This window comes from Chryseobacterium sp. IHB B 17019, from assembly GCF_001456155.1.
GTDB lineage: Bacteria > Bacteroidota > Bacteroidia > Flavobacteriales > Weeksellaceae > Chryseobacterium.
The window spans coordinates 1,496,487-1,611,829 of the sequence record NZ_CP013293.1 but is presented as its reverse complement, the minus strand read 5'-3'; the positions used below and the strand labels follow the sequence as shown (position 1 = coordinate 1,611,829).

At 35.7% G+C, this 115,343-nt stretch carries 119 protein-coding genes and 1 tRNA gene (2 of these 120 cut by a window edge); 59 read left to right on the top strand and 61 right to left on the bottom strand.

Features of this window, described 5'->3' with window-relative positions; translation table 11 throughout:
• Together ATE47_RS07360 and ATE47_RS07355 are read right to left on the bottom strand one after the other, a co-directional pair.
• A protein-coding gene (locus ATE47_RS07360) for an aminotransferase class I/II-fold pyridoxal phosphate-dependent enzyme (RefSeq protein ID WP_062161354.1) crosses the window boundary here: on the bottom strand, positions 1-367 show its 5' end (the start). It extends 743 nt beyond the left edge of the window; only the first 367 of its 1,110 coding nucleotides appear in the window; it begins with the start codon at positions 365-367; its stop codon lies off the left edge, out of view.
• Positions 360-983 (bottom strand): hypothetical protein, encoded by a 624-nt coding sequence (locus tag ATE47_RS07355; RefSeq protein ID WP_062161353.1) that lies wholly within the window; start codon positions 981-983, stop codon positions 360-362. Before ATE47_RS07355 ends, ATE47_RS07360 begins: the two co-directional genes overlap by 8 nt.
• Before the next feature lie 65 nt (positions 984-1,048).
• On the opposite strand from ATE47_RS07355, the gene ATE47_RS07350 reads away from it, so the two are divergent.
• From ATE47_RS07350 to pdeM, 5 genes are all read left to right on the top strand, one after another.
• Positions 1,049-2,533 carry an aminotransferase-like domain-containing protein gene (locus ATE47_RS07350; RefSeq protein ID WP_062161352.1) on the top strand — a complete coding sequence of 495 codons (1,485 nt, stop codon included), beginning with the start codon at positions 1,049-1,051 and terminating at the stop codon, positions 2,531-2,533.
• A 73-nt stretch (positions 2,534-2,606) separates the two neighbouring features.
• A complete protein-coding gene (locus ATE47_RS07345) occupies positions 2,607-3,629 on the top strand; it encodes a ligase-associated DNA damage response exonuclease (RefSeq protein ID WP_062161351.1) in 1,023 nt (340 codons plus the stop codon).
• Entirely contained in the window at positions 3,626-5,206 is a 1,581-nt protein-coding gene (locus tag ATE47_RS07340; RefSeq protein ID WP_062161350.1) for an ATP-dependent DNA ligase, read from the top strand. Before ATE47_RS07345 ends, ATE47_RS07340 begins: the two co-directional genes overlap by 4 nt.
• 62 nt (positions 5,207-5,268) lie before the next feature.
• Positions 5,269-7,716, top strand: a complete 2,448-nt coding sequence (locus ATE47_RS07335) for a ligase-associated DNA damage response DEXH box helicase (RefSeq protein ID WP_150114797.1) — start codon at positions 5,269-5,271, stop codon at positions 7,714-7,716.
• The gene (pdeM, locus tag ATE47_RS07330; RefSeq protein WP_062161349.1) at positions 7,717-8,361 is read left to right on the top strand and encodes a ligase-associated DNA damage response endonuclease PdeM; all 645 of its coding nucleotides are present in this window, start codon (positions 7,717-7,719) and stop codon (positions 8,359-8,361) included.
• A 1-nt stretch (position 8,362) separates the two neighbouring features.
• On the opposite strand, the gene ATE47_RS07325 is transcribed toward pdeM, so the two are convergent.
• Together ATE47_RS07325 and ATE47_RS07320 are read right to left on the bottom strand one after the other, a co-directional pair.
• Complete coding sequence (locus tag ATE47_RS07325; protein WP_062161348.1) at positions 8,363-8,884, bottom strand: GNAT family N-acetyltransferase; 522 nt, start codon at positions 8,882-8,884, stop codon at positions 8,363-8,365.
• Positions 8,885-8,905: 21 nt separating this feature from the next.
• Complete coding sequence (locus ATE47_RS07320; protein WP_062161347.1) at positions 8,906-9,487, bottom strand: 5'-methylthioadenosine/S-adenosylhomocysteine nucleosidase family protein; 582 nt, start codon at positions 9,485-9,487, stop codon at positions 8,906-8,908.
• 177 nt (positions 9,488-9,664) lie between these two features.
• On the opposite strand from ATE47_RS07320, the gene ATE47_RS07315 reads away from it, so the two are divergent.
• The gene (locus ATE47_RS07315) at positions 9,665-10,396 is read left to right on the top strand and encodes an MBL fold metallo-hydrolase (RefSeq protein WP_062161346.1); all 732 of its coding nucleotides are present in this window, start codon (positions 9,665-9,667) and stop codon (positions 10,394-10,396) included.
• A 17-nt stretch (positions 10,397-10,413) separates the two neighbouring features.
• On the opposite strand, the gene ATE47_RS07310 is transcribed toward ATE47_RS07315, so the two are convergent.
• The gene (locus ATE47_RS07310) at positions 10,414-10,755 is read right to left on the bottom strand and encodes a helix-turn-helix transcriptional regulator (RefSeq protein WP_062161345.1); all 342 of its coding nucleotides are present in this window, start codon (positions 10,753-10,755) and stop codon (positions 10,414-10,416) included.
• Between the two features lie 692 nt (positions 10,756-11,447).
• Between ATE47_RS07310 and ATE47_RS07305 the strand changes: the two genes are divergently transcribed.
• From ATE47_RS07305 to ATE47_RS07285, 5 genes are all read left to right on the top strand, one after another.
• Entirely contained in the window at positions 11,448-12,038 is a 591-nt protein-coding gene (locus ATE47_RS07305; protein WP_062161344.1) for a TetR/AcrR family transcriptional regulator, read from the top strand.
• A gap of 72 nt (positions 12,039-12,110) precedes the next feature.
• A complete protein-coding gene (locus ATE47_RS07300; protein WP_062161343.1) occupies positions 12,111-12,569 on the top strand; it encodes a hypothetical protein in 459 nt (152 codons plus the stop codon).
• 2 nt (positions 12,570-12,571) lie between these two features.
• Positions 12,572-12,874 carry a DUF3817 domain-containing protein gene (locus tag ATE47_RS07295; RefSeq protein WP_062161342.1) on the top strand — a complete coding sequence of 101 codons (303 nt, stop codon included), beginning with the start codon at positions 12,572-12,574 and terminating at the stop codon, positions 12,872-12,874.
• On the top strand, positions 12,871-13,245 hold the full coding sequence (locus ATE47_RS07290) for a rhodanese-like domain-containing protein (protein WP_062161341.1): 375 nt from the start codon (positions 12,871-12,873) through the stop codon (positions 13,243-13,245). The genes ATE47_RS07295 and ATE47_RS07290 overlap by 4 nt, the downstream gene beginning before the upstream one ends.
• 116 nt (positions 13,246-13,361) lie before the next feature.
• Positions 13,362-13,871, top strand: a complete 510-nt coding sequence (locus ATE47_RS07285; protein WP_062161340.1) for a pyridoxamine 5'-phosphate oxidase family protein — start codon at positions 13,362-13,364, stop codon at positions 13,869-13,871.
• 77 nt (positions 13,872-13,948) lie between these two features.
• Here the strand turns inward: ATE47_RS07285 and ATE47_RS07280 are convergent, their stop codons facing one another.
• The 16 genes from ATE47_RS07280 to ATE47_RS07210 form a co-directional block, all read right to left on the bottom strand.
• A complete protein-coding gene (locus ATE47_RS07280) occupies positions 13,949-14,254 on the bottom strand; it encodes a monooxygenase (protein WP_062163483.1) in 306 nt (101 codons plus the stop codon).
• Positions 14,255-14,376: 122 nt separating this feature from the next.
• Entirely contained in the window at positions 14,377-15,033 is a 657-nt protein-coding gene (locus ATE47_RS07275; RefSeq protein WP_062161339.1) for a DUF6766 family protein, read from the bottom strand.
• Between the two features lie 11 nt (positions 15,034-15,044).
• Positions 15,045-16,571 carry an FAD-dependent oxidoreductase gene (locus ATE47_RS07270; protein WP_062161338.1) on the bottom strand — a complete coding sequence of 509 codons (1,527 nt, stop codon included), beginning with the start codon at positions 16,569-16,571 and terminating at the stop codon, positions 15,045-15,047.
• Between the two features lie 44 nt (positions 16,572-16,615).
• Positions 16,616-16,783 (bottom strand): hypothetical protein, encoded by a 168-nt coding sequence (locus ATE47_RS19220; RefSeq protein ID WP_185097140.1) that lies wholly within the window; start codon positions 16,781-16,783, stop codon positions 16,616-16,618.
• 56 nt (positions 16,784-16,839) lie between these two features.
• The gene (locus tag ATE47_RS07265; RefSeq protein WP_062161337.1) at positions 16,840-17,592 is read right to left on the bottom strand and encodes an SDR family oxidoreductase; all 753 of its coding nucleotides are present in this window, start codon (positions 17,590-17,592) and stop codon (positions 16,840-16,842) included.
• A 7-nt stretch (positions 17,593-17,599) separates the two neighbouring features.
• The gene (locus ATE47_RS07260) at positions 17,600-18,397 is read right to left on the bottom strand and encodes an SDR family NAD(P)-dependent oxidoreductase (RefSeq protein ID WP_062161336.1); all 798 of its coding nucleotides are present in this window, start codon (positions 18,395-18,397) and stop codon (positions 17,600-17,602) included.
• A gap of 6 nt (positions 18,398-18,403) precedes the next feature.
• Positions 18,404-18,904, bottom strand: coding sequence for a CinA family protein (locus ATE47_RS07255; protein WP_062161335.1), 501 nt, complete (start codon positions 18,902-18,904; stop codon positions 18,404-18,406).
• A 34-nt stretch (positions 18,905-18,938) separates the two neighbouring features.
• Entirely contained in the window at positions 18,939-20,117 is a 1,179-nt protein-coding gene (locus tag ATE47_RS07250) for a zinc-dependent alcohol dehydrogenase (protein ID WP_062161334.1), read from the bottom strand.
• A gap of 49 nt (positions 20,118-20,166) precedes the next feature.
• On the bottom strand, positions 20,167-22,308 hold the full coding sequence (locus tag ATE47_RS07245) for a catalase (protein WP_062161333.1): 2,142 nt from the start codon (positions 22,306-22,308) through the stop codon (positions 20,167-20,169).
• 121 nt (positions 22,309-22,429) lie between these two features.
• The gene (locus ATE47_RS07240; protein ID WP_062161332.1) at positions 22,430-22,750 is read right to left on the bottom strand and encodes a hypothetical protein; all 321 of its coding nucleotides are present in this window, start codon (positions 22,748-22,750) and stop codon (positions 22,430-22,432) included.
• A gap of 70 nt (positions 22,751-22,820) precedes the next feature.
• A complete protein-coding gene (locus ATE47_RS07235; protein WP_082632525.1) occupies positions 22,821-23,456 on the bottom strand; it encodes a ferritin-like domain-containing protein in 636 nt (211 codons plus the stop codon).
• 81 nt (positions 23,457-23,537) lie between these two features.
• Positions 23,538-24,290, bottom strand: a complete 753-nt coding sequence (locus tag ATE47_RS07230) for a KGG domain-containing protein (RefSeq protein ID WP_062161331.1) — start codon at positions 24,288-24,290, stop codon at positions 23,538-23,540.
• A 217-nt stretch (positions 24,291-24,507) separates the two neighbouring features.
• Positions 24,508-25,122 carry a Crp/Fnr family transcriptional regulator gene (locus tag ATE47_RS07225; RefSeq protein WP_228376334.1) on the bottom strand — a complete coding sequence of 205 codons (615 nt, stop codon included), beginning with the start codon at positions 25,120-25,122 and terminating at the stop codon, positions 24,508-24,510.
• Positions 25,123-25,177: 55 nt separating this feature from the next.
• A complete protein-coding gene (locus ATE47_RS07220; protein ID WP_062161330.1) occupies positions 25,178-25,774 on the bottom strand; it encodes a Crp/Fnr family transcriptional regulator in 597 nt (198 codons plus the stop codon).
• A 314-nt stretch (positions 25,775-26,088) separates the two neighbouring features.
• The gene (locus ATE47_RS07215; RefSeq protein WP_062161329.1) at positions 26,089-26,295 is read right to left on the bottom strand and encodes a hypothetical protein; all 207 of its coding nucleotides are present in this window, start codon (positions 26,293-26,295) and stop codon (positions 26,089-26,091) included.
• A 75-nt stretch (positions 26,296-26,370) separates the two neighbouring features.
• The gene (locus ATE47_RS07210; RefSeq protein WP_062161328.1) at positions 26,371-27,270 is read right to left on the bottom strand and encodes a DMT family transporter; all 900 of its coding nucleotides are present in this window, start codon (positions 27,268-27,270) and stop codon (positions 26,371-26,373) included.
• A gap of 93 nt (positions 27,271-27,363) precedes the next feature.
• On the opposite strand from ATE47_RS07210, the gene ATE47_RS07205 reads away from it, so the two are divergent.
• The gene (locus ATE47_RS07205) at positions 27,364-28,776 is read left to right on the top strand and encodes an aminotransferase-like domain-containing protein (RefSeq protein ID WP_062161327.1); all 1,413 of its coding nucleotides are present in this window, start codon (positions 27,364-27,366) and stop codon (positions 28,774-28,776) included.
• A gap of 68 nt (positions 28,777-28,844) precedes the next feature.
• On the opposite strand, the gene ATE47_RS07200 is transcribed toward ATE47_RS07205, so the two are convergent.
• From ATE47_RS07200 to ATE47_RS07185, 4 genes are read right to left on the bottom strand one after another with little or no spacing between them, the layout of a single operon-like run.
• On the bottom strand, positions 28,845-29,441 hold the full coding sequence (locus ATE47_RS07200; protein ID WP_062161326.1) for a Crp/Fnr family transcriptional regulator: 597 nt from the start codon (positions 29,439-29,441) through the stop codon (positions 28,845-28,847).
• Positions 29,441-29,818 (bottom strand): bacillithiol system redox-active protein YtxJ, encoded by a 378-nt coding sequence (ytxJ, locus tag ATE47_RS07195; RefSeq protein WP_062161325.1) that lies wholly within the window; start codon positions 29,816-29,818, stop codon positions 29,441-29,443. Before ytxJ ends, ATE47_RS07200 begins: the two co-directional genes overlap by 1 nt.
• Complete coding sequence (locus ATE47_RS07190; protein WP_228376333.1) at positions 29,815-30,276, bottom strand: DUF1569 domain-containing protein; 462 nt, start codon at positions 30,274-30,276, stop codon at positions 29,815-29,817. The genes ytxJ and ATE47_RS07190 overlap by 4 nt, the downstream gene beginning before the upstream one ends.
• Positions 30,270-30,806, bottom strand: coding sequence for a YfiT family bacillithiol transferase (locus tag ATE47_RS07185; protein WP_062161324.1), 537 nt, complete (start codon positions 30,804-30,806; stop codon positions 30,270-30,272). The genes ATE47_RS07190 and ATE47_RS07185 overlap by 7 nt, the downstream gene beginning before the upstream one ends.
• Before the next feature lie 108 nt (positions 30,807-30,914).
• Between ATE47_RS07185 and pncA the strand changes: the two genes are divergently transcribed.
• Entirely contained in the window at positions 30,915-31,520 is a 606-nt protein-coding gene (gene pncA, locus ATE47_RS07180) for a bifunctional nicotinamidase/pyrazinamidase (RefSeq protein WP_062161323.1), read from the top strand.
• Between the two features lie 204 nt (positions 31,521-31,724).
• Here the strand turns inward: pncA and ATE47_RS07175 are convergent, their stop codons facing one another.
• Entirely contained in the window at positions 31,725-32,873 is a 1,149-nt protein-coding gene (locus ATE47_RS07175; protein WP_228376332.1) for a pseudouridine synthase, read from the bottom strand.
• A 101-nt stretch (positions 32,874-32,974) separates the two neighbouring features.
• On the opposite strand from ATE47_RS07175, the gene aroB reads away from it, so the two are divergent.
• From aroB to ATE47_RS07145, 6 genes are all read left to right on the top strand, one after another.
• The gene (gene aroB, locus ATE47_RS07170; protein ID WP_062161322.1) at positions 32,975-34,024 is read left to right on the top strand and encodes a 3-dehydroquinate synthase; all 1,050 of its coding nucleotides are present in this window, start codon (positions 32,975-32,977) and stop codon (positions 34,022-34,024) included.
• Positions 34,025-34,262: 238 nt separating this feature from the next.
• Positions 34,263-34,916: a porin family protein gene (locus tag ATE47_RS07165; RefSeq protein WP_062161321.1), complete on the top strand. Its 654-nt coding sequence runs from the start codon at positions 34,263-34,265 to the stop codon at positions 34,914-34,916.
• 221 nt (positions 34,917-35,137) lie between these two features.
• Positions 35,138-35,719 carry a porin family protein gene (locus ATE47_RS07160; protein WP_062161320.1) on the top strand — a complete coding sequence of 194 codons (582 nt, stop codon included), beginning with the start codon at positions 35,138-35,140 and terminating at the stop codon, positions 35,717-35,719.
• Positions 35,720-36,082: 363 nt separating this feature from the next.
• Positions 36,083-36,706 carry a porin family protein gene (locus ATE47_RS07155; RefSeq protein ID WP_062163478.1) on the top strand — a complete coding sequence of 208 codons (624 nt, stop codon included), beginning with the start codon at positions 36,083-36,085 and terminating at the stop codon, positions 36,704-36,706.
• A 204-nt stretch (positions 36,707-36,910) separates the two neighbouring features.
• Positions 36,911-37,531, top strand: a complete 621-nt coding sequence (locus ATE47_RS07150) for a porin family protein (protein ID WP_062161319.1) — start codon at positions 36,911-36,913, stop codon at positions 37,529-37,531.
• A 454-nt stretch (positions 37,532-37,985) separates the two neighbouring features.
• Positions 37,986-38,705 carry a porin family protein gene (locus ATE47_RS07145; protein WP_062161318.1) on the top strand — a complete coding sequence of 240 codons (720 nt, stop codon included), beginning with the start codon at positions 37,986-37,988 and terminating at the stop codon, positions 38,703-38,705.
• 82 nt (positions 38,706-38,787) lie between these two features.
• Here ATE47_RS07145 and purF read toward each other — a convergent pair whose 3' ends face one another.
• The 7 genes from purF to ATE47_RS07115 form a co-directional block, all read right to left on the bottom strand.
• A complete protein-coding gene (purF, locus tag ATE47_RS07140; protein WP_062161317.1) occupies positions 38,788-40,287 on the bottom strand; it encodes an amidophosphoribosyltransferase in 1,500 nt (499 codons plus the stop codon).
• Between the two features lie 64 nt (positions 40,288-40,351).
• Complete coding sequence (locus tag ATE47_RS19470; RefSeq protein ID WP_335338447.1) at positions 40,352-40,441, bottom strand: hypothetical protein; 90 nt, start codon at positions 40,439-40,441, stop codon at positions 40,352-40,354.
• A gap of 14 nt (positions 40,442-40,455) precedes the next feature.
• The gene (locus ATE47_RS19465) at positions 40,456-40,665 is read right to left on the bottom strand and encodes a four helix bundle protein (protein ID WP_335338445.1); all 210 of its coding nucleotides are present in this window, start codon (positions 40,663-40,665) and stop codon (positions 40,456-40,458) included.
• Positions 40,666-40,745: 80 nt separating this feature from the next.
• Positions 40,746-41,468 (bottom strand): phosphoribosylaminoimidazolesuccinocarboxamide synthase, encoded by a 723-nt coding sequence (gene purC / locus ATE47_RS07130; protein WP_062161316.1) that lies wholly within the window; start codon positions 41,466-41,468, stop codon positions 40,746-40,748.
• A 68-nt stretch (positions 41,469-41,536) separates the two neighbouring features.
• Entirely contained in the window at positions 41,537-42,232 is a 696-nt protein-coding gene (locus ATE47_RS07125) for a DUF3307 domain-containing protein (RefSeq protein ID WP_062161315.1), read from the bottom strand.
• A 3-nt stretch (positions 42,233-42,235) separates the two neighbouring features.
• The gene (locus ATE47_RS07120) at positions 42,236-42,841 is read right to left on the bottom strand and encodes a SatD family protein (RefSeq protein WP_062161314.1); all 606 of its coding nucleotides are present in this window, start codon (positions 42,839-42,841) and stop codon (positions 42,236-42,238) included.
• Between the two features lie 108 nt (positions 42,842-42,949).
• Positions 42,950-44,815, bottom strand: a complete 1,866-nt coding sequence (locus ATE47_RS07115; RefSeq protein WP_062161313.1) for an endonuclease — start codon at positions 44,813-44,815, stop codon at positions 42,950-42,952.
• 195 nt (positions 44,816-45,010) lie between these two features.
• Here ATE47_RS07115 and ATE47_RS07110 point away from each other — a divergent pair, with 195 nt between their 5' ends.
• From ATE47_RS07110 to ATE47_RS07035, 16 genes are all read left to right on the top strand, one after another.
• The gene (locus ATE47_RS07110; RefSeq protein ID WP_062161312.1) at positions 45,011-46,150 is read left to right on the top strand and encodes an acyl-CoA dehydrogenase family protein; all 1,140 of its coding nucleotides are present in this window, start codon (positions 45,011-45,013) and stop codon (positions 46,148-46,150) included.
• A gap of 18 nt (positions 46,151-46,168) precedes the next feature.
• Entirely contained in the window at positions 46,169-46,666 is a 498-nt protein-coding gene (locus tag ATE47_RS07105; protein ID WP_062161311.1) for a DinB family protein, read from the top strand.
• A 204-nt stretch (positions 46,667-46,870) separates the two neighbouring features.
• Positions 46,871-49,801: a reprolysin-like metallopeptidase gene (locus ATE47_RS07100; protein WP_062161310.1), complete on the top strand. Its 2,931-nt coding sequence runs from the start codon at positions 46,871-46,873 to the stop codon at positions 49,799-49,801.
• Between the two features lie 168 nt (positions 49,802-49,969).
• Entirely contained in the window at positions 49,970-50,437 is a 468-nt protein-coding gene (locus ATE47_RS07095; protein WP_062161309.1) for a nucleoside triphosphate pyrophosphohydrolase family protein, read from the top strand.
• A 1-nt stretch (position 50,438) separates the two neighbouring features.
• Positions 50,439-51,005, top strand: coding sequence for a TlpA family protein disulfide reductase (locus ATE47_RS07090; RefSeq protein ID WP_062161308.1), 567 nt, complete (start codon positions 50,439-50,441; stop codon positions 51,003-51,005).
• Between the two features lie 3 nt (positions 51,006-51,008).
• Positions 51,009-51,614 carry a DUF4230 domain-containing protein gene (locus ATE47_RS07085; protein ID WP_062161307.1) on the top strand — a complete coding sequence of 202 codons (606 nt, stop codon included), beginning with the start codon at positions 51,009-51,011 and terminating at the stop codon, positions 51,612-51,614.
• Between the two features lie 57 nt (positions 51,615-51,671).
• Positions 51,672-51,857, top strand: a complete 186-nt coding sequence (locus ATE47_RS07080) for a hypothetical protein (protein ID WP_062161306.1) — start codon at positions 51,672-51,674, stop codon at positions 51,855-51,857.
• Positions 51,858-52,030: 173 nt separating this feature from the next.
• The gene (thrS, locus tag ATE47_RS07075) at positions 52,031-53,950 is read left to right on the top strand and encodes a threonine--tRNA ligase (protein WP_062161305.1); all 1,920 of its coding nucleotides are present in this window, start codon (positions 52,031-52,033) and stop codon (positions 53,948-53,950) included.
• Positions 53,951-54,124: 174 nt separating this feature from the next.
• Entirely contained in the window at positions 54,125-54,625 is a 501-nt protein-coding gene (infC, locus tag ATE47_RS07070) for a translation initiation factor IF-3 (protein ID WP_181898016.1), read from the top strand.
• A 212-nt stretch (positions 54,626-54,837) separates the two neighbouring features.
• Entirely contained in the window at positions 54,838-55,659 is an 822-nt protein-coding gene (locus ATE47_RS07065) for an alpha/beta fold hydrolase (RefSeq protein ID WP_062161303.1), read from the top strand.
• A 114-nt stretch (positions 55,660-55,773) separates the two neighbouring features.
• Positions 55,774-57,543, top strand: coding sequence for a hypothetical protein (locus tag ATE47_RS07060; protein WP_062161302.1), 1,770 nt, complete (start codon positions 55,774-55,776; stop codon positions 57,541-57,543).
• Between the two features lie 40 nt (positions 57,544-57,583).
• The gene (locus ATE47_RS07055; RefSeq protein WP_062161301.1) at positions 57,584-58,207 is read left to right on the top strand and encodes a hypothetical protein; all 624 of its coding nucleotides are present in this window, start codon (positions 57,584-57,586) and stop codon (positions 58,205-58,207) included.
• 34 nt (positions 58,208-58,241) lie between these two features.
• Positions 58,242-58,439: a 50S ribosomal protein L35 gene (gene rpmI / locus ATE47_RS07050; RefSeq protein ID WP_002979658.1), complete on the top strand. Its 198-nt coding sequence runs from the start codon at positions 58,242-58,244 to the stop codon at positions 58,437-58,439.
• 120 nt (positions 58,440-58,559) lie between these two features.
• Positions 58,560-58,904: a 50S ribosomal protein L20 gene (gene rplT / locus ATE47_RS07045; RefSeq protein ID WP_062161300.1), complete on the top strand. Its 345-nt coding sequence runs from the start codon at positions 58,560-58,562 to the stop codon at positions 58,902-58,904.
• A gap of 108 nt (positions 58,905-59,012) precedes the next feature.
• Positions 59,013-60,185 (top strand): M28 family peptidase, encoded by a 1,173-nt coding sequence (locus tag ATE47_RS07040; RefSeq protein WP_062161299.1) that lies wholly within the window; start codon positions 59,013-59,015, stop codon positions 60,183-60,185.
• Between the two features lie 96 nt (positions 60,186-60,281).
• On the top strand, positions 60,282-61,451 hold the full coding sequence (locus ATE47_RS07035; protein WP_062161298.1) for a M28 family peptidase: 1,170 nt from the start codon (positions 60,282-60,284) through the stop codon (positions 61,449-61,451).
• A gap of 35 nt (positions 61,452-61,486) precedes the next feature.
• Here the strand turns inward: ATE47_RS07035 and ATE47_RS07030 are convergent, their stop codons facing one another.
• The 7 genes from ATE47_RS07030 to ATE47_RS07000 all read right to left on the bottom strand — a co-directional run bounded on the left by ATE47_RS07030 (position 61,487) and on the right by ATE47_RS07000 (position 67,541).
• Positions 61,487-62,584 carry a glycosyltransferase family 4 protein gene (locus tag ATE47_RS07030; protein ID WP_062161297.1) on the bottom strand — a complete coding sequence of 366 codons (1,098 nt, stop codon included), beginning with the start codon at positions 62,582-62,584 and terminating at the stop codon, positions 61,487-61,489.
• Positions 62,581-63,357, bottom strand: a complete 777-nt coding sequence (locus tag ATE47_RS07025; protein ID WP_062161296.1) for a polysaccharide deacetylase family protein — start codon at positions 63,355-63,357, stop codon at positions 62,581-62,583. Before ATE47_RS07025 ends, ATE47_RS07030 begins: the two co-directional genes overlap by 4 nt.
• Before the next feature lie 2 nt (positions 63,358-63,359).
• Positions 63,360-64,289, bottom strand: coding sequence for a glycosyltransferase family 2 protein (locus ATE47_RS07020; RefSeq protein WP_062161295.1), 930 nt, complete (start codon positions 64,287-64,289; stop codon positions 63,360-63,362).
• A 3-nt stretch (positions 64,290-64,292) separates the two neighbouring features.
• The gene (locus ATE47_RS07015) at positions 64,293-65,462 is read right to left on the bottom strand and encodes a glycosyltransferase family 87 protein (RefSeq protein ID WP_062161294.1); all 1,170 of its coding nucleotides are present in this window, start codon (positions 65,460-65,462) and stop codon (positions 64,293-64,295) included.
• A gap of 31 nt (positions 65,463-65,493) precedes the next feature.
• Positions 65,494-66,306, bottom strand: coding sequence for a 2,3,4,5-tetrahydropyridine-2,6-dicarboxylate N-succinyltransferase (locus ATE47_RS07010; RefSeq protein WP_062161293.1), 813 nt, complete (start codon positions 66,304-66,306; stop codon positions 65,494-65,496).
• Positions 66,307-66,499: 193 nt separating this feature from the next.
• Positions 66,500-67,072 carry a C40 family peptidase gene (locus ATE47_RS07005; protein ID WP_062161292.1) on the bottom strand — a complete coding sequence of 191 codons (573 nt, stop codon included), beginning with the start codon at positions 67,070-67,072 and terminating at the stop codon, positions 66,500-66,502.
• A gap of 94 nt (positions 67,073-67,166) precedes the next feature.
• Positions 67,167-67,541, bottom strand: a complete 375-nt coding sequence (locus ATE47_RS07000) for a hypothetical protein (protein ID WP_062161291.1) — start codon at positions 67,539-67,541, stop codon at positions 67,167-67,169.
• A gap of 211 nt (positions 67,542-67,752) precedes the next feature.
• On the opposite strand from ATE47_RS07000, the gene ATE47_RS06995 reads away from it, so the two are divergent.
• A complete protein-coding gene (locus ATE47_RS06995; RefSeq protein ID WP_062161290.1) occupies positions 67,753-68,124 on the top strand; it encodes a DoxX family protein in 372 nt (123 codons plus the stop codon).
• Positions 68,125-68,177: 53 nt separating this feature from the next.
• On the opposite strand, the gene ATE47_RS06990 is transcribed toward ATE47_RS06995, so the two are convergent.
• Complete coding sequence (locus ATE47_RS06990) at positions 68,178-68,528, bottom strand: winged helix-turn-helix transcriptional regulator (RefSeq protein WP_062161289.1); 351 nt, start codon at positions 68,526-68,528, stop codon at positions 68,178-68,180.
• Between the two features lie 153 nt (positions 68,529-68,681).
• Between ATE47_RS06990 and ATE47_RS06985 the strand changes: the two genes are divergently transcribed.
• Positions 68,682-69,041, top strand: coding sequence for a hypothetical protein (locus tag ATE47_RS06985; protein ID WP_062161288.1), 360 nt, complete (start codon positions 68,682-68,684; stop codon positions 69,039-69,041).
• 215 nt (positions 69,042-69,256) lie between these two features.
• Here the strand turns inward: ATE47_RS06985 and ATE47_RS06980 are convergent, their stop codons facing one another.
• Complete coding sequence (locus ATE47_RS06980) at positions 69,257-70,516, bottom strand: hypothetical protein (RefSeq protein ID WP_150114796.1); 1,260 nt, start codon at positions 70,514-70,516, stop codon at positions 69,257-69,259.
• A 559-nt stretch (positions 70,517-71,075) separates the two neighbouring features.
• On the opposite strand from ATE47_RS06980, the gene ATE47_RS06975 reads away from it, so the two are divergent.
• Positions 71,076-71,149 (top strand) — tRNA-Ala (locus ATE47_RS06975).
• Positions 71,150-71,325: 176 nt separating this feature from the next.
• Here the strand turns inward: ATE47_RS06975 and ATE47_RS06970 are convergent.
• The 9 genes from ATE47_RS06970 to amaB all read right to left on the bottom strand — a co-directional run bounded on the left by ATE47_RS06970 (position 71,326) and on the right by amaB (position 82,748).
• Entirely contained in the window at positions 71,326-72,141 is an 816-nt protein-coding gene (locus ATE47_RS06970) for a hypothetical protein (protein WP_062161286.1), read from the bottom strand.
• Between the two features lie 201 nt (positions 72,142-72,342).
• Positions 72,343-73,758 (bottom strand): TolC family protein, encoded by a 1,416-nt coding sequence (locus ATE47_RS06965; RefSeq protein WP_062161285.1) that lies wholly within the window; start codon positions 73,756-73,758, stop codon positions 72,343-72,345.
• An 88-nt stretch (positions 73,759-73,846) separates the two neighbouring features.
• Positions 73,847-76,993, bottom strand: coding sequence for an efflux RND transporter permease subunit (locus ATE47_RS06960; protein WP_062161284.1), 3,147 nt, complete (start codon positions 76,991-76,993; stop codon positions 73,847-73,849).
• 1 nt (position 76,994) lies between these two features.
• Entirely contained in the window at positions 76,995-78,179 is a 1,185-nt protein-coding gene (locus ATE47_RS06955) for an efflux RND transporter periplasmic adaptor subunit (protein ID WP_062161283.1), read from the bottom strand.
• A gap of 1 nt (position 78,180) precedes the next feature.
• On the bottom strand, positions 78,181-78,636 hold the full coding sequence (locus ATE47_RS06950; protein ID WP_062161282.1) for a hypothetical protein: 456 nt from the start codon (positions 78,634-78,636) through the stop codon (positions 78,181-78,183).
• Between the two features lie 117 nt (positions 78,637-78,753).
• On the bottom strand, positions 78,754-79,266 hold the full coding sequence (locus ATE47_RS06945; RefSeq protein WP_062161281.1) for a GNAT family N-acetyltransferase: 513 nt from the start codon (positions 79,264-79,266) through the stop codon (positions 78,754-78,756).
• Positions 79,267-79,472: 206 nt separating this feature from the next.
• A complete protein-coding gene (locus ATE47_RS06940) occupies positions 79,473-79,703 on the bottom strand; it encodes a DUF2007 domain-containing protein (protein WP_062161280.1) in 231 nt (76 codons plus the stop codon).
• Between the two features lie 64 nt (positions 79,704-79,767).
• Positions 79,768-81,093, bottom strand: a complete 1,326-nt coding sequence (lat, locus tag ATE47_RS06935) for an L-lysine 6-transaminase (protein WP_062161279.1) — start codon at positions 81,091-81,093, stop codon at positions 79,768-79,770.
• Positions 81,094-81,197: 104 nt separating this feature from the next.
• The gene (amaB, locus tag ATE47_RS06930) at positions 81,198-82,748 is read right to left on the bottom strand and encodes an L-piperidine-6-carboxylate dehydrogenase (protein ID WP_062161278.1); all 1,551 of its coding nucleotides are present in this window, start codon (positions 82,746-82,748) and stop codon (positions 81,198-81,200) included.
• Between the two features lie 133 nt (positions 82,749-82,881).
• On the opposite strand from amaB, the gene ATE47_RS06925 reads away from it, so the two are divergent.
• A complete protein-coding gene (locus tag ATE47_RS06925; RefSeq protein WP_062161277.1) occupies positions 82,882-83,079 on the top strand; it encodes a hypothetical protein in 198 nt (65 codons plus the stop codon).
• Between the two features lie 58 nt (positions 83,080-83,137).
• Here ATE47_RS06925 and ATE47_RS06920 read toward each other — a convergent pair whose 3' ends face one another.
• The 5 genes from ATE47_RS06920 to ATE47_RS06900 form a co-directional block, all read right to left on the bottom strand.
• A complete protein-coding gene (locus tag ATE47_RS06920) occupies positions 83,138-83,326 on the bottom strand; it encodes a hypothetical protein (protein WP_062161276.1) in 189 nt (62 codons plus the stop codon).
• A gap of 104 nt (positions 83,327-83,430) precedes the next feature.
• Entirely contained in the window at positions 83,431-84,297 is an 867-nt protein-coding gene (locus tag ATE47_RS06915; RefSeq protein WP_062161275.1) for an SPFH domain-containing protein, read from the bottom strand.
• A 241-nt stretch (positions 84,298-84,538) separates the two neighbouring features.
• Complete coding sequence (gene ccsA / locus ATE47_RS06910) at positions 84,539-87,796, bottom strand: cytochrome c biogenesis protein CcsA (protein WP_062161274.1); 3,258 nt, start codon at positions 87,794-87,796, stop codon at positions 84,539-84,541.
• Between the two features lie 182 nt (positions 87,797-87,978).
• Complete coding sequence (locus ATE47_RS06905; protein WP_062161273.1) at positions 87,979-88,560, bottom strand: Crp/Fnr family transcriptional regulator; 582 nt, start codon at positions 88,558-88,560, stop codon at positions 87,979-87,981.
• A gap of 75 nt (positions 88,561-88,635) precedes the next feature.
• Positions 88,636-89,271: a cysteine hydrolase family protein gene (locus ATE47_RS06900; RefSeq protein WP_082632522.1), complete on the bottom strand. Its 636-nt coding sequence runs from the start codon at positions 89,269-89,271 to the stop codon at positions 88,636-88,638.
• A gap of 310 nt (positions 89,272-89,581) precedes the next feature.
• On the opposite strand from ATE47_RS06900, the gene ATE47_RS06895 reads away from it, so the two are divergent.
• From ATE47_RS06895 to ATE47_RS06880, 4 genes are all read left to right on the top strand, one after another.
• Positions 89,582-92,119 (top strand): FtsK/SpoIIIE family DNA translocase, encoded by a 2,538-nt coding sequence (locus tag ATE47_RS06895; RefSeq protein ID WP_062161272.1) that lies wholly within the window; start codon positions 89,582-89,584, stop codon positions 92,117-92,119.
• Positions 92,120-92,189: 70 nt separating this feature from the next.
• The gene (locus ATE47_RS06890; protein WP_062161271.1) at positions 92,190-92,837 is read left to right on the top strand and encodes a LolA family protein; all 648 of its coding nucleotides are present in this window, start codon (positions 92,190-92,192) and stop codon (positions 92,835-92,837) included.
• Positions 92,838-92,934: 97 nt separating this feature from the next.
• Positions 92,935-94,395 (top strand): LptF/LptG family permease, encoded by a 1,461-nt coding sequence (locus ATE47_RS06885; RefSeq protein WP_062161270.1) that lies wholly within the window; start codon positions 92,935-92,937, stop codon positions 94,393-94,395.
• A 116-nt stretch (positions 94,396-94,511) separates the two neighbouring features.
• A complete protein-coding gene (locus ATE47_RS06880; RefSeq protein WP_062161269.1) occupies positions 94,512-95,153 on the top strand; it encodes a hypothetical protein in 642 nt (213 codons plus the stop codon).
• Positions 95,154-95,210: 57 nt separating this feature from the next.
• Here ATE47_RS06880 and frr read toward each other — a convergent pair whose 3' ends face one another.
• Both frr and pyrH read right to left on the bottom strand, forming a co-directional pair.
• Positions 95,211-95,765 carry a ribosome recycling factor gene (gene frr / locus ATE47_RS06875; protein WP_062161268.1) on the bottom strand — a complete coding sequence of 185 codons (555 nt, stop codon included), beginning with the start codon at positions 95,763-95,765 and terminating at the stop codon, positions 95,211-95,213.
• 108 nt (positions 95,766-95,873) lie between these two features.
• A complete protein-coding gene (gene pyrH / locus ATE47_RS06870; protein ID WP_062161267.1) occupies positions 95,874-96,581 on the bottom strand; it encodes a UMP kinase in 708 nt (235 codons plus the stop codon).
• Between the two features lie 458 nt (positions 96,582-97,039).
• Between pyrH and porQ the strand changes: the two genes are divergently transcribed.
• The 5 genes from porQ (at position 97,040) to ATE47_RS06845 (ending at position 100,184) form a co-directional block, all read left to right on the top strand.
• The gene (gene porQ, locus ATE47_RS06865; RefSeq protein ID WP_062161266.1) at positions 97,040-98,032 is read left to right on the top strand and encodes a type IX secretion system protein PorQ; all 993 of its coding nucleotides are present in this window, start codon (positions 97,040-97,042) and stop codon (positions 98,030-98,032) included.
• 142 nt (positions 98,033-98,174) lie between these two features.
• A complete protein-coding gene (cmk, locus tag ATE47_RS06860) occupies positions 98,175-98,849 on the top strand; it encodes a (d)CMP kinase (RefSeq protein WP_062161265.1) in 675 nt (224 codons plus the stop codon).
• A 95-nt stretch (positions 98,850-98,944) separates the two neighbouring features.
• Positions 98,945-99,289 (top strand): YtxH domain-containing protein, encoded by a 345-nt coding sequence (locus ATE47_RS06855; protein WP_062161264.1) that lies wholly within the window; start codon positions 98,945-98,947, stop codon positions 99,287-99,289.
• 85 nt (positions 99,290-99,374) lie between these two features.
• Positions 99,375-99,683: a phage holin family protein gene (locus tag ATE47_RS06850; protein WP_062161263.1), complete on the top strand. Its 309-nt coding sequence runs from the start codon at positions 99,375-99,377 to the stop codon at positions 99,681-99,683.
• A 3-nt stretch (positions 99,684-99,686) separates the two neighbouring features.
• On the top strand, positions 99,687-100,184 hold the full coding sequence (locus tag ATE47_RS06845) for a hypothetical protein (protein ID WP_062161262.1): 498 nt from the start codon (positions 99,687-99,689) through the stop codon (positions 100,182-100,184).
• Between the two features lie 75 nt (positions 100,185-100,259).
• Here the strand turns inward: ATE47_RS06845 and ATE47_RS06840 are convergent, their stop codons facing one another.
• Entirely contained in the window at positions 100,260-100,991 is a 732-nt protein-coding gene (locus ATE47_RS06840; protein WP_062161261.1) for a TrmH family RNA methyltransferase, read from the bottom strand.
• Between ATE47_RS06840 and tamL the strand changes: the two genes are divergently transcribed.
• Entirely contained in the window at positions 100,977-103,574 is a 2,598-nt protein-coding gene (gene tamL, locus ATE47_RS06835; protein ID WP_082632520.1) for a translocation and assembly module lipoprotein TamL, read from the top strand. The two genes, ATE47_RS06840 and tamL, sit on opposite strands and share 15 nt — an antisense overlap.
• Here the strand turns inward: tamL and ATE47_RS06830 are convergent.
• Positions 103,571-104,188: a SanA/YdcF family protein gene (locus ATE47_RS06830; protein WP_062161260.1), complete on the bottom strand. Its 618-nt coding sequence runs from the start codon at positions 104,186-104,188 to the stop codon at positions 103,571-103,573. The genes tamL and ATE47_RS06830 overlap by 4 nt on opposite strands.
• Positions 104,185-105,309, bottom strand: coding sequence for a flavin reductase family protein (locus ATE47_RS06825; protein WP_062161259.1), 1,125 nt, complete (start codon positions 105,307-105,309; stop codon positions 104,185-104,187). The genes ATE47_RS06830 and ATE47_RS06825 overlap by 4 nt, the downstream gene beginning before the upstream one ends.
• Before the next feature lie 33 nt (positions 105,310-105,342).
• Between ATE47_RS06825 and ATE47_RS06820 the strand changes: the two genes are divergently transcribed.
• The 10 genes from ATE47_RS06820 to ATE47_RS06775 form a co-directional block, all read left to right on the top strand.
• The gene (locus tag ATE47_RS06820; protein ID WP_062161258.1) at positions 105,343-105,903 is read left to right on the top strand and encodes a TlpA family protein disulfide reductase; all 561 of its coding nucleotides are present in this window, start codon (positions 105,343-105,345) and stop codon (positions 105,901-105,903) included.
• A 20-nt stretch (positions 105,904-105,923) separates the two neighbouring features.
• Complete coding sequence (locus tag ATE47_RS06815) at positions 105,924-106,895, top strand: FecCD family ABC transporter permease (RefSeq protein WP_062161257.1); 972 nt, start codon at positions 105,924-105,926, stop codon at positions 106,893-106,895.
• A gap of 177 nt (positions 106,896-107,072) precedes the next feature.
• Positions 107,073-107,507 (top strand): hypothetical protein, encoded by a 435-nt coding sequence (locus ATE47_RS06810; protein WP_062161256.1) that lies wholly within the window; start codon positions 107,073-107,075, stop codon positions 107,505-107,507.
• A 177-nt stretch (positions 107,508-107,684) separates the two neighbouring features.
• Entirely contained in the window at positions 107,685-108,608 is a 924-nt protein-coding gene (locus tag ATE47_RS06805; protein WP_062161255.1) for an ABC transporter ATP-binding protein, read from the top strand.
• Between the two features lie 166 nt (positions 108,609-108,774).
• Positions 108,775-109,224: a MarR family winged helix-turn-helix transcriptional regulator gene (locus ATE47_RS06800; RefSeq protein WP_062163475.1), complete on the top strand. Its 450-nt coding sequence runs from the start codon at positions 108,775-108,777 to the stop codon at positions 109,222-109,224.
• Between the two features lie 20 nt (positions 109,225-109,244).
• A complete protein-coding gene (locus ATE47_RS06795) occupies positions 109,245-111,638 on the top strand; it encodes a 3-hydroxyacyl-CoA dehydrogenase/enoyl-CoA hydratase family protein (RefSeq protein WP_062161254.1) in 2,394 nt (797 codons plus the stop codon).
• An 84-nt stretch (positions 111,639-111,722) separates the two neighbouring features.
• Positions 111,723-112,187 carry an IS200/IS605 family transposase gene (gene tnpA / locus ATE47_RS06790; protein ID WP_062161253.1) on the top strand — a complete coding sequence of 155 codons (465 nt, stop codon included), beginning with the start codon at positions 111,723-111,725 and terminating at the stop codon, positions 112,185-112,187.
• A gap of 109 nt (positions 112,188-112,296) precedes the next feature.
• Positions 112,297-113,475, top strand: a complete 1,179-nt coding sequence (locus ATE47_RS06785; RefSeq protein ID WP_062161252.1) for an acetyl-CoA C-acyltransferase — start codon at positions 112,297-112,299, stop codon at positions 113,473-113,475.
• 32 nt (positions 113,476-113,507) lie between these two features.
• Positions 113,508-113,867 (top strand): four helix bundle protein, encoded by a 360-nt coding sequence (locus ATE47_RS06780; protein WP_062161251.1) that lies wholly within the window; start codon positions 113,508-113,510, stop codon positions 113,865-113,867.
• A 49-nt stretch (positions 113,868-113,916) separates the two neighbouring features.
• Positions 113,917-115,343, top strand: partial view of an acyl-CoA dehydrogenase family protein gene (locus ATE47_RS06775; RefSeq protein ID WP_062161250.1) — the 5' portion only. It continues 361 nt past the right edge of the window; 1,427 of the gene's 1,788 nt are visible here — the first part of the coding sequence; it begins with the start codon at positions 113,917-113,919; its stop codon lies beyond the right edge, outside the window.

Genomic DNA, 115,343 nt, shown 5'->3' with positions numbered 1-115,343 from the left:
GCTCATCCACAACAATCGTGTCATGACGGGTAGGAAGCGTTGAAAATAGAGCCAGATTAGCATTATATCCGGACGGAAAAAGCAAAGCGGCTTCATACTGATGCTCTTTTGCAATAAAATTTTCTGTTTCAACAGCCTCTGTACTATTTCCACTTATCAGCCTTGAACCGGTACTTCCGGACAGCAATTGTGGGTTTTCCAAAACATTTTTAAGCAATAAATTCTGCAAGTTTTTATTTCTCGCTAATCCTAAATAATCATTAGAAAAAAAATCTATTCCTTCCGATTTTTGGTTTAAAATCCTCAAGGTTCCATTTTCTTTTCTTTTTTTTAAGGCGTCCTCAAAAATGTGAAAATTGTTAAGCATATCTAAGTTTTGAAACTTGTTCCGAAATGGCATTAATCCATTGTTCGTGAAGCTCTTTTTCAATATTTAGAATTATTTCAGCATGAGATTCCCAGTTTTTTGAGAATTCATTAAGCTGGTTGATCATCTCTTCCAAATGCCCTTCTTCCTCAAGAATAATTGATTTTACCATGATTTTTGAAGAAGTTTTGGTGAGAATTTCCTGATAAACAGGATATAATTCATCAGCCCGAACCTCAATTGCATAAGTAACAAAAAGATAAGCCGCATATTTCAGTTCTTCCTTTGTGAGTTGAAATGCTTTTTGAAGATATTTACATGCTTTGATGTCTAAAGAGTGAAGATATTGTCTTGTTGCCACCGGAGCCAAAAGTTCATTATTTTCATAATTTTTGCAAATTGACGGATTAATTTTCAGGATTTGCTTTTTTAAGTAATACGCATGACGGTGTTCTTCTGCAGCATGTTTCAGTTGAATTAAATCGACTTTTGTAGGGTGCTCACAGGCAGAAATTTTCCTCGCTCCGGCATTTTCCATAAAGGAAAGTGTATTCAGCCATTTGGCATGAGTCTCTCCATTCTGCACGATTTTTTCTAAAAGATTGTTGAATTCCATTCTTTTTTGTTTTGAGTCAAAAGTAGTATATTGCCGGATGGTTCAATGGTGCCAGTTTTTATATCATGAATAGTCCGGTTGAAATTCCGTATCAAAGTTTTATCAAAATAGACAGAAATTCTAATGTTGCAATATATATGCAGATTACGAATCAGCTGATTAATGCTATTCAGAGAGGGTTTTTACCTGTCGGTACAAAGCTTCCCGGAACCAGATTATTAAGCAAATTTTTAGAAGTTCACAGAAATACAATTGTTGCTGTTTATGACGAGCTTTTTGCCCAGGGCTGGGTTGAAAGTTTACCGAATAAAGGAACTTTTATCATCGGGAAAAACGAAGAAAAACCTGTTGATTTTAATGATATAAATCAAATAAACCTTAAAAATTATCCAAAAACAACCGGATTTTTATTTAAAACTTCTAATATTCTTGATAATCCGTTTGAACATTCCAGTTGCCAGTTTGTATTCAACGATGGTATTCCGGATATCCGATTAACTCAGATTGATCAGCATTCAAGAATTTACAGTTCAATTCTAAAAAGGAAAGCTCATAAAATAGGTCATTACAATCAGGATGGGAGTGAATTTTTTAAAAAGAATCTTTCGCAATATTTAAATTTATCAAGAGGACTTCCTATTTCAATTGATAATCTTCTTATCACCAGAAGTACTGAAATGAGTATTTATATTGTCTCCGAAATTCTGCTTTCTAAGGACGACACGGTCTTGATAGGAACTTTGAGTTATTTTTCTGTCAATATGATTTTCCAGAAAGCGGGTGTGAAAATTATTACGATTCCGATTGATAACGAAGGAATCAATGTAGATGAAGTAAGGGAAATATGTAAAAGGCAGAAAATCAGAATGCTGTATCTTACACCGCACCACCATTATCCGACAACAGTTACTTTAAGCGCACAACGAAGATTGGAGCTTTTAAATCTTGCTAATGAATTCGGATTTATTATTTTGGAAGATGATTACGATTATGATTTTCACTATGAAAAAAGTCCGATCCTTCCTCTTGCAAGTGCGGATACTAACGGTATGGTAATTTATATCGGGTCTTTCGGGAAATCTCTTGCGCCCGGATTTCGTACCGGATTTATTGTTGCGCCGGAAAATCTGATGATCGAAATGCGAAAGTATCTTGGGATCATTGACCGGCAGGGAGATATTTTAATGGAGCATGTTTTAGGCGAAATGATTGCGGAAGGAGAAATTAACCGATATTTAAAAAAATCAGTAAAAATTTACCAGGAAAGACGGGATTATTTTATTCAGCTGATTCAGGAAAATTTAGGAAATTTTTTAACTTTTGAAAAACCCTCCGGAGGACTTGCTATCTGGACTGAATGGCAGATTCCGATTAATCTGATGCAGCTTTCCAGAAACTGTGCGCAAAACCATCTTTTCATCCCTAAAACCTTACTCTATCAAAACAAAGAACTCACAGCAATGCGTCTAGGATTTGGAGATTTAAACTTCGATGAAATGGAGAAATCTGTCGAAATATTTTCAAAAACTGTAAAGACAATGGTTGAATAACTTAAATCATATTTTTATTTAATAATAATTTGGTTAGATTTTTGAATTGTTAAGGTTAAATTAATTCACACCATTGAAACTAATCACATTCACAAATAAAGGAATTTACTGTCCACAAGGAAAATTTTACATTGATCCTTGGCGACCTGTTGATTTGGCGGTCATTACCCATGGCCATGCAGATCATGCGCGTTGGGGAATGAAAAAATATCTCTGCCATAATTTTACAAAACCGATTTTGCATCAAAGGATTAGTGAAGATATTGAATGTCAAAGTGTTGAATATGGTGAAGTGATAAACATAAATGGAGTAAAAGTTTCGCTTCATCCGGCAGGACATATCATCGGTTCTGCGCAGATCCGGCTAGAATATAAAGGGTATGTAAGTGTGATTTCCGGTGATTATAAAGTTCAGAATGATGGTCTGAGCACGCCATTTGAGTTGGTAAAATGTAATGAATTCGTTACAGAAAGTACTTTCGGGCTTCCTATTTATAATTGGCTGGAGGTTGAAGATTTAAATAAAAAACTTCAGAGTTGGGTGCTCAGAAATAAAGAAAATGAAAAAACTTCAGTGTTTATCGGTTATTCATTGGGTAAGGCACAACGAATTATGAAGGCGGTTGAAGGGTTGGGGAAAATCCATGTTCACTACTCTATTGGTAAGTTGAATGAAGCTTTCGAAACTGTTGGAATCACGCTCCCCGATTACGAAATTCCTGATTTTAAGGAAAGTGTGAAATATTTGCAAAACGATATTGTGATTGTTCCTCCCGCTTTGCTCGACAGCAATATAATCAAAAAAATTCCTAATGCCGCAACGGCAATTTGCTCAGGCTGGATGCAGGTTCGCGGGGCAAGAAGATGGCGGAGCGCAGACGCAGGTTTTGCTATGAGTGATCATGCCGACTGGAACGGTTTATTGCAAGCAATAAAAGCTACTGAAGCGGAAATTGTTCACGTTACACACGGACAAACGGAAGTTTTTTCTAAATATTTAAATGAAATCGGAATAAAAGCCGATGTTGTTGAAACCTTGTACGGCGAAGATGAAGAAGAAACAGAAAAAGAAATCATCGAAAATCCAGAGCAATGAAACATTTTGCAGAACTTATCAATGCCTTGGAAAGCACGAATAAAACCAACGCTAAAATTGACGCCATTATCGATTATCTGGAACGTGCGCCTGATGAAGATAAAGTATGGTTTATTGCCCTTTTTACGGGGAAAAGGCCAAAACGAAATGTGAATACCAACTACATGAAAGAATGGGCATTGGAGATTACCGGGCTGCCTTTTTGGCTGTTTCAGGAAAGCTACTCTTCGGTAGGAGATCTGGGTGAAACACTTTCGTTGATTTTACCTCCTCCGGCGAAAAAAATTGAGCGCTCACTTTCCCAGTGGATGAATGATATTATTGATCTTAAAAATAAAATCGACATTGAGAAAAAAGAATTTGTTTTAAATTCATGGAATGGTTTAGATTATACGGAACGATTGATTTTCAATAAATTATTAGGAGGAAGTTTCAGAATTGGAGTTTCTGATAAAACCTTAATTAATGCATTAACAAAATTCTCAGAACAGGAATCAAGCACTTTAATGCATAGTTTAATGGGGAAATGGCAGCCTGATGAAATTTCATTTAAAGAGTTGATTTCGGCGGAAAAAATTAACCCTGACAATTCAAAGCCTTATCCTTTCTGCCTGGCGTACCCGTTAGAAAAAGAATTGAAAGAACTTGGAGCTCCGAATGACTGGTTGATTGAATACAAATGGGACGGAATTCGTGGACAAATTATCAGAAGAAATGATGAAGTTTTTATCTGGTCGAGAGGTGAAGAGCTGATCACTGAACAGTTTCCTGAGATAAAAGATGTTATTCAAAAAATGAATGGAAATTTCGTAATAGATGGAGAAATACTTGCGGTAAAGGATGATAAGGTATTAAACTTTAACGAATTACAAAAAAGATTAAATAGAAAAACTTTAACTAAAAAAATGCTTTCGGAAATCCCGATTCAGGTTTTTGCGTATGATTTACTGGAATTAGAAAATAATGACTTAAGAGAAAAGCCAATTGCGGCAAGACGGGCAATGCTGGAAGAATTATTATTAAATGAAACCCCTGAAAACATAAAAATTTCTAAAGTAATTGAGTTTGAAAGGTGGGAAGATTTAAACCAAATCAGGGAAAACTCAAGAGAAATTAACAGTGAAGGTTTAATGCTAAAACAAAAAAATTCTCCATACCATTCCGGACGTAAAAAAGGTGATTGGTGGAAGTGGAAAATCAATCCTTTAACTATCGATGCCGTTCTGATTTATGCCCAAAAAGGCAGTGGACGGAGAAGTGCCTACTACACCGATTACACTTTTGCCGTTAAAAATGGTGATGCTTTGGTAACTATTGCAAAGGCTTATTCCGGTTTGACAGACAAAGAAATAATGGAAGTAAGCAAGTTTGTTAATAAAAATGCTATTGAAAAATTCGGACCTGTCCGAACTGTAAAAGCTGAGTTGGTTTTTGAAATTGCTTTTGAAGGAATAGGTTTCAGTAATCGTCATAAAAGCGGTGTAGCACTACGTTTTCCAAGAATTATGAGATGGCGTAAAGACAAAACAGTGGATGAAATTGATGATCTGGAGGAAATAAAAAAACTAATACAATAAATTAATTTTAATGAATTTTTTCTAATAAGACTACCCAATCTTGTTAACCAAAATATAATAACTTGAGTAATTTCGAAAATACCAACGGATTCAAAGTCATTCAGCAATGGATGGCTGACAAAGGTATTTCCCCTTTCAAATTCCAAGTTGACACATGGCAAAAGTTTGAAAACGGTTATAGCGGAATGGTTGTTGCACCTACAGGTTTCGGAAAAACATTTTCCGTCTTTTTAGCTTTAATCACGAATTTTTTAAACCATCCTGAAAAATACAAAAAGGGCCTGCAAATGATCTGGATTACGCCTCTCCGTTCGCTTTCAAAAGATATTGCGAAAGCAATGCAGGAAGCGATTGACGAAGTTGGTTTAGATTGGGTTGTAGGTGTCCGAAACGGAGATACCGATCCGAAAGTCCGACAGCAACAGGTGAAAAATATGCCTGAAATTTTGGTCGTTACTCCCGAAAGTCTGCATTTACTTCTTGGTCAAAAAAATCATGCAAGATTCTTTAGTGAAATGAAAACGATTGTTGTTGATGAATGGCATGAATTATTGGGCTCAAAGCGAGGTGTGATGGTTGAGTTGGGGATTTCTCAATTAACGAAATATGTTCCTAAACTTAAAATCTGGGGAATCACCGCAACAATTGGAAATCTTGATGACGCAATGGACGTTCTGATTCCTTATGATATTAAGAAAACAAAAATTACAGCAAAAGAATATAAAAAGATTGATATTTTACCGGTTTTTCCGGATGAAGTTGAAATTTTGCCGTGGGCGGGGCATTTAGGAGCAAAACTTGCCGATAAAATTGTCCCGATCATTTTAGATTCAAAATCAACGATTGTTTTTACCAACACCCGGAGCCAAAGTGAAATGTGGTACCAATTGTTACTGGATGCGTATCCGGATTTTGCAGGGCAGATTGCCATTCACCATAGCTCAATTGATGCTCATTTAAGAATTTGGATTGAGGAAAACTTAAGTTCAGGAAAATTAAAAGCAGTTGTTTCCACTTCATCTTTAGATTTAGGTATAGACTTCAAACCTGTTGATACTGTGATACAAGTGGGTTCTGCAAAAGGTGTCGCGAGATTTCTTCAGCGAGCTGGACGAAGCGGGCACTCCCCTTTTGAAACTTCAAAAATCTATTGCGTTCCAACCCATTCTTTGGAACTGATTGAAGTTGCAGCTTTGAAAGAAGCTGTCAAGCAAAAAGTAATTGAACCTCGTGAGCCACAGGTTTTATGTTTTGATGTTTTGGTTCAGTTTCTAATGACTTTAGCTATTGGTGATGGATTTTATCCTAAAGAAACTCATGAAAGAATTAAAAAAGTTTACGCTTTTCAGGAAATGACGGATGAAGAATGGAAAGAGATCCTGGATTTTCTTACTATTGGCGGAAGTGTTTTAAAAAATTACGAAGAGTTCCATAAAATTGTGATTATGGAAGATGGTCTTTATAGAGTAACTTCACGAAAAATAGCTATGCTTCACCGGATGAATATGGGAGTAATCGTAAGCGATGCTATGCTAAAAGTGAAATTTATTTCGGGCGGTTATATTGGGATGGTTGAGGAATATTTTATCTCAAAATTAAAAAAAGACGAAAAATTTATTCTTGCCGGAAGAGTTTTGGAGGTAGCAATGATTAAGGATATGACGGTTTATGTAAGAGCTTCGAAAGGGAAAGCATTTGCGCCGAGCTATTTGGGAGGAAGACTGCCTTTGAGCTCTAATTTAGGACATTTTTTAAGGGAAAAGCTGTCCGGTGCTTTAAACCCGAAAGCTTCTGAGAAAGAACTGAAATTTTTACATCCCTTATTGATTAATCAGGAAAAAAATTCACATATTCCGAAAGAGGATGAATTTTTGGTTGAATTAATAAAAAACCGTGAAGGTTACCATTTATTTATGTATCCTTTTGAGGGTCGTCTAGTGCATGAAGTAATGGCTGCCCTGATTGCTTATAGAATCTCAAAATGGGCTCCGATTTCTTTTTCTATGGCTATGAATGATTATGGCTTTGAATTATTTAGTGATAAAGAAATTCCGTTAAATGAAGAAAATTTAGATAAAATTTTAACCAGGGAAAACTTAATGACCGATGTTATCTCAAGTATTAATTCTGCAGAAATGGCAAGGCGGAAATTCCGTGATATTGCGGTTATTTCCGGGATGGTGATTCAAAATTATGCAGGAAAACAGCGTTCCAATAAGTCTTTACAAAGTTCGGCCGGGTTAATTTTTAAAGTTTTAGAAGATTATAATCCCAATCATTTCCTTGTAAGGCAGTCTTATACGGAGGTTTTCAATGCGCAACTGCAGGAACAAAGATTAGTTGAAGCTTTCAAACGTATCGAAAAATCGAAAATTATCTTAAAATTTTCCAATACTTTTACACCTTTAAGTTTTCCTATTAAAGTTGACAGCTTGAGGCAAACCCTTTCCAGTGAAGGGCTGGATGCGAGAATTCGACGAATGCTGGAACAGGCAAGAAAATATAAATAAATGAATATTGCTACGAAAAATATAAAAATCCAAAGCGAAATTTTTACATTAACAAATCAGCGGGCGGCTTTTTGGAAGAAAGAAAAAGCGTTAATATTATCAGATCTCCATATCGGGAAAACTGCACATTTCCGGAAAAACGGAATTGCTCTGGCTAATCATATTATGAAAAGTGACCTGGAAAGGCTGTCTGTTTTGATTGAATATTTTCAGCCTGAAAAATTCATTGTGGTAGGAGATTTACTCCATGCAGGAGATAATTCTGATGTGGATGAATTTTGCAGCTGGAGAAATCAGTATCCGGATTTACAATTTTACCTGATTGAAGGAAATCACGATAAAATTTCTAAAAAGTTAGAATCAAAATTATGTTTAAATTTTAAAGCAGAAATATTAGAAATAGATAATATTATTTTTGTTCATGATTTTAAAAAAGATCAGTTAAAATTTCAGGTTACCGGACATATTCATCCAGGGTTTGTTATTAATTCTTCTGTGAAAAATATCAAGCTGCCTTGTTTTGTGGTCACGGAAAATCAATTGCTTCTTCCCGCCTTTAGTGAATTCACGGGTTTGGATACAAAAAATCTCCCGAAAAAAGGGAGATTCTATATTTTTACAGATTCGGAAATTTATGAAATCTAGCTTATTTTAGTATTTTTTTCATCATCAGATCTGTTTGTTCATCAGTTCCAAGTACGAAAATATGTTTATCAAATTCTACAAAACCATTTTTTTTATAAAAATTTACCGCTTTTAAATTTTCCTCCCAAACACCTAGCCAAATGTATTCTTTCCTTTCCTGCCCGGCTATTTCAAGAGCTTTATCATATAAAATCTGGCCAACTTTTTTTCCCTGATGACTGCTTTTTACGTAAATTCTTTCAATTTCCAGAGACGTTTCATCCTGCAATTCCGTTTGTGCAGCTCCCGTATTTATTTTCAGATAACCAATGGGATTATTCTCATCCCAAGCAATAAAGAATTGAGAATCAGGAGTGTTGATTTCCTTTTTTAATTTTTCTTCTGAAAAGCTTTCATCAAGATATTTTTGCATTTCTTCTTCCGAATTATTTTTTGCAAAAGTTTCGTAAAAGGTTTCTCTTCCTACATTTTTAATCGTTTCCAGATCTTCTATAGAAGCTTTTTTAATAGTAATTGGTGACATTTTATATGATTTTAATGCAATTTATGAAAATAAAATTTTGTTGAAAGCTTCTGCAGCCAGATGTACCTGAACTGTCCAGTCATCAGCCGCCTCACTTCCTGCATCGTCTGAAATATACTTTAAACAAAGAAAGGGGATTTTTTCTTTCATGGCAATCAACGCCAGAGGATAGGCTTCCATATCAACAATATTGTAAGCTGTTTCTGCATGATTCATTTCGAAGCTGTCGCCACTTCCGCAAATTCCTTCTGGCAGGCCATTTCTCTTTAAGCCATATTCCAAAACGGGTGGAATTCCGGAAAGAGGTGTTTCATATAGGCTAAATCCTAGTCCTCTCACATCCATATCTCTTTGGATGAATTTTGTACAGCAGATTACCTCTCCTTTATGAAAATTTTTGCTACCTGCAGAACCTAAATTTACTATTAATTTTGGCCTATTACGATGAATTTCTTTCGTTAACTCCATAGTGGCGTTTACTTTCCCGATACCCGTAATTAATTTATTTTTATCATTAAAAACTTTTCCAGCTTCGGAGTCTAAAGCAAAAACGAAAAGTGTTTCCGAAACAGAAAATTGAAGTTCGTCGTTTATTTTTATCATTTATTTTACATTAATTTTTTACAATTATTTGTATTACAAGAACTTTGTTCCAATTGTTTTTCTGATATCAAATATACTTATTACGACTTAGTTTTAGAGAAGATTTATTGGTTTTAACAATGATTTGTATTGTGAAAAAAGTTTCCCGGATTAAAAATTAATAAAGAACTTTGCGGTATGAAAATTATACCATTGAAAGAAGGAAATTTTTCTACTAATGAAACAAAAGACTTTACACTTTTAACAGAAGAAAATTTTAAAACGGTTAAAGGTATCAAAATGTCTGTACAACCTTTTTTAATTATTACTGAGCATGATGTTATTATGCTGGACGCAGGAATCGGGTGGAAAAACAGCAATGGGAAAACGGTAATTTCCGAAATTCTTGAAAAGGAAAATATTCATCCAAATCAAGTAACGAAAGTATTGCTTTCACATCTTCATAAAGATCATATTGAAACTGTAATAATCCGTACGGAGAATGGTTTTGAAGCCACTTATCCCAATGCCGCAATATATATTCAAAAACGCGAGCTGGACTTTACAATGGAAAACCGGGGCAGTCACTCTTTCGATTTTGATACCCTTGAAAAGCTTATTGAGCTTGAAAATATTGTGTGGATGGATGAAGATGAAGGGCAGATTACTGATGAAATTTCATTTCAGGTTGTTGGTGGCCACACCCCTTTCATGCAGGTTTTTTGGATCAGGGAAAAAGATGAAACTGTTTTTTACGGTGCTGATGATCTTCCGCAGGAATCATATTTAAAATATCATCTGGCCTACAAAACGGATTTTGATGGCAGAAAAGCAATGGAATTAAGAATAAAATGGCAAAAGGAAGCCATTGAAAATCACTGGAAAATTTTATTATACCACGATCTTGACAAGGCGGTTTTAGAATTTTAAAATAACAAAAAAATGGTTTAAAGTTCATTAAACCACTTATAGATATCCATTTCAGAAGGAATATTGAGCTTTTTCCTCAATCTGTTTTTCCGGTTCTGAATAGCTTTTGGAGTTACAAATGTGTAGGTTGCAATTTCTTTGGTGGTAAGATTCAGTTTTAAATAAATACAAAAAATAAGTTCCGAATTTTTAAGATTGGGCTGAATTGCAGATAATTTTCGGAAAAAATCCGGATCAACTAATCTGAATTTGCTCAAAAGACGGGGCGAGTTTTCTTTGGCTAAAGCTAAAATTTCGTCTTGTACAAAAATTTTCTGGTTTAAATCTTCTAAATTGAATTCAGGTCTATGGTTTTTCATAATATTTTCTCATCTCTAATAAGTTCTGTCGCTTGTGCTTCAGAATTTAACTTCTCTACTTACTCTGCTTCAACTTTTCTACTTTTTCAAAATAATGAGTTGTTGAAGTTTAATAATTATTATTATCTAAAATCTCACATCTTAAAAACAAAATTAATGTAGCTTTGAACGGTTGTATTAGTTAGAATAATTTTCTCAAAGAGAAATAAAGGCAAAGAAAGAAAAAATGATTAAAACTTCACCTAATTGAAATACCACATACATACCACGTTAGCTTTCACATTTATCTGTCAGATCCATGTTACATTATTTGGAAAGCTTGATAACAGTCTAATTATTGTAATTCAAAAATAGATAATATTTACTGTGTTTTTTATGATCTTAATCAACAGTAAATGAATTTTTTAAAAACTGCGTAATGTGGTTTAAGGCTGCTTTGTAAACAGTTTTCCATGATATATGTCTAATAATTTGTCCACTTATTTTTTTCTTAATCTATAGATAACTTAATAATTGAATTCTATTATCATTTATTGAACAATAAAAAATATGGAGAAACAACAAATTCTTAAAATTCAAAACAGAAAAATTTCCTATTGAATCAACAATTCAATTAAAATAAAGTTGAAAAATTATAGAATTGCTTTCGATGGAAAAAAATTGTTCCTTTGCAATAAAGTGAACCTATTTTCATGAAAAAATCGGAGGCAACACGGCTTACAATTCTTCAAAAAGCGTTCGAACTTATCTATACCAATGGCTATCAAACGACCAGTGTAGACGAGATTATTGCGACAACCCAGGTGACAAAAGGTGCTTTCTATTATCATTTCAAAACAAAAGATGAGATGGGTCTTGCTATTATTAATGAACTCCTCAAACCGAACTTCAAAAATACTTTCATTGAACCGATGCAAACTCATGAAAATCCATTAGATATAATTTATAATCTGATGTACAACCTCTTAATGGAAAATGAAGTTTTAAAGGTAGAATATGGCTGCCCAGCTTCGAATTTCACCCAGGAAATGGCTCCGTGGAATATCGATTTTACCAAAGCTTTGAACGAACTTTCCCTGCAGTGGGAGAAAGCAATGATTGACGCTATCGAAAAAGGTAAAATAAATGGCAAAATTAAGATGAATGTAAAAGGAAAAGAAGTTGCTGTTTTTGTAATGGCGGGTTATTGGGGCGTGAGAAATTTAGGGAAACTGGAAAATTCTAAAGAGGTATATGTTGTTTATTTAAAGGGACTTAAAGCATATCTTGATAGTTTAAAATAATTTTTTTATTTAAAAACATACTAATTAGTATGTTTTTGTTTTACCTTTGTCCTATTATTTAAAAGTTGATAAATGTATCAGACCCTTACTTTTTTGCATTCTACTTTTCGGTGGTTGGTTTTATTGAGTTTACTTTATTCAATCTTCAGGGCTTACAAAGGTTATTTCTCTGATAGGAAATTCTCAAAAACAGATAATTCGGTGCGGCATTGGACGGCAACAATTGCTCATGTTCAATTGATTCTGGGAATTAGCTTGTACTCTCAAAGCCCGATTATCAAGTACTTTTGGAATAATTTTAATGAAGCAAAAGAGTCTTTTGATCTTTTATTTTTCGGATTAATTCATATTTTTCTGATGTTTTTTTCCATTATTTTAATAACCGTTGGATCAGCAATTTCAAAACGGAAACCAACTGATAAAGAGAAATTTAAAACTATGCTTGTATGGTTTACAATTGCCTTGATCATTATCTTTATTGCCATTCCGTGGCCCTTCTCTCCTTTTGCTAACAGACCTTATTTAAGATAATTATGATTGATTTATTTAAAACTAAAATCGGGCGATTGAGAATTATTGCCATTCTTGAAGGAATTTCATTACTAATCTTAGTATTTATCGCTGTTCCCATGAAATATGGATTTGATAATCCTGCTTTTGTAAAGTTAATGGGACCTGTTCACGGTTCATTATTTCTGCTTTTTTTATTTAATACTTTAAGTGTTGGTATCGAACAAAACTGGAAGTTTAAAGAAATAACCTGGAAGGTACTTTTAGCGTGTATTATTCCGTTTGGAACATTTTATATTGATAGAAAAATTTTAAGTAAAATATGAAAAATGTATTGATTTTCTGTGGTATCATTCTTACAGTTTATATCGTCTACAGAATTTACAAATATCAGACTTTGGATAACGGCCTGGACAAGCTGATCAGAAGCGGTGCCGTGATTCTCGATGTAAGAACCGAAAAAGAATATGAAACCGGACATATCGCAGGATCACAAAACATTTCTCTGGGAACCATACGGGAAAGATTTATAGAACTTGATCCTGACAAAACTTATATTACGGTTTGTTCTCATGGCTTAAGAAGTGTGAAAGTTGAAAATATTTTAAAAGAAAAAGGTTTTAAAAATGTTCATAATGGCGGAGCATGGAGTGATTTGCAGAAAAATTTCAACCTCAAAGTTTCAGAGAAAAAATAAAGTAATTGTTGGTTAAAAATATTCGTAATAATTTTAATTGTGGTCAGATTTTTGAAGAGTAATTAGTAGTTAAAAATCAACTTTAACTAAAACCAATCACTTAAAAATATAATATTATGTCTACAGAAAATCTTACAAACCTTGAAGCAATTAAAAAGATCAAAGAACTGTCGGAAAGCGCAAAAATATGTATGTTTTGTACAGAATTGGAGACCCTTCCGATCAATTCCCGTCCCATGACTTTACAGGAAACCGACGGTGAAGGAAATCTTTGGTTTATCAGCAGCGATACAAGCAATAAAAATTTTGAAATAAAAGATGATAAGAGAGTCCAGTTATTTTTTATGAATAATGGTGATTATCAATACCTTTCAATATTTGGAACGGCAACTATTTACAAAGACAAATCAACAATTGAAGACAAATGGTCACCGATGGCAAAAGCCTGGTTTGAAGAAGGAAAAGATGATCCCGCAGTATCAATCATCCGTGTAGAGCCCAAAGAATCATATTATTGGGATACGAAAGCAGGAAAATTGGTAAGCCTTTTAAATTTTGTTGCAAACGTTGTTACGGGAAATACCACAGACAATTCTGACGGTGTTGAGGGTAATGCGAAAATCTAATTGTATTTAATTAATAATAGAAATAAAAAAAAGCAGTGAAAATTTTTCACTGCTTTTTATGTTTTAGTTAAAGTTTATCAAATTGGGGAATGGTTGATATTAGTAAGACTTTCATTGATTTCAAAAATCTTGTATGTTACATCTTTATAGCCCCACTCTTCCAGCCTTACCGTATGTTTTTCAAGATATATATCTGCAGATTTTCTGCTATCAAAAAGGTAAATTCCACCAACTTCCTTATCCTTTTCGCTTTCGGTCCATATTTTCCAAATAAAGCCGGGTTCTTCATTAATACTTTCGGCTAAATCTTTTAAATTTTCTGCCATTTCTTTTCCAAAAGGTCCTTCATGCGGAAAATCCACATATAAAATAACTTTCTCCATTTTACTTATTTTCATTAATTGTTTTCACTTTCAAAGTCCCTAAAACAGGCACTTTCTTCATAAATATACTGAAAATAAACCACAGGAGGGGGATATTGTGTGACACAAAAAATGTTAAAATTTTATGGTGACTCATCGTGAGCCATATCCACGGGCTTCGATTCCGGCGAGCCTTTTTCCCGGAGCCAGATCGAAAGAATGACAATTGAGGCCACAGCCAAAAATTCGCTTTGCCAGTTTTGAAAAGATTCAAACCAGAACCTGGATTCAGAAATGTACTGCAAAGCTGTTACGGTAGGTTCATTTTTTGATATTTTCTCTTCATTAAAATCCTTTAAACTTCCATAAAAATGCAAAATAAAACTTACCAAAAATAAAATACCAAAAGCCAACGATAAAGAATGCTTATAAATTTTTAACCAGATTCCGCCTTTTTTTACAGGCCACGGAGCATTCGCATGCGGCTTCGGTTCTTTGTCCACATCTTCTTCTCCCTCCATAGATTTTGATTCGCTTGAGCCTTTTTGCCTTAATGAAATGGTCAATAAAACATACAGCATCATTTGTAAAAACTCACTTTCCCAATTCTCGAAAGTAGCCTGAATAAAGTGTCCGCTGTAAATGTATTGCCCCAGACTGAGCGTTGGGGAACCGTTTTCCAGCAATTCTTTATTTTCTGTCTTCCAGCCTGTAAAAAATTGACCTAAAAGACAGATAATCATTAAAATTATTAAGACAATGCTTAAACTGTTCCGATATAAAAAGCTTTTTTTAGACATAATGTATAGGTTTAGCTAGATTCTGACTCCGGGTCTATCCTCTGGAGATCCTTTACAGTAGGGCCTGTAAGCACTTTTCCATTGACATTAAATCTTGAGCCATGGCAAGGGCAGTCCCAACTCAGTTCAGCATTATTCCACCGGACTTCGCAGAAAGCGTGCGGGCAGGTACTTTTTACAAGGTGCACTCTCCCGGTAACTTCTTTATACAAAGCAAAAGATTCGCCTTCGTATTTTACGACTTTGCCCTCTCCTTCTTTTACATCAGCCAAAGAAGTTATTTTTTCCTTAAAAAGTTTATCTTTAATAAAATCAAAGGCTACAACAGCATTTTCCTTTACAAAATCTGTAAATCCGGCCATTGGTTTTACCCTTGACGGACTGAATATTTGTTCATATTTGCTGCTTCCGGCCACAATTAAATCAGTAAGAACCTGTGAAGAAATTGTCCCGAAAATCATTCCGTTTCCTCTGAAACCTGTTGCTGTATATATTTTCCCGTTGCTTCCGGGCAATTTCCCGATGTATGGAAATCCGTCTACCGGCTCGTAATACTGGCTTGACCAGCTGTAATATGCTGTTTCTACATTAAAATATTTTCGTACATAATTCTCTAACCGAGAAAAACATTCACCTGTATTTTCTTCATGTCCGGTTTTGTGATCTTCACCACCGGCAATCAGAAGGGTTTCACCATTTATTTCCTGTGTTCTGTAATAATGGTAAGGATCCATAAGGTCATAACCCAATTCTTTAGGATAATTTTCATCTTTTAAACTAAAAGCAATGGCGTAGCTTCTGTAAGGTGAATTGGTAAAATGAAGAACGCTTACTCCGGGAGGAATATGCGTTGCATACACTACATTTTTGGCTTTAATGTCTCCTTTTGAAGTTTTTAGAATAACAAGATCTTCCTGTTCATCATGGCTTTCGCAAAAGCATTCTTCCTGGATGATTCCTCCTAAATTCACGAAAGCTTCACATAAAGCTTTGATATATTTTATGGGATGAAATTGTGCCTGATCCGGAATAATAACAGCTTTATTAAATGGAATCGGAAAAGGAATCTGGCTTGTATATGTCATGGTATGACCCACTTTGGAGGCACCATCTACAATGTCTTCAAGCTGTTTTTCCTGTTTTTCATCCAAGGCAAAAAGATATGCTGATTTTCTTTCAAAATCACAATCGATATTGTGCTGTTGAATATTATTTTCGATGATACTGATCGCTTCCCGTCCTACTCCGGCAAATAATTTTGCATTGTCCATCCCGAAATCATTGATTGCTTCCGTGAAAGTAGTGTCAAAAAAGTCGTTCAAATGTGCTGTTGTTCCGCCAGTGGTTCCGAAACCTATATTTGCGGCTTCCAGAATGATGCATTTTTTCCCGGATTGCTGTAATTTCAAGGCAGTTGAGACGCCCGTAATTCCTCCACCAACGATTGCTACATCGTATTGCTGGCTAAAATCGGCCTGTAAAGAAAATTTCTTGATTTCTTCCTGCCATATACTTTTTCTTGCCCCATCTCTGTACATAGCTTCTATTTTTTAAGTTAAAATTTGAATAGGCTGAACATTATTTATTTGATATGAATGGTGTCTTGTTCAGCAGAATTTTTGTTAAGTTTTTCACTTTCTGAAGGGTTGTCATATTTATTTTTTGCTTCATCTTCATCAAAATCACATTTGCATGATGTAAAAGTCAACAGACAAAATAGGCCCAAAAGAAGTGTTGCGGTTGTTTTCATAATCTTTTTCAGTTTAATTTAAGTTGATATATTTTATTATTAATTTTTTAAAATTGTTATCCATTTATAATTATTCCTCCGTTTGGATGAAGAACCTGTCCGGTGATCTGAGCGGCATCATCACTTGCTAAAAACAAGAAACTGGTTGCTACTTCTTCCGGTGAAGCATTTCTTTGAAGAGGTGGCTTGCTTTCATCTTCTTCTTGTTCCCCGAAGGTTTTTTTGGTAAGAGGAGTTGCTACAGGTCCGGGTGCCACAGCATTGATGCGGATTCCTTTTGATTTTGCCTGTAGGGCCAGAGATCTTGTAAAAGAAACAATAGCACCTTTCGTGGCAGAATAATCCAACAGTTCCGGATGTCCCTGATAAGCAACGGCAGAGGTGGTATTAATAACCGAGCTGCCTTCTTTTAGGTGAGGAAATACAACTTTTGTGAGAAGAATCATTCCTACAATATTAGAATCGAAGGTTTTTCTGATATTTTCTTCTTTAAGATCTTCAATGTTTTCTTCTGGAAACTGTACCCCGGCGTTGTTGACCAGAATATCAATTCCACCGAATTCTGAAACGACCTTTTTTGTAGTCTCCTGGCAAAATTCATAGTCATTAATATCACCCTGGAAAATAATGGATCTTCGTCCTAAATTTTCAATATCAGCTTTTGTATTCTCTGCATCCTCATGATTTGAGTGGTAAATAATAGCAATATCAGCTCCGTGATGTGCAAAAAGCAGAGCTGCTGCCCTTCCTATCCCACTGTCTGCCCCGGTGATAAGCACCGATTTGTTTTCCAACTTTAAGTCCCCCATATTACACTTATTTTTCAGTTACTGGTTTCTGCATTTCTGCCATATTGTGTGCAGCCATGCTGTCTGAAGAAAGGTTTGACATAGCAACGGATAATTTATTTTTTAATCCTGAAACTACTTTATCATCGCCGTTCATCAAAGCATTATATCCGTCAATGGCCACTTCTTCCGGAGAGGCAAGATTATCTTTGTCTTCCACGATTTTGCTTTCATTCATATCGGCTTTATTGAAAAAGTCTGTATCCGTAGGCCCTGGCAAAAGTGCTGTAACTGTAATTCCGGTATCTTTTAATTCTTCACGGATAGCTTCAGACCATGACAGAACGAAGGCTTTTGTTCCGTGATATACAGAATGCCACGGACCCGGTGCCTTACTTGCAATGGAAGCAAGGTTTAAAATCCTTCCGGAACCTTTTGACAGGCGGTCTTTCAGGAACAGTTTTGTTAAGATGATGACAGAAACAATATTCAGGTTGATGATATCAATTTCCCGGTGAATATCTGTGTCCTGGAATTTTCCGTAAACTCCCTGTCCGGCATCATTTACCAATATTTCGGGGCTGATTCCGTTTAATTGTAACTCTGAATAAAGAGAATAGGCATCATCCTGAATAAAAAGGTTTTTTGCGATAGGAATCACATTCACTCCATACGCTTTGAATTCATCAGCTTTTATTTTCAGCTCATCATGGTTTCGGGCCACCATGACAAGATCGTACCCGTTTTTTGCAAACTGTTTTGCCAGCTCATAACCTATTCCGCTAGTCGCTCCGGTGATTAATACATATTGATTCTTACGTTCCATGACTAATTATTTTAAAATTAATAATTGATTAATTTCACTTTTAAAGCATCCCAAAATAAATTCCGTGTAATACAGCTGCGCATTCAGGGCCTGAGTTTTTGGGTGCAGCTCAAGTTTTTTGGTCAAAATAATTTCACCTTTATAAGCAAAAGAGAAATAAGCAAAAATTTTATAGGAAGAGTTTCGGATTGGTGTACAATAGCCTGTTGTGGCAATAGACCAGTCGGATTCAAAGATTTTAGCGACGTTAAGGGCCATTGTTTCTACGATACTTTCTGAAACGCAGTCACATTCTTCGGCTTCCTGTTTATCAACATTTAATAATCTTACTTTTTCGGGTAGTGTATAGGCCGTCATACCTCCTTTATAAAACAAAGATGCATTCGGCATTTGAGAAAAAGCTAACTGTAAACAGCCTGATGTAACGCTTTCTACAACGGAAATCGTTTCATCGGTAGTCAGTAAAGACTGACTAATATATTCTAAAAGATTTTTTTGAAATTCCATAATTTTAATATTTTAAGTGTTGTGTGTTATTTTTCTAAAGGGTGGAGGTTTTCCATGGATCGAGGACTACTTTTACGCATCCGTCTTCCTTTTTATCGAATATTTCGTAACCTTTAGAAACATCTTCCAAAGAAAGCCGATGTGTAATAATGTCGTCTAAAGTAACATGGCCGCTTTGTACATGGTCCAACAGCTCATCTATGATAGGATGAACGTTGCACTGGCCGGCTTTTATGGTAATTCCTTTATCGAAGATCTGACCAAGCTTGAAGTTATCATAATTAACAGGATAAACTCCTAAAACGGAAACAATTCCGCCACGTCTTACGGCGCTCATACAGGCTTCAAGAACTTTAATAGAACCTTTTTCAAGGTTTAAAACTGCTTTTGCACGGTCTATTAAATTCCTGTCCGGTTCAAAGCCAACAGCATCAATACAAAGATCCGCTCCTCTGCCATCCGTCATATCCCTGATTTGTTGAATCACGTCTTTGCCGTCTTCCCATAAAATGGTATCACAGCCTGTTAGCTTTTTAATCTGATCTAATCTGTATTGCTGTGTATCAACAACAATAACTTTTTTTGCGTTATATAAAATCGCACTCTTTGCAGACATGGATCCTACAGGACCTGCCCCGAAAATAGCAACAGTTTCCCCGCCTTTTAATTCTCCCCACATTACTCCGGTGTAGCCTGTCGGGAAAATATCGGTAAGGAACAGAACCTGCTCATCTGTAAGGTTGTCCGGGACTTTTCTTGGTCCAAAATGAGCGTAAGGAACTCTCACATATTGCGCCTGTCCGCCGTCATAACCTCCATAAAGATCAGTGTAGCCGAAAAGAGCGCCTCCTTTATCCGTAAGAATTCCACCTTCCGGGCCGTAATGTTCAGGATTGCTGTGCTCACAGGCTGTCGGAAGGTCATGCTGACAGAAATAGCAGGTACCGCAAGAAATAGGGAAAGGAACAACTACCCTGTCACCAACTTTAAGATTGGTGATATGCTGTCCCACTTCTTCCACAACTCCCATGAATTCATGGCCCATTACCATTGGGCGTAATTGAGGAATTCCCCCTGAATACATGTGTAAGTCGCTTCCACAAATGGCTGTAGAGGTTACTTTTAAGATAATATCATTAGAGTTTTTAATAATAGGATCATCAACTGTATCGCAGGTAATGATTCCCGGACCGTGAATAACTGCTGCTTTCATAATTTTATATTTTAAGTGTGATTTGGTGTGTGAGGTGTGATTTTAAATTTTAATTCTGGGCATTTCTTTCTAATTCCAGATGCCAGACTCTGTGCTGCGCGATGGCTTTGATGAATTTTTCAGCACCATTGGCATCTTCCGAGGTGACGATGGCAGGATCTTCATGCTGTTTCAATCCTACATTACTGTTCGTATAAAGAGGTTCTGTCCCTTTCCCGAAATAAACGGCCTTGCAGTGCTTGTAAGCTTCATTAATGAAATGCAATACACGGTGTTTGTGCAGTGGAGTTAAGAGTTCTTTTGTAGAATCCTCTCCTGCTGCAATAAATAAGGCATCAAAACATACACTTGCCGTGCTTGTAAGAGAATGTTTAGGAATTAATGAAGAGCCATCGTTGGTTTTTACAGGTGCCATACTTGGCCCGATGATCTCAACAACCGCATTTTCTGCTTCAAGTTTTGTTTTTAAATCATTAATCGCTCCTGCATCTGCGCCATTGGCCATGATAAAGCCGATTTTTCTGCCTTTAATAGTATCCTTAATGGTATTCTGCATACTTAAGGCTCCGGAAATTTTGGTGTGCGCTTCCCTTTCTTCACTTTGTAGATCAACGTGATTGCTGTCTGCAGGAAGACTTTGGTTAGGAAATTCCAGTTCTTTTACCTCAACGCCAAGATTCTCTGCAACTTTAAAGGCTAAGGCCCTGTCAATAAAGGCTAACTGGCCAACCATTCTTTCTCTGATCTCCGGCATTGTAACTTTTGATAATTCAAAAATCAAAGCGTTCTGAAGGTGCATTTTTTCCGGCTCCGACTGGCTGTTGTAGAATAGTTTTGCCTGAGAATAATGATCCACAAAACTTTCGCTTCGCTGTCTGACTTTTGCGCCGGAAACTCGTTCCTGGTGTGATGTAAAGCCGCCTTCAGACATCATCGCCTGGAACGGGCATCCTCCACCGATGGAATTAGGCTCATAGCTTACTTTTCCTTTCGCAATCTGCTGTCTCATGTAGCCGTCACGCTGGTTATTATGAACGGTTTTGATAGATCTGTTAATAGGAATTTCGTGGAAGTTTGGCCCTCCTAATCTTATCAGCTGGGTATCTGTATATGAAAACAGTCTTCCCTGCAAAAGCGGATCATTGGAGAAATCAATTCCGGGAACAATATGACCCGGGTGGAAAGCAATCTGCTCTGTCTCCGCAAAGAAGTTTTCAGGATTTTTATTTAAAGTTAAAGTTCCGACAAGCTGTACAGGAACTTCCTCTTCAGGGACAATTTTCGTGGGATCAAGAAGATCGAAATCAAATTTATCTTCATCTTCTTCTGGGATCAGCTGCACGCCGAAATCCCATTCAGGAAACATTCCGTTTTCGATGGATTCCCAAAGATCTCTTTTGTGAAAATCCGGATCTACCCCTGAAATTCTCTGTGCTTCGTCCCATGCAACAGAGTGTACGCCTAATTTTGGCTTAAAGTGAAATTTAACAAAATGTACTTTTCCTTCCTCATTAATAAATTTAAATGAGTGAACTCCAAAACCTTCCATTCTGCTGAAACTTCTTGGAATTGCCCTGTCGCTCATAAGCCACATGATCATGTGCATACTTTCCGGCATTAAAGAAATAAAATCCCAAAATGTATCGTGCGCAGACTGAGCCTGTGGGATCTCGTTGTGAGGTTCCGGCTTCACAGCGTGGACAAGATCCGGGAATTTGATGGCATCCTGGATGAAAAATACAGGTATATTGTTGGCTACAAGGTCGTAATTACCTTCTTCCGTATAAAATTTTACGGCAAAACCTCTTACATCTCTCGCCAGATCAGTACTTCCTCTATTTCCTGCAACGGTAGAAAATCTTACGAAAACTGGTGTTTCTTTTCCTACTTCTGTCAGGAATTTGGCTTTTGTGTATTCTGCAAGGCTTTTGGTAAGTTTAAAAACTCCGTGAGCGCCTGATCCACGGGCATGAACTACTCTTTCAGGAATTCTCTCGTGGTCGAAATGAGTGATTTTTTCTCTTAAAATAAAGTCTTCCAATAAGGTAGCGCCGCGGTCTCCTGCCTTCAGGGAATCCTGATTATTATTGATTTTAAGGCCCTGATTGGTTGTCAGCATTTCCTGATCGTTAGAAGTAGAGTGCGATTCTAATTGGTCTAACTTTTCATTGGTTTTTTTTGGGTCTTTCATAATTCTAATATTTTGTGATTTGGTGTGTGATTTTTAAGTTAAAGATTTAAACATTTAATAAACATTTATTGAGCTTAAGTAATTTATTTAAATCTTAATATTAACCTTAGCTAAATTAACCTTAGCTAAAGGTTATTAATTCTTTTTCAGTCGGTTTTAAATATTTTTCAAAATAATGAAGGTCTTCTTTATTTTTAATAGACAGGTAAAACATGATTTGTTGAGGTTCCCGGGTTCCTATGCTTTCTATATCATCAAAATGAGCGATTAGTGCCCGCATGCTTTCGATCTGTAAATCTTTTAAAATGACAAAAAGCAGATAAACATTTTCTTTTATTTCCTTGGCGTAAATTGTAGAATCTTCTTCAAACCAGTTTCCTTTATTCTTGATTTTGGTGAAGTGGTCAGACTTCAGCATTTTTACTATATTCCTGCAATTCATATATTTGAGTATTCGTGGTTGAGAAAAAAGCCATATAGAAAAGCTCTACATGGCTTTTGTTTTTTATTGACTAATCTTCTTGTTCTGCATCAAAATTGATATAGGTTTCTGCAATCTCGGTAAGTTCGTAGTCCGTATCTTCTTCTTCCTGTAAGGTTCTTTCAAGAAGATCTGCAGCTTTGTCATGCCCCATTGTGATGGCTAGCTGAGCCAATCCGCCGTAAGTAGCGATCTCATAATGCTCTACTTTCTGTGCAGCAATAATCAATGCCGCATCACGTGTCATGGAACCTTCTTCTGTAGATTTGATGACTTCTTCACCTTCTTTAATGATGCCTTTGATGGCCTCACATTCTTTTTTTGCAGGTGTTTCATCAATTAATTTGAATACTTTTTCTAAACGGCTGATGTGTTTTTTGGTCTGAAGCTGGTGGTCTTCGAAAGCTTCTTTCAGCTCTTCCGTAGTAGCGGCATCCTGCATTTTTTCCAGTGCATCGATGATCGCATTTTCTGCGTAGTAAATATCTTTGAGAGAAGATACGAAAAATTTGTGAAGGGGAGAGCTTTTCATATCGTTTTCTTTCACGGTTGCGTTATCTACTGCTGTAGTTTTTTTTGCTGATGTTGAGGTAGCCGTACCTATAGCTGCACCTGTGCTTGTAGTAGTACTGCTGGTGGTGTTGTTATCTGATGTTTTTGTTGCCATAATATGAAGTGGTGTTTTTGGTTTAAAAAGATTACCCCTTTACATAATCAAATTAATAAAGAGGTAATCATGGAAAAAGAATTATGAATTATTACGTCTGCCTCCAAATCCTGATCTGCCGGAACCGGAAGACCTTCCGCCTCCATGAGATGCCTGACCTCCCATACGAGCTATTCTCGTACGTTCAGCTTTGCTCATTGACGCGAAACCTCTTCCTGATGTTCCTGATCCTGAATTTGAACCTCGACCTGAACCGCCGTTATTTCCTGAACCCGAATTGGAGCCTCTTCCGCCACCTGATCCGGATCTTCCTGAATTTGAACCGGAAGATCTTCTTCCGCCTCCGTGGGATGCTTCCCCACCCATACGAGCTATTCTAGTACGCTCTGCCTTGCTCATAGAAGCAAAGCCTCTTCTTGATGTTCCATTTCCTGATGATGATCCTCCTCTTCCTCCGGAACCAGAATTGGAACGTCCACGTGAACCGCCTCTACCGCCTCCGGAAGTGAATCTTCCCTGGCTGTCTCTCTGCTGGTTGCCGTTTCCGCCTCTTCCTCTTCCACGTCCTCTGTTGTCATCATAATCCTCATCATCGTCGTAGTCATCATAGTCATCATAGTCATCATCATAATCGTCATAATCTTCGTCTTCATCATCATAGTCCTCTTCATAATCATCATCAAAATAATCTTCGTAATCTGAAAAATCATCATCATATTCCTCATCTTGCGATGCATCGCTATAACCGTGGTCATAGCCTAACTGATAAATTTCTTCCAGGTTGCTTGAAGAATTTCCCCTCGAACTACGATTTCTTGAATTTCTAGTGTTCATAACTGAATTTTTTATAATTAATATTAAGTGATGCATTGCCGGCCGTGACTAGTATTAGACAGCAATTGATTTTGGTTAATTTCAAATTGAATAATAAAAAGCTACTGCTTTTAATGTGTTCCTATTAATAAGGAATCTAAAGAATATGGATAATTATTAATCCAAATTTACATTACAATAATTCACTTTTTTATGACCCAAATCATGTTGATTGATATTAATATAAAATTTTTCGATTATCTATCTTAAGTTCACCTTGTTTTTCCATTTTTTTTAAGGCTCTGATGACAGTTTCTACTCTTAGACCTGTCAAATTTGCAATCTGCTGTCTCGTAAATTCTACGTGGAAGCATTGCTCGCAATCTTCCGCATAATAACTTTTAAGATAATTTAATAGTCCTTTTAATCTTAAAATAGGATTCTGAGACGACATACTTTGCAGCATGATTTCCTTAAAATAAATTCTTTGCGAAAAACATGCGTTCATTTCCTGGCAAAGTTTCGGATTCTTTTCCAGCAGTTCCATAAAATTATTTTTAGAAAGCCGGATCAGTTCTACACTTGTGAGACATACCGTATTCATGATATAATGCTCTTCCAAAAAAAGCATAGGTTCCCCGAAACTCTGGTTTTCCCCCAGAATATTATGTATAAATTCTTTTCCCTCTTCATTATAACTGTTTTGCTTTACCCTCCCTTTCACAATCTGGTAATAATAAAGCGCAGGATCGCCCTCCCTGTATACATAATCTTTGGAATTGTAACTCCTATCTTCTCCACCGTATATGTAAAGAAGCTCAGGATTAATGTTCATGCAGCTAATAGTTTTCATAGTTCTTTTGTTTTTCCAATAAAAAAATCGTAAAAAATTAAATATTGCGCAAGCTTTAATATAATATTTTACGATCTTTGATTTTTACGATTCGGTCTCTTTCCATGACCTTAATTGTCCTTATTGCTGTTTCCACGCAAAGACCGGTAAGACTTGCCATTTGCTGCCTGGTCAGAGGAATCAAGAATGAATATGGTGATTGCTCCTTCTGAAAACTTTTCAGGTAATCCATTAATCCAATAAGCTTTGTTGTTGGATTTTGTGCACATATATTCTGTGCCATTATCAGCTTAAAATAAAGCCTCTGAGAAAGCAGCCTGTTCATATCAAGGCATATATCCGGGTAGCGTCTCAAGAGATCAAAAAATACATTTTTCGCAAGCCTGAGAATTTTACAGTTTGTAATTGCAACTGCGTTTACAGGATAGGTTTTATCCATAAAAAGTAATGACTCGCCTACACTCTGTCCTTCCTCCAAAAGGGTCTGAATAATTTCCTTACCTTCATCAGTATAATTATTTAGCTTTGCTTCCCCTGTAACGATCTGATAATAATAATTGGGAGAATCTCCCTCCATGAAAATATTTTCTGAAGCTTTATAATATTTTATGCTTGCTCCTGCTGAATGCAGAATTTCTTCTTTTATAACCATGTTAACTGATTTTATGTTAGTATAGCATCGTTAAGTAGAAAATAAAATTGGCAATATTATTTAATGATGCAAAAACTAAACCTTCTTATTTTTTTAAATTGTTAATTAGTGTTAATTTTTAATTAAATATTTAAGTTTACTTTAAAATTTTCGTTATCCATATTAATAATGTGAAAGCAGTAATTGCTATATTTGAACAAGTCAAATACAGGGCAATACTTACGTAATTGTAGTTGAATTTTTTAAGATACAAGATGAAAATAAACCCGCGTTTAATGTCTTAAACGGGGTTTATAAATCTATTAAGCGTAAATTTATTTTGTGGTTGTAACAGTATCAGCTGTTCCTGTAGGTAATGCACTACTGTCAACAGCTGTAGCAGTATCTGATGGAACCTGAGACGTCGTAAGGTTATCAATAACTGCCGCGGTATCAGACGTGGAAGAGTTCGAAACTTCCGTTTTCTTTTGGCAACTCAGGACTATAAAGCCTAAGATGGTGAGTGACAATACATATTTCATAGTATTTTTATTAAGTGGTGTGTAATACCAAAACTAATTAAATACTATGTTAAGTTTTTATGACTTCGATCATAATTATTTTTTAATCAAGCTTTTAGCAAATTTTTTGGTTCCGGCTACACAAAGAATGATCCCAATTGTCACTCCCACCATACCCAAACTTACCTGCTCATGAAGAAAATAAGCCGCTAAAGCCAACCCGAAAAACGGCTGTAGGAGCTGTAATTGCCCTATTGTAGCAATCCCGCCCTGCGCCAGACCTTTATACCAAAATATAAAACCAATGAACATGCTGAATAAAGAAATATAAGCTAACCCAAACCATCCCTGGAAAGTCACATTTGCAATATCTACAGGAAAATAGATAAAGAATAAAGGCAACATTAGCGGTAAAGCCAGAACCAAAGCCCAGGAAATCACTTGCCATCCACCTAAAGTTTTTGATAATTTTGCCCCTTCTGCATATCCCAATCCGCATAAAATAACAGCAGCCAGCATTAAAATATCGCCCACCGGAGAAGCAGAAATACCTTGAGATACTGCATATCCAATTACCAATAAGCTTCCTGCAACAGAGAAAAACCAAAATATCGGATGCGGTCTTTCGCCACCCCGCAAAACACCAAACAAAGCAGTCATTAAAGGCAGTATTCCCAGAAAGACAATAGAATGCGCCGAGGTTGTATACTGCAAAGCCAAAGATGACAGTAAAGGAAATCCTATCACACAACCAATAGAAACCAAAACCAAAGAAAAAATCTGATGTTTGGCGGGACGTTTTTCTTTATAAATCAATAACACGGACAGAGCAAGGATACCGGCAATTCCGGCTCTAGCAATAGTTACAAAAAGAGGGCTCATTTCCGTTACAGCCAATTTAGTTGCCGGCATTGAACCACTGAAAAGCAATACCCCGATGAAACCGTTGATCCATCCGCTTACCATTTGGTCTTTTGATATATTATCTGTTATCATTTTAAAAATTATTATTTAATATTTCAAAATTAAAAAGCTTAGATAGATAAACACAGTCTCAGTTTTGTATATTTGTATGAGTACAGTTTAAAAATGAACAAAGAATTTTTATATACAGAAATAGCCAACGGAATTGCATCACAGATCCGGAATGGTATATTAAAAGCAGGCGACAAGCTTCCTTCCGTCAGGAAACTATGTCTCGACCATCAGATCAGTATGAATACGGCAAAACGTGTTTTTCTCGAGCTGGAATCACAATCCCTGGTAGATTCAAAACCGCAATCCGGATATTTTGTAAGTAAGATTCTCTCTGTAAAGCTGCCGCTTCCGGAAGTAAGCAAGCCTTCATTAATAGCAAATAATGATGAGCCTGATGAGCTGATTAATAAAATTTATGAAAATATAGGTAAAAAAGATCTTACTATTTTTTCCATCGGGATTCCATCCGGTGATCTTTTGCCTGTGGCGAAACTAAAAAAAGAAATCATCAACGCTACCCGAGTTTTAAAAGAAGGCGGAACCGAATATGAAGAATTACAGGGAAATGTGAAATTGAGAAGGATGATCGCTGTAAGATCTCTACAATGGGGCGGAAATTTTCACGAAAATGATCTCGTTACTACAAACGGCGGGATGAACGCGCTTTCCTTTTGCTTAATGGCTTTAGGGAAACCCGGTGATACCATTGCTATTGAAAGCCCTTGTTATCCGGGTATTTTGCAGTTGGCAAACGGATTAGGGTTAAAGGTTCTAGAGCTTCCGACCCATCCCACTACAGGAATTGAAATTGAGGCTTTGAAAAAAGTAATCCCCAAAATTGATCTTTGCCTTTTGATCCCGAACTACAATGCTCCGTTGGGAAGCTGTATGCCGGATGAAAACAAAAAGGAAGTCGTAAGGCTCCTTTCGGAAAACGGAATTCCTTTGATTGAGGATGACGTTTACGGAGATCTTTATTTTGGGCCAAATCGTCCAAAATGCTGTAAATCTTTTGATAAGGAAGGAAATGTTTTATATTGCAGTTCGATTTCCAAAACCCTGGCTCCAGGCTATCGCGTCGGGTGGATTGCCCCCGGAAAATACAAGAATAAAATTTTAAAGCTAAAGCTTCTCCATTCCACCTCTTCGATCTCTATTGTGAATGAAGCTGTTGCTAATTTTCTAAAATCCGGAAAATATGAAAAACATCTCCAGCAGATGCGCAAAACATTGCATAATAATTATCAGAATTATGTCCAGACCATTGCAGAATCTTTCCCTGATGGTACCAGAACGAGCCGTCCGCAGGGTGGACTTTCGTTGTGGGTAGAATTTGATAAAAGTATTAAAACAACAGAACTCTACGATCTCGCTATCAGGGAAAACATCAGTATTGCTCCCGGACGGATGTTTACGCTTCAGAATCAGTTTGAAAACTGTATGCGGCTTTGTATCGGTCTGCCGTGGTCGGAAGAAACACAGCTGAAATTACGGCAAGTGGGAAGTTTAGCGAAGAGAGTTTGATTTTGGGAAGGATGTTGGAAGGTTGGAAGTTTTTAAAACCTCTCTCCTCCAGCCTCATTTCCTCCATCTTATTTGTTATCTGGAACAAAATTCTTCCTAGCCAGTTCTTTTCTGACACGGCTCAGGCTTTCAGGCGTGATTCCCAGGTAAGATGCGATCATCCATTGTGGAACTCTCAAAAGCAGATCAGGATACATTCTGATGAATTTCATGTATCGTTCTTCAGCGGTTTCGCCTAGTAAAGAATTGATCCTGTCCTGAAGGCTTTTAATATGTTTTTGGATTAAAATATCGCTTTTTTCAAGGCTGTTCGGGAATTCTCCGATTAATTTATTGATAAAATCAGGTTGCAGTAAAAGAACTTCGGAGTCTTCAACGGCTTCAATATAGTAAACAGACTTTTCATTAAAATAAAGACTGCTTCGGTCCGATATAAGCCAGCTTTCCGGCGCAAACTGAATAATGTGCTCCTTACCGTTTTTGTCGATAGAATACATCTTTAAAAGCCCTTTTTCGACAAAGTAAATATACCTGCAGACCTCACCATATTGTAAAAGAAATTGATTTTTCTGAATTTTTTTTACTTCATAGTGCAAACTACACATGTTTACCTTTTCTACAGGAACACTTAAAACTTTTGCTAAATAATTATTAATATTTTTCATTATATAATTTGGTCTGCCGATATATGCTGGTGAGAAGCGCTGTTGATTGCTTTTCCGTTTTCTATTACTATCAATTGTGGACTTTCGTGCCTTACGCCAAGATCTTCTGCGATTTTATTTGAGATAGACCTGTATTTCAGCAAATCTAAAAAATATAATTCTACTTTTTGATCTAAGTTTTCAATTTCTTTTTCAAAATTTCTCAATACGGTTTTGCTGATAAAGCAACTTGTTGAATGTTTGAATATTGCGATCCTGTGATTAAAGGAATTTTCAATAGCATTTTTAAGATCTTCTTCGGATTCAATTTTTTTCCAGAAAGATTCTTTTTCCTGATTTTCTTCCTTTCCATTAAATATTTTATCAAAAAAACTCATACATTAAATTGTTTTAAATGGTGATCAAGATGTTTGTACTCAAGAAATCCCCAATCTTTTTCTTTCATTTTCCCAAAAAGCATATGATTATCGGGGAGATTTTTATTCATAAAAGTATTCCAGTATTCATCAAGTGTTTTCAAAAGATCATGTTTTTCATCATTAAAATCACAATCAAAATTAACGATTAGTTTTTGAAAAGTCGGCATATTTCTGGGAATTCCATTATTAAAAATCTGCATTTCAATTTTTGTCACAATACCTATTGTCCCAAAAAGAATATTAACAACAGGTAATTCTATCTTTTGTAGAGGAATCTGTAGTACAAAATTACAATGCCTCATCATCTGGCAGACATCCATTTTTCCCCATCTTCCCTTGGATGTTTCAGACAAATCGGAGATACGCCGGATGATTTCATCAAAATCAGCCCGGTTATGAAGACTTTTTTTTACCAACCTTTCTCTTTCTTCAGGTTTTCAATATGAGCAAAATGATGATCGCAATGCCATGCATAAAGGGCAAGATAGCTTCTTAAATCATAGTTTTTATTTTGTTCGGGATGATGAAATGTTCTTTCAAATTGTTTGTTGGTCATTGTTTTCAGTAAAGTGGTCCATCGTTGATGTGTTCCTTTAATCATTCTCATCGCCGGCTTTATTGGCATATTCCTGCTGTCCTGGAGTTCTGCCCATTTTGCCTCATCGTAAGGTCTTATGGTAGGATTGTCTTCTGTAAGGGCTAATTTAAGCCTCATAAAACTATTGATATGGCTGTCTGCAATATGATTGACAAGCTGTCTTACCGTCCAGCCTCCTTCTCTGTATGGGGTGTCAAACTGGTCATCACTGAAATCTTCGATGAGGTTTCTGAGCCTTCCCGGAAATTCTTTGATCACATTGATATATTCATCGAGCTTGATATCACAGATATTTTCAGGCTGCTCAAACTGCCCTATTGGAAATTTTCTTTTCTCTAAATCGCTCATTTTATTTGATTTAAAATTTTAAGTTGCCGATTTGTCAGATAATTCAGTCTTGGACAAATTTTTGCGTGTTAGTTTTTGTAAATTTATCAAAAATTCGAGAATCTAAATATGAAAAAAGCGTTAATAATAGTAGATGTACAGAATGATTTTTGTGAAGGCGGCGCATTGGCAGTTCCGGGTGCAAATGAAGTAATTCCTTACATCAATGCTCTCATGGAAGAAAATGAATATGACCAGATTGTTTTAACCCAGGACTGGCATCCTGCAGATCATAAAAGTTTTGCCAGCAACAACGGAAGAAATGTTGGTGAAAGCATTATTTTAAACGGTGTTCCGCAGTTTATGTGGCCGGATCATTGTATTCAGGGAACCTTTGGGGCAGAATTCCATAAAGATTTAAATCAGGAAAAAGTAACTCATATCATTCAAAAAGGGAAAAATCCGGAGATTGACAGCTATAGTGGCTTTCAGGACAATAACCACTTTATGAAAACAGGTTTGGACGACTTCCTGAAGTATCATGATATTCAGCTATTGGAAATTGTAGGTTTAGCAATGGATTATTGCGTGAAATTTACCTGTACGGACGCCGTTGCGAATGGTTATGTGACATGCCTTCATTTCAATGGAACCAGAGCCGTCAACGTAAAACCGGATAACGGAAGAGACGCAATTTATGATATGATCCAGAAGGGTGTAACTGTTCTTGGATAGTTATGAGTTATGAGTTTTGAGTTAGGAATTATGAGTTATGAGTTTTATGACTGGATAATTTTTAATGATATTAGAACAAGAGAAATAAAAAAAGACGTTGAATTATTTTCAACGTCTTTTTTTATTTTTAAAACTTAAAAATTGCTTTAGATTTAAGAACAACGAATCAAAACTCATAATTCCTAACTCAAAACTTATAACTCCTTAAAGCATTTTTAAGTTATTCACTTCCAGTTCTGTTAAGATTCTCCAGTGTCCTCTTTTGATATTTTTCTTCGTCAATCCTGCGAACATTACCCTGTCAAGAGCTTCCACTTCATATCCTAATCTTTGGAAAATTCTTCTGATAACGCGGTTCCATCCGATGTGGATTTCAATTCCAACTTCGTTCTTCGGTTTTCCCTCAATAAAAGAAATCTGATCAACAACGGCTACACCTTCATCCAGACGGATTCCCTCTGCAATCAGCTTCAGATCTTCATGAGAAAGTTTTTTATCCAGCGTTACATGATAGATTTTTTTGGCATCAAAAGACGGGTGTGTCAGTTTTTTTGTCATGTGTCCGTCATTCGTAAGAAGAATAACTCCTGTTGTAGAACGGTCCAGCCTTCCTACAGGAAACAAACGGTAAGGAGAAGCATTTGCTACTAAATCCATTACTGTTTTTCTTGCTTTATCGTCTTTTGTAGTAGAAATATAACCTTTTGGCTTATTTAAAAGAACGTAAACAGGCTTTTCAGGGGTGATATTTTGTCCGTCAAAAACTACTTTATCCGTTTTTTCAACCTGATAACCCATTTCAGTTACTACTTTTCCGTTGACTTCAACTAATCCCTGTACAATTAATTCATCTGCTTCTCTTCTGCTGCAAATCCCTGAATTCGCGATGTATTTATTAAGACGAATCGTGTCCTTATGAACATCTTTTTCAATCTTGTTTAATCTTCTTTTCTGTACGAAGGATTTTGCTCTGTCATCTTTTTCATCTTCATTAGAAGGTCTTCTTCCGTATTTTAAGCTGCCTCTTTCATATTTATCTCTAGTATCAAAGCTTTTGCCTCTGCTCCCGCCTCTTTGTGGAGCCGATTTTCCGAATGGCTTTTTTTCTTCACCTGGACTGCTGATAAATGGCTCTTGTTCAGTTTTTGAAAATTTCTTATCCATTCGTGCTTGGTAACTTGTGTCACTGCTTTTCCTAGAATCAGAATTTCTCTCTCCGGCCTTTGGAAAGGTTTTTTTGAAAGGTTTTGAACCAGAAGAATTTCCAGGTCTTGAAGCACGAGAACCATCAGAATTATTTCTTGTTGAACTTCTTGGTTTCTTTGGTCTTCCTGAATTATTGTCTCTGCTCATGCTAAATATTTATGCAAAGATAGTAATTTAGTTACGAGTTAAAAATTAAGAATCATAACTTTGCAATATAGTTTTACTTTTAACTTTACAGAAAATCTGAAATGATAACATTATTAAATGATAATTTTTCTCAATTAAATGATTTCCTTCACGGAAAATCTTTCAGTAAAATCTTTATTTTAGTTGATGAAAATACCCACGAATATTGTCTTCCCGTCCTTTTAGGAAATATGGAAACGGATCTCGGATTTGAAATTCTGGAAATTGAGGCCGGTGAAGAAATGAAAAATATTCAAACGGCAAACCAGCTTTGGGAAATCCTGACAGAAATGCAGGCGGACAGAAAAGCGTTGATTATCAATCTTGGGGGTGGTGTGATTACCGATATGGGTGGTTTTGTGGCTTCTACCTATAAAAGAGGAATCCAGTTTATCAATATCCCTACTACCCTTTTGGCCATGTGTGACGCTTCTATCGGCGGAAAAACAGGAATCGACCTGATGCATTATAAAAATATGGTGGGAACTTTTACCTTCCCGGAACAGATTTTCATTTATCCTAAATTCCTGGAGACGCTTCCTTTTAAAGAACTAAGAAGCGGTTTTGCAGAAATGCTGAAACATGGATTAATTGCTGACAAAAACCATTGGGAAAACCTGATACAGATCAATAAGCTTGATGTAGAAGGCATTATTCCTCATATCCAAACTTCTATAAATATCAAACAGTATGTTGTAGAAAAAGATTTTCATGAAAAAAATATCAGGAAAACCTTAAATTTCGGGCACACCATTGGTCATGCTATTGAAAGCCTATGTTTAAATCAGGGAAATCCCATCCTTCATGGCGAAGCGGTTGCAATGGGTATGATTTCCGAAGCTCATCTGGCGTTTTTGGAAGGTCTGCTTTCTGAAGAAGATTCAAAGTTAATTATAGAAAATATTCAGAAATATTACCCTTATTGGGATATCAGTGATTTTAAAGATGATGACATTTTTGCCTTATTAATTAATGACAAAAAAAATACTGACCAAAAGATCAACTTTTCTCTCCTCTCAGACATAGGTTTTTGTGAATTTGACCACCAATGTCATCATAAAAATATAATAAAAGCATTAAAATTTTACCGAAAATTGAATGACATAGATTAAATTTTTAACAAAATTGTCAATTTAGATCATTTCCAAACAAGCGTTTAATATTTAGTTTAAACATCTGAAAATCAAGTTATTGATAAATAATAAACTGTTGTCTTAAGCAATATTTTTACTGATTTTAATCATAAAATAATTTTTTGGCAAGTAATTTGAAAGATACAGTCCGTTATGCGAAAAAGCATAATAGTAGTAAAATTTAAATCGAAATTGTAATTAATAAAAAAATTAAGTTATGAAAAAGTTAATCTTAGGAATAGCAGTTACAGCAAGTTCATTAGCGTTTGCACAGCAGACGACAACAACTTCTACCACTACCACTTCATCTACTTCACCTGTAGCATTTGGTATTAAGGCAGGAATGAACGTTTCATCACTTACCAACGAAAGCGGATTGGATGATCAGGGATCAAAAATAGGTTTCAATGCGGGTGTTTTCGCAAACATCCCAATTGCAAGCTCATTCAGCATCCAGCCGGAGGTTTTATACTCTCAATATGGGGATAAATATGATGAAACAATCGCAGGAAACAGATATTCTTACGCAAGACACCATGATTATATAGCTGTACCGGTAATGTTCCAGTACAATGTAATCCCGAACCTTTATTTAGAAGCGGGACCGGAATTCGGATTTTTGGTGAGTGCTAAGAATAAGCTTAAAAACGAAACTGATAATGATGTGATCGATGAATCTGGTGATTACAAAGATCAATTAAACAAATTCAACTTCGGTATCGGATTAGGAGCAGGATATTATTTCACTGATAATATCGGTATTACTGCAAGATATGTTGCAGGTCTTACTGATATCGCGAAAGACAGACCAAGTGGTTCTGATGCGATCAGAAATAATGTTTTCCAAGTTGGTTTAGCATATAAATTCTAATAAAAAAGTTAGTAATAACGAATTGATTTCAAGAAAAGGCCAGGCTTATTAAAGTCTGGCCTTTTGTTTTACCAGCAAGTAAAATAATATATTGAAATTGAATGATATACTATACTATGAATAAAAAAGTGTAAATTTTTCGTTAATTTAAAACTATTTAATATATTTTGGCAAGAAATTTGCTTAATAAAGTTTGAAATTTTTAAAAAAAATCATTAACTATGAAAAAACTAATTTTAGGATTCGCAATCGCAGTAAGTTCTATGACTTTTGCTCAGGAGAAGGCTAAAGAAACTTCTTCTTCACCGGTAAGATTCGGTATCAAGGCTGGTCTTAACGTTTCATCTGTAAACGATGATGACTTCAAAGCAAAAGCAGGTATTTATGGCGGATTTTTTGCCAACATCCCTGTTGCAAGCTCATTCAGTGTTCAGCCGGAAGTTTTATACAACGGTATGGGTGCACAAGCTGATGATTCTTCTGACGTAAAACTTAATCTTGATTACATCTCAGTTCCTGTAATGCTTCAGTACAACATTCTTCCGGAATTGTATCTTGAAGCTGGACCACAATTCAGTTTTGCCATCAACAAAAAATTAAAAGGTGACGGAGGTTCTATTGATCTTAAAGATTCAATCAAAGGATTTGACTTCGGAATCGGTCTTGGGGCTGGATATTATTTCGCTCAGGGCTTCGGTGTTACGGCAAGATTTGTAGCCGGTGCTACTGATATTGCTGAAAACAATAACGATGATGCGATCAGAAACAGCGTATTCCAGGTAGGGGTAGCGTATAAGTTTTAAGAAAGCTTTTTATAAATGATAAAGGATCAGGTTTATTTTAATAAGCCTGATTTTTTTATTTAATTACGAAAATATCTGAATGGCTTTGTCTGAAATTAAAAGATTTTGGATTAAGAATTAAGGTTATGATCTATACTTTTAAAATATAGTTTTTTTAATATTTTGATTAAAAAAAAACATAATTTTTAAATATTTTGTTTAAATTATTTTCAATAAATAGTAGTTTATTTTATTAATTTAATTGAATTTATCTTTGATTTATTGATGATATTTGTCACAAAACGGTATTTGGCATGCGATTTGAAAATACCTGAAAGACAAATCGTCAAACTTGAAAAATTAAATAAGTATAATAAACAAATTATGAAAAAATTATTTTTAGGATTAGCAGTTGTAGCTGGTTCATTTGCATTCGCTCAACAAAAAACATCTACTTCTCCTGTTACTTTTGGGGTAAAAGCAGGATTAAATGTTTCTTCACTTTCTAAAAACGGAAATTTGGAAGAGCAAGGATCAAAAGCAGGTTTTAATGCGGGTGGTTTTGTTAATATTCCTGTAGGACATTCTTTCAGCGTACAGCCGGAACTTTTATACTCCCAGTACGGAGGTCAATATAATCAAACGATTTTAGGAAGAAAATATGCTTTCTCAAAGAATTTAGATTATATCGCTGTTCCTGTAATGCTTCAGTACAATGTGTTGCCAAACCTATATTTAGAAGCAGGTCCTGAATTTGGATTCCTGGTAGGTGCTAACAATAAATTAAAAAACGAAAGCAATAACAGTTCTATTGCTGATGCAGACGTGAAAAAATACACTAAAGGATTTAATGTTGGTCTAGGAATCGGGGCTGGTTATTACTTCATTCCAAATTTAGGAGTTACAGTAAGATATGTAGCTGGTCTTACAGATACTTACAAGGATAATTCCGGTGATGCTGTGAAAAACAATGTATTCCAGGTTGGTTTAGCTTATAAATTCAAATAATAACTTTATATACATTCATAGTAAATCTTCAAATTAGAAGCCGGGTTTCTATCCGGCTTTTATTTTTAATGCAAATATTTACATTCTGTATCTCTTTAATTAATCATGACATTAATCATAAATTGATTTTTAGGCACATAATTTGAAAACTACAGCGAGTCAGCTATTTCAATTGACAAATTAATTAAAAACAAAAAACAAATTATGAAAAAATTATTTTTAGGATTAGCAGTAATTGCTGGTTCATTCGCATTCGCTCAACAAAAAACTTCTACTTCTCCTGTTAATTTCGGTGTAAAAGCAGGATTAAATGTAGCAACAATGTCCAAAGAAAATTATATTACCAGCCGAAAACCATTAATTGGGTTTAATGCAGGTTTTTTTGCCAATGTTCCGGTTTCGGGAAATTTCAGTGTACAGCCCGAGATTTTATATTCTCAGTATGGTGGTAAGGTTGATATCGTAAAAGATGGTATCAAACTATCTGCAACACGAAAGCTTGATTATATTACAGTACCTGTAATGTTGCAGTACAATGCTCTTCCTAACCTATATTTTGAAGCAGGTCCTGAGTTCGGTTTTAAGGTTTCTTCAAAGATGGACATTAAAAATGAAAATACAGGTAGCGCAATAAAAGGTAATATTGAGGATGCTAAAGGATTTAATCTTGGTTTAGGTATTGGAGCTGGTTATTATATAACTCCAAATTTTGGAATTACAGCAAGGTATATTGCAGGTCTTACGGATGTTGCTAAAGATAATAGAAATGATAGAAGTCTTAAAAACAATGTTTTCCAAGTAGGTTTAGCATATAAATTCAAATAGATTTATCTATTTTTCATAGTAAATTTTCAAATTGGAAGCCGGGTTTTTATCCGGCTTTTATTATGATATTATTAAATCCAGACAGTATTACAAACAACATTTTTCAGTTTGGGTATAACATATATTCAAATATAGCTCTATAGTAGATATACGAATCTTCAAATCAGAGGCCTGTTTTTTACCCGGCTTTTTTTCTGTTAAAAATTAAAATAGATAAATATTTTTCACATTCTTGTTAAAAGATTATTTGATGTAAATTTTAAACCAAGAGGCTTTTTATTGTTGATTTAATTTCAATATTTAATATTATCAATTGTTTTTTTTAATTAACAAAGCCTTCGCAATTGCCCATCAATTCAGGGAAAAATAAGTTTTGGCAAGCATTTTGCAAAATACACCGGGTCTGATAGAAATATCAGAAAAAATTAAATAGTAAAAATTAAAAAACAAAATTATGAATAAGTTATTTCTAGGACTAGCAATAGTCGCTGGTTCATTAGTATTTGCTCAGGAAACGAAAACTGTAACAACAACAGCTCCGATGAATAAAGTAAAAGAGCCTGTGAGATTCGGGATCAAAGGAGGATTGAATGTTTCACAATTCAGCGAGCAGGAACTAAATACGAAGAGCCTGAAACCAGGATTTAATGCAGGTGCTTTTGTTAATATTCCTCTATCGGAAAAATTCGCTATCCAGCCGGAAGTGATGTACAATCAGCTAGGAGCTAAAAGCATTGTTAATTCCACAGAAACAGTAAGTGGTGATACAACAGTGAAAATTAAAGACAATTTCACAACTTCCCTTAATTATATTTCGGTACCTGTAATGCTTCAGATGAAGCCTGCCGATAATTTTTATATTGAAGCCGGACCGGAAATCAGCTATTTTATGAATGGTAAGAATACAGGTGAAACTACTGTTACTACTACAGTTGCAGGAAGTTCTACTACCGAAACAGTATCTGAATCCAAAAGTATTAATAAAGACCGTATGAAAAAGCTTAATCTTGGTTTTGGTTTGGGTCTTGGATATTATTTCACACCGAATCTGGGAATTAATGCTAGATATGTAAATAGCTTAACACATCTTGCTAACAACTCCGGCGTAGCTGAAGCAAACAAAAATATTAATACAAACAGAGTTTTCCAGATTGGATTAAACTACAAATTTTAACATAACCAATTTAATTTCAATGAAAAGGCCGGACTTAGTAAATTAAGTCCGGCCTTTCGCTTTTTATTTACATTAATATTTTTTAATTAAATAATTCCACCTCTTCTCCTTTTCCTACAGGATATTGTTCTGTAAAGCATCCGAAGCAGTGGTTGGAAGAACCTAAAATTTCTTGAAGGTTTTCTACACTTAAAAATTCTAAAGAATCAACGCCAAGATATTTTCTAAGCTCTTCAGTAGTCATATTTGCAGAAATAAGATCATCTTTTGACGGTGTATCAATTCCTAAGTAACAAGGTGCAATAATCGGTGGTGAAACACTTCTGAAGTGGATCTCTTTCACACCTGCATCTTTTAAAATCTTCACCAGTCTCTTGGAAGTGGTTCCACGAACGATAGAATCGTCAATGATCACTACCCTTTTATCTTTAATTTCAGAAATAATAGGATTTAATTTAAGGTTCACTACCCTTTCTCTCATTTCCTGAGTCGGTACGATGAAGCTTCTTCCGATGTATCTGTTTTTAATCAAAACCGGACGGAAAGGAATTCCCGAAGCCTTTGAAAAACCAATCGCTGCCGGAACTCCCGAGTCAGGAACTCCAATCACGATATCTGCTTCCACAGGAGCCTGATGCCAGATTTTTTCTCCAGATTTCTCCCTGATTTCGTAAACATTGATATTTTCCAATGTCGAATCCGGTCTCGCAAAATAAATATATTCAAAAGAACAGATTCTTTGCTTTCCTTTTTCTTCATCTGCCATGTAAGAGTGAAGTTTTCCAGGTTCATTTTCGTTGGTATAAACGATTTCCCCCGGCAAAATATCACGTACATATTGAGCTCCAACAGCATCTAAAGCCACAGATTCTGAAGCTACCACGTAAGAATTTTCGTTGATTGCCCCCAAAACCAAAGGTCTGATTCCGTTGAAATCCCTGAACGCAAAGAATTTATTTCTCGTCATTCCTACAACAGAATAGGCGCCTTCAATTTTCTCCATCGTTGCTTTGATGGCTCCTCGAAGACCAAGGTCAAGATTTTTCTGGATTAATCTTAAAATCACCTCAGAATCGGAAGTTGCCCTGAAAACTACGCCTTCAGCCTCCAATTCTTGTTTTAATTCTTTTGCATTGGTAAGATTACCGTTATGCGCTATGGAAAGTATAATCTGGTCATATTCGTTTTTCGCGAAAAATGGCTGGAAATTATATTTCTTTTTGTCTCCTGCAGTCGTATAGCGGGTGTGCCCGATTGCAGAATTTCCCATAAAAGTTTCAGGATCCTGGATCTCTTTATAAACATCTAAAACCAACCCTTCATCTTTCATATTGGTGATTCTCCCGTTTTTTAAAACAGAAATACCACAAGCTTCCTGACCCCTGTGCTGAAGCGCAAAAAGCCCGAATTGTGAAAGAGAAAACGTATCAAGATCATTATCAGAATACATTCCGAAGATACCGCACTCCTCATTAGGAGCATCCAGCCTCTCTTCTTCCTGCGTCCTGAAAAGATTTCTTCCGTAGGTCTGAGTTTCAAATTGTTTTAAATATTCACTTTTATGAATGTCTAAACTTTTCATTTCTATTTTTTCTAAATTAGAAGTTAGATATTAGATGTTAGAAATTAGTCTAAGTTAACTTCAATTATAATTTTAAACTTGTCTTTAATGAATAAATCATTTTCTGTATCTCAGCTAAAAGTTCTTTTAGAGGAACAATTTTAACTTCAGAAATAAAATTTAAATCTATTAATAACTGTAATTGAGTTTGTAATTCGTATGTTGAACAAACACAATTCCAAGAAATTGATAAAATTCATTCTTGTTATTTCTTCCTGCTCCTTCTGCAATATTAGACGGTATTGAAGCTGCACATCTTCTGATTTGAGATAATAAACCAAACCTTTCTTCAGTTGGTAATTCTGCGGAAACTAAATAAACTTCTTTTACTAAAGCCATTGATTTAGTCCCAAACTTTAAGATCTTCTATCCGGTGCGATTTCACTAACTTCTAATATCTAACTTCTAACTTCTAAAATTTACTTACCAAGTAAATTTTTCAATCTGTTGTAGATCTCAACGTAAGCTTCAGTTACTTCTCCAAGATCTCTTCTGAATCTGTCTTTATCCAGCTTCTTCATCGTATCTTTGTCCCAAAGTCTGCAAGTGTCCGGAGAAATTTCGTCTGCAAGGATGATTTCGCCGTCTGAAGTTTTACCTAATTCGATTTTGAAATCAACTAAGATAATATTCATTTTGTCGAAAAGATCGATCAGGATTTCGTTGATATCAGAAGTCAACTCATACATTTCGTCAAGCTCTTCGTACGTTGCAGCACCTAAGAAAACAGCGTGGTGATCGTTGATAAGCGGATCTCCCAACTCGTCTTTTTTGTAGCAGATATCGAAAATCGTAACCGGAGATTTGATTCCCTCTTCAACTCCTAATCTTTGAGCCATGCTTCCTGCAGAATAATTTCTTACAACCATTTCTAAAGGAATGATGGATACTTTTCTTACCAATTGCTCTCTTTCGTCCAATTTTTTAATGAAATGAGTCTTAATCCCTTTTTCATTTAAATATTCAAAAATCAAAGTGGTGATGGCATTGTTCATTTCACCTTTTAAATCAACAGATCCTCTTTTTTGAGCATTAAATGCTGTAGCATCGTCTTTGAAACGTACTACTACTTGATCAGGATTATCGGTAGCAAATACTTGTTTTGCCTTACCCTCGTACAACATTTCTTTCTTTTGACTCATAATTTTACTTTTTTTAAAAAGGAATCCGTGAATCTACGATTTCCATTGCTTTATTAGATTTATTTATATTATTTAATTAAAATTCCTGTTAAAACCGCCATTCCAAAGCTTAGAAGTGTACCTATCAATACATATTCCGTCAGTTTTCTCTGCTTGGCCTGCGCCAGATCGCTGAATCTGAATACAGATTTTGCAGCCACCATAAAACCTACGCCTTCCCAGTGATCTACCACAATGAAAGTGAATACCAGTAAACGTTCTAAAATCCCAATATATTTTCCGGCACTTGATAAAGATTCGGTTTGTATATTGCCTGCTGTCTCTGGAACGGGTGTCCATGAAGACAATAATATTTTGATGAAAATGGATGCCGGTGTTGTCAGAAACAAAGCTGCCATTACTATTTTTAAGAATTCCTGATTTTTAAAAAATTCAATAGTAAATTCATTAAAATAAAACGAAACTCCCGCAATTACCAAAATATGAAGAAACTGATCGATAAAAAACCAGTTCTTTTTAGTCTTTGCATTCTGAAAAGTCAACTTGCAGGCATCAATAATAAAATGTGAAATACCAACAAGCGCAGCAACCCACCAAAGCTTCAAATCCCAAAGAAAAATAAGACTCAAAACAGCGTGAATCAGAACATGAAAATACAAATATTTGCTTTTGAGCTTACGATTTTCCTTATCTGCAACCCATGAATTTGGCTGGAGAATAAAGTCTCCAAATAAATGTGCCAATATGAGTTTAATAAAAATCATGTTTTATAATTCTGAAATTTTCTTTCTAAAATATTGATTGGTTTCTACGATCAGCTCGTAGTTTGCGCGTTTCAGCCTCTGGCTTACCGATGACTGTGAGATGGCAAACTTTTTCGCAAGATCTTCCTGCGTAATGTCTTTATTCATGATCATTTCGTGGATGATTTCTGCGGTGGCCACCGTCCAGTTGTCAAAATCTTTTGATGACCATTTCAGTAAAATATTCAGGTCTCTGTCTACGGAATCGTTGGAAGTTTTGATGGAAACAGTGTGTCCGTCATTCTTCAGGTCGTTTAATAGCCGTCCGGAGTTTACATACGCAGTTCCGTTGGATTCGGTAATTTTTTCTGAAGAAAAATTTTCTTCACCAATACCGATCGCAATTCTTACATCTAGATTTTCCTGACTTTTTAAGAGTGATTTTATAGCTAAGAAATGCCAGAACACATCATCAATATTACATTTCATCTGAAACTCGTCCCCTCTGTAGATATCCCATGTCTGAGGATTGCTCCCCCAGTTTCCGAGAAGATTTTTCAGCTTGGTAATCCAAAGCTTTGTTTCCGAGTGTTCTGAATTTATAATATCTCCGGTAATGACCGCTATCATTTTGCAAATATAAGCATATTTACTTATATATAAAATAGCATTTATGGATGTCTTATATTAATAAAGTCACTTATATGAATTCAATAGAAGTTTACGTTTTGGTTTAATTTATTTTTTGATAAACTTAAAGACTTCTTCATCCAGTTTTAATAAATAAATCCCGGCAGGCAACTCCTGAACAGAAATACCATTTTTATTTTTAAACGGATCTTTTTCGGTGTAAATTAATTTTCCTGAAAGATCTGAAATCTGTGCATTTTTTACATTTTCAACCTTTCCATTTACGAAAATATTGTCATGCACCGGATTTGGATAAATTTTAAGCTGATTATTTTTAGCTAAAACCACGTCAGAAGCGGAAAGTGTTCCTAAATTCTGGCAATAATCTGTCGGGTAAGAATCCCATTCATTAACATTAAAAGTTGTCGTTGGTTGATTAATATTAGCCTTTCTATACAAAGAGACATTTGCTAAAACGGAAGAATTACTGGTACTTGAAACTCCAATTGCATCTACAGTTGTATTTTTATATCTTAATTCCAAATAATTACTTCCCGTAAAAGTCATTTGCGGAGCAGCCGTTACAAATTTCGCCTGATTGATGGTAAGGCATGAAAAATTTGCATTAGGATTAAGAATTACGGCCGTTTCATTATTCTGAATAACCCCTTCCAATTCGTACGGATCAGGGAAATAATAATTGCTTCCGCTTGTAAACTGAATTGATAATCTGTAATCGCTTAAATTTACGGTATGACCTGTTTTATTGGTGATTTCTAGTGCCTTATTATTAGAACTTCCTTCCAGATATTTTGTAACCATTATATCTTTTGCATAAATATCTGATGCTAAAGTTGTTATTGAAGCCGTATTGCTGTCAGAAGAAAGCAAATATCCGCTATCATAAGCTTTTACCGTAAAATTATACGTGGTAGAAGGCGTTAAATGATCAATGCTGATTGAATTTCCTTTCGTAGAAGCAACCAGAGTTCCATTTTGATAGATTTTATATCCGATTACGTCCGTACTGGAGCTTGGAGTCCAGCTTAATGTGGCAAAATAGGCGCTGTTTTGGGTTACCGTTAAGTTCGTTGCGCTTTGTGGTGCAGCCGAATCCGGAGTTTGTCCCCAAATGGCATTTATCCAGGTTGGATTATCAATAAAAGGATTTCTGTTTTTCTGTAAATTATAAACTGCATTGTTTCTGTCAATTTCCTTCTGAGAAACGGGATCCATATTATGCCATTGAAGAAGCATTGCGATGTAAGCCGGGTCAAAAGACCTTTCTTCCGTTCCATCCAGTGGATTCGTGTCGGAAGCCGGATTTACATTATTATTAAAATTAAAAGTCCCTAATTTTCCTTCATATCTTACCGCAAAATACAATAAGCTTCTTGCTACATCGCCTTTAAACTCATTAATGGGTTCATAGACACGGCCAGTATACGTTGAGCCGGGAATTGCAGAATTCCCTATCCTCGAAGAGTTTGTAAATGTATAATATATAGTAGATCCTACAATTCCGTAAGGATAATTGCTTCTCAGCTGATTGATTCTGGCATCCGTCGGAACTACAAAAAATAAATCGGAATACATGGGATAATTGCTGTAAAATGTGCTTTGAGGCATCATGTGTTCCCGGTTCCAGCCCAGACCTTCAGCATTTGCACTTCCTATAATGTTGGCTGTTGTGTATTCATAAGCATCTGCTGCTGTCGGGATTTCAGAATACATATCCAATAAAAGTGTCGTATTTGTTGCATCATGATCATAATATTTATCCAAATCCGTCTGATTATAATAATTGGTAAGATCACTATAATTCCAGTTGATATTCTTCACCGAAATAATATCATGCAGTTTTGATTTTAGTGCGTAGCCCGTCAAACCCGTAGTTCCGTCGTAATATCCTGCCGGAGCCTGTCCAGAATAATATGATGAAATTAAAATGAAAGAAAGTAAAAGTTTTTTCATGCTTAAAAAAAATAGGTTGGCTAAAATAGTAAATAAATCTACTGAAAATTAAGAAATAATTATTAAAAAATGATTAATTTTTAAAGTATAAAAAATTGAAAATTAAAACTTTGCGAATAAAATACAATGCAGTTAATAATTTTTTTTAGTATTTCATCAATTTAAGTATCTTTGGGAACTAACTATTTTATCTATATGAATACAGAGACTATTGACAACATTAAAATGATTGCGGAAACGGCAAAAGAATTTGCTGAAAAGAATATTAGACCTAATATTATGGAGTGGGATGAAAGTCAGACTTTTCCAAAAGATTTGTTTCATCAGTTAGGCGAAATGGGCTTCATGGGAATCGTTATTCCTGAGCAATATGGAGGTTCTGGTCTCGGTTATCATGAATACGTTACGATTTTGGACGAAATCTCTCAGGTAGATCCTTCTATCGGGCTTTCTTTGGCGGCACACAACTCACTTTGTACCAATCATATTTATGAATTCGGAAACGAAGAACAGAGAAATAAATGGCTTCCTCAGTTAGCTTCCGGTAAAGTAATCGGAGCTTGGGGTTTGACAGAGCACAATACAGGTTCTGATTCCGGAGGTATGTCTACAACAGCCGTAAAAGATGGTGATGGGTGGATTATTAACGGTGCTAAAAACTTCATCACTCACGCGATTTCAGGTGATATTGCGGTAGTAATGACAAGAACAGGTGAAAAAGGAGCAAAAAATAACTCAACAGCTTTCGTTTTAGAAAAAGGAATGGCTGGTTTTTCTTCTGGTAAAAAAGAAAATAAGCTGGGAATGAGAGCTTCAGAAACAGCTGAATTAATTTTTGACAATGTTCGTGTACCGGATTCTCACAGATTAGGAGAAGTTGGAGAAGGTTTCAAACAGGCTATGAAAATTTTGGACGGTGGTAGAATTTCTATCGCTGCATTAAGTTTAGGAACAGCAAGAGGAGCTTACAAAGCTGCTTTAAAATATGCTAAAGAAAGACATCAGTTCGGAAAATCAATTTCAGAATTCCAGGCTGTAAACTTTATGCTGGCAGATATGGCAACGGAAATTGACGCTTCAGAATTGTTGATCCAGAGAGCTGCAACTTTGAAAAACGCTAAACAAAAAATGACAAGAGAAGGAGCTATGGCAAAATTATATGCTTCCGAAGCTTGTGTGAGAATATCAAACAACGCCGTTCAGATTTTTGGAGGTTACGGATATACAAAAGACTTCCCTGCTGAGAAATTCTACAGAGATTCTAAGCTTTGTACGATCGGAGAAGGTACTTCTGAAATTCAGAGATTGGTTATCGGCAGAGATATTACAAAATAAAAATTTAAATTAATACAAATGATCAAACAAGCCCTCATAGGTGAATTTTTGCATGAAGCAGAAAGCACAAGAAAACTTTTAAAGGCAATTCCTGATAGTGCTTTGGAATTTAAGCCATCTGACATCAACTGGACAACGGCTCAACTGGCTTCCCACGTTGCGGAGGTTTACAATTGGTTCGATTCTACTTTTAATCTGGATGTTTTCGATATGGGAACTTATCAGTATGATAAAGGAGATATTTCCAAAGCAGAGAATATTGTTGCAAAATTTGAAGAAAATGTTGCAAAAGCTCAAAATGTTTTAGAAAATTGGGACGAAAGCACGGTGATGAACGAATGGAAAATGGAAATGGACGGAAATACGATCTTCCCCCCTATGCCGAAAATTCAGGTGGTACGTTCTTTTTTATACAATCATTTGTATCATCACAGAGGTGAGTTGGTAGTTTATTTAAGATCTACCGGAAATAAAGTTCCGGGATTGTATGGACCGACTGCCGACGATAAGTTTTAGAAATTAGAATTATATCATTAATAAGTGAATAGCACTCGTACTTTGCGGGTGCTATTTTCTTTTTATGAGAAAATAAAATTTTCGTCATATTTAATGTATTGCATAATTTTTTAAATGAATAATCTAAAAATTCCTTAAAAAATTTTGTTTTTCATAATTAAATTTTTATTAGCTTTGATATTCCACAATCAAAAGAGAATTTATATGAAAAAACAATTATCCATGATTGGAATGCTTCTTCTATCGGGCATTTCTTTCGCGCAGACCGATCGTCTTTGGTCTGAAGGTTCACAAAAAACAATTTCTGAAATTTTTGAAAACAAAACAAACATTAACAATCCCAAGATTTACAGTCTGGATATTAATGGCCTAAAAAATGTTTTGGCAAAAGCTCCAAAAAGACTAGCAGCCGGAGAAAAATCAGAGGTTATTATTTCTTTCCCTAATTCTGAAGGTAGAATGGAAAATTTCAAAGTAAAAGAAAATTCCAATTTTGATCCGGCATTGGCTGCAAAATATCCGGACATCAAATCTTACGTTGGAGAAGGTCTGGATGACCCGAATTCCACGGTTTATTTTAGTGTTTCACCACTTGGCTTATCATCAATGGAGATTTATGGGGACAAATCCGCAGTTTTCATTGAGCCATACACAAAAGACTTATCAACTTATGTGGTTTATAAAAAATCAGATAAAAAAGATAATCTTAACAAATTTGAATGTACTGTAATTGATGTTGCCCAAAAAGGAGTTATCAACACCAATATTGCAGCAAGACCAAACGCAGATGATGCTACTTTAAGAACATTTAGGTTGGCATTATCTTCTACCGGGGAATACACCGCTTATTTCGGAGGAACAAAAGCCAATGCTTTAGCCGCAATGAACAACACAATGACCCGCGTAAACGGTGTTTTTGAAAAAGATTTTGCAGCGAGAATGGTTTTAATTGCTAATAATGATGCGGTAATTTACACAAGTGCTTCATCAGATCCTTACTCTCCTTCTTCTCAGATGAACAACTGGAATTCACAGTTACAATCTACTTTAACATCGGTAATCGGAGAAGCAAATTATGATGTCGGACACCTATTCGGAGCTACGGGAGGTGGTGGAAATGCAGGCTGCATCGGATGTGTTTGTACAAACGGATCAAAAGGAAGCGGCTACACTTCACCGGCAGACGGAATTCCTGCGGGAGATAATTTTGACATCGATTATGTGGCTCACGAATTAGGGCATCAGTTCGGAGGAAATCACACTTTCTCAATGAGTAATGAAGGAACAGGAGTAAATATGGAACCTGGTTCAGGATCAACAATCATGGGATATGCAGGAATTACTGCTCAGGATATTCAGCCGCATTCAGATGCGTTCTTCCATGCGATCAGTATTCAGCAGATTACTAATAATATCAAGGCTAAAACCTGTCCTGTAAGCACAAACACCGGAAATGCAATTCCAACAGCCAACGCAGGATTAGATTACACAATTCCGAAAGGAACTCCATTTATGTTAACAGGTAGCGGAACAGATGCCAACGGAGATTCTTTAACTTATATCTGGGAACAAATGAACAATGCTTCATCCTCACAGACAGGAGCAAGCTCTGCAGCAAGTGCTACAAAGGCGACAGGTCCTACTTTCAGATCATGGACACCACAAACTACTCCAACAAGATATTTCCCAAGAATGGCTTCTATTTTAACAGGAGCAACCACAACGGCAGGCTCAGAAATCACTGTCGAAGCTCTTTCTAATGTGGCGAGATCCTATAACTTCAGATTTACCGTTCGCGACAACAGAGCCGGAGGTTCTGGTAATAATTCTGACGACGCGGTAATTACAGTAAACGGAACGGCGGGACCTTTTAATGTAAGTTCACAAAATTCAGCAACAACTTATGCAGGTGGAAGCTCTCAAACCGTTACATGGAACGTGGCCGGAACTACTGCAAACGGCGTAAATGCTGCCAACGTAGACATTCTTTGGTCAACAAACAGCGGAAATACATGGACTACTCTACTGGCTGGAACTCCAAACGACGGTTCCCAGGCGGTAACCATTCCAAATTCATCTACCACAACAGGAAGAATTATGGTAAAAGGTTCAAACCATATTTTCTTTGATGTAAATAATGCAAATATCACTGTAAATGCAGGTTCAGGAGGCACAGATACAGTCGCTCCGACAGCCCCTGTATTGGCAGCTTCAGGCACAACTTCTACAAGCACAAATCTTTCTTGGTCAGGAGCAACGGATGCTGTTGGCGTTACAGGCTACGATGTATATCAAGGTGCATCATTAATTGGTTCAACTGCTTCTGCAACGTATACTGTGACAAGTTTAACACCATCAACAACTTATAGCTTCTCAGTTAAAGCAAAGGATGCGGCAGGAAATGTTTCACCTTCAAGCAATTCGGTGAGTGTAACAACGCTTGCAGGAAGCACGGTAACGTATTGTTCAGCTTCTGCAACGAATACAGCGGACGAAAGAATCGGAAATGTGAAATTCGGAACCATTAACAATACATCAACAGGAACAGCTGGTTATGAAGATTTCACTTCCGTTTCCACGAATGTAACAAGAGGATCTGCGTACACAATTTCTGTAACACCTGTTTGGACTTCAACAACTTACAGCGAAGCTTATGCCGTGTATATTGATTACAACAAAGACGGAGATTTCACAGACAGTGGAGAATTAGCATGGTCTAAAGCTGGTTCTACAACAACTCCGGCTACGGGATCAATCACAATTCCGGCAGCAGCAGCTCTTGGAACAACAAGAATGAGAGTGATGATGAAATACAGCTCGGTTCCTACATCTTCTTGTGGTTCTTATACTTACGGACAGGTTGAAGATTATACTTTAAATATTGTTTCATCGGGAAGAGGAGAAACAGTTGATACAAAAGATTTATTAACTGATATTAAATTATATCCAAATCCGGTAAGAGATATTTTAAATGTTTCAAATACAACGTCGGAAGATTATAAAATCTTCGATATGGGTGGAAAACTAATCAATTCAGGAAAACTTGAACGAGGCTCTGTGAACGTAAGTAACCTTATCAAAGGCGCTTACATGATCCAAATCGGTGAAATCACAAAGAGATTCATTAAAAATTAATGACTTACTCGATTTAAACACTAAGCGAAGGCTGTTCGGAAACGGACAGTCTTTTTTATGGGTAATGAGTAATTCGTAATTATGAATTATTTTAATTAAAAAACTAACCTCTAATTTCTAGCTTCTAACTTCTAAAAATTTTATATTTGCCTTAAATAAAAAATATTCATGGATAAAATTGACAGTCTGAACCAGGTAGCAGAATTCCACACCACTTTCAAAGCCCCTATTTTAGATACTCCACAGATTCCTTCTCCCGAAAGATGCAACTTAAGAGTTGAACTTTTACAGGAAGAATTAAACGAGTTAAAACAAGCCATCGCTGATCATAATATCGTAGAAATTGCAGATGCTCTTTGCGATTTGCAGTATGTTTTGAGTGGCGCTGTTCTGGAATTCGGACTTGGCAGCAAATTTGTAGAGCTATTCAACGAAGTTCAGCGTTCCAATATGTCGAAAGCTTGCGATAATGAAGAACAGGCACAGGAAACCGTTGAATTTTACAAAGAAAAAGATGTAGATTCATTTTATGAAAAATCAGGCGAAAAGTACAATGTTTACAGAAAGGCAGATCATAAAGTCTTGAAAAACAAATACTACTCACCTGCTGATTTAAAGACAATTATCGAAAAATAGCATGAAAAAATTTATTACAAATATTGCAGTTGTTTCCTGCATGGCATTGGCTTCTCAACAATTGAGCGCCCAGAAAGTAGTGGTAAACCGCGAAGTTGAAACTACAAACGACGGTAAAATGCTGTTGGGGCACCAGCTAAAAGACCAGTTCCTGAAAGCTCCATATGCAGATTGGTACGTGAAAGAACATGACGAATATGCAATAGATCAGAAAGCAATCGGAGAATTAAAAAAAGGAAAATTTAATACTTATGATCTCATCGTTTTCATGGGAACATGGTGCGAAGATTCTCACAGAGATTTCCCAAGGTTAATGAAAATTTTGGAGGAATTGAAGTTTCCAGAAAATAAATTAACTATAATTGCTTTAAACCGTAAAAAAGAATCCCCAAATGGCGATGAAGGGCTTTATAATATTCAGAAAGTCCCTACAATTATTGTACAGAAATACGGTAAGGAATTAGGAAGGATTATAGAAATGCCTACAACAGGGTATATTGAAAGAGACCTGGTTAATATTTTAAAGAAAGACGACAGTTCTGTAATTAAAGAAATTTTTAAGAATTAAGATTTGAGAAATATCAGAATTTTAGTTCCGTTTGTGGCGGGAATTGTCTTAATGACCATCCTGTTTTTCAGTTTTAAATCTTGTTTTAATCCTACTGAAAAAACGGAGAAATCAGACTATTATATTCTCACCAACCAGATTTCAAAAATGAATAAAATGGTGGTGTTGGAGCAGAATACTTCTTCGATGCAGAAAACCAAAATGGGCTATGAAGTCTTTGGAAAAGAGGTTTCCAGCAACAGTATAATCACTTATACGAAAACCACGGCGCAGGTTTCTTATGACTTAAATAAAATGAAGCTGGAAGTGGATTCCATCAATAAAAAGCTAATTATTAAAGAACTTCCGGAGGCTGATATCAGAATCACCCCAAGTGTTGAAATTCAATCGATGGATGATTCTTTTATTAACAGAATTTCTGAGAAAGACATTAAAAATGTAACTCAAAAAGCGAAAGAAACTGCTATGAAATCTGTTAACCAAAATCAATTGAGAACAGAAGGACGTCAACAATTAATGGAAAATCTTAATAATATTTTCGTTTTGGCAAAGGCTTTGGACTATAAGATTGAAGACCAGACAGGCAAGCTGGGAATTTTAGGACTTTAGAAATCCAAAATCTCTCAGATTTGAATCCTGAATTTTTAACCTTAAAACTTCAGCGCTATGAATTCAAAAGGAGACGACAAAAAGAAAGAATCTGCAAATACGGCAGAAACGAAAAAACAAAATGAGGATTTTCGTGGTATTCCCGCCGCATCAGAAAAAACAAATCCACCTGATATTGATAAAGAAGATGTTCAAAAATCTTCAAAAAACAATAAGTCAGGAAAAACAGATAATACTAAGTGAAAGCTTAGTATTTTTTTGCTTAAAGTTAAAAAACAACCATAAATTTCCCTTTAAAAATAATTAATCCAAACATTAGGAAAATTTATCATTAAATTTTTGGGAATAATCCTGCAACAATTTCTCAAAGAGATAAAAATTGCGTATTTTTGCATCTTAAAATTTCTTAGTAAACAATGATAAAAATTACACTTCCAGACCAAAGTGTCAGAGAATTCGAGGCAGGAGTTACTCCGCTAGATGTGGCAAAATCTATTAGTGAGGGATTGGCTAGAAATACCATTTCCGCAGTTGTTAATGACAAACAAGTAGAGACGACCACGCCTATTACCACGGATTCTACGGTGCAATTGCTTACCTGGAATGATGATCTTGGAAAGAAAGCTTTCTGGCATTCTTCGGCCCACCTTTTGGCGCAGGCTATCCTTGAGTTTTATCCTAATGCTAAGTTGACAATTGGCCCTGCCATCGAAAGCGGATTCTATTATGACGTAGATTTCGGGGACGAAAGCTTATCTGAAAAAGACTTCGAGAAGATTGAAAAGAAGGTATTGGAAAATGCTAAAAAAGGTTCAACGTTCTCATTATACCCTGTTTCTAAAGAAGAGGCATTAAAAGTTTACGCAGATAATCCTTATAAGGTTGAATTAATTTCAAACCTTAATGACGGGGAAATCACTTTTGTAACTCATGACGACTTTACGGATCTTTGCCGTGGAGGTCACATTCCGAATACAAATATTGTAAAAGCTGTTAAGATTTTAAATGCAGCAGGAGCATACTGGAGAGGAAATGAAAAAAATCCTCAATTAACAAGAGTTTACGGTATTTCTTTCCCAAAACAGAAAGAACTTACTGAATATCTTGAAAGATTAGAAGAAGCAAAAAGAAGAGATCACAGAAAATTAGGTAAAGAATTAGGGATTTTCGCATTCTCAGAAAAAGTTGGAGCTGGTTTACCATTATGGTTGCCAAAAGGTACCGCTTTAAGAAGAAAACTGGAAAATTTCCTTTCTGCAGCTCAGAAAAAAGGAGGTTATGAATTCGTAATGACACCGCATATTGGTGCAAAAGATTTGTATGTAACTTCAGGACACTGGGATAAATATGGTGCAGACAGCTTCCAGCCGATCAAAACTCCAAATGAAGGAGAAGAATTCATGCTGAAACCAATGAACTGTCCTCACCACTGTGAAATTTACAAGACTTCACAATGGAGCTACAGGGATTTACCGAAAAGATACGCGGAATTCGGGACTGTCTACAGATATGAGCAGTCAGGCGAGCTTCATGGATTGACAAGGGTTCGTGGATTTACTCAGGATGATGCTCACCTTTTCTGTACTCCGGATCAGTTGTTGGGAGAATTTGAAGACGTAATTGATCTTGTATTGTATGTTTTCAAATCTTTAGGTTTTGAAGATTTTATGACTCAGGTTTCTTTGAGAGATCCTGAAAACAGAGAAAAATATATCGGTTCAGACGAGAATTGGGAAAAAGCAGAAAAAGCGATCATCACGGCAGCAGCAAACAAAGGTTTGAAAACTGTTGTTGAATATGGTGAAGCGGCATTCTACGGCCCGAAACTGGATTTCATGGTGAAGGATGCTTTGGGTAGAAAATGGCAGCTTGGAACAATTCAGGTTGATTATAATTTACCGGAAAGGTTTGATCTTCACTATATTGGAAATGATAATGAGAAGCACAGACCGGTAATGATCCACAGAGCACCATTCGGGTCTATGGAACGTTTCATTGCAATTTTGCTTGAAAATACAGCAGGAGATTTCCCGCTTTGGCTGAGTCCGGATCAGTTTATTATTCTTCCGATCAGCGAAAAATATGTAGATTATGCTAAAAAAGTTTCACAATTTTTAGAAAATCACGATATTAGCGGTCAAATTGATGACAGGAACGAGAAAACGGGTAAAAAAATCCGTGATGCAGAATTAAATAAGATCCCATTCATGCTTGTTGTAGGGGAAAATGAAGAGAGGGATGGCACAATTTCTGTACGTAGACGTAGTGAAGGAGACCTGGGAGTAATGAATATGGAGGATTTTGTTTCTTACTTTAAAAAAGAAGCAGCGATATAAATTAATTAAGAGATTAAATATTTAGAAATTAAGATATTATTAAAACGAATTTCTGAATCTCTGAATCTATTAATTTAAAATAAAATTAATACTAACCAATAAAATTATAATACAATAGCACAAAGATTTAACAACAGGGGCCCACAGAGACGTCCGGTACAAGAGGACGCGCATTTGATCAACGATAAAATTCGTGTGAGAGAACTTCGTTTGGTGGGCGATAACGTAGAGCCGGGAGTATATCCAACTGACAAAGCAAGACAATTTGCTCAAGAGCAGGATTTGGATCTGGTAGTAATTTCCGACAAGGCTGAACCTTTTATTGCTAGGATATTGGACTATAAAAAGTTCTTATACGAGCAAAAGAAAAAACAGAAGGAACTAAAAGCTAAACAAGTGAAAGTAGTGGTGAAAGAGATCCGTTTCGGACCTCAGACAGACGAGCACGACTATGAATTCAAGAAAAAGCATGCTGAAAAATTCCTTGAAGAAGGTTCAAAATTGAAGACCTACGTATTTTTTAAAGGACGTTCGATTATCTTTAAAGATCAGGGAGAAATCTTGCTTTTAAAATTGGCTCAGGAACTTGAGCATGTCGGAAAAGTAGATCAGCTTCCTAAACTTGAAGGAAAGAGAATGATTATGATGATGAGTCCTAAAAAACCAGCTAAATAATCTACAGCCAGATCATTGAGATCTGATTTACGATATAAACCTCAAAGCAATTTGAGGTTTTTTTATTTATATAATATACTATTAAAATTGAATAAAATTTTAACTTAGGTTAAGATTCAATGAAAAGTTTAATCATACATTTGCTTTAGAAATAAGGAACAAAACTTATTTGAATCAAAAATAAATTATTAAACAATTAAACACCACAAGCTATGAGCACACTTAAACTAAAAGACGGAACAGAAATTTTTTACAAAGATCAAGGAGAAGGACCAGTATTGATGTTCCACCACGGATGGCCTTTATCATCAGATGACTGGGATGCACAGGTTATCTTTTTCTTACAGAAAGGTTACAGAGTAATTACTCACGACAGAAGAGGACACGGGCGTTCCAGCCAGAATATTTACGGTCACAATATTGAAACTTACGCCGCAGATGCTGCCGAGCTGGTAGAATTTCTGGACCTGAAAGACGTAGTTCACATCGGGCATTCTACAGGTGGTGGTGAAGTGATCCGCTATGTGAATAAATATGCCAACGGCAGAGCAAAAAAAGCAGTATTAATCAGTGCGGTTCCGCCAATTATGGTGGCAAGCGAAAGCAATCCGGACGGTGTTCCAATGGAAGTTTTCGACAACATCAGAGATCAAACTTTAAACAACAGACAGCAGTTTTATATTGATTTGACGATTCCTTTCTACGGCTACAACAGAGAAGGTGCCAATGTAAAAGAAGGAATCCAGAGAAACTGGTGGAGACAGGGAATGATGGGTGGTATTGTTGCTCATTATGATGGCATTAAGGCGTTTTCTGAAACTGATTTCAGAGAAGACCTGAAGGCTGTTGATATTCCGGTTTTGGTTTTACATGGTGAAGATGACCAAATTGTGCCTTATCAAAATGCTGCATTAAAATCTATTAAATTGTTGAAAAACGGTACGTTGATCACGTATCCAGGTTTCCCTCACGGAATGCCAACGACGGAAGCAGAAACAATTAATAAAGACATTTTAGAATTTATTAAAGCATAATTTTATCTAAATATTTAAAGCGAAGCTGCAGAACTAATCTGTGGCTTTTTTATTTTTCGTTATTTTGCAGTGCATTTCCGAAAAGTTTGGAAAGCTCTTGTCAATAAAATATGTATGAAGCTTGGATATCAATCTTTTTTTCTAATTACGGTCATTATTTTCGCTTTAGGCTGTTTTTACTACTACCCTTTCATTTCTGATGACAGCTTAATATCCTTACGTTATGCAAAACGTTTTATTGAAGGAAAAGGTTTAACGTGGAATGACGGGCATCCCGTAGAAGGATATTCCAATCTGCTTTGGGTGCTGGGCGTTTCTGCTTTGGGAAAAATGGGAATGGATCTTATCGTTGCGGCAAGAATTTTAGGAATTATCTGTTCGATAGGAACATTAGCGGCAATTTTATCCTATTTCAGGACACAAAGTATTAAAAAAGAATATATTTTCCTGGCTGTACTTTTATTGGTTACTACTCCATGCTTTGTAGTCTGGGCGATTGGCGGGCTGGAGCAGCCTTTATATATTTTCCTTTTAACCTTAGTGTTGATAGAGGTTTCAAGAATTGTGAATGATAAGAATTTCAGCAAAATATATTTGTTGTCTCTTTGGCTCGGACTTTTAGCGATTACAAGGCCCGACGGCTTTTTATTCACGATTTTGACCTCCGGATTTTTATTGTTCATTAATAGAAATAACAAAAGAAATCTTATTAAAATTTTCTTTGCAGCTGCTATATTGCCAACTTTATTTTTATTGGGACAATTAATTTTCAGATACAATTTTTACGGTGAATGGGTTCCGAATACAGCTTTGGTGAAGGTAAAAGTTACTATTCATCATATTCTGAGAGGCGGATTTTATAATGTAAAAGCCTTTCTTGCGACCTTGCTTTTATCTACGTTGGGATTATTCACTTTGTACCACTTAGTATTCCAAAAGAAAAACCTCTTTGGATTCTTTTTATTGTTGAATATAATTGCGTGGGTTTCCTATGTAACTTTGGTGGGTGGAGATATATTTCCGGCTATTCGGCATTATTATGTTGTATTAATTTTATTTGTTTTTGCCATCATTTTTGGTCTTGACAAACTTCAATTTACAATCAAAAATAAAAATACCAAACTTGGGTTGATTTTTTTACTGATCATTAACGGATATGCTCAAACTCTTATTCCTCTTAATCATTATGCGATTGACGAGCGCTGGGAATTCCGGGGAATGAAGCTAGGTGAAACTTTAAAAAATACTTTTCCTGATAAAACTTTAATTGCTGTTACTGCTGCCGGATGCATTCCGTACTCGTCTGATTTACCGACAGTTGATATGCTTGGTTTAAATGATTACTACATACCGCGCCATCCTCCAGAAAATTTTGGAACTGGTGCCTTAGCTCATGAATTGGGCGATGCCAAGTATGTTTTGAATAGAAATCCTGATATTATTATTTATCATATGGGTGTCATTCCTGAGTTTAATGTGGGTGAACAGATGAAAATTAATCCTGTTTTTAAAAATAATTATGTACAGGTTTTAGCTGAGCAAAATAATGATCAGCATATTTTATATTTTAATAAATACGGAAAAAATACGGGCATTAAAAAGAGACATGACATGTTACAGATTCCGGGTTACTTATTTAACAATACTTCCGGTGAAAAAAGTTTTTTTATTGAAAATAAGCTCGTAAAGCTGATGGACAAAGGGAAACCTTACAATTTATCTTTTATTAATCCTTCTAATGAAAAGTGGGAAGTAAAAAATTCCGGAACTAATTCTTCAGATTTTGATGTAAAAATTATGTATGAAAATAATGCTGTAAAAGTAGTTCTTATTCCAGAAAAAAGAATATTTTTAGAAAAACTGGAATTACAGAGGAAATATTAAGATTTTTCCGTACTTTTGCAAACTAATTTATAAAAACACAATGATAAAAAAAATTATCCTGATAACAGGACTAGTGGGTTCATGTATTATATATGCCCAGAAATTCCCAGCTGTACTTACTTTTAAAGATGGAAAAGTAGTGAATGGATTTGCTGACGAATTGGCAAAAGTAAGTAAGAAAAACTTGCTTGATTATAAAGAATCAAAAGACGCACAAAAGAAACAAGTTTCGTTGGATGATTTAAGTAAAATCGAGTATAAAGAAGGAAATAAAACTGCCATTGCAGAACCTATACCAGTTGCAGAACTGAAAAATGAAAAAAAATGGCTTTATAAAATTTATACTGGAAAATTAAATGTTTATACTTTTTCAAATGGAGATATTGAAAACTCTTTTAGAAATGGTAATTTTTATTCAAAAGAAGCTAAACATTCAATTTATATTTTCCAATATAAAAATGAGCCCGGAAATATTGTAACTTCAATGATGGATGGCGGACCTTTAACTATAAATTCATTTCAGAAAAAAGCTAATGTAAAAGCTTTATTGAAATATTTTAAAGATAAATGTCCAAAAGTAAATGAAGCTTATGAAAAAGGTGAAATAGAATTTAAAAAAGATCCTTTCACTTTTGTTGAATATTTCGAAAAAAATTGTAATTAAAAATATTGATAACAAAACAATAAAAAGCAAAACAATGCCAAAATTAAAAACGAAATCAGGTGCTAAAAAACGTTTTGCTCTTACTGGTTCTGGTAAGATCAAAAGAAAAAATGCTTACAAAAGCCACATCTTAACTAAAAAAGAAACTAAGCAGAAGAGAAATCTTACTACTACTTCTTATGTAGCTAAAGTGGATGAAAAAAGCGTTCAACGTCAATTAGCAATTAAGTAGTTTTTATAAATCTATATTCGGTTTATAAGAATTCAAAACAATTCAAAATTTTAACCCTGAAATGGAGCAGCTAAGAGTAATGAAACAATTTACCGCACATTTCAAAAAAACAATTAAATTATGCCAAGATCAGTAAACTCCGTAGCTTCAAGAGCTCGTAGAAAGAAAATTATTAAGCAAGCTAAAGGTTTTTTCGGCAGAAGAAAGAACGTTTGGACTGTAGCTAAAAACGCCGTGGAAAAAGCAATGCAATATGCTTACCGTGGTAGAAAAGAGAAGAAAAGAAACTTCAGAGCACTTTGGATCACTCGTATCAACGCAGGAGCCAGAGTACACGGAATGTCTTACTCTCAGTTTATGGGAGCTCTTAAAAAGAACAACATTGAGCTTAACAGAAAAGTTTTAGCTGATTTAGCAATGAATCACCCTGAAGCTTTCAAAGCTGTTGTAGAACAAGTAAAATAATAATGTAGAATTTTTTGTTATCAATATAAATCCTGAGTTTTTTGCTCAGGATTTTTTTATTATATACATTTGCCTAATATTATTAAATTTATAAAATTTTCTTAAATAGTGAAAAAATTAACTACTTTTCTACTCTTTTCATTAGCAACTTATAGCTTCAATGCTCAAAGTTTTATCCAGGCTTATCAGAACAGAGCAAATATGGTTTCTCAGACGAATATTACCACAATGCTGCAGGATTTTGAAAACCTTGGTATTAAAACGACTGGTTCTACCGCCAACACAAATACATTAAACTGGCTTAAAGCAAAATACCAATCCTATGGATATACAGCCAGTCAAATTGTGGAAGATCCTTTTACTTTTGGAGGAAATGTAAGCTCTAAAAATTTAATTATCACAAAAACCGGAACAACATATCCCAATATTTACGTTATCATTTGCGGACATTATGATACCGTAAATGGCGCCGGTGTAAGTGATAACGGAAGCGGAACTTCTATCATCCTGGAGGCGGCGAGGATTTTAAAAGATATCCCTACAGAATATTCTATCAAGTTTATTCATTTTTCAGGGGAAGAGCAAGGCTTGCAAGGCAGTGGGCATTATGCAGATAATGTGGTTTTCCAAAATAACGTTCGTCAACTGAATGTAAGATTGGTTTTCAACCTTGATCAGGTGGGAGGAAAAATAGGAAATATCAACAATGCTATAAAATGTGAAAGCGACCAGGCCGGATTACCGGGAAATAATGCACAGTCTTTGACGTTTACCCAACAACTGGCAACTTGTACGACTCTGTATTCTCCATTGCTATCAGTGATGTCAAACGCTTATTCTTCAGATTATGTTCCTTTTGAGCAAAACGGGGACATTATTACAGGATTCTATGAAAATATCAGAAGTTATAATGAACATACGGTGAACGATACCTTTGCCAATGTGGATCCTACTTATGTTTTTAATGTAGGAAAAGCTGCAGTCGGGGCACTTCAGCATTTTGCGGTGGCAACGAGTGTTCTGGGAACAAATGAAACAGCAACTAATTCTCTGGAATCTGTACAAATTTATCCTAATCCCGCAAAAGATGTTTTAAATATTGAACTTCCAAAAGACATCAAACATTTCAGTCTAGAAATTACAGACCTTACAGGCCGATTAGTTTTAAACAAGGAAAACGAAACGAAAATTAATGTTTCAGATCTTGCAAACGGCGCTTATTTGTGTACAATTAAAGCAAATGATAAAACAGCGGTAAGAAAAATTATTATAGGAAAATAATATTAAAAACTTAAAATAAATTGAATCCTGAATTGCTCAGGATTTTTTTATTTCTAAATTTGCAGGATTATGAAAAATACAAAAAAGTAACACAAGATGAAAAAAATTACCACACTACTACTCTTTTCTTTATCAGGTTTCAGTTTAAATGCACAAAGCTTTATTCAGGCCTATCAGAACAGGGCCAACATGGTTTCACAATCCAATATTACGACGAATCTACAGGATTTTGCTAATTTAGGTATTAAAACTACGGGCTCGACAGCCAATGTGAACGCGTTTAACTGGCTTAAAGATAAATACTTAGCTTTCGGATATACTGCCAGTCAGATTACGGAAGACCCGTTTACTTTCAGCAATAAAAGCTCGAAAAACTTAATTATAACTAAAATAGGAACGGTTTATCCCAATAAATACGTGATTATCTGTGGGCATTTTGACAGTATCAACGGTCCCGGAGTCAATGACAACGGAAGCGGAACGTCGATCATTTTGGAAGCTGCAAGGATTTTAAAAGATGTTCCTACGGAATATTCAATTAAATTCATTCATTTTTCCGGTGAAGAGCAAGGCTTGCTGGGTAGCGATCATTATGTCAACAATGTAGTGTATCAAAATAATGTTAAACAGTTGGATATCAAGGTGGTTTTCAATCTTGACCAGGTTGGTGGAAAAATGGGAAACAATAACGATACGATTTTTTGTGATGAAGATCAGGGAGGTTTAGCAAGTAATAACGCCGCTTCAACAGCAATGACTCAACAATTGAGAAACTGCACCCAACTGTATTCCACCCTTCTTACAGATGTTGATCCTGCAGAAGACACAGATTATATACCGTTTGAGGAAAAAGGAGAAGTCATTACAGGCTTTTTTGAAAAGATCAGAAGTAATTATCCGCATACATCCAATGACACTTTTGCAAATACAGATCCTGTCTATATTTTCAATGTCGGAAAGGCTGCTGTAGGAGCATTACAGCATTTTGCAGTGGCAACAACAGCTGTTTTGGGAACTAATGAAACAAAATCCAATACTTTGGAATCGGTAAAAATCCATCCGAATCCGGCCAAAGATATTTTAAATATTGATCTTCCAAAAGATATAAAAGATTTCCATTTTGAAGTCACAGATTTGCTCGGACATGTATTGTTGAAAGAAGATAATAATACCAATGTTAATGTTGGAAATCTTGTTACCGGAGCTTATATCGGAACTTTAAAAGCCAAAGGGCAAACCGTTGTCAGAAAAATTTTAATTAAATAGTAAAATGAAACCTCGCGATTGTGAGGTTTTATTTTTTAAAGTACTTTCTGATAAAGATTCATCAGTTCATTAGCAATGACTTCATCATTAAACTTCTGAACAAATTGAAAACCCTTGTCAGCACGGCGTTTTCTCTCTGCTTCATTGTTCCAGAGGAATTTTATTTTAGATTGAATATCCAGGTAGTTTTCAGGGGCTACATATACAGAATCCGGGCCGCCGGCTTCGGGAAGACAGCTTGTATTGCTTGTTATAACGATTGTTTTTGAGAAAAGAGCTTCTATTACCGGAATCCCGAATCCTTCAAAAAAACTGGGATAGATAAAAATATCCGCCGATTTGTAGATTACAGCAAGCTCATCCATGGAAACTCCTTCCAAAAAGTGAACCCGTTTCTCCATTTTATTCCTTTGAATAAAACTTAATATTTTTTTGAAATATTTTGTCTTTTTCCCGACAACAACTAGGGGAATATCGATGTCTTTAAGAGCTTTAACAATATTGAAAAGATTCTTTCGCTCTTCGATAGTTCCTACATTTAAAATAAATCTTTCAGGAAGATTAAATTTTTCTTTTGTTAACGTAATAAATTCTTCCTGTTGCTGTTCCTTAAAAGCCTGATGACAACCTTGATAAATCACTTCAATTTTAGTTTCAGGAACCTTTAAAAACTCAATAATATCACGTTTTGTCTGTTCTGAAATAGCAATAATTCTATCTGCAGAATTAGCCGCTTTTTTGAATTTCCAGAAATGAATTTTACGGTCAAAAAAAGAATAATATTGAGGATATCTTACAAAGATCAGGTCATGGATTGTGACAATCTTTTTGATGGGTTTCTTATCCCATTTCAAAGGCAATTCACCTGACAAGCCATGAAAAATATCCGCATTCTGTTTTTGCGCATCCCTCCCCATTTTGAACTGTCGGGACATCTTTCCTTTAGATGTTTCGACAAAATGAACGTTGGATTTTTCTAAACTATCCGCTCCTCTTTCTGATTTGTTTTTATTTAATAGAATATATTCGTTTTCAGGAAAATATTTCGCCAGAATTCGGACAAGATCCCTGGAATAGTTACCTAAACCCGAAGTGTTGTGAAAAAAACGTTTGGCATCGAAAGCTATTTTCATGATTCAATTTGTTTTTGGAATTCCTGAAATGTCCCGAATGAATAATCTTTACTTTTAAGCCAAGAAATAAATTGATCAAACCTTTCAACCATATCTTTTCCTGAATTTTTTACAGTAAAACCAGGTAGCTTAAAGGCTTCATCTTTAATTTCTGCAAATTCCCACGGATGAAAATATATATTTAAGTAATTATCATTTTTCAATGTATCCGAAGCCAATTTTTTATAAAAAGATAAAGGGAAATTATGAAAGCTCAGCCAAAATAAAGGGATCCTGAAATTCGGGGAAACTGATGCCGGAATTTGCGTAACATTTCCTTCTTTGAAATAAGTCCTTGAAACCTTTAAATTATTATATCTTCCCGGAAGAAATGTAGGATTGATCGAAGAATTGTAAGAATATCCTGCATTTTCAACAGCCTTTTCGTCGACAGGCATCATTCTTGGCATCCTTAATCCGGTTACTTTTGTTGAAAATAACTGAGCTAATCTTTCTCTGGATTCTTTTAAATGTTTTTCCTCAAATTCGGAGTGAAACCATGTATGGGAGGCCAGTTCGTGGCCTTCGCTTAACAATCTTTCAATAAGAGGTTTACTGTTTTCCGCAAAAATGACTGTTGAAAAAAAAGTAGCTTTTGCCTTGTGCTTTTTTAGAATATCTAAAATTCTTTCAAGTCCGGTTTGTGAGATAGAAATCTGCTTTTCAAAAGGAATTTCTCCCTTGTATTCCAATGGCATATCAAATTCCTCAATGTCAAAACTTAATAAAACCATTGTTAAAAATTTTTATTTCTGATGATATAATTCGGTCTTTCTTTCACTTGTTTAAAGATTTTACCTAAATAAATTCCAATGATTCCCATAATGATTAACTGTAATCCGCCAAAGAATACAATAGTCATAATTAAGGAAGCCCAACCTGAAATTTCTGTTTCCACAACAAATGAATGAATAACATATGCGGCATATCCAATAACGGAGAGGGCGGAAAAAAGAAAGCCTAAATAAGCAGCAATAGAAAGAGGTTTTACACTAAATGCAGTGATGCCGGTGAAGGCAAAAGTGATCATTTTTTTTAAGTTATAGCTGCTTTCTCCGGCCTGTCTTTCGTTGGCCGTGAATTCAATTCCTGCCTGCTTGAAGCCCATCCAGCTCGTTAATCCCCTTAAAAACAAATCATCCTCATTGAATTTTCTCATGACTTCAACGGCGTTTGCATCCAATAATCTAAAATCTGAACCGCCACCTTTCGTAAGATCTACATCGGAAAGGCTGGAAAGGATTTTATAGAAAAAGTCGGATGTTTTTCGTTTAAAATAAGAAATTTGTTTGGGATAAGTCCGGATTGTATAGACAACATCATAACCTTCTTCCCATTTTTTAATCATTTCGGGAATAAGCTCCGGCGGATGCTGAAGATCACCATCCATGGAAATGACCGCATTTCCGTGAGCAAAGTCCATACCGGCTTTTACCGCAGGCTGATGTCCAAAATTTCTTGAAAATTCAATGAACTTAACCTTTTCAAACTGACTGGCAAGCTCTTCAAGTTTTTGCTGGGTGTTGTCTCTGCTTCCATCATTCACGAAAATTATTTCAAAATCATAATTGTTTAATCCCGAAAAAACCTCTTCAATTTTTTCATAAACCAAAGCAACGTTCCCTTCTTCGTTATGGGCAGGAATGACGATGGAAATTTTCTTCATACTTTAATCCAGGCTGTAATTTTTTTCAAAATCTTTAGTTAAAAGTTCGTAGGTTACCCTCAACCAAATCACAATGCAAGGTACAGATTTTAAAGAATATTTGATGATATAATTCTCTTTTACAAATTTCGGGAATAGATCCGATGTTGAAAAACAGGTGAAAATAATGACAAAAACCAGCAATCCAATGATAAATGGCGTTCGTTCCTTTTGAAGGAAAAACCATATCAGAACACCGGTAACGGCAATAATATACGTCGGAGATTCTGAACTTGAGCTGAACAATACCAAAAATAGTAATGTTGAAGCCAGAATCATCAGCTGGAAAGCGTAATTTTTATATTGTTTAATTCTGATATACGGCGCGGCAAAAAGTGGCAATCCAACGGCCAAAAATACAAGGTTTGAAATGGAAGCATCCCCCAGAATTCTTCTGAAAAAGCCCATTAATGAAATATCCTGCATGTTTCCCAATACCTGATTTTCATTATTTTTCTCTACAATCGACTGGAACCAGTCTGAGTAACACTGAATGACAAATTTCGGGCTTGAATACGCCATTGGCAAAACAAAAAATAGCACTGCAATTATTAGTCCTGAAAGAATAAATTTACCTTTATTTTTAATAAAAAAGAATTGTGTAAGTCCTACAATTCCGTAGATTTTTACAAAAATTCCTATTAAAATTGCGGTTACAGATTTCACTTCTTTTCTTTCGTAGATGTAAACTGCGGAGAGCAATAAAAGCCCTGTCAACGCTACATTGAATTGTAAGCTTAAAGCTGCCGTAATATATTCCTGTAAACAAAGCAGTCCAAAAAATGCTTTCTTTGAATTTGAGAACGGAAGCTTATAAATCGCGAAAACGAAGATAAAAGTATTGGCAAGATTCCAAAGGGAAATTCCCAGCCAGTCGGGCATTACAGCAAAAGGCGCAATCAATGCACTGAAAAAAACGCCGTAATGATTAAGATCAAAAAAGAGATCAGGATAATGGATGAATAAATTTTTCTGATTGATGGTATTAAAAAATACACTTTTGAAAATCAGATAGTTATTGATCGCATAATCTCCTCTGAAATATTTTGAAATCGCCGTAACAACTGATATAATAAGATAAACCCCAAATATGTATTTAGGGTTTAAAAGTATTTTAAGAAATTTTTCTTTCAAGATTGTGAGGTTTTGGTTTAAAATAGTGATCTTAAACAGCTACATTATTTTCTCTCAACGCATCATTCAATGATGTTTTTTTATCTGTTGATTCCTTTCTCTGACCGATGATCAAAGCGCATGGAACCTGATATTCTCCAGCAGGATATTGTTTTGTATAACTTCCCGGAATCACAACCGAACGAGCAGGAACTCTTCCTTTGATTTCAACTGGTTCTGAACCTGTTACATCAATAATTTTTGTGGAAGCCGTTAAAACAACATTCGCACCCAAAACTGCTTCTTTTTCTACGTGAACACCTTCTACCACGATACATCTTGATCCGATGAAACAATCATCCTCAATGATTACCGGAGCAGCCTGAAGCGGTTCCAATACTCCACCGATTCCCACACCACCACTCAGGTGAACGTTTTTACCAATCTGTGCACAGCTTCCAACCGTTGCCCAGGTATCAACCATCGTTCCTGAATCTACATAGGCACCGATATTTACATAAGAAGGCATCAAAATCACGCCTGAAGCTATGAAAGAACCTTCTCTCGCGATCGCATGAGGTACAACTCTCACTCCTTTTTCAGCATAATTTCTCTTCAAAGGAATTTTGTCATGAAATTCAAACGGACCTACTTCAATAGTTTCCATTTTCTGAATTGGGAAATACATTACCACAGCTTTTTTCACCCATTCATTCACCTGCCATCCGTTTTCCGTAGGTTCTGCAACACGAAGTTCTCCGGAATCCAATAAAGAAATTACTTCTCTTATCGCCTTCTTGCTGTCTTCATTCTGCAAAAGATCTCTATTATCCCAAATGTTTTCAATTGTTTGTTGTAACGACATGTTTCTAGTTTAAAATTATTCGCGAAGATACAAAAGTTTTAGTTTAAGGCTAAGTTTTAAGGTTGATTTTACGCCGGAAATATTATAGAATTAGGTATTCTGCTTTCTTTTTAATAATTAAGAATCTTTTTATTTGTAATTTGAGATTCTTCCTTCGTAAGAATGACAATCAGAGGTAAATATTAAATCGTATTTACAAAACTCTCTGTGCGTGAAGATAAGCTTTGTTCCAGTATTTTTCATTTAATGATGAAATTATTACGCCTTTTGTAGTTGATGCATGAATAAATTTCACTTCACCGTCATTCCCGATATCATGAACAATTCCGACGTGGGAAACCCGGCTTCCTCCGGCTGTAGCGAAGAATAAAAGATCTCCGGGCTTTACATCCTTAATGTCAATTTTTTCTCCTGCTTCTGCCTGATCTGATGATCTTCTTGGTAATTTGAAATCATTTTCCTCAAAGACTTTTACGGTAAATCCGGAACAATCGAATCCTGACGAACTATTACCTCCGAATTTATAAGGTGTTCCGATGTATTTTTCAGCATCTTTTAGAATATCGTTGATGGATTTCGGTACTTTTCCATCAAACTTTGAATCAAGTTTGCGGAGATTTTCTGTTTTTGTATAAGTTTTGGTATTGGTATTTTTCCTGGCAGCAATGTTTTTCGAGCTTCCGCAGGAAATCGCGATGAAAGAAATAATAAGCAAGCTTAATAATTGCTTTGTTTTAAAATTATCCGGGGATAACGTTGCTGTCATATTCGTCCGCTTTAGTATCAATTATGATACAAATATAAAATTTAAACATTAAAAACAAAAAAGCCATCCCAACGGACGGCTTATATTGTAGATTTTATTTAGAAGTTTTTTCACCTTTCCAGGTTCCGGATCTGTCCGGTGTTGGAACTGAATTTCTCCAGTTACCGTCTCCTTTTTTATCTCTTCTAAGAGTTCCTCTGAATTCTCCGTCTGCAGGCGACCCGATAGTTGCAGTAAGATCTCCGGATTCACTAAGATGTCCTGAAATATAGTAATTTTCAGTAGTGATGTCTGAGTGCATTGTCCCGGTCACTTTTCCGTCAGTAGCCACTACAATATTCCAGTCTCCTTTTTCGGTTCCTTCGTAGGTTCCGGCCCATGTTCCGATGAAATCGTAGATAGTATCTTCATCTTTGCCACATCCAACGAATAAAAAAGCCGTTAATAAAAGTAAAAAAAGTTTCTTCATATTTATTTCAAATAGTTATTATTTCACTTAGAAAATCTTACAAAAAGACAAAAATTAGTTTAATAAACAAAATTTAAATTTGTTAAAAACTGTTAAAATTTTAATGATTACAAAATCAAACTAATTTATGAGACTTAGAACATACAATTTTGTTCGTTATTTCATCTGCTTATGATTAGAAATACCTTTGCAGTAATAAATAATTACAAGCATGGAATTGGCAAAAACACTAATTTATTGGGTAAGTTACGCATATTATCTGTATGTATTTGGGTATGCATCATTATTCAAGGTTTTTCATAAAGAATCAATGATGAAAAGTATGCAGTCTTTGGGCTTCAATACAACCTGGACGACTTTGATAGGTGTAGGAGAACTGATTGGGGTAATCCTGATTATCATTGGGTTATTCAAACCTTCATTGAGGAATCTCGGAATACTTTTTTTATTTCCATTTGCAATAGGTGCATTTACAACACATATGGCTCACCATGAGTATAGTCATTTTTATAATTCTTTGATAATGTGTATACTTTCCGTAGTTTTATTATGGCTGGACAAAAATTTTAAGATAACAATTTAATAGTATATTTTAATTATAATCGCAGTACATGAAGTGCTGCGATTTATAGTTTGTTACATTTTTGATTCTCCCCATTTGTCCATAAGGGTGATGATTTCTTCAAGAGAGCTTCCGAGATCCGTTAACTCATATTCCACTTTTCTGGGATACTGGTCATAAATAATTTTGTTTATTAACCCGTCATTTTCAAGTTCTTTGAGACATTTGATAAGCATTCTTTCAGAAATTCCTTCAAGCTTGTTTCTAATTTCCCCAAATCTTAATTTCTGGTCTCTAAGCAGATAAATGAGAATATTTATTTTCCACCTGCCGCCAATCATCGCCAGTGTATGTGAAATACCGCAAAAGTTGTTCAGATAAGTAAGATTGATATTGTTTGTGGAGTTTTTCTTCCTTCCGTCCATATATGCTAATATTAGAAGAACTACAAAAATATAACTTTAAATCTGAGATACACCTTTTGTTTTAAATGAATCTTCATGAAATAAAAAAATGTCATATATTTATATCACTCAATAATGAGTTGTTAAATAATTATAATTAAAAACCTAAAAATCATGGAAAAAACAGTTTTACCTCAAAAGAATATAGAAGGTATTTGGGAATTTACCAGTGGATATGAATCTGCTTATTTTGGAGTGCAAATTGGTGATAAATGGCATTTTCAATATAATATTAATCCATCAGATCCCGCAGAGGGAAAAGTGGAAATGTTTAGATCCGATGGAACTCTTTATAATAGTGGAATTTTTTATCAATTTGAATTCCAAAATCCAGGACCCACTGATTATGATCTAGAGATGCGAATGGAAAGTACGGCATTTAGCTATAAAATTCAAAATGTTCCTGAATCTTCATTATCTTTACAATCCCCTTCACCATATAGATATCCTGGTAATTTTAAAAAAGTACAATAACTATTAAGCTCATATTTATAGTCTTTTTTATAGCTTGTTTCTTTTTCTGAAGCTATGCTTAATTTTATAAGCAAAACAATGATTTTTGTGCAAATTTTACACAAATAAAAAGAGTTGCAAAATAAACGTTGCAACTCTTTGATTATCATATTTTATCGACTCAAAGTCATAAATAGTGGCCTATTTTTATTATCCATTTTTATATGAGTAGTATTTTATAATCCTGCTTTTCCTAATGCATAAGCCATAATATTATGTAAGAATCTTTCTTGTGGTGTATCAATGATATTACTATTTACTGATGTGTTTCTAAAAACTCCTTCATCCCAGAAAAATATAGCTCTATTATCATTTCCGGAAATGAAAACTTTTGGACTATTAGTTAATTCCGCAAGAATTGTAGAGCCTGGAGGTAATTGGCTGGTTGTAATGTTTCCGTAGCTACCAGCTCCATTAATTGTAATATTTGTTGTATTTCCAAATACTCCATTATTGATGCTGTTGCTATTAGTTGTAGCATTTATAGTTCCTGAGTCCAAATTTCCTGTACCTCCAAAAGCATTAAGCAAGTTGGTTCCGTTTCCTCCAGAATCAAAAAGTATAATAGCAACTCCACCGCCATCTACATATGCTTTAATTTTGGCAGCTTCGGCTACAGGCATATTACCAAATCCGGTACAAATTATGTCATATCTTGCTAAAAGGTCTGCAACGGAAAGTGTTGACAATGTGGATGTAATATTGCTAAATGAAAACCCTGTGAAAGCGGCATTATATGTCCCTGAACTTCCATAATTTGCAGGGTTTTGAAGCTGTGAATTGAATATTGTTTGCTCTCCACTCCCTATACTATAACTCGACCAGTAGGCAAAACGAACCCCCAGACCAACATTTACAGTACTAGAACAACTCAAATTAATCTTAGACCATGAGCCTGTCAAAGGTCCGTCTGTAAACGGAGTTCCACTAAGATTATATGTAATTACTTGAGACTGTCCAGGATTTAGAGAACCAGATGTAGGTGATACTGAAGTAACCGTGATGCCATTTATACCACTTAAAACCAAATCACTTGTTTGGTATGTAATAGGGCCTATTGGCGATAATGAATTATTGGTTATTGATACTTGGTATGTTGCACCAAACAATGGTGTCCCACTCTGGAAGTTCCCTGTAAAGCCTAATGATGAACAGTCTACTGCTACAGGAGGGGTCGTTGGTGCGCAATCATCACAAAGGCAGTTTGACCATTGATTACCATCAAATACTTTTACACATTTTAATTGTGAATCATAAATAATTGTTCCCTCTGCAAGGTCTCCTCCTTGAGGGTTTACAATATTTGCAGTACTTGTGTTAGTAGGTAAAACCAATCCTAAAGTATTGGTTGTAGGCTTATTAATATCCAGGGCTCCTCTGGGTGTAGTAGTCCCTATCCCAACTTGAGCGAATAATTTGGTGCTTATAATAAGCAATGCTAGAATAAATAAGTTTTTCATTTTAATTAATTTTTGGTGTTATTAGGAATATAAAAAAATTGTTAAATATCTTTATTTTGATGTGAGGAAAATCAAATTATCAAATTAGTTTGTAAATACTTCTACTGGATTTACATTAGTTTACCTGATAGTTTTAATGGGCATTTAATACAAAGTGGAGAAATACATTGTATGTAATTTAATTTATAAATAGTATTAAATTGGGGATAAGATAAATTACATTTCTATAACATAAGAACTATAGAAGGATCTTTCATGTTTTTGATTATTAGTTGTTTAGTTTTTATAAAGATATAATTTTTTCTCTAATATTTGATATTTAAAATGAAATTTTAAAGTTTTTATAAAAGAAATCAATAGTCAAATTTTCTTACTTAAAAAAATATTTTAGTAACATTCCTTTTCAACATTCCTATTTTGGCAATTATTTAGTATTAAAGGATTTGATTTTTAAAGAACATTATCCCTGTCATAAAATGTTAAGATTTTTTTTGTTTTTACAATTAAATACTTACTTTTGTACCGCTTTAAGAAAGGGGAATTAGCTCATCTGGCTAGAGCGTTAGACTGGCAGTCTAAAGGTGACGGGTTCGATCCCCGTATTCTCCACTTGATAATCAGAGAGTTGCAATTTAATATTGTAACTCTTTTTTTGTTTACAAAAACTCTTTTATAATATTTCTACAGGAATTGTCTTACACAAGCCATATTTTAATAAAAAGTAAACAGCTAAAATCAAAAACCCCGATCGTAATCAGGGTTTTATAAATGGAAAGATTTATAAATCAATTTGTAGCGATTGCATAAATGGCATTTTCAGACCACGAACCGCCTACAGCACTCAGTTGGGCTCCGGCAACAGTGCTACTGGCTTGAGTACCTCCTACAATATACCGATATGTTTTTGTGGTTCCTGAAGTGTTATTAATCTGAATCGTGCCCGTTGCTACATTATACTTTTGTCCTCCCGTAAACGGACCGGTTATCTGAAAGCTCATTAATGTAGGTCTTATGACATCAGCAGATTGTGTGCCTACTTGTCCTATCGTCGTCAGATTCTGGTCGGAAAAGGTGCTTCTTACAAACATCCATTCGGTAGCCGGGATCGTTCCGCTGGGGATTAATAATAAAGAAATGGTGAGCATCCATTTTCCTGGAGGTAAGGTGATGAAAGATCCTGTATATGACATAGTTGAAGTCTGAGCAAAAGGAAGGTTATAGCCTCCTCCTAATGTTCCGGTAACCACATTGGAAGCTGCTCTTTGCCAGGTTGCGGTTCCCAGGTTATCGTTTGATGTTAAAACCATTCCCGATGCCTGTCCGGTATTTACCCCTTCAAATCTTAATGTTCCGATGGAATGTAAGGTGTGCTGCGGTGCAGAAGTTCCGATTCCTACTCTTCCCTCATCGGTTACGGTAACAATTTCCGTATTGCTGGAATTGTTGATTCTCATAGCTTTAGTTGTTCCTGTGCTGCCTTTACTTAAAATATCCAATGAAGCTTGCGGATTGGTTGTATTAATACCTACCTGAGCATTAGTATTAAAAAATCCGAAAAAGATTAGGCTTAGAATCGATGGTGATAAAAATTTTGTTCTCATTATGTTAGTTTTAGGTAAATCAAAGTTAGGAATAAAAAAGATTTGAAATACCACATTTATGAAAATTATTAGGTTAATTCAAAGATAAATATTAACTTTTTAAGTAGCAGATCAATAGATTTAATGGTATTTATCTGAATTAAATAAATAAAAAAAGCGCATGCTGAATTACATGCGCTTTTATGTTTTTATATTTGAAAATTATTTCCAGCCACCGCCAAGAGCCTGATAAAGCTCAACAGCAGCTCTCATTTTACTGTATTGTGCATTTGAGATATTAAGTTCTGCGTTTAAAGAATTTACACTCGCATTCAATACTTCAAGATAATTCGCCATACCGTAATTTACGAGTTCCTGAGAATATTCTACAGAATTTTTGTAGGCATTCAGTTCTTTTTGCTTTAAATCAATATAAGAATCCTGAACCGAGAACACCCTGATCGCATCAGAAACCTCTTTTCCAGCTGTAAGAACCGTTTTTCTAAAGTTTAAATAAGCTGTTTCCTGATTGGCAAGACTCACTTCATAGTTGGTTTTAATGGTTCTCCTGTTTAAAATAGGCTGGGCCAGACCCGCAACAACGTTTGCAAACAATGAATTTACACTGAATAAATGATCAATATCCACAGACTGTATCCCGCCGCTTCCCGTAAGCCTTAAAGTAGGATAAAACTGTGCTTTCGCAGATTTTGTAAGTTCAAAAGCGTTCATCAGGTTGTATTCCGCTCTCATGACATCTGGTCTGTTGGCCAATAATTGAGCAGGATATCCTAATCTTAAATCAATCGGAACTTTCTGAGTTTCCAGTGTGGATCTTTCAATTGAATGAGACGGCTCTCCCATCAACAGGCTCATCGTATTTTCCAGTAATTGAATTTGAGTATCAATATCAATTAACAAAGATTTTGCATTAAAAACAAGCGCTTCGCTTTGCTGAACAGCAACTTCCGTCAATGTTCCCGCCGTTTTTAAAGCCTTTGTTGTTTCCAAATTCTGTTCACGAACTGCAATGGTTTCAGTAATTATCCTTTTCTGAGCATCGTAAGTAAGCAGCTGATAATAAGCCGAAGCAATAGAAGCTACAAGATCACTTTTTACCGCTTTGTGAGCCGCTACAGTTCCTAAATAGGTTGCAAGCTGTGCCTTTTCCTGTGCTTTCAGCTTTCCCCAGATGTCAGCTTCCCAGCCAATACTGGCAGTAATGTCGAATTGGTTGACGTATCGTCTTTCCCCGATGATCTGCCCAAACTGTGTATTAATAGACTGAGTCTGGAATGTATAATTAGGCCCCACTGATAATGTCGGCTGATAGGCCGATTTACTTTGCTTTAAATAAGCTTCAGCAGAAGTAATACTCTGCAAAGCGATTCTTATGTCCAGATTGTTTTCCAAAGCCTTTGAAATATGCCCCTGAAGTATAGGATCCGTGAAAATTTCTTTCCAGGAAACATTGGCGATATTCGTACTGTCGGAAGGGAGCATATCTGTACGGAACAGCTTTTCGTCCACAACATTATTCGGTCTCTGGTATTCTTTTCTTGCCATACAGGATGATACGGCTGCAAGAATGGCGACTGAAAAAGTTATTCCTTTTATAATATTTAATAAACTCTTCATTTTTTATTATTAGAAGTTAGAAACTAGAGGTTAGAAGTTAGATTTAAAACTAATTTCTAATATCTAACCTCTAACTTCTCTAATTAAATTATTCTGCTAAATTGATTTCTTCTTTTTTAAGGGGCTTGATTTTCTCCTGTAATGTTTCAAAAATTACATATAAAACAGGAATTACAAAAAGTCCTAAAATGGTACCTATCAATAACCCGATTGCCGCACCCGTCGCGATGGATCTGTTACCCACTGCACCGATTCCGCTTGCTAAAACCAATGGCAATAATCCGAAGATGAATGCAAATGATGTCATCAAAATTGGTCTCAATCTCGCTTTTGCAGCATTAATGGCAGACATTACAATTGTTTCCCCATGATGCCTTCTCTGGACGGCAAATTCGACAATCAGAATCGCGTTTTTGGCCAATAGTCCGACGAGCATGATCAAAGCGATCTGGAAATAAATATTGTTTTCCAAGCCCATTATTTTCTGTCCGAAATAAGCTCCCATTACCCCAAGAGGAAGGGAAATAACAACGATCAGCGGCAGGATGTAACTTTCGTACTGGGCGGCAAGGATGAAATAAACGAAAACCAAGCTTAATGCAAAGATCAAAACGGTTTGAGATCCGGAATTTAATTCCTCTCTTGTTAATCCCGTAAACTCTACATCATAATTTTGATTTAAAGTTTCCTCAGCTACCTGCTGAACCGCCGTAATGGCATCCCCCGAACTGAATCCGGCAGTATTTGCCCCCGTAATTTTCACCGAAGTAAATAGATTGTAACGGCTTACCGACTGTGGCCCGTATGCTTTTGAAAGGCTTACAAACTGAGAAATCGGTGACATTACCCCTGAACTGGTTTTTACATACAATTCATTAAGGTTATTAATGTTCTGCCTGTTTTCTGGAAGGGCCTGAACCATTACCCTGAATTGCTTCCCGTATTTCGTAAAGTCAGCCGTATAAATACCCCCGATGTATCCCTGCATTGTGCTCAGGATGTCATTTACGGAAACTCCCATTTGTTTTGCCAAAGGAACGTTAATCTGCATTTCATACTGAGGATATTTTGTATTAAATGAAGTCTGTGCAAATTCAATTTCCGGTCTTTCAATCAACTTACCGATGAATTCATTGGTTTTATTGTCCAAATCTGCATAATCGCCTCCGGATTTATCCAGAAGAACCATCTCGAAACCAGCACTGTTACCAAATCCCGGTACACTCGGTGGCTGGAAGAATACAATTTTTGCATCAGGAACTTTTCCGGAGATTCCGAATAGCTGTTTGGTGATATCTTCAGAAGTAAGTCCGTCTTTTTTCCTTTCTTCAAATGGTTTTAATTTAACAAAAGCCAACCCAGCGTTACTACCGTTTCCGGATAAGAATCCCCTACCCGTTGATATGGTAACGTTTTGTACACCCGGAACTTTCATAGCATTAGCCTGAAGCGTTTTCAATGCATTGTATGTTCTTTCCATTGAAGCTCCCGGCGGAAGCTGAACATCCGTAAAGATAATTCCTCTGTCTTCCGTAGGTACGAAACCTTTCTTCATGCTTGCATTGGCCCAATATAAAATTCCTATTGTAGCGGCAAAGATTATTAATGTAACCCATTTATGTCTTAACAGGAATATAAATCCTCTTCCGTAACGGTCTGTGGTTGTTTTAAAAGCAATATTAAACTTATAGAAAAACTTTTGAAGGAAATTCAGGTTTTGATATTCTTTATGGTGTTCTGCGTGAGGTTTTAAGAATAATGAACATAAAACCGGGCTCAGCGTTAATGCATTTACCGCAGAAATGATGATTGCCACAATAAGCGTAACCCCAAACTGCTGATAGAAAACCCCTGTAGGCCCCGTAATAAACGTTACCGGGATAAAAACCGCAGCCATTACCAACGTAATTGAAATAATCGCTCCTGTAATTTCGTCCATCGCCTCTACCGTAGCTTTTTTAGCATCGGAAATACCGTGTTCCATCTTGGCGTGAACGGCCTCGACGACGACAATAGCGTCATCCACCACAATACCAATCGCAAGAACCAAAGCGAATAACGTTAATAAGTTTAATGAATATCCGAATAAATTCAGGAAGAAAAACGCACCCACAATAGAAACCGGAACCGCAATGGCCGGAATCAGTGTAGATCTGAAATCCTGCAAGAAAATATACACCACAATAAATACAAGGATAAATGCTTCGATCAAGGTATGAACAACCTTATCAATTGAGGCTTCCAGGAATTCGTTGGTATCAAAGTTGAACGTATATTTTACCCCTTCAGGAAAGCTGCCTTCCGCTGATTTCAGATAAGTTTTAATATTTTTAATAATTTCCTGAGCGTTGGAACCCGGTGTCTGGAAAATACCCATACTGATGGACGGATTGTTTCCGTTTTCCCCGATTCCACTGTAAGACTGGCCTGCCAATTCTACTTTAGCAACGTCTTTCAGCATTAGATTTTGTCCGTCAGGAAGGGCTTTAATGATAATGTTGTCATATTGAGCCTTATCATTAAATTTCCCGACATATTTAATAATATATTCGAAAGAGCTTCCGCTGTTTTGCCCGATAGATCCGGCTGCGGCTTCTCTACTCTGTTCGTTGATGGCATTGGTAACATCTGTAGGAGTTATTCCGTACGCTGCCATTTTTGAAGGATCCAGCCATACTCTCATTGAGTAATTTTTACCTCCGAAAACGTTGGCATCACCTACACCATTAATCCTTTTTAAGTTTGGTATAATGTTGATATTCAAAAAGTTTTGAAGATAAACATCATCAAGGTCCTTATTTTCAGAATAGAAAGACATGTACATCAAGGCACTCGTCTGCTGTTTCTGCGTCACAACCCCGGAACGCGTTACTTCACTTGGAAGCAATGGCGTTGCTCTGGTTACACGGTTCTGTACGTTTACTGCAGCAATATCGGGGTCTATTCCTTGTTTAAAGAATACCTGAATCTGCGCAGCACCGTCGTTTCCGGCAGATGAAGTAATGTAATCCATCCCTTCTACCCCGTTGATCTGTTCTTCCAAAGGTACTACAACACTTTTCATTACAGTTTCCGCGTTGGCTCCGGTATAGTTTGCTGAAACGCTTACTGTAGGCGGTGCGATGTCGGGATACTGTGTTACCGGCAGTGAGATCAATCCTAAAACACCGAGAATCACAATTAAAATTGAGATTACGGTGGATAAAACCGGTCTGTTTATAAAATTTTTAATCATTTTAGAATTTCGGTTTTATAGATTGAACAAGACTATCCATGTTGATTGGTTTCGGCTTCACGGCAGTTCCCGTTTTTAGTCCTCCGATTCCTGCTGCAACAACAGTTTCACCTTTGTTGATTCCAGATTTTATTAATGCTAAATTGTCGATCCTGTCAATAATATTAACAACCACATTTTTAGCGGTATCCTTATCAACTTTGTATACGTAAACAATTCCCTGCTGCTCGTAAGTAGCACTTTCCGGAACTACAAGAACATTGTTATATTGTTCTGGGAACCTAATTGTTCCACTGTTACCGTTGCTTAATAATTTTTGGGCATTCGGGAATCCTACCCTGAACTGGATTGTTCCTGTCGTAGGATCAATCTGTCCTGTAATGGCCTCAATTCTACCCTTTTCCGGATAAAGGCTTCCATTTGCCAACTGCAACTCTACCATAGGCAGATTTTTGATTTTTTCAGGCATTGAAGCTCCCGGAGATTTTTCTAGGAAATCAAAATATTCTTTTTCGTTCATTGAAAAATAGGCGAAAATTTCTGAGGTATCTGAAATTGTTGTTAACGGAGTCTGATCCGTTGGGCCAACCAAACTTCCCACTTTTAAAGGAAGCTTTCCGATAACTCCGGAAATTGGTGCACGGATAATTGAATATTCAATGTTTGCTGCTACTCCTTTATAATTGGCAACGGCCTGGCTTTTACCAGCTCTTGCCTGCTGTAATTGGGCTTGAGCTTGCGCCAGATTTGCCTGAGCAGTTTGTAATTGAACATTACTGATGATATTTTTCTGAACGAGAGGCTTCAGTTTATTGACCTCTACATTGGCAGCATTTACGGCAGCCTGAGCAGCAGCAATATTAGATTCTGCGGCACCGATTCCTGCTTTGGAAGCGGCTGCATTTTCAGTTAGAATATTGGTTTCCAGACGGAATAAAGGCTGTCCTTTTGTAACGTATTGACCTTCATCCACCAAAACCTGAGTGATATATCCCTGTATTTTAGCACGAACATCATTATTTACTCTTCCCTGAATTGTAGCCGGAAAGGTTTGATAGCCCACTATATTTTTCTCCTCCACTTTTACTACAGGATATGGTTTTGGGCCGTCCTGCTTTGGAGCTTCTTTTTTGCAGGCAACTATTGAAAGTGCTGCAATAGAAAGTATAACTAGCTTATTATTCATTTTAAAGTTTATTAAGAGATTCCTGAATATTGATTATGTTTTTGTTTAAAAGCACTTTGTAGGCTTCCATTCTTTCATTGTGTACATCGTCATGATTTTTTTTAAATTGGTCTAAGTCGTCCAGTAGTTTTAATTCTGCTTGCATTTTTTGAACTATTTTTTCAAATCTTATCTTCTTATATTCATCATTGATGAAAAAATACCGTTTCCGCTCGTCCATTTTGTTGTGATCTACGATAAGTTCTGCATTCAGTAAAAGTGAGATACTTGTAGAAACAGAGCTTTTGCTTGCAGAAAGAACTTCTACAAACTCATCAAAAGTAATCCCCACTTTTTCATAATCGAAAAGCAGATAGGCATAGATCTTGGAAGCTAATGGAGGTAGGTTGAAAATGGTGCCATAGAATTTTACGGCATCTTGGAAAATCTTTTCATCAATTTCTATACTCTTATGCATGGTATATAAATTTGAAGCAAAAGTATAGATTAGTTCAGAACTAAACGAACAAACTTGATAGAGTTTATAAATTCATATTGTTTTAAAAATTCAATGAAAGTTGATTTAACCTTTTGCTTAAATAATAATCTTCTCAAAAGCCTTTCTCATCCCGCCTGCCAGAAAAACTTCTCCGCAATAAGAATAACCTTTGCTTTCCAGAATTTTCAGCATCGGAATATTATCGTAGTTGGTATCTACCTTAACGCTCTGAATACCATGAGATCTGGTAAAATCCTCTATCTGATCGAATAATTTTTTCACCATTCCCTGTCCTGCAAACTTTTCGTCTACGGCAACTCTGTGGACAACTACAAACTCTCCATCACTAAGCCAAGCTCCTTCGATATTGCTGTAAGCGGGTTCATCATTTAAAATCAAAGCTGTGTACACGGCTATTTCCCCGTCTACCGTCATTACATATCCGAAACCTTTTGCAATATCACTTTCTACCGTTCCCAGATTCGGGTAACCTTGCTGCCATTGCGTGCTTCCGTCTATTCTTCTTCTTTCGATTGCCTGTTGTAAAATGTCCCAGATAATGTCTCTGTCCTCAATTTCTGCCTTTCTTAGTTTGATTTCTGAATTCATTGTTCTCTTTGATTAAGAAATTAAAAAATTCAGAGATTTAGAAATTATTTCGTTTAGAAAATATGCAAAATTTCATGTAGTGATATCTTAATTTCTAAATCTCTGAATTTTTTAATTATTTATAAAAATATTAATTAAAAAACCGAAAACTAATTAAAATTAATTTTCGGTTCGAAGTAGTAAAATTTAAAATTATGAAATTGTTTTTATTGATTTTCATTTTGTTGAAGATAAGCATCAATAATTTCGAATGCTTTCTTCTCGTCTTTCAAATCTACCATTACCTTCAACGAAGTTGCCGTGGGCGTTGTTGTAAAAGTGAGGTAATTGTTTTCAACACTGTTTGTGATTTGTGCGTCATCCAATTTTGATTTGATCAACTGAATTTCTGAAGGTTTGTCACTTTCAAAAACTGATACTCGTGTACTTCTTTCCATATTCTATCCTTTTTTGAGTATCTAAATATATAATGTTTTTTTGAAAATTACAAATTTTTGGGTTTTAAATTTTATTAATATTATTTTCGATTTTATCTAATGCAAGCTTGATTTCTTCCTTTGTCACATTCAAATGAGGCCTGAAACGAAGCGATACATCACCGCATGCCAAAATGATCATTCCGTCATTCCAAAGTTCGTCTCTTAGCAGGTTTCTTTGGTCATGAGTTGGAAGGTCAATAGCGCACATCAATCCTCTACCTCTTGCATTGGACAATTTTTCAGGATATTTTTCTGCTAATTTTTTTAATTCTTCCAGTAAATAATCTCCTACAACTCTCGCGTTTTCTACAAGGTTTTCTTGTTCAATCACTTCCATTATCAATTGAAAACGAAGCATATCAATGAAATTTCCTCCGAAAGTTGAATTAATTCTTGAGCTTTCTCTGAAAACATTATTCGGTACTTCATCGAATTTTTCTTTATTGGCTAAAACCCCGCAAACCTGAGTTTTTTTACCGAAAGAAATAATATCCGGTTTTGCAGTGAAATGTTGGAAACCCCACATTTTTCCTGTAATTCCGATACCAGTCTGCACTTCATCAAAAATTAAAAGAATTTCGCTGTCGTCACAGATTTTTCTTAAACCAACTAAAAACTCATCTCTGAAATGATTGTCGCCGCCTTCAGCCTGAATCGGTTCGATGATAATACACGCAACTTTATCAGGATGCATCAGGATTGCTTCTTCAATGTGAAGTAATGCCAACCTTTCATTTTTAATCGTTTCTTCTAAATTTTCTTCCGTTATTGGGAAAGTTAACTTAGGATTAAGTATTCTTGGCCAGTTGAACATCGGGAAATACTGATATTTTCTTGGGTCGGAAGTGTTTGTAAGGCTTAAAGTATAGCCGCTTCTCCCATGAAATGCCTGTCTGAAATGAATACAGATCCCAGCTTCAATATCAAGCCCTTTTTCGAAATTCTTGCGTGTTTTCCAGTCAAAGCATGCTTTCATTGCATTTTCAACGGCTAAAGCTCCACCTTCGATGAAAAAAGCATACTGCAGTTCTTCAGGAATGGCTACTCTTTCGAAAACTTCTAAAAAATGTGCATATTCTTCGGAATAAACATCTGCCAGTGTCGGTTTGTTTACCGCCATTTTCCCCAACCATGCTGATTTCTCAACCAAATAAGGGTGATTGTAGCCGATGGACGCCGAAGCAAACATGGAAAACATGTCCAAATATTCTCTGTTGGTCAGCTTATCATAAAGCCATGATCCGTGTGATTTTTCAATATCCATCACAAAATCAAAACCGTCTGCCAGAACGTGTTTACCTATTGTTTCTTTTACTTTATTTACTTGTATATCTATTGTTTGTTCCATATTAAATAAAAATCTTAGGGTGATTGTATTTAAAATATTTTTAAAAGATTAATAATTGAAAACCAACTATTAACCTTAATTGTTTTTAACTTAAATTAAAGCTTTTATAAATCAAACTTAATTCCTTGTGCTAAAGGAAGTTGAGCGGTATAATTTATAGTGTTTGTTTGTCTTCTCATGTAGTATTTCCAAACGTCTGATCCGGATTCTCTACCACCTCCCGTTTCTTTTTCGCCACCGAAAGCACCACCGATTTCTGCACCGGAAGTCCCGATATTGACGTTGGCAATTCCGCAGTCTGAACCTGCCTGAGAAAGGAATAATTCTGCTTCTCTTAAGTTCTGCGTCATGATGGCAGAAGATAATCCCTGAGGAACATCATTCTGGATAGCAATAGCTTCTTCCAGCGTTTTGTATTTGATTAAATATAAGATCGGAGCAAAAGTTTCGTGCTGAACAATTTCATAAGAATTTTTCACTTCAGCGATACAAGGTCTTACGTAACAACCTGATTCATACCCTTTACCTTTCAATACTTCACCTTCAACGATGAATTTCCCGCCTTCTTTTTTACATTTTTTGATAGCTTCTTCATATTGATTCACAGCGTCTGTGTCAATAAGCGGTCCAACATGGTTGGTTTCGTCTAACGGATTACCGATTTTCAATTGGCCATAAGCTTTTACCAGTCTGTTTTTCACTTCATTATATACACTTTCGTGAATAATTAGCCTTCTTGTTGAAGTACATCTCTGACCGGCAGTTCCTACAGCACCAAAAACAGCCCCGATAATTGACATATCGATATCTGCGTCTTTAGAAATGATAATGGCATTATTACCTCCCAATTCAAGGATTGACTTCCCAAATCTCTGTGCAACATTCGTGGAAACCATTCTTCCTACTCTTGTAGATCCTGTGAAAGAAACCAGGGAAACTCTCTTGTCATCCACTAGTTTCTGACCGATTTCGTGGTCAGCAACCAATACACTTGAAATTCCTTCAGGAAGATTATTTTCCTTTAAAACTTCATTCATGATATTCTGACAGGCAAGCGCACAAAGCGGAGTTTTTTCTGATGGTTTCCAGATCGTAACGTTTCCGCAGATCCATGCTAAAGCCGTATTCCAAGACCATACTGCAACCGGAAAATTGAAAGCGGTAATAATTCCCACGATTCCAAGCGGATGATATTGCTCGTACATTCTGTGGCCAGGTCTTTCCGAGTGCATTGTGTACCCGTGAAGCTGTCTTGAAACCCCAACTGCAAAGTCACAGATATCGATCATTTCCTGAACTTCACCCAAACCTTCCTGCAAGGATTTTCCCATTTCATAAGAAACAAGCTTCCCTAAATCTTCCTTATATTGTCTTAGTTTCTGACCCAGCTGTCTTACAATTTCCCCTCTTTTAGGAGCCGGAATAAGCCTGAACTCTTTGAAAGCCTTTTCAGCAGTTTCGATGACCTTATCGTAATCAGATTCTCCGGAAGTTTTTATTTTAGCAATCAGATTCCCGTCAACCGGCGAATAGCTTTCTATTGTTTTCCCTGATGCAAAGTATTTTCCGCCAACTGAAGTTCCTTTATTTTCATCTTTAATTCCTAGATTTTTGAGTGTTTTTTCGATTCCAAAATCCTTTACTTTTTTAGACATAAAATGTTACTTTTCGTTTTCCCTAAAGTTAAAAATATTAAACGAATTGCAAAATTTTAATTTTAACATATTTTTTATTTGGACTAATTATAAACATGATTATCTTTGTAGGGTAATCATTCGAATTTCAGAAATGGAAAATAATAAGACAATAAACGAGCCTGTAGAAGAAAAGAAAAGCTCCAAATGGAAGAGCCTGGTGAAGAAGTTTGGGATTGGCGGTATTATATTCTTTACCGTGAAAGGGATTATTACTTCCACGTTGATTTATTTTCTTGGAAAGAATTTCTGGACGGTAATTTCAAATTATTTTTCGACGATATTTGATTAATATAATTGAAGTAAATAAAAAAGCAGAGAAAATTCTCTGCTTTTTTTGTGATTATATATTAGTCTTTCTTTTTCCTCCCCGAATTGACTAAACTTTGATTAAGCAAATACTCAATTTGTCCATTTACACTCCGGAATTCGTCATTCGCCCATTTTTCCAAAAGCTTGTATGTGGACTCATCAATCCTTATCACAAAAGATTTTTTTCCTTTGTTTTGGGGAGAATTTTGAGTGTTTTCTGTTTTCATTTTTTTCTGTTTTCTAATGCTTTTAAATGCAAAGAGTGCAAAGGTGTTTCAATCAGCAAGATTAATAATCTTAATTAACCTTAATCTAAACCTTAGCCTAAAATCTAGTTATATAAAGTTCCGGCATTTAAAATAGGCTGTGCCGCTTTTTCACCGCAAAGCACCACCATTAAATTGCTTACCATTGCTGCTTTTCTTTCATCATCCAGCTCGACAATATTTTCTTCTGAAAGTTTTTTCAGCGCCAGATCTACCATTCCTACGGCTCCTTCTACAATTTTCGTTCTTGCAGCTACAATCGCTGTTGCCTGCTGTCTCTGAAGCATTGCACCCGCAATTTCTGAAGCGTAAGCCAAGTGTGAAATTCTCGCTTCCTGGATGGTAATTCCAGCTTTTGAAAGACGTTCCGTAAGTTCTTGCTCTAGAATAGCATTGATCTTCTCGCCGCCTTCTCTCAGGGTAATCGGGGCATGGTCATCCTCCAGATTATCATAAGGAAAACTCATTGCCAGATGACGCACTGCAGCCTCACTTTGCATTTTCACGAAATCTGAATAACGTTCCACATCGAAAGCTGCTTTATAAGTATCCCCTACTTTCCAAACGATTACCACTGCAATCTCGATGGGGTTACCCATTTTGTCGTTTACTTTCAACGTCTGACCCTGAAGGTTTTCAGAACGAAGACTGATTTTCTGGGATGAATATAAAGGATTAATGAAGAACAAACCATTATCCTTCACCGTTCCGACATATTTTCCGAAGAAATTCAAAACTCTTGAGTGGTTGGGCTGAATAATCATTAAACCTTTTAAGAAAAAGCATGAAGTAACAAATGCTAATAATGATAATACAACAAATGTAATACTCTCATCAACTCCAATAACGAAAAGATAAATTGAGACAACAAAAAGGGCAAGGCAGATAATTAAAGTAAGATACCCTGACATTGGTTTTAAAATTTTTTCCATGATGTTTTTTATTTTGATATTATTTTGATATCATAAAGATAGGGAATAGTTTTGAATTATAAGTTATAAGTTATAAGTTATAAGTTATAAGTTATAAGTTTTGAGTTTTGAGTTTTGAGTTTTTTTGATGCTTGGATTAAAATAAACTTTCTTAATGCTTCAGTTTAACGATGTCGTTTAAAATTGGATATAAAAAAATCCCGAAAGATGGCTTCCGGAATTTAATTTAGATTAATAAATCTTATTTTTTATTTAAAACTTTAAATTTAAAGAAAGAAACAGTTGCTAAGGTAAGCATTGTTCCGAGTCCGATGTAGACCCAAGCAGGTACCGGCACCGGATCTCCTGCTGCGTAAGAGTGCAGCCCGCTCAGGTAATAATTAACCCCGAAATAGGTCATTACCATAGAACAGAATGCAAACATTGTTGCCACGTGGAAAGCCCATCTGCTTCTTAATCCCGGTACCAATCTCATGTGAAGCACAAAAGCATAAACCATGATGGATATGAAAGCCCAGGTTTCTTTCGGGTCCCAGCTCCAGTATCTTCCCCAAGATTCATTGGCCCAGATTCCTCCTAAGAAGTTTCCTACTGTCAATGCAAATAATCCGATCGTAAGAGACATTTCAGAAACAATTGACAGTTCTTTCAATGTTGTATCATGGTGTAATTTATACGTTTTTTTACTTGAAATAATGTAAAATACTAAGCTAATCACCGCAATAATCATGGATAATGCGAAGAAACCGTAGCTTGACGTAATAATTGCTACGTGAACAATCAGCCAGTAAGATTTCAATACAGGAACAAGCGGCGTAATCTGAGGGTCAAGCGCGGAACCTCCGTGTGCAAAGCCCATCATAATTACCGCAACCATAAATCCAGCCGCAGGAATCAGTGCGTTTGCATTTCTATATAATATTAAACCTGCCGTGATACCTACCCATGAAATAAAGATAATTGCTTCGTATCCGTTACTCCATGGAGCATGTCCTGAAATGTACCATCTTGCTACTAAACCTAGGAAATGTAAAGCATATCCAACGATACCAATGACAATAATTACCTTGATTATTTTATTTAAAATTCTATGAGGTTTAAATAATTCGACAAAACCTAAAATCAATAATAATCCTCCAATTAATGTATAGAAAATTAATAATTTAAAGTTAAGATTAACTTCATTCATGAAAACCTCAAGATCAACTTTAGATTTTGCAGGAACAACTGCTTTACCCCATTTTTGCTGGTAGTCTGAAAGTTTTGCTAATTCGGCATCTGCCTTGCTCCAGTTTCCTGTTTGCTGCGCCTGTAAAACTTCCGCAAAATAAGGACCCATTACTTGCTGGGATTCCATATCCGGCTCGAATTTTTGGTCAAGCCAGGAATGCCAAGTGTGGTTTGGATCGTTTTTCACAGGAACAATTCTCATAAACTGACCACTGAAAAACTCGTTGAAGATCTGAACTCTTTCATTGACAGAGATTACTTCTTTGTCATAATTGGTCTGCTCAGCCGGTTTTTTACGGAAAGCGATATTATAATCATTTTCCAGAATGTAGGTCAGGTTTCCGTTTGCATCGGCCGGGAAAAGGTTCATTAATGAAGTATAGCCCTCGTCGTTTGCTTTCGTTTTATTCTTCAATTCATCACCTCCTTTTGACCCGATTTTAATCATCGGAACCATTGTCCAGCTCGGTGTATCTGTATTAATGGAAAGGAACCATTGGTTGGCCGTCAGAGATTTTCCGTCTGTTCCTTTAAACTCATCTTTTTTGTATAATTTTCTTAAAACATCTAATGCTTCAGTATTGATAGGAACAATTCTTCCGTCAAAATTCTGAACCAGAAGATACCCGAATTTATCCGCATGCTCTTTGCTGATTTTATTTCTGGCGATAATTTCGTCCGGAGAAATTGATCTCATTTTGGCTAAAGGAGCGGCTAAAGAATTTTGTCTTGGCTGCTGAACCTGAGCCGATTCCGGAGCGTGATTGTGGTTTTCACCTTCTACGTGGACGTGTTCCCTGCTTCCATCAGTGGTTCCGTGGGTCTCAATTTTCTGAGCATTTAAGCCTAAACTTAAGAATAGCAGAAGTACGGCAGCAGTTCTTTTTTTGTTGACGTCTTTCAATATTTTGTTTAATTTCCAGAAGTGAGTTCCTTTCCAGAAGAACATAAAGAACATTCCTCCGAATAAGAATGTATACCCGATGTAAGAGATCAAAGTTCCCCAGAAATCGTGGTTTACAGAAAGTACAGTTCCCATTCTGTCCGGATCAAAACTAGATTGGAAGAAACGGTAACCGCCGTGATTCAGAACGTGGTTCATATAGATTTTGTAAGGAGTTTCTTTTCCCTGATCAATGATTTTAACGTGGCTTTCGTATGCACTCGGCGATGAGCTTCCCGGATAGGTTTCCATCACAAAGTCATCCAGTTTAAGCGAGAAAGGTGTATTGTAAATTTTCGGTCCGAAACCTACCATAATATTCAGGCCGTCCATTGTTACCTGTTTGTAGGCATTTGGATTTCCTTTTTCAACGGAAAGATCAACCAATTGTTTTGTTTTTGGCCCTTGAATTTCAATGGTTAACATATCAGGAACGGCAGCGTCTTTTTTCCTGTCGCCTTCAATAGCCATTAATTTTCCTTTTTTAAGTCCTTCAGGAACAACAAGCTTAAGCTCATTAATTGTATATAAGCTTCTCAGAACCAAAGGCTGATATTCATCTTTAGCCGTACTTCCTGTAGCTTGCGTTGCCATGGTCATAAAAGATGCATCAACAGGAGTTTTAATGAATAATTTCCCACCTTCATTTTTAAACTCTACCGCGCCTTCGATAGCCCTGTTAAAGGTCACCAAAGTTCCGTTAATAGATTTGGTTTCCCCAGGTTTGATGTAAATATTCTGTCTTCCGGTTTGTCCTGTAGAAACCAAATGGAGATATTCTGCACCGTTGGGATCAGCAAGTAAGCTGTCTTTTTTTCTCTGGATATATTCTTTTGCTTCGACTTTCAGTTGTTTTCCGTGAAAATCGTAAGTAGCGTTGAAATCTTTATGTAATGGAGACATCAAGTAAGGAATATCCTGATAATCAAGAATATCACCTTTTTCTTCAATTTGAATTTTAAAGAAATTCTTATCGGTCACAATCTCGTTGGACGTCTCGCCTTCCCTGATGTGCATTGTCCCTTCAAAACTGATGTATCTTGTAATTGCACCACCGATGAAAATCAATATAAAGGCAAGGTGAAAGACCAAAACCGGCCATTTTTCTCTCCTCCAAAGTCTATATCTCGCGATATTTCCGATGAAATTGAGAATTAGCAGAAACATGATTAATTCAAACCATTTTGCTTCATAGATTAAAGCCTTTGCTGTTGGGGTTCCATAGTCGTTTTCTAAGAACGTAGCATAAGCCATTGCAAATGCAAATACCAATAACAACACAGCCATTGTCCTGGTTGAGATAAGAATATCCTGTATCTTCTTCATGATTTAATATACTTGACATGCAAAAATAAGGATGATAAACCACAAAGAGGATAAAAAAAGCTGTTTTTTATCACTTTAGAGCGGATTTGCGTTATTTTGAAACATTCTTAATAATTAAATTGTTATTATGAAAAATTAAATAAAATCACATTTAATTTATAAATAACCCGTTAGACATCCGGTTATTTTTTCAGGGTTGTTTTCTTCCTGATTTTACTTAAAAATTCATGTGAAATTCCCAAATAGGCTGCAACCTGCTGTTGCGTGATCCGTTGCTCAAGTGTAGGATATTTTTCGAGGAAATCGAGATAACGCTTATCTGCTGTTTTACTCATTAAAGAAAGAATTCTTCTTTGTAAAGCTGCTGAAGATTTTTGATTCATAATCCGGAAAAGCTTTTCTGTCTGCGGCATAGTTTCATACAAATTCTCTTTATCTTTCCTGGAGATCATGAGTACCTTGCTGTCTTCCAGAGCTTCGATATTTAAAGTGCTGGGAACATTGTTGATAAGACTGTCCAGATCGGTAATCCACCATTCTTTTACGGCAAAATACAGTGTTTGCTCAAGACCGTCCTCGTTCAGGAAATATACTTTAAAGCAGCCTTCCAGAACAAAACCTTCGAAAAGGCAATGCTCACCTTCTTTAAGGACAATTTCTTTCTTCTTGTATTCTTTTAATGTAAAAGGAACGGAAAATTGCTGGAATTCTTCCTCGGAAAGGTGGATGTGCCTGGAAATATTTTTATAAAGTAAATCAAACATCATTTATATTTAAGCAAAATAAAGATACCAATTATATTGATACCTTTATTACATCTAGCTTTAAAGTGACTGCAATTATTTTATGAAATCCCTTGCATTGGCAATTTTGGCGTAAAGACCTCCCAGTGCTGAAATTCCTGCTAAAAACGACCTTTGAACTTCTTCTGCTTTTACAACTTTACCGTTCAGATCCCTGTCTCTGGTTGCTGTAGCGTCTCCGATAATCAGGTTGTTGAAACCAAAATCGAAAGCTGCTCTGGTAGTGGATTCTACACAAACGTCCGTCATCATGCCTGTAATCACAAGATTTTTGATTCCTTTTGACTGTAAATATTCCAGAAGGTCTGTTTCTCTGAAACTGTTAGGATAATGCTTTATGATTATTTTTTCTTCATTTTTAGGAGCGACTAAAGAATTGATTTCCGCACCTTTTGTGTCGGGAAGGAAGAAAGTTGCTCCTTCATTTGTTGCCAGATGCTTAATATGAACCACCGGCAGATTGTTTTTTCTGAAAAACTCCAACACTTGCTGTGCTTTTTTTGCCGCTTCTTCTGCTCCTGACAATGTCATGGCTCCTCCTTTGAAATAATCATTTTGTACATCGATAATTAATAATGCTGTATTTTCCATGTTTCTTTTTTGTGCGTTAATTGTTAATAATGAGATTAATGTTAAACTTAAAATCAATGTGTTTCTTACAATATTTTTCATAATTTTTTCTTTAAAATTTATAGGACAAAATTAGATGTCCGGAAATTCCTGACCTTTGAACTAGTTCAAAAAATGAAATCTGATTAATTTTTTCTTTCATATTAGTATGTTATAATCTCCGCAACATTATCAAATTAAAATAGATCATATTTTTTAACTGGATTTGCTTTATTTTAAATATTTTTAATCAATCAAAAATTAAAATCAAACAGAAAATTTTCTTTAGAATTCAAAGGAAAATTAAAATTGCTTTTAACAAAAAAGCATTCGTTTAATGTCGAAAAAACATTAAATTTGCCTCATTGATATTATGGATAAAAACACACAAAACAAACAACAGGAATCGCCTGAAAAAGGCAAATTTTTATCTAAGCCGCGGGTATTTTCCGGGCTTACTTTTATACTTTTTTCCGTAGTTCTTACTTTTTCATTTGTCTCATACTTAATGAATTGGAAGGCGGATCAAAGCCAGGCAGGAACGATGCTTGACAAGAGTATACAATCTTCAAACCTCTTTGGTAAACTTGGCGACTGGCTCGGGAATCTTTTCATTTTCGAGAGCATTGGGGTGGCTTCATTTATCATCGCCTTTTTGTTTCTGGTTTTTGGGACGATTATTTTAAAAAAGAAAATATTCAAGCCTTGGAAAACCATTGGACACTCATTATTTTTCATTTGCTGGCTTCCTATTTTGTTTGGCGCCATTACAAAAGGACAAGGTGTTTTGAGTGGTGTTTACGGATATCAGATCATGGATTCTCTTAATGCAATAATAGGAACGGTGGGTCTTTGGCTGGTTTTGGTGGCGAGTATTGCTTTATATTTTATTTTGGAATTTAATCTCCGCCCGAGCTCTATTAAGTCAAAACTTAACGATATTAATGAGAATACAATCGGAAGAGTAAAATCTATGATGCCAAGTTCTGAAAATTTTGAAGCAGACGAAGAATTGATCGAAGAAGCGGAAAAAACAGAAGAAACACCATCAAAAATTACGGTAACGGAAGTTGTTGAAAAGCCAGTCGTAATGACAGAACCAGAACATGTGAGCATTCCGAAAGGATTTCCTGAAGTTCCGGTTTCTACTAATTTAGACCCTATCATTACCCCAAACCATACTTCGTTTGAAGAAGATAATAAAAACGACTTTTCACAGTCCCTGAATTTAAATCTTAATACTAAGCCGAGTGTTCCTACTTTAAGTCCTGAACAGGCTTTTGACAGCAAACCTGCCAATAATTCACAGGAAAATATTAAGTTTAATGTAGAAGTTGCGCCTGTGGTGGACATTTTGGATGATACAGACAGAAAATCTCAGGAATTAGTTGAAAAACACGGTCTTTATGACCACAAATTGGATCTGCCTAATTTCCAGATGCCTACCGTTGAACTTTTAACGGATTACGGAAACGAAGAAATTTCTATTAATAAGGAAGAATTAGAAGAAAATAAAAATAAAATTGTCGGGTTACTGAAAAACTTTAATGTAGGAATTGCAGAAATTAAAGCGACAATAGGCCCAACAGTAACTTTATACGAAATTGTTCCTGAGGCAGGAATCAGGGTGGCGGCTATCAAAAAACTGCAGGACGATATCGCGTTGAATCTTTCGGCTTTGGGAATCAGGATTATTGCTCCGATGCCCGGAAAAGGTACGATCGGAATTGAGGTTCCGAGAAAAAATCCTACGATGGTTTCTATGCGTTCTGTGATTGCTTCACAAAAATTCCAGAATACGGATATGGATCTTCCGGTGGTTTTCGGGAAGACGATTTCCAACGAAATTTTCATGGCGGATCTGTCAAAAATGCCTCACTTACTGATGGCGGGTGCAACAGGTCAGGGTAAATCGGTTGGTATCAACGCAATTCTGACTTCGCTTCTTTATAAGAAACATCCAAGCGAGCTGAAATTCGTGATGGTGGACCCTAAAAAAGTGGAACTTTCTTTATATTCAAAAATTGAAAGACATTATCTTGCAAAACTTCCGGATTCTGATGATGCAATTATCACGGATACTAATAAAGTGATCAATACGCTGAATTCTCTTTGCGTAGAAATGGATCAGAGATATGATCTGCTTAAAAATGCTTTCTGTAAAAACTTAAAGGAATACAATAAAAAATTCACGGAAAGAAAATTAAACCCGGAAAACGGACACCGTTATTTGCCATACATCGTTTTGGTGGTTGACGAGTTTGCGGATTTGATCATGACTGCCGGAAAAGAAGTTGAGTTACCGATTGCGAGATTAGCACAATTAGCCAGAGCGGTAGGTATTCACCTTATTGTTGCCACTCAAAGGCCTTCCGTAAACGTAATTACAGGGATGATTAAAGCAAACTTCCCTGCAAGAGCAGCATTCAGGGTAATTTCCAGTGTGGATTCCAGGACGATTCTGGATTCTCCGGGAGCGGATCAGCTGATTGGTAAGGGGGATATGCTTTATTTTAACGGAAATGAAATTTTAAGGCTTCAATGTGCTTTCGTAGATACACCAGAAGTGGAAAGATTGGCAGAATTCATCGGTGAACAAAAAGGATATTCATCGGCATTTCTTCTTCCTGAATATGTTTCTGAAGAAGGCACAAGTACTGTGGGGACCTTTGATCCGAATGAGAAAGATGCTTTGTTTGAAGAGGCTGCAAGAATTATCGTTTCTACTCAACAGGGTTCTACTTCGATGCTGCAGAGACAATTAAAATTAGGCTATAACAGAGCCGGCAGAATTATGGATCAATTGGAAGCAAGCGGAATTGTGGGCGGATTTAATGGTGCAAAAGCGAGAGAAGTTCTGATCAGCGACCTTCATTCTTTGGAACAGTTTTTGGAAGACCTGCGTAAATAAAAGGAAAATCAGATGTTGATTTAACTTTTAAATCTTGAAAATGTCTAAAGATTAAAGATTATAAAATAAAATGAGAAATATTATTTCAAAAGTTATACTAAGCGGATTTGTTGTAGGAACAGTAGGATTGGCAAGCGCTCAGAAAATTGATGCGAAGGCTAAGAAAATATTAGATGATATTACAGCAAACTACAATTCTAAAAAGAATACCTATTTTAAATTTTCCTTCGGAACCGGAGTAAACGGGCAGGTAAACAAAACCGAGCCGGGAATTTACTATGCTGCAGGAGACAAATATAAGTTGAAAATCATGGAAACCGAGCAGATTTTCGACGGAAATAAAATCTACAATATCAATACGGAAGATATGGAAGTGACGGTTGCCAAACCCAACGGAAGCAGCTCCATGTTCTCCCCTATCAACTATCTTTCTAATTACAGAAATGATTATAATGTGACATACAATGGTAAAAAATCCGTAAACGGTGTAAATGCAGATTTCATCAAACTGACTCCAATAAAGTCTAATGGGATAAAATATGTTTACCTTTTTGTAGATTCTGTAAAAAAACAAATGGTAAAGCTGGAACAGCACGGAAATAATAAGGATGTTGCAGTAATTGCTATTAAGGATTATAAAGAAAATCAGGATCTTGAATCGAATATGTTTGTTTTTGATAAGAATAAATATAAGAATTACCTGATCACAGAACTCTAAGCACTGATTAGCCGTTTGGCGGAAGATTATTATAAAAATTTCATAAAATATAAGAGCTGCAAAGAAAACTTTGTGGCTTTTTGATTAATTTTGGCGAATGTTAAAGATACTAGACCGATACATCATAAAAACCTTCTTCGGGCCCTTTTTTTTCATATTCAGTGTATTGTTTTTCATTTTTATTGTAAACATTATCTGGGTTCAGCTTGGGCAGTTTATGGGGAAAGGATTAAGCTACTGGCAAATCATGAAGCTCCTTTTTTATCTTGGAGTAAGTGTTATCAGTATGGTTTTACCGCTTACCATTCTTTTGGCCAGTATCATGTCCTTTGGGGAATTTGGGGAAAGATACGAGCTTGCGGCAATGAAGGCGGCCGGAATTTCATTGACCAGGGTGATGCTTCCTTTGTTGGGGGTCACGGCGATCATGTCAGTCATGCTCTATTTCTTTTCCAACAATATCATTCCGGATTTCCAGAGAAAGGCAAAAAACATGCTTTTTAATATTGCCCAGACAAAACCGGCCCTGAACTTTACACCGGGTCAGTTTATCGATCAGATTCCCGGATATATGGTGAAATTTGATAAAATTTATGGTGAAAATGGCGAAAATATTGATGGCGTTTTTGTGCACAAGAAAGCCAGCAGTTATGAAAATCAGCAGTCTATTGTGGCAGAAAAAGGAAAATTCATTCCTGCTGCCAACAAAAATTATCTGAAACTGGTGCTTTATAACGGATATGTTTACGAAGATAATTTTGCCGGAAAACCCGAAAATGTTCGATTGAAACAACCGGATCAGGCGATAAAATTTGACACTTTAGTTTCACATTTTGATGTAAGTGAAATCATTAATAAGGCTATTGAAGAAGAAAGGATTACGGACGATTACCGTTTCCAGACGTTCAATGAACTGAATACAACGATCAGTAAAACCAAAAAAGACAACGATAAATTCTATACGAACGTTAATAATGATGTGCTGAGTCAGACCAATTCTGTGATTGGCTACATGGATGCGGCCACGAATAAAGCCAAAGCAAAACCAAAGCAGCAGCTAAAACTGGACACGGTAAAAAGCGATAAGAAATTAGAAATGATTTATAATGCCTACAACCGGTTAGACAACCTGAAAAATACGTTGGAGGCTAAAAATAACGAGATTAATCCCGGAGTAAAATATTATGGTAAGGTGGTGATTTATCAGCAAAGGATTGTGACTTATTCATTTACCTGTATCATTTTCTTCCTGATTGGGGCGAGTCTAGGATCGATCATCAGAAAAGGCGGAATGGGGCTTCCTGTAATCATTGCAATCGTAATTTTCATTATTTTCTACGTTATCAATGTAGGTACGGAAAACATGGCGTGGTCCGGGAAAATTAATCCATATTTAGCAGCCTGGATTCCTAATATGGTACTCTTTCCTTTTGGGGTTTGGATGACATATAAGGCTCTTACGGATTCCCAGTTATTCGATGCTGAAAAGTATAAAGCGCTTTTCAAGCCGGTTACCAAGTTGTTTGTTAAGACAAAAGAACATAAGAGGTATCAATAATTTTTAATTTAAATTATTAACTTAAAGATTTAAAACCTAATATAAGACCCGGATTTTCCCGGGTCTTCTTTTATTTGCATACTTTTTGTATATACCGGAATACAAAAAAACATTAAATGAGAAATACAATTATTATCCTGAGCTTAGTCTCAATTATTTCGTGTAAAAAGCAAGAAAATAAAAACGTTGAGAATTTGCCTTCTCAAGATAGCCTCACAACCCAAAATGCTTCGGGAAATTCTAAAACCGTTGATAGCATTAAAAAAGAATACTCTAAGATGAGCGCTCTTTTGGCATCAAAAAAACTGGATTCTACATATTTTAATTATGTTTGTGAAGACGGCATGGGAGGCCAGGTAGTTTTCTATTATCAGGACAAAAATCTTAAAGCTGTAAAAAACGTTTATTCGGAATACAGTCATTTTTCATCCGTTACACAATATTTTGTTGATAAAGAAAACGTGTACTTTATTCACAAACAGGATACCTCATGGAATTTTGATGAAAATGCTCCAAAGAAAGCGGATGGAAATTCTGAAACAAAGGATGATATTACGGAAAGCAGAATCTATCTTGCAAACAATAAACCTACCCAGTGTTTTGAGAAAAAATACTCAATAAGATCTGCAGGAAACAACCCTGATCCAAATAAAATAGAAGACAAGGAAATAAAATGTGATACTGACAAATTGATGAAAACCTACCAATCCATCATCAAAAATAAAGATAAAAAAGGCAAAATTAATCAGTGCTTATAAAAAGAAAAGCGGCTCCTAAAACAGAGTCGCTTTTTTTATATTTTCAAACTGAAAAAATTATACTTTCATAATTTCAGCTTCTTTAGTTTTTAAATGGTCATCGCAAAGTTTGATGAATTTATCCGTAAGGGTTTGGATCTCTTCTTCTAGACCTTTTATCACGTCTTCAGAAACACCTTCTAATTTTTTCAATTCTTTCAGGCCGTCCTGTCTTGCAGTTCTTACTACAATTTTAGTTTGCTCGGTTTCAGCCTTAGCCTGTTTTGCAAGATCTCTTCTTCTCTCCTCCGTTAATGGCGGTACATTAAGGATAATGTTTTCCCCGTTATTTGAAGGTGCAAAACCTAAGTTTGAATTGATGATCGCTTTTTCAATAGCATTAATTGCTGTTCTGTCCCAAGGTTGAATAGAAATCGTCATGGCATCCGGCACAGAAACGTTTGCAACCTGGTTGATGGGAGTCATTGCTCCGTAATATTCTACCATTACATCCTGAACCATATTTGTAGAAGCACGTCCTGCCCTGATTCTTTGAAAAGCATGTTCCAAATGCTTCACAGCCGCATCCATGTCCTGTTTTACAGATTCTAATATAAGATCTAATTCTTCCATTATATAATTAAAATTTGATAGGTTACATATTTTTTATGAGTAATAAGCAATTGGTAATGAGTAATTTATATTTAAATCTTTAAATAATTTAAATTTTTAAATCACATGTTACAAATCAACTAAAGTACCAACATTTTCTCCATCTACAATTTTCTCCAGATTACCTTCTTTATTCATATCAAAAACGATAATAGGTAATTTGTTTTCATGGCTTAAGGTAAATGCTGTCATATCCATTACTTTCAGGTTTTTAGCATAAACTTCGTCGAAAGATAATGAATTATATTTTACGGCGTCTGCATTTTTTTCCGGGTCGCTGTCGTAGATTCCGTCTACTCTGGTTCCCTTTAAAATAACATCGGCACCAATTTCAATAGCTCTTAAAGTTGCAGCAGTATCCGTTGTGAAATATGGATTTCCCGTTCCTGCCCCGAAGATCACTACTCTGCCCTTTTCAAGGTGTCTCACGGCTCTTCTTTTAATGAAAGGTTCAGCTACTTTATCCATTTCGATGGCAGACTGAAGCCTCGTTTTGATCCCCGCATCTTCCAAAGCACCCTGAAGTGCCATTCCGTTGATTACCGTTGCAAGCATTCCCATGTAATCTCCCTGCACTCTGTCCATCCCTTTTGCTGCACCAGCAACGCCACGGAAAATATTTCCTCCTCCAATTACAATGGCGATTTCACAGCCTTTATCAACTACTTTTTTGATCTCAGCTGCGTATTCCTGTAGCCTTTCATTGTCAATACCATATTGTCTGTTCCCCATTAAGGCTTCACCACTAAGTTTTAGAAGGATTCTTTTATATTTCATTTTTATTTTTAAATAAACTTTAGTTAGTACGTTTGTCAAAAATTTGACTTTGCAAATATAATCATTAATAATGTTGATTTTTAATTCTGGATTAAATTTTTAAATGTTCTGTTGTATGCTATTCTTTAAAGGAAATTTATTAACTCAATCTCGGGCATAATTTATTTTTTAGAGCTTTTTCCCGCTTTCCGCTGTATCTTTTTGGTTACGGGTTCCGCTTCGCTCCACCCGCAACCAAAAAGGATGTCGCTTCAATCGGGGCTAGGATTGCAGGCGTTTATTCGATTAACTAGCCTTGTCAAGACTCCTGAAAACAATAAAAGCCAAGACAATTTCATTAAATAAAACTCATATAAATAGGCTGTTTTCACAAAACTCAAATATTTAAACATAAATAATGTAAGAAATATTTTGAAAAGTACGAAAAAGGATTATTTTTGCATTAATAATCAACTGAATTGAAGAAAATTGTCATTTTTTCATTATTTCTATCAGGAATTGTTTCTTATGCACAAACAGGAACAAATGTTTTTCCGTTTTTGAACCTTCCTGTATCTGCAAGACAGGCTGCTTTGGGTGGAGATGCAATTTCAATTAGAGATCATGATGTTTCCTTTGCCATTGCAAACCCATCTTTGCTGAATAAAGATTCTGATAACCAGCTTTCCGTGAATGCAACAGCCTATCTAGCTGATTCCAAATACGGTACTATCGCTTACGCAAAAGATTTTGATAACGGTCATATGGCCACCGTCAATGCCCGATATATGAGCTACGGTGATATTCCCAGAACGGATGACAGCGGTTTTGAGAACGGAACATTCAAAGCTTCTGATGTAGCCATCGGAGCCGGATATGCCTATCAGTTTGAAGAAGACTGGACGATTGGTGGTGGAATTAATTTCATCACTTCAAAAATCGACAATTACACATCTTCTGCCATCGCCGGAAATTTAGGGGTAACGTATCACAATAAGAAAAATAAAGAAACGGCTTCTGTGATCCTGAGGAATTTCGGGTATCAGTTCAAAACTTTCAACGGGACAAGGGAGAACCTTCCTTTTAGAATAGATTTAGGCTATACGAGAATTTTAAAAGCAATTCCTTTGGCCATTACCATTACCGCTCACGATTTGCAGGAATTTAATATTTCTTCTCAATATAATGTAAACGGACAGGAAGTAAATGCAGGTAGAAAAATTGCCGACCACTTCTCTATCGGTGCAGAATTGTTTCCGGAGAAAAGCTTTAATATTAGATTGGGATATAATGTAAAAAGAGGAAACGAGCTTGCCGTGGCAGATCAGAGAAACTTTTCAGGGCTTTCCGGTGGATTTGGGATCAAGCTTTCAAGATTCAGGATTGATTATGCTCATGTGAGGTATCACAATTCTTCGAACGTCAATCAGATCGGTATTTCTGTTGACCTTACAAGCCACGCCGGATATTAATTTAAACCATAATAATTTAGCTTTAAATATAAACAGCACTTTTGTCTTATATTTAAATAAGTTAATTTAAAATAAAAAAGAAACCTTAAGAAAATCTCTTAGGGTTTCTTGATTTTTAAGAAAAATTCTTGAAATTTGCAGTATGAAAAAACCTGTAATTGCTATCGACGGGTACTCGTCTACCGGAAAAAGCTCAATATCTAAAGTCATCGCCGAAAAGCTGGGGCTTATTCATCTGGATACAGGTGCGCTTTACAGAGGAGTAACCTGGTTTGCGCTTCAGAACTGCCTTAATGATGATGGTTCTATTAACCTTGATGAGCTGTTTTCTTCATTCGATCAGATTGAGCTTGAGTTTAAAAATGATCATGGCGAGTTGATTCTTTTTCTTAATCATATTGATATTTCAAAAGCTATCAGGACCAATGAAGTTTCTGATAATGTAAGCTTCGTTGCCAAACAGAAAGAAGTAAGGGATTTTTTACTCCAGTCTCAGCGTTCTTTGGCAGAAAAAGGTGGCATCATTATGGACGGACGTGACATAGGGACAGTAGTTCTGCCAAATGCGGACTACAAATTTTTCCTGACAGCAAGCATTGACGAACGCACAAAAAGACGCTATAAAGAGCTTATCACTTTAGGAATTGAAGCTGATGAAAAGCAGGTGAAAGAAAACCTTATAGAACGCGATAAGATCGACAGTGAGAGGGAAATAGCCCCCTTGAAGCAAGCCGAAGATGCTGTAGTAATTGATAACACCCATCTCACGAAACATGAAACTATCGAAAGTATTTTATCTCACATCAAAAAGATTTAACATTTTTTAATAGTCATTCTCCCCTTTTGGTATGTTAATTGTACGCTTTAATACTGTAAAAACTAATATTATTTTAACTATTAAAAAAACAAAAAATGTCTAAAAAAAACAATACAGCGGGTATTTTGGCAGGACTTCTTGCAGGTGCTGCAGCAGGTGTAATTTTAGGAATGCTTTATGCTCCGGAAGAAGGTAAGGAAACAAGGAAGAAGATAAAAACTAAAGCCAACGATCTTAAAGATCAGGCTAAAAACAAATACGGAGAAGTTTCTGAAAAAGTAAAAGATCAATATGGTAATATTTCTTCTACATTCAAAGAAACAGCAAGTAATGTAGCACATACGGTAAAAGACGGATATGACAAATACAAAGATCAGATTGTTTCTAAAACTGCAGACGTAGTAAAAAATGTAGAATCAGAGCTGAATGATCTAAAATAATAAATAATTTATTCTTTTAGGTAAATTATGAGAAGGGACTTTATACGTAAAAGTTCCTTTTTTTGTAACTTTTTAAAAAAAAACGATGATTGAAACTATAAAAGAATATGCTTCCAAAAGGATAGATCTTCTTAAAATTGAAGCCACTGAAAAGTCTTCTCTTTCTGCCGGAATGATCACTTATTTCGTCGTATTACTGGTTGCCTTTGGTTTTTTTATTATTCTGTTCAATTTCGGAATCGCATTCCTTATAGGAAAAGCATTGGGCGAATATTCCTATGGATTCCTTATTGTTGCGGCTTTTTATCTTTTAATAATGATTGTTATTATTATTTTTAAAAAGAAAATCGTAAATTATGTAGCAGATCAGGTTATTAAATTTTTAAATTATTAAACTATGGGCAGAGAGTATGAGAGCTTAGAAGAACTAAGAAGAAAGAAAAAACTGTTGAAAACTGAAATCAACGATTTGGAAAATCTTCTTACGTTTAAGAATACAAAAGAAAGTTTGAGTGCATTCACCAACGGTTTGACAGATCAGTATCTGCAGGAAAAAGTAGATGATGACGGTGATGAAAAGGTTGTTCTCAGAAAAGACGTTATCGCAAAACAGATCACATCCGAAATTAAAGATGCGTTCATCAGCAAGAATACAGCAATGGGGATCGCAAGCTCAGCCTTTAAAGGAGGGGCAGGTGATGCACTTATAAAGCTGGCTATTACAGCATTTGTAGGAAATTATGCCAAGAAAAACTTAACAAGTTCCAGCTGGAAGAAAAAAATCCTGGGTGCCGCATTGATTTACCTCGCTCCTATTGCTTTGAAATTCGTAAGAAAAAAACTTGAAAATTATCAGAAAAATAAAAGTGTTTCCAGTATGGAACAGCTTATTTAGAGGCTAGAAACTAGAAGTTAGAAATTAGTTTAATATATTGCGTAAAACTAACTTCTAACTTCTAACTTCTAATATCTAATTTCTATCTGAAAACAGTTGCCCCAGAATAATTCCCGCCGCCATAGAAACATTCAGGCTTTCTGTGGACTGCGATTTCCCGAATCTTGGGATGCTAATGCTCTTTCGAAGGAGCTTTTCTGTTTCCGGACGCATTCCGTTGCCCTCATTACCCAGAATCAAATTGATTTTCTCAGGCTTTTTAAAAGTATAAATATTTTCCCCTTCCATATCCGTCCCGATATTTACATTTTCTGTATTTGAAAGGTATTCAACTAAATTTGTATAAACGAGATTTACCCTTGTAAAAGATCCCATACTTGCCATAATCACCTTCGGATTATAAAAATCAACCGTATCTTCACTACAGATAATCTGCTCAATTCCGAACCAGTCTGCCAGTCTGATTATTGTCCCTAAATTACCCGGATCCTGGATCCCATCAAGTACCAGCTGAATATTCTGATCTTCAAATTGTTCTTCAGTTTCCAGGTAGCAAACCGCCACAGAATCTTTCGGATTTTGAAGAAAACTAATTTTTTTTAACTCATTTTCAGAGATATGGGTAACAGGTATATCAGTACGGTCCAATTTTTGCGGATCGGTAGAGAATATTTCTTTAATTTTAAAGTTAGAATTAAAAAGTTCACAAATGATTTTATTACCTTCAACCAAAAACAAATTGTATTTTTGTCTGAACTTCTTTTTATCTAAAGACTGTAAAATTTTTATTGTATGAGCTGTAAGCATTATAAGAATTCTCCTCAAAAATATTATAAAATTATCTCATTTGCAACATTTGTTGGTCTATTGTATGCTTGCAGCACGACTAAAAAAGTTCCTGATGGTGAATATCTGCTTGTAAAAAATAATTTTGAGTTTGAAGATAAAAAAGAACCTTTCGACGGTGAGCTGAAAAGCTATGTTCAGCAAAAGCCAAACAAAAGGCAAATTCTTTTTATGCCCTTAAGTTTGTGGCTGTACAATGCCGCAAATCCAAAATATGATACCCTTCTCAATGAATACATGACTTATCCTAATGAATTGAGAGATCAGAAATTAAGAGACTCTCTTTTCGTAAAATACGACATGAAAAGCAGTATCGGGAAAAGCTTGTTTTTCGACAGATTGTATCACAGTTGGGGTTCTGCTCCTGTAATTCTGGATCAGACAAAAACGGAAAAAGGTGCTCAGTCTATTGAAAAAAGGCTTACCTATCGCGGTTATTGGGATGCAGAAGTGAAATTCAAGCATGATCTTGATTCTGCGGCTAAAAAAGCTGCGGTCACTTATTTTATCACTCACAAAGATCCTACTTATATCAAAGAATATTATTATAATATTACAGATCCAAACGTAAAAAATATTTATCAGCAAAAGCTTCATGAGACGTTGATAAAGCAAGGGCAGATTCTCGATCAGACGGTGCTTGAAAAAGAAGTTACAAGAATTAATGATCTGATGAGGGAATATGGATATTATAAATTTAACAGCCTTGGAGACGAAATATATTTCGTTGCCGATTCTATTAAAAGCAGAAAACAGGTTCCTCTGACGTTAGAAATTCACAGAGATTCTCTGGATACGCCATACAAAATAGCAACCGTCGGAAATATAGATGTGGCTATTGTTGATGAAATGAATGATTTCCCAAAAAATACAACGAAAGATAGCTTAAGGGGAATCAGGTTTCACAAAACCACAAATCAATATAATAACCGTGCGATCTGGAGAGCAATCACGGTTGGCAGTAAACAGGTTTATGATCAGAAAAAATTTGATCTTACAAAAAGGAATCTACTGTCAATGAATAACTTTAGTATCCTCAAAGCAAGGGATTCTTTAAGACGTGGTGGCGGAACATCTCCTAATGACAGTATTATTGATGTAATGTATATTTTGAAGCCACTTCCTAAGTATGAGCTAAAAGTAGGAACAGATATTAATTATTCCCAACTTTTAAATCTGGGAGTTTCACCTTCGATTGATCTTACAACAAGGAATATCTTTGGCGGCGCAGAAAACCTTTCCACGAGTCTTTCCGGAACTTTTGGTTCCATAAGAAGCCCAAAAGATATAAGCAAGAGGGTTTTAGCCTATGAATTATCTGCTCAGGCATCCCTTAATTTTCCAAGATTATTGCTGCCATTCGATTATTATAAATTACTACCTAAAAGATACAGCCCTACTTCATCTATTGTTTTAGGGGCCTCGGTTCAGAATAATATTGGATTGGGAAGGGTGAATTTCAATACAGGTTTAAATTATCTGGCAACAGTTAATGATAAGGTTTCTCACAGGCTGACAATTTTTAATACACAGTTGAGTTTAACCAAAAATAAGGATGCATATTATGATTATTTTGTAAATGACAGAGAGGTTTTGGATGAAGTTTTCGAAAATTATTTCCAATCTCATCCTGATGTTGCTGCAAAATACAACTCAGGCCAACTTACAAGAGATCAGGTTTCAGAGCAAATTACGGATGATCTTACTTATCAGGAGAATTTAGGCCCTGAATATGACAACCTTTACAATGCATTCATTGGTACTTTAGTAAATAAAGACAGGCAAACCGAGGATGTTTTAATTTCTTCCATGATTTATAATTTTGTTTATAATGAAATTGGAAAAAAAGATTATCCTAATGCCTTTTATTTTAATGGAAAAGTGGAATTAGCCGGAAATATATTCAGCATTTTCAATCAAAAAAGAAATGACGGAGGAATTGTAACCGGTGCAGCAAAGACCATCTTCGGTATTCCTTATGCTCAGTTTGTGAAGTTTGATTTTGATGTAAGAAAGTATTTTAAATTTAATAGAAATACCCTTGTTCTTCGTCAGTTCGTAGGAGTCGGGATTCCGTACGGAAACTCTGAAAGCATGCCTGTTATCAGGTCTTATTTTAATGGAGGTTCCAATGATATCAGGGCTTGGGTGGCTTTTGGCGGATTGGGTCCGGCAGATTCTCAGGTAGATGAGAGGGTTCGTACATATATCACAGACAATGTGAAGCTTACAACAAATATAGAATTGCGGGTTCCTTTCAATGATATGTATGAAGGGGCATTATTTACTGATATCGGTAATACATGGAGCCTCAAAAATTATAATGACGGATATGGGGATGAATTTAAGTTTAATAAATTCTTCAAACAAGTAGGTATAGGAAGTGGATTCGGGTTGAGGGTTAATGTAGCCTATATCACATTAAGACTGGATTTGGCGTATAAAATATATGACCCGAACAAGCCGGAAGGCGACAGATGGAGATTAAAATATTTCCAGCCTTTCAAGCCTACATTGAATATCGCATTCGGTTATCCTTTCTAATCCGGAGAAATTCCCAGTGCAAAATATACTACAGCAACCGTTCTTGCGAGAATCTCCCGAAACTGGTTCCTGTAGTAGCTTTCCGGCTTATTCACATCCTGTGCATCAAAACCCAGAGCATTCATACTATTATTCCTGGCAAAAAGCAAGGCGCGAAGGTTGTGGAAACCCTGTGAAACAATGATAATATTATCTTTTTTATAAATATCTTTACAACGCAAAATGCTTTTGTAGGTGTTAAAACCCTTCGGGTCTTCAATGATGATATCTTCCGGCACACCTTCCTGATAAACCAGATAGTTTTTCATAGCGGCAGGCTCGTCGTATCCCCTGCTTTTTTCACCGCTTACAATAATCTGTTTGATTTTTCCATGATGATAAAGCAGCGCTGTGGCGTCCATCCTTTTCGTAAAATAAGGATTAGACTGGCCCGATCTCATCTTAGGCGAAGTTCCTAAAACAAGCGCAATTTCCCGGGGCGGAATTTTTGAGATTTTAGTATATGTTCTTCCGTCTGTCAAAGCAAAAACCCATGCATTAGCAAGACATATCAATAGAATCCCTATTTCTATTGATATGATAATCAGGTTAAATATGTTTTTGACAATTCTCAAGTAAGATCAAAATTAAGTTTTATTTTTTTGCTTTTCGCAATTGACATACAGGCTAAAATATGTCCTTTTTCCTCTTCTTTTTCCGTTAAATATTCATTTTCCAGCAGTTCAACCTCGCCTTCTTCCAAAATACATTCACAGCTGCCACAGATTCCTGATTTACAAGAATAAGGAACCTGAAATTTCTGAATTAATAACTGCTGAAGTATCTTTTCTTTATTATCAGGAAGCTCAGTTTGATATTGTTTTCCTAACATTTTGAACTCTACTTCCACATTTTCTATCAACGGAAATTCTTTTTCAATAGGGTAAATATCGTCATTATATTCTTCAAAAAGCTCAAAGTGAATATTTTTCTTCGGAATGCCATGATGGTAACATGCGTTGGCAAGAGTTTTAATCATATCTCCTTTTCCGCAGATTAAAACTTCGTCTACAGCATCCCAAATAGTAGATTCTTCATCAGTATCGTCTAAATGTAGAATTTGATTAATAATTAAACTTAATTTTTTATCATCTAATCTTCCGTGAAAAAAACTGTTTGACGTTTTTTCCTGGGAAAAAAAATAAAAAATCTGAAGCCTTTCTCCACAAGTCCTCGCAAGATTATCTAATTGTTCTCTATAAATTAAATCCTCTCTTGTTTTATTTCCAAAGAATAAAAACATCCTCGTTCTTGATTCGCTATGAAGAATATTTTTAAAATGGCTTAAAATCGGTGTGATTCCGATTCCTGCTGCAAAACCCACAATCGTCCTGAATTCGCTCGGTTTTGAAACCAAAGTAAACCTGCCGCTGGGTTCGCTTACCAATAATTTGTCACCGGTATTATAGTTTTTGAATAATTGTGAAGTCTCTCCATCAGGAGAATTTATCTTTATTCCTAATGCAATTTTTTTCTCGTAAGGCGCCGAAGTCATCGAGTAATCATTAATGACATCTTTACCATGAGATTGAAATTTTATACTTACAAACTGACCCGCTTCAAATTTGAAATTCTCTTTCAGATTCTCAGGAATTTCAAATTCCAGAGAAAAAGTATTTTTGGTCAGTTCTTCCTTTTTCGTTATTTTTAGCCAATGAAACTGCGTCAGTTTCCCTTTATAGATTTGTTGTTCCATACTTCAAATTCAAAAATAGATAAAAAATAATTTATGAAGAAGATAATTTTATCCACGCTTGTCCTGTTTGCAGTGGCAAGTTGTAAAAAAGAAGGTCAGAAAACTGATGAAACTGCGGTTACAGACTCCATTTCAACAGCAGAAAATACGGAATCTCCGGCAAATGCTTCATTCGCGAAGGAAAGCTCAATTGATGAAGTCAACAAAATTTTAGCAAAAAAAGATGACACATTATATGTTACCAATTTTTTTGCAACATGGTGTGGGCCTTGCATCAAGGAAATCCCTGATTTTAAGAATAAAATGAATGAATTAAAGGATAAACCTGTAAAATTTACATTCATTAATTTGGATGAAAAAGCAGTTTGGAATACAAAAGTAAAGGATTTCACAGATCAAAACGGAATTACTGCGAATACCATTTTCGTAGATGGAAACAAGCTTGATCAAAACTTTTTCGCATCCAACTTTAAACAATGGTCTGGACAGACAATTCCTTTCACGCTTTTAAGAAAAGGAAGCAAAACGGAAGAGATTACCCAGATGATATCTAAAGAAGAGCTGGATTCAAAAATCGCTTCTTTCTTACAATAAGTTTACAGACTCACTAGATAATGTCAACTCAATTTAAAATCCTGTGTTTGCTTTTATTAATCGCAATTATTTTCATGGCGGTTATTAATCTGAACACAGGATTTTTAAGTTTAAATGTATCCGATTTTTTCCAGGATTCTTCAAACAGCCAGATTGCTGAAATTCGCGTAAACCGTGTATTGGTAATGCTTTTGGCGGGAATTTCAATTCCTACTTCGGGTTTCCTGATGCAGGAATATTTTCAGAATCCGCTGGCTGGGCCGGATATTCTCGGAATTACTTCTGTAGCGAGCCTTTCGGTGGCTTTTTACATTTTTTTTTCTTACAATATTGACCTCCCGGAATTTCTTCAAAACAGTTTTCTAAGTTTATCTTCGATTGCCGGAAGCTTACTTTTAATGTTAGTTTTATTGTCGATGTCGAGAAAATTTCAGGATAAAACGTATTTAATCATCTTCGGATTTTTGGTTTCGGCTTTTGCGGGAGCTGTTGTTTCCCTTCTTCAGTTTTACGCAGAAAATCAAAGCTTAAAAAATTATATTTTGTGGTCTTTTGGGGCTAATAATATGGTGACGAGAAATCAGATTGTTGTTTTGTCGATATTAGTTTTAATAGGATCATTCATTTGTTTTAAAAGTATAAAACCTTTAATTGGAAACTCATTAGGAGCTTCTTATGCTCAAAGTCTGGGTGTAAACCTGCAGCATTTAAAGATATTGATTATCGTTGCTTCTTCCCTGCTTTCCGCTTCAGTTACGGCATTCTTAGGGCCGATTTTATTTATAGGCATTATTGTTCCCCATTTTTGCAGATTGATTTATAATCCCGCAAAACTTTGGCAACAATGGATTTTGAATATGTTTTTGGGGATGTTGATCATGCTTTTTTTCTCCATCATTGCTGAAAAAACGCAGATCCCATTGAATGTGATAAGCTCAATCTTTGGAATTCCTGTGATATTGATGATGCTGTTGAAAGAGAATAAAATATAAATATTACTACCATTTACTTTTATGAAAAGCTATTTTTATTTTAATAGCTTAAACGATTTATTAAAATTATTAAATTGATTATTAGCACTTTACAGAGATTAGAATAATAATTGTGAAAAAAAGTGTAAGGATTATGAGATGTCTCCGACTAAGCAGTGTATTTAAATTTTATACACTATGAACAAAAACATTTTAAAAGCAAGCGGAGCACTTTTTTTAATGCTTCTTAGTTTACCTTCAAATGCAGAAGGTCTTAAACAAAATCCATCAACTCATGCGGTAGAAAAAGTATCTCCTGTACAATCATCAGAGCCTTCTGTATTATCCCTAGGTAGTGCAAGACTTAGACCTGCTATAGACGATGAATATTACGCTATGTTAACGACTATTCCTTACACCGGGGGTAATGGAGCTGCATATCCAGTATGTTATATCGAATCTGTGGGAGTTACAGGGCTTACAGCAAGAATTACTGGAGGTAGACTTTCTAAGAGTGGTCGTATAGTCGTATCAATAATGGGAATACCTTCTGGTTCTGGGGTCGCTACTTTTGTAATTAATTTTGGAGGTAAGACCACTACACTTACTGTTAATGTAGCACCGGCTAATTAATCCTAAAATTTTGAAGTAATCTTGTTGAAGCTACCTCACTCGTGAGGTGGCTTCTTTTTTATATCTGGTTATCTGTAAAAAGATTGATTAAAAACAGAAAATTACTGCGTTGATTTTTTTACGCTTAAAACACTATTTTTGTAAAACAAACTTTACATTTTTGCGGAAAAATAAAAAATGCACCTAGAAGTAAACAAAGCAAACATCGGCTACAACAAAACCTTAATTTTAAATGCAAACACAAGCTTGAATTTAGGAGAAGTATGCTTATTGATAGGCAACAACGGTGTGGGAAAAACAACGTTAATAAAATCAATTCTACATCAAACTCCTTTATTGAGTGGAGAAATTTCTATTAATAATAAGAATATAAAAAATCTTTCCGTAAAAGAAATTGCCGAAAATATTGCTGTTGTTTTCTCAAAGTCGATTATTCCGCAGAATTATACGGTTGAGGATCTTATTTCGCTGGGAAAATATATTCATTATCCTTTTTATTTTGAGCTTAAAAAAGAAGACAGAGAAGAAGTTTCGGATATTATTAAAGAACTGGATTTAGATCAATACAAGCATACCTTATTGAGAAATCTTTCAGATGGGAACCTTCAAAAAGCCTTTATTGGCCGCGCTCTGACACAGAACTCTCCTATTATTATTTTAGATGAGCCAACAACTCATTTAGATGAAAAAAATAAAATTATTATTCTTAAAACACTTCGGAAATTAGCCAAAGAACAAAATAAATTAATCCTTTTTTCTTCCCACGATTGGCGTCTTGCAAAGGAATTTGCGGATAAAATTTGGTATGTGAAAAACGGTCATTTATATTCCGGAATTGTTGAGGATATCCTGCTTCAACATGATGAATTAATTAATCCTTCACTATTTGAAGTCAATGAAAATTTTGTTGCTCCAAAAATCAATGCTCCGGATTTTTATAAGGAAATGCTCTATTCTTTGCTCCAAAAAAACTTCCAAAAAGATCTTTCTTCCTTACATTTTGATTTTCAAGACAACTTTTGGGTTATTTCCAATGACTCCATGAAACAGCAATGTGAATCTTTCGAAGAAATCGTTAATTTAGTTAAAACCATTTACTAATACCATATTTTCATTATTAATCTCACATACTATGCATGCATAGTATTATGCTTGTCATATAATTTAACCTATTTATTGTCAGTGTATTAACAAATTTTAACTTTAAAATATGTTATGCATGCATAATATTTACTAAATTTGGGTAAAACCATTGCAACAAAAAATGATGGATAATAATAAAGACAAAATAGAAAATGTAGATTTAATTTTGAAGCAGACCTGGTTGGCTGTTTCAAAAATGTACACAGAATTGGCCCAGGAACATGATTCTACGGCTGTTCAGGCTCTCACTCTTCTGAAAATAGACCCAAAAGAAGGAACAAGAAGTACGAATCTGGGACCAAAAATGGCCATCGAACCCACTTCACTTACAAGAATTATCAAGCTTCTCGAAGACAACGGATATATCTATAAGGAAAAAACCACTACCGACAAAAGAGAGGTGATCATTAAGCTTACCGATAAAGGATTGAGTTCCAGGAATCTCTCAAAAGAAGTTGTTGTCAATTTCAACAAAAGAGTCATGGAAAAAATTGCTCCCGAAAAGCTTGAAACTTTTAAGGAAGTCATGAATGAAATTATGAAAATCGCGACTGATTTAAATAACAGAAAATAATAAACAAATCAATAAAATCAATGAAAAGAAGAATCAAACACGTTACGGTTCTTGGTTCAGGAATTATGGGAAGCGGTATTGCGGCGCACTTTGCCAATATTGGTGTAGAAGTTTCGTTGTTGGATATCGTACCTTTTGAACTTACTGAAGCAGAACAGAAAAAAGGTTTGACCAAAGATGATAAAGCGGTAAGAAACAGAATCGCTTCTGAAAACTTTGAAAAACTGAAAAAAGCAAGCCCGGCCCTGCTCTATTCCCCAAAATTTGCGGATAGAATTAAGGTTGGAAATTTTGATGATGATTTACAGAAAATAAAAAATACAGACTGGATTATTGAAGTTGTGGTTGAAAGGCTTGACATCAAAAAATCAGTTTATGAAAAAATCGAACAGTTCAGGAAGCCCGGAACATTGATTTCTTCTAATACATCGGGAATTCCTATCCATCTTTTAACAGAAGGAAGAAGCGAAGATTTCAAACAGTATTTTGCGGGAACGCATTTCTTTAATCCTGTGAGATATCTTCCTCTTTTAGAGATTATTCCTACCAACGATACACTTCCGGAAGTTATTAACTTCTATATGACTTACGGAGCAAAATTCTTAGGTAAAACAACAGTTTTAGCGAAAGACACTCCTGCATTTATCGCCAACAGAATTGGAGTTTTTTCCATGATGGATTTGCTTCACAATGTTCAAAAATTAGGTTTGACAATCTCTGAAGTCGATAAATTAACCGGTCCGGTAATTGGTCGTCCAAAATCTGCAACGTTCAGAACCGCTGATGTTGTTGGTTTGGATACTTTGGTGATGGTGGCAAACGGTGTTCGTGACAGTGGAGTTGAAAAAAATGACTTCTATAATGTTTTCGCCCTTCCAGATTACATCCAGAAAATGGTTGATAATAAATGGTTAGGTTCAAAAACTGAGCAAGGTTTCTATAAAAAAGTGAAAAATGCTGAAGGAAAGTCTGAAATTCACAGCTTAAATCTTGATACACTAGAATATGAGCTTCAAGGAAAATCTTCTTTCCCGACCTTAGAATTAACAAAAACTATCGATAAACCGATTGACAGATTTAAAATTTTAATTGGTGGAAAAGATAAAGCCGCAGAATTATACAGAAAATCTTTAGGTTCACTATTTGCTTACGTGTCACACAAAGTTCCTGAAATTTCTGATGAAATTTATAAGATCGATGATGCGATGAAAGCTGGTTTCGGTTGGGAAAACGGTCCGTTTGAAATCTGGGATGCCGTAGGTGTTCAAAAAGGTATTGAATTGACTAAAGATTCAGGTTATGAAGTTTCAGATTGGGTTAAAAATGTAGAGACTTTCTATAAAGTAAATGAAGAAGGGCAAAGTATTTATGTTGATAAAAACTCAGGCGAATACAACAAAATTCCTGGACAAGATGCTTTTATTATTTTAGATAATATCAGAAAAAATAAAACGCTTTGGAGTAATTCAGGAGCTTCGATTGAAGATCTTGGAGACGGAATTATCAACTTTGAAATCCGTTCTAAAATGAATTCTTTGGGAGGCGAAGTTTTAGATGGATTAAACAGAGCTATTGATTTAGCTGAAAAAGAATATGACGGATTAGTAATCGGAAATCAAGGCACGAATTTCTCTGTTGGAGCAAATTTAGCGATGATTTTAATGATGGCTATTGAGCAGGATTGGGATGATTTGAACATGGCGATCGCTTATTTCCAAAAATCTATGATGAGGGTTCGTTACTCCTCTATTCCCGTTGTCGTTGCTCCTCATGGAATGACGCTTGGCGGTGGTTGCGAAATGACCATGCATGCCGACAGAGTTGTCGCAGCAGCAGAAACTTACATTGGATTGGTTGAAACCGGAGTCGGTGTAATTCCCGGCGGTGGCGGAACGAAAGAGCTTACCTTAAGAACATCAAGAGAATTCCATAACGATGATGTTAAAAACAACAGACTTCGTGATGCTTTCATGAATATCGCCATGGGTAAAGTAGCTACTTCTGCTTATGAAGCTTATGATATGGGAATTCTTGAAAAAGGAAAAGATATCGTTTCCGTAAGCAAAAACAGACAGATCGCAGAAGCTAAAAAAGTAGCAAAATTATTGGCTGAACAAGGGTATACTCAACCAATCGAACAGAAAGTAAAAGTTCTTGGTAAAGACGCATTGGGAATGTTCTACGTAGGAACAGACCAGATGTTAACCGGAAATTATATCTCTGCACACGACAAAAAAATTGCGGATAAGTTAGCCAACGTAATGGTCGGAGGAAATCTTTCCGAACCAACGGTCGTAACCGAACAGTATTTATTGAATCTTGAAAGAGAAACTTTCCTGCAGCTTTGTGGCGAAAGAAAAACACTGGAGAGAATTCAGTATATGTTACAAAACGGAAAACCTTTGAGAAATTAATAGGGAGCTCCATAGGAGCGAACTGTTAATAGCTAAATTATAATTTTTGCAGAGCCTCGTAGAGGCGACCTGATAATAGCTTTTATGGCAAACACATACACACAAATTTATATTCAAATTGTTTTCGCTGTCAAAGGAAGGCAAAACCTTATTTCAAAAGAAAGCAGAGAGGAATTACATAAATTTATTGCAGGTATTGTTTCCCATAGAAATCAAAAATTATTCGCTGTTTTTGCAATGCCGGATCATGTTCATATTCTTGTAAGTATGAGTCCGACAGTTTCAATTTCAGATTTGGTAAGGGATATTAAAGCGGGTTCTTCAAAGTTCATTAATGAAAAAGGATGGACAAATGGAAAATTCAACTGGCAGGAAGGTTATGGTGCATTCTCTTATTCCAAAAGTAGTGTTGATCTGGTTGTAAAGTATATTTTAAACCAAGAAGAACATCACAAAAAGAAAACATTTAAAGAAGAATATTTGGATTTAATGGAAAAATTTGAAATCGAATATGATTCAAAATATTTATTCGAATGGATTGAAAATTAACAGGTCGCTCCTACGGAGCTCCGCGAACAAAGCAAAACAAACAAGCTATGAACAGTTTACCTCTACGAGGCAAAAAACTCTCAAAAAAATAAATTAATCAATAAAAAATATGAAAACAGCATATATAGTAAAGGGCTTCAGAACTGCCGTTGGAAAAGCTCCAAAAGGAAGTTTAAGATTCACGAGACCTGATGTAATGGCGGCTACAGTTATTGAAAAACTAATGGCTGAACTTCCGCAATTAGACAAAAACAGAATCGATGACCTTATCGTTGGAAATGCAATGCCGGAAGCGGAACAAGGCTTAAACGTTGCTCGTTTGATCTCTTTAATGGGATTGAATACTGACAAAGTTCCCGGTGTTACCGTGAACAGATATTGTGCATCAGGAAGTGAGGCAATTGCGATTGCTTCTGCAAAAATTCAGGCCGGAATGGCTGATTGTATTATTGCAGGAGGTACAGAATCAATGTCTTACATTCCGATGGGTGGTTACAAACCGGTTCCGGAAACGGAAATCGCAAAAACAAATCCTGATTATTATTGGGGAATGGGTTACACTGCTGAAGAAGTTGCAAAACAGTATAATATCACAAGAGAAGAACAGGATCAGTTTGCTTTTGAATCTCATATGAAAGCCTTAAAAGCTAATCAGGAAGGTAAATTTGCTAATCAGATCGTTCCGATTCCCGTTGAATATAATTTCTTAGATGAAAATCAGAAAATGCAGACCAAAAAGTTTGATTTTTCAGTGGATGAAGGTCCGAGAGCAGATACTTCTTTGCAAGGTTTAGCTAAATTAAGACCAGTTTTCGCCAATGGAGGAAGTGTAACAGCAGGAAACTCTTCTCAGATGAGTGACGGAGCTGCTTTTGTAATGGTAATGAGCGAAGAAATGGTAAAAGAATTAGGTCTTGAACCAGAAGCAAGATTAGTAGCCTATGCAGCAGCCGGTCTTGAACCAAGAATCATGGGAATGGGACCGATTTATGCAATTCCAAAGGCTTTGAAACAAGCAGGTTTAGAATTAAAAGATATTGAATTAATCGAATTAAACGAAGCATTCGCATCACAATCTGTTGCCATCAAAAAAGAATTAGGATTAAATCCTGACATTTTGAATGTTAATGGAGGTGCTATCGCTTTGGGTCACCCACTTGGATGCACCGGAACAAAATTAACTGTTCAGCTTCTTGACGAAATGAGAAAACGCGGAAACAAATACGGAATGGTTTCAATGTGTGTAGGAACAGGGCAAGGAGCTGCTTCAATCTTTGAACTTCTTTAAAAAAATTATAGATTTTAAATTATAAATTTTAGATGAAAAACTTCAAGGAAGATAATTTGATTCAGACAAAGACATTTGAATTTGCTTTAAGGATAATTAAATTTTATACTCAGTGTAAATCTCAAAATGAATTTATTCTATCAAAACAAATTCTTCGTTGCGGAACTTCAATTGGAGCAAATGTGGAAGAAGCAATCGCAGCTCAATCTAAAAAAGATTTTATCTCAAAACTATCTATTGCAAATAAAGAAGCCAGAGAAACGAAATATTGGTTGAAGCTTTATCAATCTTCAAATTTAGTTCAAATTGAAATTGATTCTTATTTAAATGAAATAGAAAGCATAATTAATATTTTGACTAAAATCATTAAAACTTCATCTGAAAATTTATAACTGAGATCTAATTTAAAATTTATAATCTAAAATTTAAAATCATAATATAATGACTACACTTAATAAAACATTAAAAGGAGGTGAGTTTTTAATAAAAGAAATTCCAGCTAACGAAATTTTCTCTTTGGAAGAACTTTCAGAAGAGCAAAAAATGCTTCGTGATTCTGCGAAAGAATTTATTGACAGAGAAGTTGTTCCGCAACATGATCGTTTTGAGAAAAAAGATTATGCCCTGACAGAAGAAACAATGCGCAAATTAGGCGAAATGGGACTTCTTGGAATCACCGTTCCTGAAGAATATGGTGGTCTTGGAATGGGATTCGTAAGCACTATGTTGGCTTGTGATTACGTTTCAGGAGGAAATGGTTCATTAGCAACAGCTTACGGAGCACATACCGGAATCGGGACATTGCCTACTCTTCTTTACGGAAGTGAAGAATTGAAAAAGAAATATCTTCCGGATTTGGCTACAGGAACAAAATTCGGAGCCTATTGTCTGACAGAACCTGATGCTGGTTCAGATGCCAATTCAGGGAAAACAAGAGCAAAATTGTCTGAGGACGGAAAACATTACATCATCAACGGACAAAAAATGTGGATTTCAAATGCAGGTTTTGCAGATACTTTTACGCTTTTTGCGAAAATTGATGATGATAAAAATATCACAGGTTTTGTAATTAACCGTTCAGAATTAGAAGACCCAAACAGCTTAACATTCGGTGAGGAAGAGCACAAATTAGGTATCCGTTCGTCCTCTACCCGTCAGGTTTTCTTCAATGATATGAAAATTCCTGTTGAAAATATGTTGGGCGAAAGAAACAATGGTTTCAAAATAGCTTTAAATGCTTTAAATGTTGGTAGAATTAAGTTAGCTGCAGCAAATCTTGATGGACAGAGAAGAATCTTGAACCACTCTATTCAATATTCAAATGAAAGAAAACAGTTTGGAGTTTCTATCTCAACGTTTGGAGCAATTAGAAAGAAAATCGCAGAAATGTCAACTGGTGTTTTTGTGAGCGAGGCGGGTTCTTACCGTTTAGCAAAAAATGTTGAAGATAAAATTGCAGAATTAGTTGCAGGCGGAATGGATCACCAGCAAGCTGAATTAAAAGGTGTTGAGGAATTCGCGGTAGAAGCTTCTATCCTTAAGGTTTTCGTGTCAGATCTTACTCAGGTAACGGCTGATGAGGGAATTCAGATTTACGGTGGAATGGGCTTCTCAGAAGATACTCCAATGGAATCTGCGTGGAGAGATGCCAGAATTGGAAGAATCTATGAAGGAACCAACGAAATCAACCGACTTTTAGCAGTTGGTATGTTGATCAAGAAAGCAATGAAAGGCGAACTGGATTTACTTTCTCCGGCAATGGCGATCAGTAAAGAATTAATGGGAATTCCGTCATTTGAAGTTCCTGATTATTCGGCTTTTATGAGCGAAGAAAAAGCAATTATTGCTAATCTTAAGAAAGTTTTCTT

Bases quoted from the DNA above. Each gene is read 5' to 3' on its own strand.
- lat (WP_062161279.1), bottom strand. From the start codon at position 81,093: ATGGAACAAACAATAGATATACAAGTAAATAAAGTAAAAGAAACAATA.
- tnpA (WP_062161253.1), top strand. From the start codon at position 111,723: ATGGCAAACACATACACACAAATTTATATTCAAATTGTTTTCGCTGTC.
- purF (WP_062161317.1), bottom strand. From the start codon at position 40,287: ATGAAAAGTTTAGACATTCATAAAAGTGAATATTTAAAACAATTTGAA.
- ATE47_RS07300 (WP_062161343.1), top strand. From the start codon at position 12,111: ATGTATCAGACCCTTACTTTTTTGCATTCTACTTTTCGGTGGTTGGTT.
- aroB (WP_062161322.1), top strand. From the start codon at position 32,975: ATGATAACATTATTAAATGATAATTTTTCTCAATTAAATGATTTCCTT.
- ATE47_RS06845 (WP_062161262.1), top strand. From the start codon at position 99,687: ATGGGCAGAGAGTATGAGAGCTTAGAAGAACTAAGAAGAAAGAAAAAA.
- ATE47_RS07320 (WP_062161347.1), bottom strand. From the start codon at position 9,487: ATGATAAAAATAAACGACGAACTTCAATTTTCTGTTTCGGAAACACTT.
- ATE47_RS07000 (WP_062161291.1), bottom strand. From the start codon at position 67,541: ATGAAGAAACTTTTTTTACTTTTATTAACGGCTTTTTTATTCGTTGGA.
- ATE47_RS07310 (WP_062161345.1), bottom strand. From the start codon at position 10,755: ATGAAAAACCATAGACCTGAATTCAATTTAGAAGATTTAAACCAGAAA.
- ATE47_RS06950 (WP_062161282.1), bottom strand. From the start codon at position 78,636: ATGCATAAGAGTATAGAAATTGATGAAAAGATTTTCCAAGATGCCGTA.
- ATE47_RS07305 (WP_062161344.1), top strand. From the start codon at position 11,448: ATGAAAAAATCGGAGGCAACACGGCTTACAATTCTTCAAAAAGCGTTC.
- ATE47_RS07205 (WP_062161327.1), top strand. From the start codon at position 27,364: ATGAACAAAGAATTTTTATATACAGAAATAGCCAACGGAATTGCATCA.
- ATE47_RS06855 (WP_062161264.1), top strand. From the start codon at position 98,945: ATGTCTAAAAAAAACAATACAGCGGGTATTTTGGCAGGACTTCTTGCA.
- ATE47_RS07090 (WP_062161308.1), top strand. From the start codon at position 50,439: ATGAAAAAATTTATTACAAATATTGCAGTTGTTTCCTGCATGGCATTG.
- amaB (WP_062161278.1), bottom strand. From the start codon at position 82,748: ATGTCTAAAAAAGTAAAGGATTTTGGAATCGAAAAAACACTCAAAAAT.
- ccsA (WP_062161274.1), bottom strand. From the start codon at position 87,796: ATGAAGAAGATACAGGATATTCTTATCTCAACCAGGACAATGGCTGTG.
- ATE47_RS07270 (WP_062161338.1), bottom strand. From the start codon at position 16,571: ATGTACAGAGATGGGGCAAGAAAAAGTATATGGCAGGAAGAAATCAAG.
- ATE47_RS07160 (WP_062161320.1), top strand. From the start codon at position 35,138: ATGAAAAAACTAATTTTAGGATTCGCAATCGCAGTAAGTTCTATGACT.
- pdeM (WP_062161349.1), top strand. From the start codon at position 7,717: ATGAATATTGCTACGAAAAATATAAAAATCCAAAGCGAAATTTTTACA.
- ATE47_RS07240 (WP_062161332.1), bottom strand. From the start codon at position 22,750: ATGAATTGCAGGAATATAGTAAAAATGCTGAAGTCTGACCACTTCACC.
- ATE47_RS07280 (WP_062163483.1), bottom strand. From the start codon at position 14,254: ATGGAGAAAGTTATTTTATATGTGGATTTTCCGCATGAAGGACCTTTT.
- ATE47_RS07095 (WP_062161309.1), top strand. From the start codon at position 49,970: ATGGATAAAATTGACAGTCTGAACCAGGTAGCAGAATTCCACACCACT.
- ytxJ (WP_062161325.1), bottom strand. From the start codon at position 29,818: ATGAGTTTTTTTGATAAAATATTTAATGGAAAGGAAGAAAATCAGGAA.
- ATE47_RS06955 (WP_062161283.1), bottom strand. From the start codon at position 78,179: ATGAATAATAAGCTAGTTATACTTTCTATTGCAGCACTTTCAATAGTT.
- frr (WP_062161268.1), bottom strand. From the start codon at position 95,765: ATGGAAGAATTAGATCTTATATTAGAATCTGTAAAACAGGACATGGAT.
- ATE47_RS19465 (WP_335338445.1), bottom strand. From the start codon at position 40,665: ATGGCTTTAGTAAAAGAAGTTTATTTAGTTTCCGCAGAATTACCAACT.
- ATE47_RS06940 (WP_062161280.1), bottom strand. From the start codon at position 79,703: ATGGAAAGAAGTACACGAGTATCAGTTTTTGAAAGTGACAAACCTTCA.
- ATE47_RS06825 (WP_062161259.1), bottom strand. From the start codon at position 105,309: ATGGAACAACAAATCTATAAAGGGAAACTGACGCAGTTTCATTGGCTA.
- ATE47_RS07185 (WP_062161324.1), bottom strand. From the start codon at position 30,806: ATGAGCGATTTAGAGAAAAGAAAATTTCCAATAGGGCAGTTTGAGCAG.
- ATE47_RS06900 (WP_082632522.1), bottom strand. From the start codon at position 89,271: ATGAAAAATATTGTAAGAAACACATTGATTTTAAGTTTAACATTAATC.
- ATE47_RS06795 (WP_062161254.1), top strand. From the start codon at position 109,245: ATGAAAAGAAGAATCAAACACGTTACGGTTCTTGGTTCAGGAATTATG.
- ATE47_RS07100 (WP_062161310.1), top strand. From the start codon at position 46,871: ATGAAAAAACAATTATCCATGATTGGAATGCTTCTTCTATCGGGCATT.
- ATE47_RS06985 (WP_062161288.1), top strand. From the start codon at position 68,682: ATGGAAAAAACAGTTTTACCTCAAAAGAATATAGAAGGTATTTGGGAA.
- ATE47_RS07235 (WP_082632525.1), bottom strand. From the start codon at position 23,456: ATGGCAACAAAAACATCAGATAACAACACCACCAGCAGTACTACTACA.
- ATE47_RS07065 (WP_062161303.1), top strand. From the start codon at position 54,838: ATGAGCACACTTAAACTAAAAGACGGAACAGAAATTTTTTACAAAGAT.
- ATE47_RS06915 (WP_062161275.1), bottom strand. From the start codon at position 84,297: ATGGAAAAAATTTTAAAACCAATGTCAGGGTATCTTACTTTAATTATC.
- ATE47_RS07340 (WP_062161350.1), top strand. From the start codon at position 3,626: ATGAAACATTTTGCAGAACTTATCAATGCCTTGGAAAGCACGAATAAA.
- ATE47_RS07220 (WP_062161330.1), bottom strand. From the start codon at position 25,774: ATGGTTATAAAAGAAGAAATTCTGCATTCAGCAGGAGCAAGCATAAAA.
- ATE47_RS07350 (WP_062161352.1), top strand. From the start codon at position 1,049: ATGAATAGTCCGGTTGAAATTCCGTATCAAAGTTTTATCAAAATAGAC.
- ATE47_RS06840 (WP_062161261.1), bottom strand. From the start codon at position 100,991: ATGCTTACAGCTCATACAATAAAAATTTTACAGTCTTTAGATAAAAAG.
- ATE47_RS07255 (WP_062161335.1), bottom strand. From the start codon at position 18,904: ATGGAATTTCAAAAAAATCTTTTAGAATATATTAGTCAGTCTTTACTG.
- tamL (WP_082632520.1), top strand. From the start codon at position 100,977: ATGAGCTGTAAGCATTATAAGAATTCTCCTCAAAAATATTATAAAATT.
- ATE47_RS06970 (WP_062161286.1), bottom strand. From the start codon at position 72,141: ATGAGAACAAAATTTTTATCACCATCGATTCTAAGCCTAATCTTTTTC.
- ATE47_RS06810 (WP_062161256.1), top strand. From the start codon at position 107,073: ATGAACAAAAACATTTTAAAAGCAAGCGGAGCACTTTTTTTAATGCTT.
- ATE47_RS07055 (WP_062161301.1), top strand. From the start codon at position 57,584: ATGATAAAAAAAATTATCCTGATAACAGGACTAGTGGGTTCATGTATT.
- purC (WP_062161316.1), bottom strand. From the start codon at position 41,468: ATGAGTCAAAAGAAAGAAATGTTGTACGAGGGTAAGGCAAAACAAGTA.
- ATE47_RS06805 (WP_062161255.1), top strand. From the start codon at position 107,685: ATGCACCTAGAAGTAAACAAAGCAAACATCGGCTACAACAAAACCTTA.
- pyrH (WP_062161267.1), bottom strand. From the start codon at position 96,581: ATGAAATATAAAAGAATCCTTCTAAAACTTAGTGGTGAAGCCTTAATG.
- ATE47_RS06820 (WP_062161258.1), top strand. From the start codon at position 105,343: ATGAAGAAGATAATTTTATCCACGCTTGTCCTGTTTGCAGTGGCAAGT.
- ATE47_RS06895 (WP_062161272.1), top strand. From the start codon at position 89,582: ATGGATAAAAACACACAAAACAAACAACAGGAATCGCCTGAAAAAGGC.
- ATE47_RS07030 (WP_062161297.1), bottom strand. From the start codon at position 62,584: ATGAAAATAGCTTTCGATGCCAAACGTTTTTTTCACAACACTTCGGGT.
- ATE47_RS06780 (WP_062161251.1), top strand. From the start codon at position 113,508: ATGAAAAACTTCAAGGAAGATAATTTGATTCAGACAAAGACATTTGAA.
- ATE47_RS06880 (WP_062161269.1), top strand. From the start codon at position 94,512: ATGAGAAATACAATTATTATCCTGAGCTTAGTCTCAATTATTTCGTGT.
- ATE47_RS07175 (WP_228376332.1), bottom strand. From the start codon at position 32,873: ATGAGCAGAGACAATAATTCAGGAAGACCAAAGAAACCAAGAAGTTCA.
- ATE47_RS07110 (WP_062161312.1), top strand. From the start codon at position 45,011: ATGAATACAGAGACTATTGACAACATTAAAATGATTGCGGAAACGGCA.
- ATE47_RS06990 (WP_062161289.1), bottom strand. From the start codon at position 68,528: ATGGACGGAAGGAAGAAAAACTCCACAAACAATATCAATCTTACTTAT.
- ATE47_RS07120 (WP_062161314.1), bottom strand. From the start codon at position 42,841: ATGATAGCGGTCATTACCGGAGATATTATAAATTCAGAACACTCGGAA.
- ATE47_RS06925 (WP_062161277.1), top strand. From the start codon at position 82,882: ATGGAAAATAATAAGACAATAAACGAGCCTGTAGAAGAAAAGAAAAGC.
- thrS (WP_062161305.1), top strand. From the start codon at position 52,031: ATGATAAAAATTACACTTCCAGACCAAAGTGTCAGAGAATTCGAGGCA.
- ATE47_RS07145 (WP_062161318.1), top strand. From the start codon at position 37,986: ATGAATAAGTTATTTCTAGGACTAGCAATAGTCGCTGGTTCATTAGTA.
- ATE47_RS07230 (WP_062161331.1), bottom strand. From the start codon at position 24,290: ATGAACACTAGAAATTCAAGAAATCGTAGTTCGAGGGGAAATTCTTCA.
- ATE47_RS07115 (WP_062161313.1), bottom strand. From the start codon at position 44,815: ATGAAAAAACTTTTACTTTCTTTCATTTTAATTTCATCATATTATTCT.
- ATE47_RS06800 (WP_062163475.1), top strand. From the start codon at position 108,775: ATGGATAATAATAAAGACAAAATAGAAAATGTAGATTTAATTTTGAAG.
- ATE47_RS07290 (WP_062161341.1), top strand. From the start codon at position 12,871: ATGAAAAATGTATTGATTTTCTGTGGTATCATTCTTACAGTTTATATC.
- ATE47_RS06960 (WP_062161284.1), bottom strand. From the start codon at position 76,993: ATGATTAAAAATTTTATAAACAGACCGGTTTTATCCACCGTAATCTCA.
- cmk (WP_062161265.1), top strand. From the start codon at position 98,175: ATGAAAAAACCTGTAATTGCTATCGACGGGTACTCGTCTACCGGAAAA.
- ATE47_RS06920 (WP_062161276.1), bottom strand. From the start codon at position 83,326: ATGAAAACAGAAAACACTCAAAATTCTCCCCAAAACAAAGGAAAAAAA.
- ATE47_RS07060 (WP_062161302.1), top strand. From the start codon at position 55,774: ATGAAGCTTGGATATCAATCTTTTTTTCTAATTACGGTCATTATTTTC.
- ATE47_RS07315 (WP_062161346.1), top strand. From the start codon at position 9,665: ATGAAAATTATACCATTGAAAGAAGGAAATTTTTCTACTAATGAAACA.
- ATE47_RS07005 (WP_062161292.1), bottom strand. From the start codon at position 67,072: ATGACAGCAACGTTATCCCCGGATAATTTTAAAACAAAGCAATTATTA.
- ATE47_RS07125 (WP_062161315.1), bottom strand. From the start codon at position 42,232: ATGATTTTTATTAAACTCATATTGGCACATTTATTTGGAGACTTTATT.
- ATE47_RS07245 (WP_062161333.1), bottom strand. From the start codon at position 22,308: ATGAAAGACCCAAAAAAAACCAATGAAAAGTTAGACCAATTAGAATCG.
- ATE47_RS06995 (WP_062161290.1), top strand. From the start codon at position 67,753: ATGGAATTGGCAAAAACACTAATTTATTGGGTAAGTTACGCATATTAT.
- ATE47_RS07265 (WP_062161337.1), bottom strand. From the start codon at position 17,592: ATGGGGGACTTAAAGTTGGAAAACAAATCGGTGCTTATCACCGGGGCA.
- ATE47_RS07295 (WP_062161342.1), top strand. From the start codon at position 12,572: ATGATTGATTTATTTAAAACTAAAATCGGGCGATTGAGAATTATTGCC.
- ATE47_RS07355 (WP_062161353.1), bottom strand. From the start codon at position 983: ATGGAATTCAACAATCTTTTAGAAAAAATCGTGCAGAATGGAGAGACT.
- ATE47_RS07105 (WP_062161311.1), top strand. From the start codon at position 46,169: ATGATCAAACAAGCCCTCATAGGTGAATTTTTGCATGAAGCAGAAAGC.
- ATE47_RS06785 (WP_062161252.1), top strand. From the start codon at position 112,297: ATGAAAACAGCATATATAGTAAAGGGCTTCAGAACTGCCGTTGGAAAA.
- ATE47_RS07275 (WP_062161339.1), bottom strand. From the start codon at position 15,033: ATGTCTAAAAAAAGCTTTTTATATCGGAACAGTTTAAGCATTGTCTTA.
- ATE47_RS06905 (WP_062161273.1), bottom strand. From the start codon at position 88,560: ATGTTTGATTTACTTTATAAAAATATTTCCAGGCACATCCACCTTTCC.
- ATE47_RS07225 (WP_228376334.1), bottom strand. From the start codon at position 25,122: ATGAAAACTATTAGCTGCATGAACATTAATCCTGAGCTTCTTTACATA.
- ATE47_RS07025 (WP_062161296.1), bottom strand. From the start codon at position 63,357: ATGGTTTTATTAAGTTTTGACATTGAGGAATTTGATATGCCATTGGAA.
- ATE47_RS07155 (WP_062163478.1), top strand. From the start codon at position 36,083: ATGAAAAAATTATTTTTAGGATTAGCAGTTGTAGCTGGTTCATTTGCA.
- ATE47_RS07250 (WP_062161334.1), bottom strand. From the start codon at position 20,117: ATGAAAGCAGCAGTTATTCACGGTCCGGGAATCATTACCTGCGATACA.
- ATE47_RS07200 (WP_062161326.1), bottom strand. From the start codon at position 29,441: ATGAAAAATATTAATAATTATTTAGCAAAAGTTTTAAGTGTTCCTGTA.
- ATE47_RS06945 (WP_062161281.1), bottom strand. From the start codon at position 79,266: ATGAATTCAGAAATCAAACTAAGAAAGGCAGAAATTGAGGACAGAGAC.
- ATE47_RS06965 (WP_062161285.1), bottom strand. From the start codon at position 73,758: ATGAAGAGTTTATTAAATATTATAAAAGGAATAACTTTTTCAGTCGCC.
- ATE47_RS07285 (WP_062161340.1), top strand. From the start codon at position 13,362: ATGTCTACAGAAAATCTTACAAACCTTGAAGCAATTAAAAAGATCAAA.
- ATE47_RS19220 (WP_185097140.1), bottom strand. From the start codon at position 16,783: ATGAAAACAACCGCAACACTTCTTTTGGGCCTATTTTGTCTGTTGACT.
- ATE47_RS06815 (WP_062161257.1), top strand. From the start codon at position 105,924: ATGTCAACTCAATTTAAAATCCTGTGTTTGCTTTTATTAATCGCAATT.
- ATE47_RS07215 (WP_062161329.1), bottom strand. From the start codon at position 26,295: ATGAAATATGTATTGTCACTCACCATCTTAGGCTTTATAGTCCTGAGT.
- rpmI (WP_002979658.1), top strand. From the start codon at position 58,242: ATGCCAAAATTAAAAACGAAATCAGGTGCTAAAAAACGTTTTGCTCTT.
- ATE47_RS07150 (WP_062161319.1), top strand. From the start codon at position 36,911: ATGAAAAAATTATTTTTAGGATTAGCAGTAATTGCTGGTTCATTCGCA.
- ATE47_RS06850 (WP_062161263.1), top strand. From the start codon at position 99,375: ATGATTGAAACTATAAAAGAATATGCTTCCAAAAGGATAGATCTTCTT.
- rplT (WP_062161300.1), top strand. From the start codon at position 58,560: ATGCCAAGATCAGTAAACTCCGTAGCTTCAAGAGCTCGTAGAAAGAAA.
- ATE47_RS07325 (WP_062161348.1), bottom strand. From the start codon at position 8,884: ATGTCACCAATTACTATTAAAAAAGCTTCTATAGAAGATCTGGAAACG.
- ATE47_RS07080 (WP_062161306.1), top strand. From the start codon at position 51,672: ATGAATTCAAAAGGAGACGACAAAAAGAAAGAATCTGCAAATACGGCA.
- ATE47_RS06885 (WP_062161270.1), top strand. From the start codon at position 92,935: ATGTTAAAGATACTAGACCGATACATCATAAAAACCTTCTTCGGGCCC.
- ATE47_RS07020 (WP_062161295.1), bottom strand. From the start codon at position 64,289: ATGAAGAAAATTTCCATCGTCATTCCTGCCCATAACGAAGAAGGGAAC.
- ATE47_RS07165 (WP_062161321.1), top strand. From the start codon at position 34,263: ATGAAAAAGTTAATCTTAGGAATAGCAGTTACAGCAAGTTCATTAGCG.
- ATE47_RS07035 (WP_062161298.1), top strand. From the start codon at position 60,282: ATGAAAAAAATTACCACACTACTACTCTTTTCTTTATCAGGTTTCAGT.
- pncA (WP_062161323.1), top strand. From the start codon at position 30,915: ATGAAAAAAGCGTTAATAATAGTAGATGTACAGAATGATTTTTGTGAA.
- ATE47_RS07210 (WP_062161328.1), bottom strand. From the start codon at position 27,270: ATGATAACAGATAATATATCAAAAGACCAAATGGTAAGCGGATGGATC.
- ATE47_RS07260 (WP_062161336.1), bottom strand. From the start codon at position 18,397: ATGGAACGTAAGAATCAATATGTATTAATCACCGGAGCGACTAGCGGA.
- ATE47_RS07010 (WP_062161293.1), bottom strand. From the start codon at position 66,306: ATGTCGTTACAACAAACAATTGAAAACATTTGGGATAATAGAGATCTT.
- ATE47_RS06890 (WP_062161271.1), top strand. From the start codon at position 92,190: ATGAGAAATATTATTTCAAAAGTTATACTAAGCGGATTTGTTGTAGGA.